Annotated in this window: 92 protein-coding genes, 3 tRNA genes and 12 pseudogenes (2 of these 107 only partly in view); 50 read left to right on the top strand and 57 right to left on the bottom strand. The window is 69.5% G+C overall.

The genetic code is table 11. From position 1 onward, the window contains the following. The 4 genes from ACTWQI_RS02315 to ACTWQI_RS02300 all read right to left on the bottom strand — a co-directional run. Nucleotides 1-247: the 5' portion of a Fur family transcriptional regulator gene (locus ACTWQI_RS02315; RefSeq protein WP_443266861.1), read on the bottom strand. The gene continues 191 nt to the left of window position 1, outside the view; the window shows 247 of its 438 coding nt (coding positions 1-247); it begins with the start codon at nt 245-247; the stop codon falls past the left edge of the window. An 85-nt stretch (nt 248-332) separates the two neighbouring features. Beyond that, nucleotides 333-1,229 (bottom strand): metal ABC transporter permease, encoded by an 897-nt coding sequence (locus ACTWQI_RS02310; RefSeq protein WP_443267168.1) that lies wholly within the window; start codon nt 1,227-1,229, stop codon nt 333-335. After that, nucleotides 1,226-2,014 (bottom strand): metal ABC transporter ATP-binding protein, encoded by a 789-nt coding sequence (locus tag ACTWQI_RS02305; protein WP_443266859.1) that lies wholly within the window; start codon nt 2,012-2,014, stop codon nt 1,226-1,228. Before ACTWQI_RS02305 ends, ACTWQI_RS02310 begins: the two co-directional genes overlap by 4 nt. Before the next feature lie 11 nt (nt 2,015-2,025). After that, on the bottom strand, nt 2,026-3,015 hold the full coding sequence (locus tag ACTWQI_RS02300; RefSeq protein WP_443266858.1) for a metal ABC transporter substrate-binding protein: 990 nt from the start codon (nt 3,013-3,015) through the stop codon (nt 2,026-2,028). A 222-nt stretch (nt 3,016-3,237) separates the two neighbouring features. Between ACTWQI_RS02300 and ACTWQI_RS02295 the strand changes: the two genes are divergently transcribed. Further along, nucleotides 3,238-4,620, top strand: a complete 1,383-nt coding sequence (locus tag ACTWQI_RS02295) for a glycine--tRNA ligase (RefSeq protein ID WP_443266856.1) — start codon at nt 3,238-3,240, stop codon at nt 4,618-4,620. Between the two features lie 333 nt (nt 4,621-4,953). On the opposite strand, the gene ACTWQI_RS02290 is transcribed toward ACTWQI_RS02295, so the two are convergent. Further along, on the bottom strand, nt 4,954-6,408 hold the full coding sequence (locus ACTWQI_RS02290) for an MFS transporter (protein WP_443266854.1): 1,455 nt from the start codon (nt 6,406-6,408) through the stop codon (nt 4,954-4,956). Nucleotides 6,409-6,519: 111 nt separating this feature from the next. Here ACTWQI_RS02290 and dusB point away from each other — a divergent pair, with 111 nt between their 5' ends. Next, on the top strand, nt 6,520-7,677 hold the full coding sequence (gene dusB / locus ACTWQI_RS02285; RefSeq protein WP_443266852.1) for a tRNA dihydrouridine synthase DusB: 1,158 nt from the start codon (nt 6,520-6,522) through the stop codon (nt 7,675-7,677). A 16-nt stretch (nt 7,678-7,693) separates the two neighbouring features. On the opposite strand, the gene ACTWQI_RS02280 is transcribed toward dusB, so the two are convergent. Next, nucleotides 7,694-9,706, bottom strand: a complete 2,013-nt coding sequence (locus tag ACTWQI_RS02280) for an amylo-alpha-1,6-glucosidase (protein WP_443266850.1) — start codon at nt 9,704-9,706, stop codon at nt 7,694-7,696. A gap of 531 nt (nt 9,707-10,237) precedes the next feature. Between ACTWQI_RS02280 and ppdK the strand changes: the two genes are divergently transcribed. Both ppdK and ACTWQI_RS02270 read left to right on the top strand, forming a co-directional pair. Then, nucleotides 10,238-12,970: a pyruvate, phosphate dikinase gene (gene ppdK, locus ACTWQI_RS02275; protein ID WP_443266848.1), complete on the top strand. Its 2,733-nt coding sequence runs from the start codon at nt 10,238-10,240 to the stop codon at nt 12,968-12,970. A 618-nt stretch (nt 12,971-13,588) separates the two neighbouring features. After that, a complete protein-coding gene (locus tag ACTWQI_RS02270) occupies nt 13,589-14,665 on the top strand; it encodes a helix-turn-helix domain-containing protein (protein WP_443266846.1) in 1,077 nt (358 codons plus the stop codon). Here the strand turns inward: ACTWQI_RS02270 and ACTWQI_RS02265 are convergent. From ACTWQI_RS02265 to ACTWQI_RS02245, 5 genes are all read right to left on the bottom strand, one after another. Further along, the gene (locus tag ACTWQI_RS02265; RefSeq protein ID WP_443266844.1) at nt 14,643-15,803 is read right to left on the bottom strand and encodes an alkaline phosphatase PhoX; all 1,161 of its coding nucleotides are present in this window, start codon (nt 15,801-15,803) and stop codon (nt 14,643-14,645) included. The two genes, ACTWQI_RS02270 and ACTWQI_RS02265, sit on opposite strands and share 23 nt — an antisense overlap. A 148-nt stretch (nt 15,804-15,951) precedes the next feature. Then, nucleotides 15,952-16,881 (bottom strand): oxidoreductase, encoded by a 930-nt coding sequence (locus ACTWQI_RS02260; protein WP_443266843.1) that lies wholly within the window; start codon nt 16,879-16,881, stop codon nt 15,952-15,954. 92 nt (nt 16,882-16,973) lie between these two features. After that, the gene (gene nirD / locus ACTWQI_RS02255; RefSeq protein ID WP_443266841.1) at nt 16,974-17,327 is read right to left on the bottom strand and encodes a nitrite reductase small subunit NirD; all 354 of its coding nucleotides are present in this window, start codon (nt 17,325-17,327) and stop codon (nt 16,974-16,976) included. Further along, a complete protein-coding gene (gene nirB, locus ACTWQI_RS02250) occupies nt 17,327-19,948 on the bottom strand; it encodes a nitrite reductase large subunit NirB (protein WP_443266840.1) in 2,622 nt (873 codons plus the stop codon). Before nirB ends, nirD begins: the two co-directional genes overlap by 1 nt. After that, a complete protein-coding gene (locus ACTWQI_RS02245; RefSeq protein WP_443266838.1) occupies nt 19,948-21,363 on the bottom strand; it encodes an NAD(P)/FAD-dependent oxidoreductase in 1,416 nt (471 codons plus the stop codon). The genes nirB and ACTWQI_RS02245 overlap by 1 nt, the downstream gene beginning before the upstream one ends. A 218-nt stretch (nt 21,364-21,581) precedes the next feature. Here ACTWQI_RS02245 and cutA point away from each other — a divergent pair, with 218 nt between their 5' ends. From cutA to ACTWQI_RS02230, 3 genes are all read left to right on the top strand, one after another. Further along, nucleotides 21,582-21,932 carry a divalent-cation tolerance protein CutA gene (cutA, locus tag ACTWQI_RS02240; RefSeq protein WP_443266836.1) on the top strand — a complete coding sequence of 117 codons (351 nt, stop codon included), beginning with the start codon at nt 21,582-21,584 and terminating at the stop codon, nt 21,930-21,932. A 114-nt stretch (nt 21,933-22,046) separates the two neighbouring features. Continuing rightward, nucleotides 22,047-23,333 (top strand): streptophobe family protein, encoded by a 1,287-nt coding sequence (locus ACTWQI_RS02235; RefSeq protein ID WP_443266834.1) that lies wholly within the window; start codon nt 22,047-22,049, stop codon nt 23,331-23,333. A gap of 76 nt (nt 23,334-23,409) precedes the next feature. Next, the gene (locus ACTWQI_RS02230; protein ID WP_443266832.1) at nt 23,410-23,880 is read left to right on the top strand and encodes a gamma-glutamylcyclotransferase family protein; all 471 of its coding nucleotides are present in this window, start codon (nt 23,410-23,412) and stop codon (nt 23,878-23,880) included. Between the two features lie 12 nt (nt 23,881-23,892). On the opposite strand, the gene ACTWQI_RS02225 is transcribed toward ACTWQI_RS02230, so the two are convergent. Together ACTWQI_RS02225 and ACTWQI_RS02220 are read right to left on the bottom strand one after the other, a co-directional pair. Beyond that, nucleotides 23,893-26,361 (bottom strand): molybdopterin oxidoreductase family protein, encoded by a 2,469-nt coding sequence (locus ACTWQI_RS02225; protein WP_443266830.1) that lies wholly within the window; start codon nt 26,359-26,361, stop codon nt 23,893-23,895. A gap of 131 nt (nt 26,362-26,492) precedes the next feature. Then, nucleotides 26,493-27,179 (bottom strand): SanA/YdcF family protein, encoded by a 687-nt coding sequence (locus ACTWQI_RS02220; protein ID WP_443267167.1) that lies wholly within the window; start codon nt 27,177-27,179, stop codon nt 26,493-26,495. Between the two features lie 385 nt (nt 27,180-27,564). Here ACTWQI_RS02220 and ACTWQI_RS02215 point away from each other — a divergent pair, with 385 nt between their 5' ends. The 6 genes from ACTWQI_RS02215 (at nt 27,565) to ACTWQI_RS02190 (ending at nt 36,029) form a co-directional block, all read left to right on the top strand. Then, nucleotides 27,565-28,494 carry a sirohydrochlorin chelatase gene (locus ACTWQI_RS02215; RefSeq protein ID WP_443266829.1) on the top strand — a complete coding sequence of 310 codons (930 nt, stop codon included), beginning with the start codon at nt 27,565-27,567 and terminating at the stop codon, nt 28,492-28,494. 48 nt (nt 28,495-28,542) lie between these two features. Beyond that, nucleotides 28,543-29,883, top strand: a complete 1,341-nt coding sequence (locus ACTWQI_RS02210; protein ID WP_443266827.1) for a deoxyguanosinetriphosphate triphosphohydrolase — start codon at nt 28,543-28,545, stop codon at nt 29,881-29,883. 267 nt (nt 29,884-30,150) lie between these two features. Continuing rightward, on the top strand, nt 30,151-31,413 hold the full coding sequence (locus ACTWQI_RS02205; RefSeq protein WP_443266825.1) for an NAD(P)/FAD-dependent oxidoreductase: 1,263 nt from the start codon (nt 30,151-30,153) through the stop codon (nt 31,411-31,413). 105 nt (nt 31,414-31,518) lie between these two features. Further along, complete coding sequence (locus ACTWQI_RS02200; RefSeq protein WP_443266823.1) at nt 31,519-32,511, top strand: pyridoxal-phosphate dependent enzyme; 993 nt, start codon at nt 31,519-31,521, stop codon at nt 32,509-32,511. Between the two features lie 104 nt (nt 32,512-32,615). Continuing rightward, the gene (gene dnaG / locus ACTWQI_RS02195; protein WP_443266821.1) at nt 32,616-34,568 is read left to right on the top strand and encodes a DNA primase; all 1,953 of its coding nucleotides are present in this window, start codon (nt 32,616-32,618) and stop codon (nt 34,566-34,568) included. Nucleotides 34,569-34,748: 180 nt separating this feature from the next. After that, a complete protein-coding gene (locus tag ACTWQI_RS02190) occupies nt 34,749-36,029 on the top strand; it encodes an RNA polymerase sigma factor (RefSeq protein WP_443266819.1) in 1,281 nt (426 codons plus the stop codon). Nucleotides 36,030-36,047: 18 nt separating this feature from the next. On the opposite strand, the gene ACTWQI_RS02185 is transcribed toward ACTWQI_RS02190, so the two are convergent. The 4 genes from ACTWQI_RS02185 to ACTWQI_RS02170 form a co-directional block, all read right to left on the bottom strand. Beyond that, nucleotides 36,048-37,952: an ABC transporter ATP-binding protein gene (locus ACTWQI_RS02185; protein ID WP_443267165.1), complete on the bottom strand. Its 1,905-nt coding sequence runs from the start codon at nt 37,950-37,952 to the stop codon at nt 36,048-36,050. Between the two features lie 112 nt (nt 37,953-38,064). Further along, a complete protein-coding gene (locus ACTWQI_RS02180; RefSeq protein ID WP_443266816.1) occupies nt 38,065-39,798 on the bottom strand; it encodes an ABC transporter ATP-binding protein in 1,734 nt (577 codons plus the stop codon). 104 nt (nt 39,799-39,902) lie between these two features. Beyond that, on the bottom strand, nt 39,903-41,387 hold the full coding sequence (locus ACTWQI_RS02175; RefSeq protein WP_443266814.1) for an FGGY family carbohydrate kinase: 1,485 nt from the start codon (nt 41,385-41,387) through the stop codon (nt 39,903-39,905). A 112-nt stretch (nt 41,388-41,499) separates the two neighbouring features. Continuing rightward, nucleotides 41,500-41,799, bottom strand: coding sequence for a YtxH domain-containing protein (locus ACTWQI_RS02170; protein WP_443266811.1), 300 nt, complete (start codon nt 41,797-41,799; stop codon nt 41,500-41,502). A gap of 158 nt (nt 41,800-41,957) precedes the next feature. On the opposite strand from ACTWQI_RS02170, the gene ACTWQI_RS02165 reads away from it, so the two are divergent. The 3 genes and pseudogenes from ACTWQI_RS02165 to ACTWQI_RS02155 all read left to right on the top strand — a co-directional run. Next, nucleotides 41,958-42,030: transfer RNA gene (locus ACTWQI_RS02165), tRNA-Asn, on the top strand. 187 nt (nt 42,031-42,217) lie between these two features. After that, a tRNA-Ile gene (locus ACTWQI_RS02160) sits at nt 42,218-42,294 on the top strand. 615 nt (nt 42,295-42,909) lie between these two features. After that, nucleotides 42,910-43,534 (top strand): annotated as a pseudogene (locus ACTWQI_RS02155) (IS5 family transposase); the annotation flags it as partial. A 43-nt stretch (nt 43,535-43,577) separates the two neighbouring features. Here ACTWQI_RS02155 and ACTWQI_RS02150 read toward each other — a convergent pair. Next, nucleotides 43,578-44,866 (bottom strand): annotated as a pseudogene (locus ACTWQI_RS02150) (IS110 family transposase). A 288-nt stretch (nt 44,867-45,154) separates the two neighbouring features. Between ACTWQI_RS02150 and ACTWQI_RS02145 the strand changes: the two are divergent. Next, nucleotides 45,155-45,436: pseudogene (locus ACTWQI_RS02145) on the top strand (IS5/IS1182 family transposase); the annotation flags it as partial. 27 nt (nt 45,437-45,463) lie between these two features. Here ACTWQI_RS02145 and ACTWQI_RS02140 read toward each other — a convergent pair. Then, complete coding sequence (locus ACTWQI_RS02140) at nt 45,464-46,192, bottom strand: maleylpyruvate isomerase family mycothiol-dependent enzyme (protein WP_443266810.1); 729 nt, start codon at nt 46,190-46,192, stop codon at nt 45,464-45,466. A gap of 69 nt (nt 46,193-46,261) precedes the next feature. Between ACTWQI_RS02140 and ACTWQI_RS02135 the strand changes: the two genes are divergently transcribed. Next, entirely contained in the window at nt 46,262-46,735 is a 474-nt protein-coding gene (locus ACTWQI_RS02135; RefSeq protein WP_443266808.1) for a YxiG-like protein, read from the top strand. Between the two features lie 11 nt (nt 46,736-46,746). After that, nucleotides 46,747-46,913 (top strand): annotated as a pseudogene (locus ACTWQI_RS02130) (transposase); the annotation flags it as partial. Nucleotides 46,914-46,998: 85 nt separating this feature from the next. Here ACTWQI_RS02130 and ACTWQI_RS02125 read toward each other — a convergent pair. The 4 genes and pseudogenes from ACTWQI_RS02125 to ACTWQI_RS02110 form a co-directional block, all read right to left on the bottom strand. Beyond that, nucleotides 46,999-47,659: pseudogene (locus ACTWQI_RS02125) on the bottom strand (HAD family hydrolase). 256 nt (nt 47,660-47,915) lie between these two features. Next, entirely contained in the window at nt 47,916-49,364 is a 1,449-nt protein-coding gene (locus ACTWQI_RS02120; protein WP_443266807.1) for an FG-GAP-like repeat-containing protein, read from the bottom strand. A gap of 71 nt (nt 49,365-49,435) precedes the next feature. Further along, nucleotides 49,436-50,815, bottom strand: a complete 1,380-nt coding sequence (locus ACTWQI_RS02115; RefSeq protein ID WP_443266805.1) for an FG-GAP and VCBS repeat-containing protein — start codon at nt 50,813-50,815, stop codon at nt 49,436-49,438. Between the two features lie 197 nt (nt 50,816-51,012). Beyond that, the gene (locus ACTWQI_RS02110) at nt 51,013-51,198 is read right to left on the bottom strand and encodes a hypothetical protein (RefSeq protein ID WP_443266803.1); all 186 of its coding nucleotides are present in this window, start codon (nt 51,196-51,198) and stop codon (nt 51,013-51,015) included. A 68-nt stretch (nt 51,199-51,266) separates the two neighbouring features. Between ACTWQI_RS02110 and ACTWQI_RS02105 the strand changes: the two genes are divergently transcribed. The 3 genes from ACTWQI_RS02105 (at nt 51,267) to ACTWQI_RS02095 (ending at nt 53,985) form a co-directional block, all read left to right on the top strand. Continuing rightward, nucleotides 51,267-51,509 (top strand): hypothetical protein, encoded by a 243-nt coding sequence (locus tag ACTWQI_RS02105; protein ID WP_443266802.1) that lies wholly within the window; start codon nt 51,267-51,269, stop codon nt 51,507-51,509. 262 nt (nt 51,510-51,771) lie between these two features. Beyond that, complete coding sequence (locus ACTWQI_RS02100; RefSeq protein ID WP_443266800.1) at nt 51,772-53,595, top strand: AMP-dependent synthetase/ligase; 1,824 nt, start codon at nt 51,772-51,774, stop codon at nt 53,593-53,595. Nucleotides 53,596-53,646: 51 nt separating this feature from the next. After that, a complete protein-coding gene (locus tag ACTWQI_RS02095) occupies nt 53,647-53,985 on the top strand; it encodes a hypothetical protein (protein ID WP_443266798.1) in 339 nt (112 codons plus the stop codon). A 1,406-nt stretch (nt 53,986-55,391) separates the two neighbouring features. Here ACTWQI_RS02095 and ACTWQI_RS02090 read toward each other — a convergent pair. From ACTWQI_RS02090 to ACTWQI_RS02065, 6 genes are all read right to left on the bottom strand, one after another. Continuing rightward, nucleotides 55,392-55,658 carry a peptidoglycan-binding domain-containing protein gene (locus ACTWQI_RS02090; RefSeq protein WP_443266797.1) on the bottom strand — a complete coding sequence of 89 codons (267 nt, stop codon included), beginning with the start codon at nt 55,656-55,658 and terminating at the stop codon, nt 55,392-55,394. Between the two features lie 654 nt (nt 55,659-56,312). Further along, nucleotides 56,313-57,341: a hypothetical protein gene (locus ACTWQI_RS02085; RefSeq protein WP_443266795.1), complete on the bottom strand. Its 1,029-nt coding sequence runs from the start codon at nt 57,339-57,341 to the stop codon at nt 56,313-56,315. A gap of 172 nt (nt 57,342-57,513) precedes the next feature. Then, nucleotides 57,514-57,648, bottom strand: a complete 135-nt coding sequence (locus tag ACTWQI_RS02080) for a hypothetical protein (protein ID WP_443266793.1) — start codon at nt 57,646-57,648, stop codon at nt 57,514-57,516. A gap of 48 nt (nt 57,649-57,696) precedes the next feature. Continuing rightward, nucleotides 57,697-57,942, bottom strand: a complete 246-nt coding sequence (locus ACTWQI_RS02075; RefSeq protein ID WP_443266792.1) for a hypothetical protein — start codon at nt 57,940-57,942, stop codon at nt 57,697-57,699. Between the two features lie 164 nt (nt 57,943-58,106). After that, nucleotides 58,107-58,367, bottom strand: coding sequence for a hypothetical protein (locus tag ACTWQI_RS02070; RefSeq protein WP_443266791.1), 261 nt, complete (start codon nt 58,365-58,367; stop codon nt 58,107-58,109). Continuing rightward, a complete protein-coding gene (locus ACTWQI_RS02065; protein ID WP_443266789.1) occupies nt 58,367-58,693 on the bottom strand; it encodes a transposase in 327 nt (108 codons plus the stop codon). Before ACTWQI_RS02065 ends, ACTWQI_RS02070 begins: the two co-directional genes overlap by 1 nt. On the opposite strand from ACTWQI_RS02065, the gene ACTWQI_RS02060 reads away from it, so the two are divergent. Next, entirely contained in the window at nt 58,683-59,186 is a 504-nt protein-coding gene (locus tag ACTWQI_RS02060; protein ID WP_443266787.1) for an LGFP repeat-containing protein, read from the top strand. The two genes, ACTWQI_RS02065 and ACTWQI_RS02060, sit on opposite strands and share 11 nt — an antisense overlap. Nucleotides 59,187-59,370: 184 nt before the next feature. On the opposite strand, the gene ACTWQI_RS02055 is transcribed toward ACTWQI_RS02060, so the two are convergent. Together ACTWQI_RS02055 and ACTWQI_RS02050 are read right to left on the bottom strand one after the other, a co-directional pair. Then, a complete protein-coding gene (locus ACTWQI_RS02055) occupies nt 59,371-59,760 on the bottom strand; it encodes a VOC family protein (protein WP_443266786.1) in 390 nt (129 codons plus the stop codon). Nucleotides 59,761-60,277: 517 nt separating this feature from the next. Beyond that, nucleotides 60,278-61,252, bottom strand: a complete 975-nt coding sequence (locus ACTWQI_RS02050; protein ID WP_443266783.1) for an MBL fold metallo-hydrolase — start codon at nt 61,250-61,252, stop codon at nt 60,278-60,280. Between the two features lie 118 nt (nt 61,253-61,370). On the opposite strand from ACTWQI_RS02050, the gene ACTWQI_RS02045 reads away from it, so the two are divergent. From ACTWQI_RS02045 to ACTWQI_RS02035, 3 genes and pseudogenes are all read left to right on the top strand, one after another. Then, on the top strand, nt 61,371-62,360 hold the full coding sequence (locus tag ACTWQI_RS02045; RefSeq protein ID WP_443266782.1) for a LysR family transcriptional regulator: 990 nt from the start codon (nt 61,371-61,373) through the stop codon (nt 62,358-62,360). After that, entirely contained in the window at nt 62,333-63,289 is a 957-nt protein-coding gene (locus tag ACTWQI_RS02040; RefSeq protein ID WP_443266780.1) for a serine hydrolase, read from the top strand. Before ACTWQI_RS02045 ends, ACTWQI_RS02040 begins: the two co-directional genes overlap by 28 nt. A 62-nt stretch (nt 63,290-63,351) precedes the next feature. Continuing rightward, nucleotides 63,352-63,895 (top strand): annotated as a pseudogene (locus ACTWQI_RS02035) (IS5 family transposase); the annotation flags it as partial. Between the two features lie 226 nt (nt 63,896-64,121). On the opposite strand, the gene ACTWQI_RS02030 reads toward ACTWQI_RS02035, so the two are convergent. Together ACTWQI_RS02030 and ACTWQI_RS02025 are read right to left on the bottom strand one after the other, a co-directional pair. Next, entirely contained in the window at nt 64,122-65,048 is a 927-nt protein-coding gene (locus ACTWQI_RS02030; RefSeq protein WP_443266778.1) for an SDR family oxidoreductase, read from the bottom strand. 83 nt (nt 65,049-65,131) lie between these two features. Next, nucleotides 65,132-65,764: a hypothetical protein gene (locus tag ACTWQI_RS02025; protein ID WP_443266777.1), complete on the bottom strand. Its 633-nt coding sequence runs from the start codon at nt 65,762-65,764 to the stop codon at nt 65,132-65,134. Between the two features lie 183 nt (nt 65,765-65,947). Here ACTWQI_RS02025 and ACTWQI_RS02020 point away from each other — a divergent pair, with 183 nt between their 5' ends. Both ACTWQI_RS02020 and ACTWQI_RS02015 read left to right on the top strand, forming a co-directional pair. Next, nucleotides 65,948-67,090, top strand: a complete 1,143-nt coding sequence (locus tag ACTWQI_RS02020) for a sensor histidine kinase (RefSeq protein WP_443266775.1) — start codon at nt 65,948-65,950, stop codon at nt 67,088-67,090. Then, the gene (locus ACTWQI_RS02015; RefSeq protein ID WP_443266773.1) at nt 67,087-67,752 is read left to right on the top strand and encodes a response regulator; all 666 of its coding nucleotides are present in this window, start codon (nt 67,087-67,089) and stop codon (nt 67,750-67,752) included. Before ACTWQI_RS02020 ends, ACTWQI_RS02015 begins: the two co-directional genes overlap by 4 nt. A 51-nt stretch (nt 67,753-67,803) precedes the next feature. Here the strand turns inward: ACTWQI_RS02015 and ACTWQI_RS02010 are convergent, their stop codons facing one another. Both ACTWQI_RS02010 and ACTWQI_RS02005 read right to left on the bottom strand, forming a co-directional pair. After that, complete coding sequence (locus ACTWQI_RS02010) at nt 67,804-68,529, bottom strand: hypothetical protein (RefSeq protein WP_443266771.1); 726 nt, start codon at nt 68,527-68,529, stop codon at nt 67,804-67,806. 71 nt (nt 68,530-68,600) lie between these two features. Further along, on the bottom strand, nt 68,601-69,017 hold the full coding sequence (locus tag ACTWQI_RS02005; protein ID WP_443266770.1) for a hypothetical protein: 417 nt from the start codon (nt 69,015-69,017) through the stop codon (nt 68,601-68,603). A 638-nt stretch (nt 69,018-69,655) separates the two neighbouring features. Between ACTWQI_RS02005 and ACTWQI_RS02000 the strand changes: the two genes are divergently transcribed. Continuing rightward, nucleotides 69,656-71,824, top strand: coding sequence for a SpoIIE family protein phosphatase (locus tag ACTWQI_RS02000; protein ID WP_443266768.1), 2,169 nt, complete (start codon nt 69,656-69,658; stop codon nt 71,822-71,824). Beyond that, nucleotides 71,797-72,012, top strand: a pseudogene (locus tag ACTWQI_RS01995) (hypothetical protein); the annotation flags it as partial. The gene ACTWQI_RS02000 and the pseudogene ACTWQI_RS01995, both read left to right, overlap by 28 nt. 49 nt (nt 72,013-72,061) lie before the next feature. On the opposite strand, the gene ACTWQI_RS01990 reads toward ACTWQI_RS01995, so the two are convergent. Continuing rightward, entirely contained in the window at nt 72,062-72,319 is a 258-nt protein-coding gene (locus ACTWQI_RS01990; RefSeq protein WP_443266766.1) for a WhiB family transcriptional regulator, read from the bottom strand. Between the two features lie 586 nt (nt 72,320-72,905). Here ACTWQI_RS01990 and ACTWQI_RS01985 point away from each other — a divergent pair. Beyond that, complete coding sequence (locus ACTWQI_RS01985) at nt 72,906-74,249, top strand: hypothetical protein (protein WP_443266764.1); 1,344 nt, start codon at nt 72,906-72,908, stop codon at nt 74,247-74,249. Nucleotides 74,250-74,275: 26 nt separating this feature from the next. Here the strand turns inward: ACTWQI_RS01985 and ACTWQI_RS01980 are convergent, their stop codons facing one another. From ACTWQI_RS01980 to ACTWQI_RS01965, 4 genes are all read right to left on the bottom strand, one after another. After that, the gene (locus ACTWQI_RS01980) at nt 74,276-74,410 is read right to left on the bottom strand and encodes a hypothetical protein (protein ID WP_443266762.1); all 135 of its coding nucleotides are present in this window, start codon (nt 74,408-74,410) and stop codon (nt 74,276-74,278) included. A 420-nt stretch (nt 74,411-74,830) separates the two neighbouring features. Further along, complete coding sequence (locus tag ACTWQI_RS01975) at nt 74,831-75,919, bottom strand: outer membrane protein assembly factor BamB family protein (RefSeq protein WP_443266760.1); 1,089 nt, start codon at nt 75,917-75,919, stop codon at nt 74,831-74,833. 128 nt (nt 75,920-76,047) lie between these two features. Continuing rightward, the gene (locus tag ACTWQI_RS01970) at nt 76,048-76,986 is read right to left on the bottom strand and encodes a serine/threonine-protein kinase (RefSeq protein WP_443266758.1); all 939 of its coding nucleotides are present in this window, start codon (nt 76,984-76,986) and stop codon (nt 76,048-76,050) included. A gap of 615 nt (nt 76,987-77,601) precedes the next feature. Further along, nucleotides 77,602-78,372, bottom strand: a complete 771-nt coding sequence (locus tag ACTWQI_RS01965; RefSeq protein ID WP_443266756.1) for a hypothetical protein — start codon at nt 78,370-78,372, stop codon at nt 77,602-77,604. A gap of 591 nt (nt 78,373-78,963) precedes the next feature. Here ACTWQI_RS01965 and ACTWQI_RS01960 point away from each other — a divergent pair. After that, a pseudogene (locus ACTWQI_RS01960) lies at nt 78,964-79,404 on the top strand (helix-turn-helix domain-containing protein); the annotation flags it as partial. Between the two features lie 273 nt (nt 79,405-79,677). On the opposite strand, the pseudogene ACTWQI_RS01955 reads toward ACTWQI_RS01960, so the two are convergent. The 4 genes and pseudogenes from ACTWQI_RS01955 to ACTWQI_RS01940 all read right to left on the bottom strand — a co-directional run bounded on the left by ACTWQI_RS01955 (nt 79,678) and on the right by ACTWQI_RS01940 (nt 82,547). Continuing rightward, nucleotides 79,678-80,605: pseudogene (locus ACTWQI_RS01955) on the bottom strand (GNAT family N-acetyltransferase). A gap of 334 nt (nt 80,606-80,939) precedes the next feature. Continuing rightward, nucleotides 80,940-81,824, bottom strand: coding sequence for a F510_1955 family glycosylhydrolase (locus ACTWQI_RS01950; protein WP_443266753.1), 885 nt, complete (start codon nt 81,822-81,824; stop codon nt 80,940-80,942). Between the two features lie 316 nt (nt 81,825-82,140). After that, nucleotides 82,141-82,371 (bottom strand): hypothetical protein, encoded by a 231-nt coding sequence (locus ACTWQI_RS01945; RefSeq protein ID WP_443266752.1) that lies wholly within the window; start codon nt 82,369-82,371, stop codon nt 82,141-82,143. 29 nt (nt 82,372-82,400) lie between these two features. Next, nucleotides 82,401-82,547, bottom strand: a complete 147-nt coding sequence (locus ACTWQI_RS01940) for a hypothetical protein (RefSeq protein ID WP_443266750.1) — start codon at nt 82,545-82,547, stop codon at nt 82,401-82,403. A 743-nt stretch (nt 82,548-83,290) separates the two neighbouring features. Here ACTWQI_RS01940 and ACTWQI_RS01935 point away from each other — a divergent pair. From ACTWQI_RS01935 to ACTWQI_RS01925, 3 genes are all read left to right on the top strand, one after another. Further along, entirely contained in the window at nt 83,291-84,487 is a 1,197-nt protein-coding gene (locus ACTWQI_RS01935) for an urease accessory protein UreH domain-containing protein (RefSeq protein WP_443266749.1), read from the top strand. Next, nucleotides 84,484-84,747: a cation transporter gene (locus ACTWQI_RS01930; protein ID WP_443266747.1), complete on the top strand. Its 264-nt coding sequence runs from the start codon at nt 84,484-84,486 to the stop codon at nt 84,745-84,747. Before ACTWQI_RS01935 ends, ACTWQI_RS01930 begins: the two co-directional genes overlap by 4 nt. Nucleotides 84,748-84,852: 105 nt before the next feature. Further along, a complete protein-coding gene (locus ACTWQI_RS01925; RefSeq protein WP_443266745.1) occupies nt 84,853-85,497 on the top strand; it encodes a class I SAM-dependent methyltransferase in 645 nt (214 codons plus the stop codon). 92 nt (nt 85,498-85,589) lie between these two features. Here the strand turns inward: ACTWQI_RS01925 and ACTWQI_RS01920 are convergent, their stop codons facing one another. Then, the gene (locus ACTWQI_RS01920) at nt 85,590-87,806 is read right to left on the bottom strand and encodes a heavy metal translocating P-type ATPase (RefSeq protein ID WP_443266743.1); all 2,217 of its coding nucleotides are present in this window, start codon (nt 87,804-87,806) and stop codon (nt 85,590-85,592) included. 19 nt (nt 87,807-87,825) lie between these two features. Then, entirely contained in the window at nt 87,826-88,533 is a 708-nt protein-coding gene (locus ACTWQI_RS01915) for a tRNA-dependent cyclodipeptide synthase (protein ID WP_443266741.1), read from the bottom strand. A 79-nt stretch (nt 88,534-88,612) separates the two neighbouring features. On the opposite strand from ACTWQI_RS01915, the gene ACTWQI_RS01910 reads away from it, so the two are divergent. From ACTWQI_RS01910 to ACTWQI_RS01900, 3 genes are all read left to right on the top strand, one after another. Continuing rightward, nucleotides 88,613-89,029 carry a heavy metal-responsive transcriptional regulator gene (locus ACTWQI_RS01910; RefSeq protein WP_443266739.1) on the top strand — a complete coding sequence of 139 codons (417 nt, stop codon included), beginning with the start codon at nt 88,613-88,615 and terminating at the stop codon, nt 89,027-89,029. Between the two features lie 72 nt (nt 89,030-89,101). Next, complete coding sequence (locus ACTWQI_RS01905) at nt 89,102-89,437, top strand: ArsR/SmtB family transcription factor (protein ID WP_443266737.1); 336 nt, start codon at nt 89,102-89,104, stop codon at nt 89,435-89,437. 1 nt (nt 89,438) lies between these two features. Further along, nucleotides 89,439-90,155 (top strand): cation transporter, encoded by a 717-nt coding sequence (locus ACTWQI_RS01900; protein WP_443266735.1) that lies wholly within the window; start codon nt 89,439-89,441, stop codon nt 90,153-90,155. A 921-nt stretch (nt 90,156-91,076) separates the two neighbouring features. Here the strand turns inward: ACTWQI_RS01900 and ACTWQI_RS01895 are convergent. Continuing rightward, on the bottom strand, nt 91,077-91,535 hold the full coding sequence (locus ACTWQI_RS01895) for a MarR family winged helix-turn-helix transcriptional regulator (protein ID WP_443266733.1): 459 nt from the start codon (nt 91,533-91,535) through the stop codon (nt 91,077-91,079). 343 nt (nt 91,536-91,878) lie between these two features. Between ACTWQI_RS01895 and ACTWQI_RS01890 the strand changes: the two genes are divergently transcribed. The 3 genes from ACTWQI_RS01890 to ACTWQI_RS01880 all read left to right on the top strand — a co-directional run bounded on the left by ACTWQI_RS01890 (nt 91,879) and on the right by ACTWQI_RS01880 (nt 94,499). Next, nucleotides 91,879-92,085 (top strand): cold-shock protein, encoded by a 207-nt coding sequence (locus tag ACTWQI_RS01890; RefSeq protein ID WP_443266731.1) that lies wholly within the window; start codon nt 91,879-91,881, stop codon nt 92,083-92,085. 445 nt (nt 92,086-92,530) lie between these two features. Further along, a complete protein-coding gene (locus ACTWQI_RS01885; protein WP_443266729.1) occupies nt 92,531-92,773 on the top strand; it encodes a hypothetical protein in 243 nt (80 codons plus the stop codon). Between the two features lie 661 nt (nt 92,774-93,434). Then, nucleotides 93,435-94,499 carry a S1 family peptidase gene (locus ACTWQI_RS01880; protein WP_443266727.1) on the top strand — a complete coding sequence of 355 codons (1,065 nt, stop codon included), beginning with the start codon at nt 93,435-93,437 and terminating at the stop codon, nt 94,497-94,499. An 886-nt stretch (nt 94,500-95,385) separates the two neighbouring features. Here the strand turns inward: ACTWQI_RS01880 and ACTWQI_RS01875 are convergent. Further along, entirely contained in the window at nt 95,386-96,312 is a 927-nt protein-coding gene (locus ACTWQI_RS01875) for a hypothetical protein (protein ID WP_443266725.1), read from the bottom strand. A gap of 905 nt (nt 96,313-97,217) precedes the next feature. Between ACTWQI_RS01875 and ACTWQI_RS01870 the strand changes: the two are divergent. Further along, nucleotides 97,218-97,349 (top strand): annotated as a pseudogene (locus ACTWQI_RS01870) (aldo/keto reductase); the annotation flags it as partial. A gap of 368 nt (nt 97,350-97,717) precedes the next feature. Further along, nucleotides 97,718-98,296 carry an RNA polymerase sigma factor gene (locus ACTWQI_RS01865; RefSeq protein WP_443266723.1) on the top strand — a complete coding sequence of 193 codons (579 nt, stop codon included), beginning with the start codon at nt 97,718-97,720 and terminating at the stop codon, nt 98,294-98,296. A gap of 253 nt (nt 98,297-98,549) precedes the next feature. Here ACTWQI_RS01865 and ACTWQI_RS01860 read toward each other — a convergent pair whose 3' ends face one another. After that, nucleotides 98,550-99,266 (bottom strand): LPXTG cell wall anchor domain-containing protein, encoded by a 717-nt coding sequence (locus ACTWQI_RS01860; RefSeq protein ID WP_443266721.1) that lies wholly within the window; start codon nt 99,264-99,266, stop codon nt 98,550-98,552. A 263-nt stretch (nt 99,267-99,529) separates the two neighbouring features. Continuing rightward, nucleotides 99,530-100,192, bottom strand: a complete 663-nt coding sequence (locus ACTWQI_RS01855; RefSeq protein WP_443266719.1) for a winged helix-turn-helix transcriptional regulator — start codon at nt 100,190-100,192, stop codon at nt 99,530-99,532. Between the two features lie 81 nt (nt 100,193-100,273). Between ACTWQI_RS01855 and ACTWQI_RS01850 the strand changes: the two genes are divergently transcribed. Together ACTWQI_RS01850 and ACTWQI_RS01845 are read left to right on the top strand one after the other, a co-directional pair. Further along, nucleotides 100,274-101,122 (top strand): alpha/beta fold hydrolase, encoded by an 849-nt coding sequence (locus ACTWQI_RS01850; RefSeq protein ID WP_443266717.1) that lies wholly within the window; start codon nt 100,274-100,276, stop codon nt 101,120-101,122. Then, nucleotides 101,115-101,840 carry a hypothetical protein gene (locus ACTWQI_RS01845; protein ID WP_443266715.1) on the top strand — a complete coding sequence of 242 codons (726 nt, stop codon included), beginning with the start codon at nt 101,115-101,117 and terminating at the stop codon, nt 101,838-101,840. The genes ACTWQI_RS01850 and ACTWQI_RS01845 overlap by 8 nt, the downstream gene beginning before the upstream one ends. A 237-nt stretch (nt 101,841-102,077) precedes the next feature. Here ACTWQI_RS01845 and ACTWQI_RS01840 read toward each other — a convergent pair. Then, nucleotides 102,078-102,580 (bottom strand): annotated as a pseudogene (locus tag ACTWQI_RS01840) (cytochrome P450); the annotation flags it as partial. 471 nt (nt 102,581-103,051) lie between these two features. On the opposite strand from ACTWQI_RS01840, the gene ACTWQI_RS01835 reads away from it, so the two are divergent. Beyond that, nucleotides 103,052-103,252 (top strand): hypothetical protein, encoded by a 201-nt coding sequence (locus ACTWQI_RS01835; protein WP_443266713.1) that lies wholly within the window; start codon nt 103,052-103,054, stop codon nt 103,250-103,252. A 420-nt stretch (nt 103,253-103,672) separates the two neighbouring features. Here ACTWQI_RS01835 and ACTWQI_RS01830 read toward each other — a convergent pair whose 3' ends face one another. The 6 genes and pseudogenes from ACTWQI_RS01830 to ACTWQI_RS01805 all read right to left on the bottom strand — a co-directional run. Beyond that, a complete protein-coding gene (locus tag ACTWQI_RS01830; RefSeq protein WP_443266711.1) occupies nt 103,673-104,317 on the bottom strand; it encodes a CBS domain-containing protein in 645 nt (214 codons plus the stop codon). Between the two features lie 682 nt (nt 104,318-104,999). After that, nucleotides 105,000-105,545 (bottom strand): hypothetical protein, encoded by a 546-nt coding sequence (locus ACTWQI_RS01825; RefSeq protein WP_443266709.1) that lies wholly within the window; start codon nt 105,543-105,545, stop codon nt 105,000-105,002. A gap of 387 nt (nt 105,546-105,932) precedes the next feature. Next, nucleotides 105,933-106,115 carry a hypothetical protein gene (locus tag ACTWQI_RS01820; protein WP_443266707.1) on the bottom strand — a complete coding sequence of 61 codons (183 nt, stop codon included), beginning with the start codon at nt 106,113-106,115 and terminating at the stop codon, nt 105,933-105,935. A gap of 536 nt (nt 106,116-106,651) precedes the next feature. Further along, a complete protein-coding gene (locus ACTWQI_RS01815) occupies nt 106,652-107,977 on the bottom strand; it encodes a hypothetical protein (protein WP_443266705.1) in 1,326 nt (441 codons plus the stop codon). Between the two features lie 418 nt (nt 107,978-108,395). Continuing rightward, nucleotides 108,396-108,977 carry a hypothetical protein gene (locus ACTWQI_RS01810; RefSeq protein ID WP_443266703.1) on the bottom strand — a complete coding sequence of 194 codons (582 nt, stop codon included), beginning with the start codon at nt 108,975-108,977 and terminating at the stop codon, nt 108,396-108,398. A 564-nt stretch (nt 108,978-109,541) separates the two neighbouring features. Further along, a pseudogene (locus ACTWQI_RS01805) lies at nt 109,542-109,868 on the bottom strand (IS5/IS1182 family transposase); the annotation flags it as partial. A gap of 749 nt (nt 109,869-110,617) precedes the next feature. Between ACTWQI_RS01805 and ACTWQI_RS01800 the strand changes: the two are divergent. The 4 genes from ACTWQI_RS01800 to ACTWQI_RS01785 all read left to right on the top strand — a co-directional run. Further along, nucleotides 110,618-110,746 (top strand) — tRNA-Ser (locus ACTWQI_RS01800). Nucleotides 110,747-111,065: 319 nt separating this feature from the next. Further along, complete coding sequence (locus ACTWQI_RS01795) at nt 111,066-112,190, top strand: site-2 protease family protein (protein ID WP_443266701.1); 1,125 nt, start codon at nt 111,066-111,068, stop codon at nt 112,188-112,190. Nucleotides 112,191-112,288: 98 nt separating this feature from the next. Beyond that, the gene (locus ACTWQI_RS01790) at nt 112,289-112,768 is read left to right on the top strand and encodes a VOC family protein (protein WP_443266699.1); all 480 of its coding nucleotides are present in this window, start codon (nt 112,289-112,291) and stop codon (nt 112,766-112,768) included. Nucleotides 112,769-113,248: 480 nt separating this feature from the next. Further along, nucleotides 113,249-115,343 carry the 5' portion of a SpoIIE family protein phosphatase gene (locus ACTWQI_RS01785; RefSeq protein ID WP_443266697.1) on the top strand. Its footprint extends 413 nt past the window's final position, so 2,095 of the gene's 2,508 nt are visible here — the first part of the coding sequence; the start codon lies at nt 113,249-113,251; its stop codon lies off the right edge, out of view.

The raw sequence follows: 115,343 nt of genomic DNA, 5'->3' as shown, positions 1-115,343 counted from the left end.
GGCGGTAGACGGCTTCGCCCTCGCTGGTGCGCAGGACGTCGACCTCGCCTGCGTCGGCAAGCGACTGGAGCGTGCGGTAGACGGTCGTCAGGCCGACCGAATCACCGCGGTGCTTGAGCATGTCGTGCAGCTCCTGGGCACTGCGGAACTCGGTCACCTCGTCCAGGGCCGCCGCCACCGCGGCGCGTTGCCGCGTCGACCGGCCGCGCACTGGTGCTGGATTCATTTCCCTGGGCGCGGTAGCCACGTTGCCTCCTTAAGCTCGCCGTCCGCCCCTACGGCTGGTCATTGTGCCAGTCCGACGGTCCGGGTCCGGCGGCACCTCGGCACCGTCACACCCTGACGTCGTCCCCGGCACTTCTACTGTCTGGTAGCTCAAGGGTGCACTGTTCCTCGGCCCAGGCGGTTCTGCGGGCGCGTTTTTTCGCCAACGGGGCCGCCAGCGCGGTGATCACACCGAAGACGGCGATGGCGAGGACGACGATGCTCGCACCCGGCGGCACGTCAACGTAGAACGAGTAGGCCGTGCCCGAGAGGGCGACGGTGACGCCGATGCCGATCGCCGCCGCGAGGGTCATCGCGAAGCCGCGGGTGGCCTGCTGGGCCGCTGCGACCGGCACCACCATCAGCGCGCTCACCAGCAGCAGGCCGACGACCCGCATGGCCACGGTCACCGTGACGGCGGCGGTGACGGCCAGCAGGAGGTTCAGCAGGCGTACGGGCAGGCCGGTGACCCGCGCGAACTCCTCGTCCTGGCAGACCGCGAACAACTGCCGCCGCAGCCCCAGCGTGATCGCCATGACGAGACCGGCCAGAACGCAGATCGCCGTCAGGTCGCCCGAGGAGACCGTGGTGATCGAGCCGAAGAGATACGAGGTGAGGTTGGCGTTGGAGCCGTTCGGCGCGAGATTGATCAGCAGGACGCCGCCCGCCATGCCGCCGTAGAAGAGCATCGCGAGGGCGAGATCGCCGCGCGCCTTGCCGTACCAGCGGATCAGCTCCATCAGCACCGCACCGAGCACGGTGACCGCGATGGCCGCCCAGATCGGGTTGGTGCCGGTGAGGAAGCCGAGCGCGACACCGGTCAGGGCGACGTGCCCGATGCCGTCTCCCATGATCGCCTGGCGGCGCTGAACCAGGTAGATGCCCACGGCGGGCGCGGTGATGCCCACCAGGGCGGCGGCCAGCAGCGCCCGCTGCATGAAGTCGTACGTCAGGATGTCCATCAGGTCAGCAACCCCGTCCGGATCGGTTCGGCAGTCGACCCCTCGTGCGGGTGTACATGGTCGTGGCCGGGCAGCGCGTGCTGGCCGACGGCCTTGGGTGGCAGACCGTCGTGGACCACGCATCCGTCGCGCAGCACCACCGCACGGTCGATCAGCGGCTCCAGCGGGCCGAGTTCATGGAGGACGAGCAGCACGGTGGCGCCCGTGGCGACCTGATCGCGCAGGGTGTCCGCGAGCACCTGCTGGCTGCCGTGGTCCACGCCCGCCATCGGCTCGTCCATGATCAGCAGATCGGGCTCGGTGGCCAGCGCGCGGGCGATGAGCACCCGCTGGTGCTGGCCGCCGGACAGCGCATTGACCGAATCACCGGCCCGGCCCGCCATGCCCACCAGCTCCAGCGCCCGCGCCACCGCCTCCCGGTCGGCCCTCCGGGGCAGACCGAGCCGGGTACGGGCCAGCCGCCCGGCGGACACGACCTCGCGGACGGTCGCCGGCACCCCGCTGGCGGCGGTGGTGCGCTGCGGTACGTATCCGATCCGGGCCCAGTCGCGGAAGCGGCGCAGCGAGGTGCCGAACAGCCGCAGCTCGCCGCCGGTGAGGGGCACCTGGCCGACCATGGCCCGTACGGCCGTGGACTTGCCGGAGCCGTTGGCGCCGAGCAGCGCGACGACCTCGCCGCGCCGCACGGTCAGATCGACCCCGCGCAGCACGGGCCGCGAGCCGAGTGAGGCGGTGGCGCTGCTCAGGGATATGACCGGTTCCGCATCGTCGCGTGCTCGGCTTGCCATGGCTTCCTCCGTCACTTGGCCCCGAGGGCCTTCTGTAGATTCTTCAGGTTCGCCCGCATGACCTCGATGTAGTCGTCGCCCTGGGACTTGTCGTTGATGCCCTCGACCGGGTCGAGCACATCCGTCGTGAGGCCGGTGTCGTCGGCCAGGGTTCTGGCGGTCTTGTCGCTGGCGATCGTCTCGAAGAAGACGGTGCTGACCTTCTCCCGTTTCGCGACCTCGTGCAGCGCTTTCAGGCGGGCCGGGCTGGGTTCGGACTCCGGGTCGAGTCCGGAGATGGGCTCCTGGTCCAGGCCGTAGCGCTCGGCTAGGTAGCCGAAGGCGGAGTGGGCGGTGATGAAGGTGTCGGTGGCCCGGTCCTTGAGACCGGCCTCGAAGTCCTTGTTGAGCTTGTCGAGTTCGCCGACCAGCGCCTTGGTGTTCTTCCGGTAGTCGTCGGCGTGGTTGGGGTCCGCCTTCTCCAGAGCCTGTCCGACGCCCTTGGCGACCTCGGCGTACTTCACCGGGTCGAGCCAGATGTGCGGATCGGCGCCCGCCTCCCCCTCGTCCGCGTGCCCCTCCTCCGCGTGCTTCTCCTCGTGGCCGGGCTCTTCGCCGTGGTCGTGGCCGGTCTCGGTCCCGTGGTCCTCGAGCTTCGTGAGGCCGACGGCGTCGACGGTGTTCTTCACCCCGGCCTGGGCGACGGCCTCGTCCACCGCCGGCTGCAGGCCCTTGAGGTAGAGGATCATCTCGGCTTCGCCGAGCTGAGCGGTCTGCTGCGGGCTGATCTCGAGGTCGTGCGGCTCGACGCCCGGCTTGGTCAGACTGGAGACGGAGACGTGATCACCGCCGATCTTCTCGGCGAGGTACTCCATCGGGTAGAACGACGTCACGAGCGTGAAGTCGCCGCCGTTCCCACCACCCTCGGAGCCGGAGGCGGAGCAGGCGGACAGAGAGGTGAGACCGAGCCCGGCGGCTCCGGCGACAGCTGCGGTGCGTATGAGGCCACGACGTACGTTCATGACTCTCATTTTCAACAATGTTGGAAACGATTGTCAAAAACCCCTGTTGGGTGCCCTCGGGCACCCTCAATCGCCAACCGATTCACTGCAGACATCGGGGGGACGACCCCCCGCACCCCCCGATTTGCTGTGCGGGGTGCAGCCGCCGGTAATCTGAGGTATTCGCTGGGCCGGGCCCCGGCGGATCCCACTTCCCGCCTCCGTCGTCATGAAGAGAGCACCGTGGCCGCCGACAAGATCGACACCATCGTCAGCCTGAGCAAGCGCCGTGGCTTCGTCTACCCGTGCAGCGAGATCTACGGCGGCCAGCGCGCCGCCTGGGACTACGGGCCACTCGGCGTGGAGCTCAAGGAGAACATCAAGCGCCAGTGGTGGCGCTCCATGGTCACCTCGCGCGACGACGTGGTCGGCATCGACTCGTCCGTGATCCTCGCCCGCGAGGTCTGGGAGGCCTCCGGTCACGTGGCGACCTTCACCGACCCGCTCACCGAGTGCACCTCCTGCCACAAGCGGTTCCGCGCGGACCACCTGGAGGAGGCGTACGAGGCCAAGCACGGCCACCTCCCGGCGGGCGGCCTCAACGACGTCAACTGCCCGCACTGCGGGAACAAGGGCGCCTTCACCGAGCCCAAGCAGTTCTCCGGCCTGCTCGCCACCCACCTCGGCCCCACCCAGGACAGCGGCTCGATCGCCTACCTGCGGCCCGAGACCGCGCAGGGCATCTTCACCAACTTCGCGGCCGTGCAGCAGACCTCGCGCAAGAAGCCGCCGTTCGGTATCGCGCAGGTGGGCAAGTCGTTCCGCAACGAGATCACCCCGGGCAACTTCATCTTCCGCACCCGTGAGTTCGAGCAGATGGAGATGGAGTTCTTCGTCAAGCCGGGCGAGGACGAGAAGTGGCACGAGTACTGGATGGAGCAGCGCTGGAACTGGTACCGGGACCTCGGGATCCAGGACGCCAACATGCGCTGGTACGAGCACCCGCAGGAGAAGCTCTCCCACTACTCCAAGCGCACCGCTGACATCGAGTACCGCTTCAACTTCGGCGGCACCGAGTTCTCCGAGCTCGAGGGCGTCGCGAACCGCACCGACTTCGACCTCAACGCCCACTCCAAGGCCTCGGGCCAGGACCTCTCGTACTTCGACCAGGAGGCCGGCGAGCGCTGGACGCCGTACGTCATCGAGCCGGCGGCCGGTGTCAACCGCGCGATGCTCGCCTTCATGCTCGACGCCTACAACGAGGACGAGGCGCCGAACGCCAAGGGCGTGATGGAGAAGCGCACCGTGATGCGGCTCGACGCGCGCCTGGCGCCGGTGAAGGTCGCCGTGCTGCCGCTGTCCCGCAACCCGCAGCTCTCACCGAAGGCCAAGGGCCTGGCGGCGGAGCTGCGGAAGTACTGGAACATCGAATTCGACGACGCCGGCGCCATCGGCCGCCGTTACCGCCGCCAGGACGAGATCGGTACGCCGTTCTGCGTCACCGTCGACTTCGACACGCTCGATGACAACGCCGTCACGGTGCGCGAGCGTGACTCGATGAAGCAGGAGCGGGTGGCGCTGGACCAGATCCAGTCCTACCTGGCCGGCCGCCTGCTGGGCTGCTAGGTCGGCCTCCGGCGCGGGCTGAACGACGCGGTGCCGGGTCCCTGATCACAGAGGGACCCGGCACCTCCGGCACCGGGGCTTCGGTTGGTTCGGCACCGCCGGTCAGCAGCGCGGGTGCTCCTCGCCGTCGCGGCGGCGAATGATGTCCCGCCCGCAGGCGGCTTGGCAGCCACTACGGCGGGCGCCGGCGGTGCCGAAGTGGCCTTAGCCCCTAGGACGGGCTGCCGTCCCCCAGCGGGAGCGACCTCGTGGCGCCGGGCTCGCGGCAAGCGGGGGCGGGTGAAGGCCTTCAGGCTGCGCAGGATCATGTCGCGATGCCTGGAAGGGAGAGCGTCAAGCGCTGGTGCTCGACGGCGGATGGTCCGCCCGGCTCGGGTCAAGCCGGGCCGCCGTGCGGCGGGCGGTCTCCCGTGCCCAGCCGCTCGTGGTCACCGCTCCGACCAGGAGGACCGCCGCGCCGCAGCCGGTGATGATCCACCACGCCGGCCGGCTCGCGTCGACGAACGCCCCGGCGTCGTCGGCGCCCCGCACTCCGGTCGCCAGCACCGCCCCGATCACCGCGACGCCGAGCGAGGTCCCCACCTGTCGGCTGGTGGATGCCACGGCGGCGGCGACACCGGCCTGGGAGCGGGGCATTCCGGAGACGGCCGTGTTGGTGATCGGCGCGTTCACCAGACCGAATCCGATGCCGAACAGGACGTAGCCGATCAGCATCGCCCCGTCCGAGCTCGCCACGTCGAACGCGGCGAACAGCACCCCGCTGGTTGTCATCGAGACTCCGGCGAGCAGCAGGGACAGCCGTGGCCCCCGGCTGCCGACGAGCCTGCCGGACAGCGGCGCGCAGACACCGGTCATCGCGGCCATCGGCAGCATCCACAGCCCGGCGCCCAGTGCGGCCAATCCCCGGATGTCCTGCAGATACAGGGTGTTGAGGAAGAGGAACCCACCGAGCGCCGCGAAGGCGCACACCGCCGTCAGCGTGGCCCCGCTGAACGGCGCGCTGCGGAAGAAGCGGGGATCCACCAGCGGTTCGGGGTGCCGCCGCTCGTAGTGCACGAGCGCCACCAGGGCCAGGATGGCGGCCGCGGTGCAGGACAGGATCAGGGGCGAGGACCAGCCCGCCGCCGGTGCCTCGATGATCGCGTACGTCAGCGAGCCGAGTACCACGATGACGAGCAGCTGTCCGACGAGGTCGGCCCGGCGCGCCTCGGGGGCCCGGGACTCGGGGACGTACCTCGCCGTCAGCGCCAGGGCCGCCAGCCCGACCGGCAGGTTGATCCAGAAGATCGAGCGCCAGCCGACGTTCTCCACCAGCACCCCGCCGATCAGCGGCCCTGCCGCCATGCTGATCCCGACGACCCCGCCCCACACACCGATCGCGCGGGCCCGCTCCTTCGGATCGGTGAAGACGTTCGTAATGATCGACATGGCCACCGGGTTGAGCATCGAGCCGCCGACAGCCTGGATCATCCGGAAGGCGACGAGCCACCCCAGGCTCGGTGCGAGGCTGCACAACAGCGAGCCGAGGCTGAACAGCACGAGGCCCGCCTGGAAGACCCGCTTGCGCCCCACCCGGTCGCCGGTCGACCCGGCGAGCACCAGCAGCGACGCCAGCACCAGCGTGTAGGCGTCGATCGTCCACTGCATGCCTGAGACCGAGGCCCCAAGGTCCCTGCGCATGGAGGGCAGGGCGACGTTCAGGACGGTGGTGTCCAGGCTGACGATCAGCAGGCTGGTGCAGCAGATTCCCAGCACGAGCAGGCGCCGCCGGTGGCCGAGTTCGGGCATGGCTGAACCGTACAAGTGCCTGAAGGCCGGTCTCCGGCCCGAGCGCCGCCGCACATGCGGGACAATGGGAGGCCGCCCCTCCTCCGTACGCTCCTGAAGGACGCCCTCCCGATGACAGGTGCCCGCCCGGCCGGCCTCGCGCTGCAGATCGGCCCGCACACGGTGCAGCCACCGTTGGTTCTGGCCCCGATGGCCGGAATCACCAACGCGCCGTTCCGGACGCTGTGCCGGGAGTTCTCCGGTGGCAAGGGGCTGTTCGTCAGCGAGATGATCACCACGCGGGCGCTGGTCGAACGGGATGCCAAGACCATGCGCCTCATCCACTTCGACGGCACCGAGAACCCTCGCTCGATCCAGCTGTACGGCGTCGACCCGGTGACCGTGGGCAAGGCGGCCCGCATGATCGTGGACGAGGACCTGGCCGATCACATCGACCTCAACTTCGGCTGCCCGGTGCCCAAGGTGACTCGAAAGGGCGGCGGTTCCGCGCTGCCGTACAAGCGGAACCTGCTCCGCGGGATCCTGCGTGAGGCGGTGGTGGGCGCGGCCGGCCTGCCGGTGACCATGAAGATGCGCAAGGGCATCGACGACGACCACCTCACCTACCTCGACGCCGGACGGATCGCCGTCGAGGAGGGCGTGACGGCGATCGCCCTGCACGGGCGTACGGCGGCGCAGCACTACGGAGGTACGGCCGACTGGGAGGCCATCGCGCGCCTGAAGGAGGCCGTTCCGGAGATTCCGGTGCTGGGCAACGGTGACATCTGGTCCGCCGCCGACGCCGTCCGGATGATGCGGGAGACCGGCTGCGACGGGGTCGTGGTGGGCCGGGGCTGCCTCGGGCGGCCATGGCTCTTCGCTGATCTGGTCACCGCTTTCGAGGGCCCCGGGGTGCTCCCCCCGGCAGCCGCGCCCACCCTCAAGGAGGTCGCTGCCGTCATGCTCCGGCACGCCGAGCTGCTGGGGGAGTGGCTGGCGGACGAGGAGCGCGGTGTCATCGACTTCCGCAAGCACGTCGCCTGGTACACCAAGGGCTTCTCGGTCGGCTCCGAGATGCGCAAGAAGCTGGCGGTCGCCTCGTCCCTCGCCGAGCTGGACGCGCTGCTGGGCGAGCTGGACCTGGACCAGCCCTGGCCGGCCGGCGCCGACGGGCCCCGCGGGCGCACGTCCGGCAGGAACCGGGTCGTCCTGCCGGACGGCTGGCTGGCCGACCCCTACGCGTGCGTCGGCGTCAGCGCGGACGCCGAACTCGACACGTCGGGGGGCTGACCTGCCCCCAACCTCTCTAGGTGTGACCTGGCGTCAGGGCGCTGAGGAGCGCGAGCGGCGTGGCCGCCGCCCAGGCCTGGGGTGAGCAGGAGTGCGGATACGGCACCGGCGTCGGATGCTCGTCGCGGCTGTACCCGGCCATCACCTCCGGCAGCCGCCAGCCGTGCACCGCCGCCGCCTCGACCAGCCCGCGGATGACGGCGAGCGCCTGCTCAGTCAGCCCGTAGCGCGCCAGTCCGAGCACGATGAGTGCGTTGTCGTGCGGCCAGATGGAGCCCTTGTGCCAGGAGAGCGGGTGATACGGCACCTGGCCGGCCGCGAGCGTGCGGATTCCCCAACCGGAGAAGAAGTCCGCCTTCAGCAGCCGACGGCCGACCTCCTCGCCGCGCTCCGGGTCCAGGATCCCGGACCACAGCAGGTGCCCGGCGTCCGAGGCGAGCACGTCGACTTGGCGGCCCATCCCGTCCAGCGCCAGTGCCGGGAAGCCCAGCCCCGGCATCCAGAACCACCGGTGGAAGCGGCGCCTGAGCCCTTCCGCCGCCTGCTCCAGCCGGGCCGCGAACTCCTCGTCGTTCCACGTCTTGCGGGCCAGGAAGGCGGTGCGGACCAGGGCGTCGTACGCGTATCCCTGTGCCTCGGCGACAGCGATCGAGCCCTGTGCCGGGCGCCCGTCGCTGAAGCAGATCGCACCGGGGGAGTCCTTCCAGCTCTGGCCCGCGCCTGCGTCGCCCGGGTCGCCTCCGAGGTCTTCGCCGGGGCCCTCGGCGTTCGCTCCGTAGACGAGCCAGCCCCGCTCGTCGAGGCCGCCGTCGCGAAACATCCACGCGACCGCGGCGCGCGCCTGCGGCTCCAGCCGGCGGGCGAGGACGTCGTCACCGGTCTGCTCGGTGTAGGCGTGGAGCAGGGTCAGGAAGAGCGGGGTGGAGTCGACCGCGCCGTAGTAGCGGGCGTAGGGCACCTGCCGGAAGTGCGGCAGCTCGCCGTGCCGGATCTCGTGCGCGATCCTGCCGGGCTGTTCCTGCCGCGCCGCGTCGTAGGCCGTGCCCTGGGCCGCGGCGAGCGCGGCAAGGGTGGCGGCGGCCAGCTCGGGCCGGTAGGGCAGCGCGAACAGCGAGGTGAGCAGCGAGTCCCGCCCGAAGAGGGCCAGGAACCAGGGGATGCCCGCCGCGGGCACGCGCAGCGCCTCCCCGTCCGGCCCGCTCGCCGGGACGCGGAGCCCCGCCAGGTCCGCCAGGCCCTGCTCGCAGGCCCGGGCCAGTTCGGTCCAGCCGATCAGGTCGCGCGGCCGGGGGGCGGCGCGGGTGAACGCGGCGTTCTCCTGGGCGAGGCCCGCGACCGCCGCGGCCGGGGGCTGGATGCGGGGTGGCTCGGTGTCAGTGCCGGAGGCCAGCGCACACGCCTGGAGGACGATCTCGCCGCTGCCGTGCGGGGGCAGCACGACCCGCCACTCGAGGGTGCGCGCGGTCCCGCCCGTCGACCGGGACACCGCGTCGGGTGCGGGGACCGCGGTGACCACCGTGCGGGAGTGCCAGGTGGGCCGGCCGTCGGGCTCCGCGCGCTCGTAGCCGAAGGCGACGCCGTCGGGCAGTGCTTCCGCGGTCCGCAGGGCGTCCGCCTTGTCGTAGCTGCGGTGGTCGGAGCGCAGCTCGAACTGGTCGGCGAAGTCCGCGTCCACGGTCACGGCGATACGGGCGATCGTCGGCACCGGGCGGTTGCTGGTCAGCCGGATTCGTTCGGCCAGCGACCGGTCGGCGACCGCCTGTTCGCGGAAGATGGTGTACGCGGGAGGCTCGTACCGGCCGGCGGGCGGGGTCAGCACGGCGGCCAGCGGACGGTCGGGCCCGGCCTGGCCCGCGGCCACCAGCAGGTCGGGCTGGGCACCCTCGACGGTCAGCTGCCACCTGCTGAGGTGCCGTGCGTCGCGGGAGAACAGGCCGTCGGGAGAGGCGCCGCGCGCCCCGCTGATGTCGCCGGAGTCGGTCACGACGGCGAAGGTGCCGTCGTGGACCAGGAGATGGTGTCCTGTCATCGGTCAAGCCTGCCCTTCGTCGGGCTCCGTGCGGAGCAGGTCACTCCGTGTGTCGGTATCACAACAACGGGTGGAGGGGCGGCGTGCCACACGGGTTCTTGCTCATCTGAGCGATATTGAACGCGCTTGTGTCCAGCGAGTGAGATCAAGCCCCGGATGGCAGCGTGATTCTCGCCACCCTTGATAGGGGTTATGCTCAGATGAGCGATGCGCGGCAGGGTGCATCTTTCCAACGGGTGGCACTGGGTGCCACTCAATCTGGCTTCGGCCTCTCGTGTCATCTCTCACGCGCTGTGACTGCGTTGGTCGAGTCGGTCGACGCTATGTGGCGATGGGTTCAGGGATTGAAGAGATTGGAATTGATCTTCTAGCCGCTCCAAACCTGCGATCTACTGGCGGACGAGTGGTTACATCCGTATGACGGCCAAGTGGACGTACTCATGTGCCTTCGATCTGGGTACGCTCCCGGCCGTCAGGGCAGCCTCCCCCAGACTCCGTCCGGGGGTACCCCCAGCGAGGTGTCGAGATCCCGTGTCGGAAAACAAAGATCCCCACGTATCCCCTTCGCCCCAGAAGTTCGTTTACGACTTCACGGAGGGCAACAAGGACCTCAAGGACCTGCTCGGCGGGAAGGGGGCCAACCTCGCCGAGATGACCAACCTCGGTCTGCCCGTCCCTCCGGGCTTCACCATCACGACCGAGGCCTGCAAGGTCTACCTCGAGACCGGCAGCGAGCCCTCGGCCCTGCGTGACGAGGTGAGTGCGCACCTCGACGCCCTCGAACAGAAGATGGGCAAGAAGCTCGGCCAGCCGGACAATCCCCTCCTGGTGTCCGTGCGCTCCGGCGCCAAGTTCTCCATGCCCGGCATGATGGACACCGTCCTGAACATCGGCCTCTCCGACGAGTCCGTCGCCGGGCTCGGGGCCCAGGCCGGCGACGAGCGCTTCGCCTGGGACTCGTACCGCCGGCTGATCCAGATGTTCGGCAAGACCGTGCTCGATGTCGACGGCGACCTCTTCGAGGAGGCGCTGGAGGAGGCCAAGCGGGCCAAGGGCGTGACGGTCGACGTCGATCTCGACGCCGCCGACCTCAGGCAGCTCGTCGAGCAGTTCAAGGACATCGTCCTCAAGGAGACCGGCCGGGAGTTCCCGCAGGAGCCGCGCGAGCAGATGGACCTGGCCATCAACGCGGTCTTCGACTCGTGGAACGGCGAGCGCGCCAAGCTCTACCGCCGCCAGGAGCGCATCCCGCACGACCTCGGCACCGCGGTCAACGTCTGCTCGATGGTCTTCGGCAACCTCGGCCCCGACTCCGGCACCGGCGTCGCCTTCACCCGCGACCCCGCCAGCGGCCACCAGGGCGTCTACGGCGACTACCTGCAGAACGCGCAGGGCGAGGACGTCGTCGCCGGCATCCGCAACACCGTGCCGCTCGCCGATCTGGAGCAGATCGACAAGACGTCGTACGACCAGCTGATGCAGATCATGGAAACCCTCGAGACGCACTACAAGGATCTGTGCGACATCGAGTTCACCATCGAGCGCGGCCAGTTGTGGATGCTTCAGACGCGCGTCGGCAAGCGCACCGCGGGCGCCGCCTTCCGGATCGCCACCCAGCTGGTCGACCAGGGTCTGATCGACGAGGCGGAGGCACTTCAGCGGGTCAACGGCGCGCAGCTCGCGCAGCTGATGTTCCCGCGCTTCGACGAGAGCGCGAAGGCGGAGCGGATCGGCCGGGGCATCGCCGCCTCCCCGGGCGCGGCCGTCGGCAAGGCGGTGTTCGACTCGTACACCGCGGTCAAGTGGTCCCGCTCCGGCGAGAAGGTCATCCTCATCCGCCGCGAGACCAACCCCGACGATCTCAACGGCATGATCGCCGCCGAGGGCATCCTCACCTCGCGCGGCGGCAAGACCTCGCACGCCGCCGTCGTCGCCCGCGGCATGGGCAAGACCTGTGTCTGCGGCGCCGAGGAGCTGGAGGTCGACACCAAGCGGCGGCGGCTCACCGCGCCCGGCGGTGTCGTCGTCGAGGAGGGCGACCTGGTCTCCATCGACGGCTCGTCCGGCAAGGTCTACCTCGGCGAGGTGCCGGTGGTCCCGTCCCCGGTCGTCGAGTTCTTCGAGGGCCGGATGCACGCGGGCGCCGACGACGCCGACGAGCTGGTCAAGGCCGTGCACCGGATCATGGCGTACGCGGACCGGGTGCGCAGGCTGCGGGTACGGGCCAACGCCGACAACGCCGAGGACGCCGCTCGCGCCCGCCGCTTCGGCGCACAGGGCATCGGGCTGTGCCGCACCGAGCACATGTTCCTCGGCGCGCGGCGCGAGCTGGTCGAGCGCCTGATCCTGGCCGACACCGAGGACGAGCGGGGCCAGGCCCTCGACGCCCTGCTGCCGCTGCAGAAGGGCGACTTCGTCGAGCTCTTCGAGGCGATGGACGGGCTGCCCGTCACCATCCGGCTCCTCGACCCGCCGCTGCACGAGTTCCTGCCCGACATCACCGAGCTGTCGGTCCGCGTGGCGCTCGCCGAGGCCCGCCGGGACGCCAACGAGAACGACCTCCGGCTGCTCCAGGCCGTGCACCGGCTGCATGAGCAGAACCCGATGCTCGGTCTGCGCGGAGTCCGCCTCGGGCTGGTCATCCCCGGCCTGTTCAGCATGCAGGTCCGGGCGATCGCGGAGGCCGTGGCGCAGCGGCTCGAGGCGAAGGGCGACCCGCGTGCGGAGATCATGATTCCGCTCGTCGGCACCGTCCAGGAGCTGGAAATCGTCCGCGAGGACGCGGAGAAGGTCATCAAGGAGGTCGAGCAGGCCACCGGCGTCGAGCTGAAGCTCGCGCTCGGCACGATGATCGAGCTGCCGCGCGCCGCGCTGACCGCCGGTCAGATCGCCGAGGCTGCGGAGTTCTTCTCCTTCGGGACCAACGACCTCACCCAGACCGTGTGGGGCTTCTCCCGCGACGACGTCGAGGCGAGCTTCTTCACCGCGTACTTGGAGAAGGGCATCTTCGGGATCTCGCCCTTCGAAACGATCGACAAGGACGGCGTCGGCTCGCTGGTACGCAATGCCGTGCACGCTGGCCGGGCCACCCGCCCCGACCTCAAACTCGGTGTCTGCGGCGAGCATGGCGGCGACCCGGAGTCCGTCCACTTCTTCCACGAGGTGGGCCTGGACTACGTCTCCTGTTCGCCGTTCCGGATTCCGGTGGCGCGCCTGGAGGCCGGCCGCGCTGCGGCGCAGAGCAAGGGCAGCGACTCCCGCTGAGTGCGGCAGGCGGCAGACCACCGGAGCAGCCGTGGGGTACCCCGACCCTCAGCCCGGCGGCGGCTCCGGCACCTGAAAAGGGGGCGGCACCTTGTGCGGAGGTGCCGCCCCCGCACCTCTTTTCGTGTGACGTACGACGCACTCGGTGAGTTCGAAGGCGAGGGGCACTTCCCAGCAATCTCTCCCAGCTACCGCTGGGGGAAGTGGCTGGGGGACGTCAAGTTCACTGCAGGACAGTCGAGTTGAGCGGCATACCGCCCGGTTGGAACGTAAAAAAACACAAAAGAATCCGCCCGGGAAATCCCGGGCGGATTTTTCGGTGATGCGGGGAGGTGGGTCGTCGGCCCGCGGTCCGGGCGGGCTCGAGTGCACCGGACCGCAGGCCGTAACCCGTGCCGGACGCGAGGCGGTACCCAAAGCCGCCCGGAAGATCGGCCGCACTGCCCCCACAACAGCCCCATCGGCGTCTTCCGTGTGTCCGACGTCTCCCAGCATTTCGTTTCTGCCCGTATCCCCGCGACCCGTTTCAACTGTGGCTAAAAGGACGTGGTCACCGACAGTGCCGGAGTGCATACTCGATAGCTGGGACAAAGGCGGGGGGCCACTTGTGGGGGTTTGGTGCTACGCATCCATTTCACCGGGCTCGACCTCGCTCGGGTCCGGATAGCCGCTCGTCCGGACGCACTCTGGGAATCCGTCCTCAGCTTTCACCGGTTACGAGACAAACAGGGGGCTGCGGTCTACGGACAATGGCGCGGCGAAACCCGTGCCCGGTTGAATGGTGAAACACGTCTGCTGGCCACGCTGGTTCCCTCGCGCGGCTATTTCCCTGATTTCCTGACTCCGCCGGAAGGCGTTCTCGGCCTGGAGCCGGCGATCGAGGCGCTGCGCGAGACACCGGTACGCCGCCTGCAGCGCGATCTGTCGCTGCTCGGCACCCTGCGCTCCCGGCCGGGCTGGGGGGATTCCCTCGCGGACGGCGACAGCACGGCGCTCGGCAGGCTGATCGGCGCGCTGCGGAGCTATCACCGGGCCGCCGTCGCCCCGTACTGGCCGCATATCCGGGCCAGGATCGAGGCCGACCGGGCGGCGCGTGGCCGCGCCCTGTTGGACGGCGGCGCCGACCAGTTGCTGGCCTCGCTGCCCACGACGATGCGCTGGCGCCCGCCGGTGTTGGAGGCGGACTATCCGGTCGACCGGGATCTGTACCTCGGAGGCCGGGGCCTGCTGCTCCAGCCCTCGTTCTTCTGCCGCCGCACCCCGGTGACGTACCACGACCGGGACCTCACCCCGGTCCTGGTCTACCCGGTGCAGCACACCGCCGAGTTGGGCCCCGCGGTTCCGCTGAACGCCACCGACGCGGACGTCAACTCGCTGGGCAAGCTCGTCGGGCACACCCGCTCCGCGGTGCTGCAGACCATCGGCAACGGCTGCACCACCAGCGAGCTCGCCCGCAGGGTCGGCGTGTCCGCCGCCTCGGCCAGCCAGCACGCGAGCGTGCTGCGGGAGGCCGGTCTGGTGGTGACGTTGCGGCACGGCAACGCCGTGCTGCACACACTGACACCGCTGGGCGCCGCCCTGTTGCGGGGCGGCGCCGCAGCGGTGCCGGATCTGCCCGAGTTATCGAATGCGGCCGCGACCGCGCGGGCCGACGAGGTCCCGGCAGCGCCGGCTACGACCGGAACGGGCCGGTGACCTCATAGGTGATGCCGCCGGAGGAGCTGCCGCTCGAGCCGCGCTGGCTGGAGAAGTACAGCCGCTTGCCGTTGGGGGAGAAGGCCGGTCCGGTGACCTCGGAGCTGGAGTGGCCGTTGATCCGCAGGAAGGGGGCGACGATGTCGTCCGGGGTGATGATGCAGATCTCCATGTTGCCGCCGTCCTCCGCGACGAACAGGTCGCCGGAGGACGAGCCGGTGATGTTGTCCACGCCGGTCAGCGGGGCCGGGCCGGGGTTGACCAGGCTGTCGTCGTAGGCCAGCTCGTAGGTGCTGTTGGAGAGGTTGATCTGCCAGACGCGGTTGTCGCCCTTGGTGGTGAACCAGACGGTGTTGTTGGCGTAGTGGCAGCCCTCGCCGCCGTTGAACCGCTTCGCGCCGGAGACCTGGTTGCGCGTCGCGGTGGGGGAGCCGTCCGGGTCGGGCACCGTGCCCCAGGTGAACGATCCGGAGGTGCCGGTCCCGGCCTTGAGCACCTGCAGGGTGCCGGAGGAGAGGTTGCCCCAGGTCGTGGGGACGAACCGGTAGAAGCAGCCGTCCGACGCGTCCTCGGTCAGGTAGATCACGTTACGCACCGGGTCGGCGGCAGCCGCTTCATGGTTGAACCGGCCCATGGCGTCGCGCCGGGTGGCGGCTTTCACGCCCCACGGGTCGGTCTCGTAGACGTAGCCCAGGCTGACCTCCTCACAGGACAGCCAGGTGTTCCACGGGGTGGCGCCACCCGCACAGTTGCGGTTGGTGTTGGACAGGATCCGGTACGCCCCGGTGATGCTGCCCGAGGAGTTGAACTTGACGGCGCCGGCGCCCCCCGTGGACGAGATCTCGGAGTTGGAGACGTAGATCCAGCCGGTGCCGTCGGCAAAGCAGGCGCCGCCGTCGGGAGCGCTGTGCCAGGTGTACGAGGTTCCGGACACGTTCTGGCCGGAGCGGGCGATCACTCGGCTGGTGAAGCCGCTCGGCAGCTGGATCCCGTTGGCGTCGGCCGAGCCCAGCGGCCCGTACGGGCTTGGGCCGTTCTGGGCGGGGGCCGCGTAGGCGGCGCCGTGCGAAAGGGTTCCGCCGAAGACGGCGGCCGAGGTGCCGATGACTGCTGCGCGCAGGAGGCTGCGGCGTTCCATGGTCACTCCACGGTGTTGTGTCTACTCCGCGGCCGGGCGGCCGCGGAGAAGGGGGCAGCGCGGAGGACCATAGGAGTGCGGAATTGACCAGGCGTCAACGGGTGGTGAACCGTGCCCGTCCGGATGCGCGGCAGTAGGCGCGCCGTGTTCAGCGGGCCTCGAGCGGCTCGTACGTCACGCCCGTCAGACGTTCGGACGCGCCCCATAGCTGCTCAGCGGTCGCGTCGTCCCGGGTCCACGACGCCCGCCAGGAGCGGGTCGGCGCGCCCCGCCAGCCTTGGAGGCGCGGGCCGGTGAAGGAGTCGGGGCGCACACCGGGCGCGGTGGCGGCGTACAACGTCGGCAGCGCGCCCGCCTCCGCCGACTGCGCCAGGAACCGATTGCCGAACTCCATGATGCGCTCCGCCGCCCGCCGGCCCTCCATGCGCACGGCCGCCGTCTGCAGATTCGTGGCCGCGTAACCCGGGTGCGCCGCAGCGGCCACCACATCGGAGCCGATCCGCGCCAGCCGCCGCGCCAGTTCGTGGATGAACAGGAGGTTGGCGCTCTTGGACCGGGCGTACACCGCCCAGCGCCGGTATCCCCGCTCGCTGCCCAGATCGCGCAGATCGATCCGCCCCAGCAGGTGCATCCCGCTGGAGACGCTCACCACGCGCGCGCCCGGGGTGGCGAGCAGCCTCGGCAGGAGCATGCCGGTCAGCGCGAAGTGCCCGAGGTGGTTGACCCCGAACTGCATCTCGAAGCCGTCCACGGTCCGGCGGTGCGGAAGCGCCATGACCCCTGCGTTGTTGATGAGCAGATCGAGCCGCTGGTGCCGGAAACCGTGGACAAAGGCCCGTATGGAGGAGAGGTCCGCCAGATCCAGGGGCGCGAACTCCACGTCCGCCTGCGACACCTCGTCCCTGATCCGGGCCTCCGCCTCCTTGCCGCGCGTCTCGCTCCGGCAGGCGAGCACCACCTGGGCGCCACGTCGCGCGAGTTCACGCGCGGTGACGTAGCCGATGCCGCTGTTCGATCCCGTCACGAGGGCCGTGCGCCCGCTCTGATCGGGAATGTCGCTCGCGGTCCAGCCGCTCATGGCCTTGCCCTCCTCGCGTCGGCGTGGGACGTTCCGCCCCGTGTTACCCGCGAGTCAGCTTAGGGCGGTGGCAACCCGGGCGCGAGCTGTGGCTACTGCGTACGCACCGCGTAGGCCTGCACGGATACCGACTCGTCGTCCAGGCACTGACCCGTCTCGAGATCGAAGCGCTGCTTCAGCAGCGGCGAGGCCACGAAGGTCCGTCCGGTCGCCGAGCGCCCGATCAGCCCGCGGGAGAGCACGTATGCCCCGGTGAACGGGTCCTGGTTTCCGATGGCGTACACGGTGCCGGCGCGGTCGAGGAACACCGCGACCTGCCGGCCGTCCGGCAGCAGGGCGGCCACCCCACGTCCGGGGGTGATCGCCGCGAGATCGCAGACCGCGAACCACTTCTGGTCCAGCAGCACTTCCACCTTGACCGTGGTCTTGTCGGGCGCGAGGGTCATCAGACGGAGGTCCCTTCAAGGGTGCGGACGGGAAGGACGGGGCCGGCCAGCACGGTCAGATCCGGCTTGACCTGGTCGCGCTCGGGCACGAACTGCACCGACGGGTCCGGGGTGCCCGGCGCGTTGACGAAGGAGACGAAGCGCTGCAGCCGGTCGGGGTCGTCGAGGGTCGCCGCCCACTCGTCGCGGTAGTTCGCCACATGGTCGGCCATGAGCCGCTCCAGCTCGTCGCAGAGGCCGAGCGAGTCGTGCACCACCACGTCCCGTACGTGGTCCAGGCCGCCCTCGATCCGCTCCAGCCAGGCCGAGGTGCGCTCCAGCCGGTCGGCGGTGCGGATGTAGAACATCAGGAACCGGTCGATGAGCCGGACCAGTTCCTCGTCCGACAGATCCTGGGCCAGCAGGTCGGCGTGGCGCGGATCCGCCCCGCCGTTGCCCCCGACGTACAGATTCCAGCCGTTCGACGTGGCGATGACACCGAAGTCCTTGCCCCGGGCCTCGGCGCACTCGCGGGCGCAGCCGGAGACCGCCGACTTGAGCTTGTGCGGACTGCGCAGGCCGCGGTACCGCAGCTCCAGGTCGATCGCCATCCGCACCGAGTCCTGTACGCCGTAACGGCACCAGGTCTGCCCGACGCAGGACTTCACCGTGCGCAGCGCCTTGCCGTAGGCATGCCCGGACTCGAATCCGGCGTCCACCAGCCGCGCCCAGATGGCCGGCAGCTGGTCGACGCGGGCGCCGAACAGGTCGATCCGCTGGCCGCCGGTGATCTTCGTGTAGAGCCCGAAGTCCCGCGCGACCTCACCGATCACGATCAGCTTCTCCGGTGTGATCTCGCCACCGGGGACGCGCGGCACGACGGAGTACGAGCCGTTGCGCTGCATGTTGGCGAGGAAGTGGTCGTTGGTGTCCTGCAGGGCGGCCTGTTCGCCGTCCAGGACGTATCCGCTCGCCCCCAGCGTCGGCGCGAGCGAGGCGATGATCGAGGCGACGGCCGGCTTGCAGATCTCGCAGCCCTCGCCGCCGCGGGCGCTCTCCCGCCCGTGCTCGTCCAGCACGCGCGCGTAGCTGGTGAGGCGGCGCACCCGCACGATCTCGTAGAGCTCTGCGCGGGTGTGCGCGAAGCAGCCGCACAGCCCCTTGTCCACGGTCACGCCGCTCGCCTCCAGCTCGTCGTTGACGAGCGTGGTGAGGACCTTGACGCAACTGCCGCAGCCCGTACCGGCCTTGGTGCACTTCTTCACGGCCGGGACATCGGTGCAGCTGTGCTCGGTGACGGCGCCGCGGATGGCGCCCTTGGTGACGTTGTGGCAGTTGCAGATGACCGCCTCGTCGGGCAGCGCGGACGGGCCGAGTGCGGCGGGTGCGCCGACTCCGGCGGGCAGCACGAGCTGCTCGGGGGAGAGCGGCGGCACGGAACCGGTGAGCGGGCGCAGCATGCCGTACGCGTCGGCGTCCCCGACCAGCACTCCGCCGAGCAGGGTGCCGTCGGCGCCGACCACCAGCTTCTTGTAGATGCCGGAGCGGGAGTCGGCGTAGACGACGTCGAGGCAGCCGTCAGCCGTGCCGTGCGCGTCGCCGAAGGAGGCGACGTCGACGCCGAGCAGCTTCAGCTTGGTGGAGGTGTCGGCGCCGGTGAATGCAGACGACGACGAGTCTGCCGCCCCGGCGATCGCGTCGGCGGCCGTCTCCGCCATCTCGTATCCGGGGGCCACCAGGCCGTACACCCGCCCGTCGGCGGCGAGCGCGCACTCGCCGACGGCGTAGACGGCCGGGTCGGACGTGAGACACCGCTCGTCGACGGTGATGCCGCCGCGCTCGCCCACCTCCAGGCCGCAGTCGCGGGCGAGTTGGTCCCGGGGCCGGACACCGGCCGAGAAGACGACGAGGTCGGTGGCGAGCGTCGAGCCGTCGGACAGGGCCATGCCCGCGACCGACCCGTCGTCGCCCGTGGTGATCTCCTTCGAGCCCACGCCCGTATGCACGGTCAGGCCCATGTCCTCAATGGTGCGGCGCAGCGCGGCGCCGCCGCCCTCGTCGACCTGGACCGGCATCAGGCGCGGAGCGAACTCCACGATGTGGGTCTCCAGGCCGAGTCCCTTGAGGGCTCCCGCGGCCTCCAGGCCGAGCAGCCCGCCGCCGACGACCGCACCGGTCGTGGCGTTCTTCGCGTACTCCTCGATGGCCAGCAGGTCCTCGATGGTCCGGTAGACGAAGCAGCCGGTCGCGTCCTTGCCCGGGACGGGCGGCACGAACGGGTAGGAGCCGGTGGCCAGGACCAGCGTGTCGTACTCGATGACCAATCCGGCGCGCGAGGTGACCGTGCGCGCCTCGCGGTCGATGGACTCCGCGGGGTCGTCGAGGTGCAGCTCGATGCCGTGCCGGGCCATGAAGTCCGGCTCTACGAGCGAGAGTTCATCGGGCGTCTTTCCGGAGAAGTACGAGGTCAGCTGCACGCGGTCGTACGCCGCGCGCGGCTCCTCGCAGAGCACGACCACCCGCGCCCGCTCCGTCACACCCCGGTCCGCCAGTGCTTCGAGGAACCGCTGGCCGACCATCCCGTGGCCGATCAGCACGATCGTCGACGTCCGAGTCTGGGCATCCGCCGTACCGGTGGGCATCAGGAGCCTCCATCATTGGTGAGCAGGTGGAGCAGTGGAGCGGAGGGCAGCGGCTCGTCGCCCTCCCAGGTACGGGCGAGCGCGCCGACGGTGCCGAGATCGCCGAGAAGAATTCCCCCGACGAGCCGGTCCCCACGGACGACGACCTTGCGGTACGCGCCCCGGGTGGCGTCGGAGAGGTGGACCACGTCGTCGCCGGGAGCGGGGTGGATCTCCCCGAACGCGGCGAGGTCGAAAGGAGCGAGGTGGGCGGCTGCCGGGCTGCCGCCCGACGCCGCGGTGGCGCCCGGCTGCGCCGCAGCGGCGGCAGGGGCGGGGGCGCTGGGCGAGGAGGCGTGCGCCGGTGCCTCGCTGCGCGCGCCGTTCGTGGCGGCCGCGCTGCGCCAGGTGGCCAGCGTCAGCCGGGTGAGCGCGCGCGTTCCGCCGTAGCGCGGAGCCGCGGCGGCGGTTGCTCGTGCGAGAACCCGGGCGAGCACGTCGGCCTGCTCCTGTGCGGGACCCGCCAGGCCGTACACGACCCCGTCGTGCTCCGCACAGTCACCGATCGCGTGAATGCGCGGGTCCGAGGTCCGCAGCTCGTCGTCGACGACGATGCCCCGCGCGACCTCCAGCCCCGCGGCCTTGGCCAGCCCCACCCTCGGGCGTACGCCGCAGGCGATGACGACCAGGTCGGCGTCCAGCCGGTAGCCGTCCGCCAGTTCGACGCCGGAGACCGCCCGGTCCGGCCCGGTGCTCACCCCTCGTACGCGGCACTCCGTGTGGACCTCCACCTCCAGGGCGTCCATGTGCCGGCGCAGCAGCCGGGAGGCGCCCGCGTCGAGCTGACGCTCCATGAGGTGCTCGCCCTGATGCGCGAGAACGACCTGTGCGCCGCGGCTCGCCAGCGCCCGGGCCGCCGAGACGCCCAGCAGGCCGCCGCCGATCACCACGGCCCGTACCCCCGGACGTACGGTCTTCTCCAGCTCCAGGCAGTCGCCCATGGTGCGGAAGGCGTGCACGCCCTGCGGGAGATCGTGGCCCTCCGGTTCGAAGAGGCCGCGCAGCGGCGGAAGCACCGGGTTCGACCCGGTGGCCAGCACGAGTGAGTCGTACGGCACTCGCTGACCGTCGTCGCACAGCACCTCGCCCGCGGCGCGGTCGACGCGCACGGCCCGTACGCCACGCAGCCAGCGGGCCGCGGACTGCGGGGCAGGGAGCTCGATCACCTCGGGTCCGTACCGACCTGCGAGGACGTCTGCGAGCAGGACGCGGTTGTAGGGCGCGTGTGATTCCTCGCCGATGACGGTGACGTCCAGACGATCGCCGCCCGGCACGGCTGCCAGCTGCTGCACCAGCCGGGCAGCGGCCATGCCGCCGCCGACCACCGTCACACGGTGGCCGCTGCGATGAGTGCGGGCGTTCTTCGCGGGGGGCATGCCTTGAAGCGTGCGCGGCGCACATTTCCCGCCCGCATCGTCATTGTTTCCCCCACGCAACGCTGCCCTCAGCAGAGGGGCCCTGGACGTGTGAGCCGCCGGAGGGGGCGTCGCGACGAAAGCAGTCGGGGAAACGCGGGGAACTGGGGGAACTGGGGGAACTCGGGACCGGGGAGTCGAGGAACCCGGGGAAGCTCGAGGAAGGAGGAGCGAGCGCCGTGGCCGACCATCTGACCGTACTGACCACCACCGACAGTGCCGAGGAGGCCAACGCGCTGGCCCGCGGGGCTGTGGAAAGTCGTTTGGCGGCCTGCGCACAGATCACAGCGCCCATCACCTCCGTCTACCGCTGGGAGGGCGTGATGCGCACCGCGCAGGAGTGGCAGGTGATCTTCACCACGAGCGCGGCCCGGTACCGGGAACTGGAGGCGCACATCGAGGGCACCCATGCGTACGAGGTTCCGGAGATCATCGCGACGCCGATCGTTCAGGGCAGTGCCGACTATCTCGCCTGGGTCGATGTGGAGACGGCGGTGGGCCATGACGAGGGGCCGGTCGCGATGGCGTGACCGATGTATGACCGGAGAGCGCCGTCAGGGGGCGGTTGCGGGCGGCGCGGGGGTGCCCGCGCCGCCCGCAAGCGGACCCGGGCACCTATGCCTACCGTGGAATGAATGGGTCGGATGAGCACGCAGGACACCGGTGCCGCTCGTGCCGCTCGGCGATCCGTCCACGCCTGGCAGGACGCCGTCCTCGCGGTGGCGGCGGGGCTGGTCGCCATGTGGGTCGTCGCCACGCTGGGCCTCTGGGCGGCAGGAGCAGGGGACCTGCCCGGCGGGGCGTTCCCCCGGGTGGTCGCGGCCACCGTGATCATGGCGGTGGGTGGCTCGATCGACGTGCACGGCGACGCCGGTTTCCTCGCGGAGACGGACGCCGCGATCGACGCCGTACCTCTCTCCGTAACACTCGTCGGAGTCCTGGTGACGGCGTACGCCTTTCTGCGGCCCCTGCGTCACCGCGCCGTTGTCGACGACCGCGAGCTGCTCGGCAGGGTCGCCCGTACGGCGGCGGTGTGGCTCGTGGCCCTCCTCGCCCTGACCGTCGTCGCGCGGCACACCTTCCGCATCACGGTCGGGGACGGCATCGTCGAGGACATCGGCGAGGCGCTCGGCTCGATCCCGACCGTCGGGTTCCGCGCCGAAGTCGTTCCCACGCTCGGCTTCGGACTCCTCTGGCTGCTCGGCGTACTCGCGCTCGGCGTCATCGTCTCGAGCCGGGCGCCGCTGCCGTCGCGGCTGCTGCACCTCCGGGAGGCGGCACGCCCGGCCGCGTACGCCATGCTGTCGGTGCTGCTCTGCTGTGTCGCGATCGGGCTGGTCATCGCGGTCGTCGAGGCCATCACCGGGGATCATCCGGCCGACACCGTCGCCGTCGCGCTGCTCGCTCTGCCGAATCTGGTCTGGATGGCCTTCGGTGCCGGGATCGGCGGCTCGTGGCACGGCCATGTCGTGGAGGGCATCGGGCTGCCCATGCCGCAGGTGCTCGGCGAGGTGCTCCGTACCCGCGGCGGCGACGCCACCCTCGACCTGGGCTCGATCGCGGAACACGACGACCGGGCCTGGTTGCTCGTCGTGGTGTCCGCCGTGCTGCTGCTCGCGGCCGGAGTCGTCGCAGCGGTCCGCACGCCGCCCCATCGGACGGCTCATATCCCGCCGTGGCGGCACGCCGTGCACATGGCGCTGGCCCTGGGGATCACCCTGCTCGTCATCGGGCTGCTCACCCGCGTCTCGGCACAGTACGGCCTGTCGCTGATCGGCGTCGGGGACCTCGGCGGTGGCCTGGGAGGGGAGGTCTCGCTGCAGCCGAATCTTCTGCCGCTCGTGGGGTTTGGGCTCCTGTGGGGGCTGGTCGCGGGCTTCCTAGGCAGCCTGCTCGCATCGCGCGTACGGCACCCGGGAAAGGTGGAGTGAGCTGGGGGCACTCGCCCAGCTGCCTCCCGGCAGGCGGCGCAGCGCTCGGGGGCCCGGATGCGGTGGGATGGGTGCGATGAGACCGGATGAACCGGCTGAACCGGATGAGAGGAGCCGCGTGCCGGTGGAGCGCCTTCCTTTCTTCGTCTACGGGACGCTGCGGCCGGGGCAGGTGAATCACGACCGGTTTGTGCAGGGCCGGACCGCTGCCGAGGAGCCGGGGCGGATGCGCGGCGTGGTGCTCTACGAGGGGCCGGGCTATCCGTACGGCGTGGCGGCGGCTGCGGACGACGGGGGAGCCGAGGTCCGCGGAGAGCTCATCACGCCCATCGCAGACCACTACGACGCGCTGCTCGCCGCCCTGGACGAGCTGGAGGACTATGCCCCCGGTGACCCCGGCAACCTCTACGAGCGCGTCGCTCGCGAGGTGCGGCTCGCCGACGGCCGGACGGTCCGCTCCTGGGTCTATCTGGCCTCGGACGAGGTGGCGAAGCGGCTGCGGGCGTCCGGCACGCGCGTCCAGGGCGGAGACTGGAGGGCCCACTGAGGCGTCGGGTTCTCAGAGCCGGGCGGGCGGGTCCATTTCGGCCCTCCGGCCAGGGCCTTCCGGGGCGGCCGGCTCCAGGCGGACCGCGCAGACCTTGAACTCGGGCATCCGGGAGATCGGGTCGAGCGCGGGATTGGTGAGCGAGTTGGCGCGCCCCTCGCCCGGCCAGTGGAAGGGCATGAAGACGGTGTCCGGGCGGATGTCCCGGGTGATCTGTGCGGGCGCGACGGCCGTGCCGCGGCGGGAGACGACTGCGACGGGCTCGCCTTCGGCCACGCCGACGCGGTCGGCGAGCTGTGGATGCAGCTGCACGAACGGCCCGGGGGCGGCGGCGTTCAGCTCGTCCACGCGCCGGGTCTGCGCACCTGACTGGTACTGGGAGACGACCCGGCCCGTCGTCAGCAGCACTGGATAGTCGGCGTCCGGCTCCTCGGCTGCGGGGCGGTGCGAGACCGGTACGAAGCGGGCCCGGCCGTCGTCGGTCGCGAACCGGTCGAGGAACAGCCGGGGCGTGCCGGGGTGAGCTCCGGCACGGTCACTCCTTGGCCCTGTGCTCTCGGGAACGACGCCGTCGTTCCCGAAGCCTCGGGCGGAGGTGGTCGCCGGTTCAGCGGCGTAGTCGTTCGCCGGATCGTCCGGGAGCGGCCCGAGGGGTGTTTCATCGGCCGCGGGGACCGCGGTTGGCGCGCCCCCCGCACCGAGCGCCGCTTCGGCCCGGTGCTCGTTCGCCGCGTCGTCCCGCGGCGGGGCGAGCGGGGACACGTCCGAGGAGGCGCCGGGGGCGTCGGCAGCGGCGCGCGTGTCGGCCGTCGCCGAGGGTGCCCCGGACGTTGTAGACCCCACAGCGGGAGCGTCCGGGCATGGCCAGAACACGCCGTCCTCCTCGACGATCCGGCGGTAGGTGATGCCGGAGTAGTCGGCCGGGCCGCCGGCGGACGCGCGGCGCAGCTCGTCGAAGACCTCCTCGGGATCGGTCGGGAAGCCCTTCTCCCAGCCGAGGCGGGTGGCGAGGCCGTGGAGCACCTCCAGGTCCGTGTGCACCCCGGGGGGAGCGGAGAGGGCCTTGCGGCGCAGGATGACCCTGCCCTCGAGGTTGGTCGTGGTGCCGGTCTCCTCCGCCCACTGGGTGACGGGCAGCACCACATCGGCGAGCTGTGCGGTCTCCGAGAGGACGACGTCGGCGACGGCGAGAAAGTCCAGCGAGCGCAGTCGCTCCTCGATGTGGGCCGCGCGTGGCGCGGACACCACGGGGTTGGAGCCCATCAGCAGTAGCGACTTCACGTCCGTGCCGAGCGCGTCCAGAAGCTCGTACGCGCTGCGGCCGGGTCCCGGCAGGTCGTCGGGGTCGACGCCCCACACCCCGGCCACGTGGGCGCGGGCCGCCGGGTCCACGAGCTTGCGGTAACCGGGCAACTGGTCGGCCTTCTGGCCGTGTTCGCGGCCGCCCTGGCCGTTGCCCTGGCCGGTGAGGCAGCCGTAGCCGGATAGCGGACGCCCGGCCCGGCCGGTCGCCAGGCACAGGTTGATCCAGGCACCGACGGTATCCGTGCCCTTCGACTGCTGTTCCGGGCCGCGCGCGGTGAGCACCATCGACGACGGGGCGCCGCAGAAGAGGGCGACCGTCTCACGGAGGTGGGGGAGCGGCACGCCGGTGATCCGCTCGACCAGTTCGGGCCAGTGCGCCATCGCGGCGGCCCGGGCCTCGGGCCAGCCGGTCGTACGGGCGGCGACGAACTCCTCGTCCACCCTCCCCTCGGCGACGACCAGATGCAGCAGACCGAGCGCGAGTGCGAGGTCCGTGCCGGGCCGGGGCGCGAGGTGGAGGTCGGCCTGTTCGGCGGTGCGGGTGCGGCGCGGATCGACGACGATCAGCTTGCCGCCGTTCTCTTTCAGCTCGGTGAGAAAGCGCAGGGCGGGCGGCATGGTCTCGGCGAGGTTGGAGCCGACGAGGATGACGCACCCGGTGCGCGGGATGTCGGCCAGGGGGAACGGCAGCCCCCGGTCCAGGCCGAATGCCCGCTGGTGGGCGGCGGCGGCCGAGGACATGCAGAACCGGCCGTTGTAGTCGATCTGCGAGGTGCCGAGCACGACCCGGGCGAACTTGCCCAGCGCGTAGGCCTTCTCGTTGGTCAGGCCTCCGCCGCCGAAGACTCCGACCGCGTCCGCGCCGTGCTGCGCGCGCGTCCGCGTCAGACCTTCGGCGATCCGGTCGAGGGCCTCCTCCCAGGAAGCCGGTTCGAGCGTGCCTGTGGCGTGGCGACGGATCAGGGGCTCGGTCAGGCGCACCCGGGAGGAGAGGACGGCGGGGGCGGTACGCCCCTTTCCGCACAGGGCTCCCTGATTGACCGGGAATGCGGTGCGCTCCACCACCTCGACCTCGCCGCTGTCCGCTCCCGGCCGCAGGCCCATCCCGCATTGCAGCGCGCAGTAGGGACAGTGGGTCTCGACGGGCGGGGCGGGTGCGGCGGTGTCGCTGTGCATGCCGTCCAGCATGCGTCGTGCGTGTTACACGTCGAGCCCTGCCCGGTTACACCTGCCGCACGGGCACCTCAGCGGACGGCGATCCGCCAGGTGAGGCGTGACTCACCCTCCGGGCCAGGGCTGCGCCCGCCTCAGTCCGCGAGGGCCAGGTCGACATCGGGCTCGCGCGGCCCGAGGAAGCGGGGAGTGGGCCGGAGGGCCACGTCCAGTGCGGCCTTGCCCGCCGCTCCCAGCTCCCGAAGCCCGCCGTACCACCACGTGGCATCCCGCGGTTCCGCCACGCCCACGCCGTAGGCGTCGATCCCCGCCGCGTCGCACAGCGCCAGCGCACGCCGTATGTGGAAGCCCTGGCTGATCAGCAAGGCCCGGTCGACTCCGAAGATCTGCTTCGCCCGCACACAGGAGTCCCAGGTGTCGAACCCGGCGTAATCGCTGACGATCCGGGCGTCCGGCACGCCGCGCGCGCTGAGGTACGCACGCATCGCCCCCGGCTCGTCGTAGTCGGTGCGGCTGTTGTCGCCGCTGACCAGCACGACCTGGATCCGCCCCGCGCGGTACAGCTCGGCCGCCGCATCCAGTCGGTGCGCAAGATACGGCGTCGGGCCGCCCTGCCACAGGCCCGCCCCGAAGACGACGGCCACCGGCGCCGACGGCGCATCGAACGCCTCCCGCACCCGCGGCGACGCCGTCGCGTGCATCCAGGTGGCAGGCATCAGTGCCAGCACGCATCCCAGCACCGCGGCCCGCACCGCCCGTCGTTTCCCCCGACGACCGTCGCGCGGGCGCCCCTGCCTCAGCCATCGCGCAGCCCGTTCCAGGCGCCCTCGCCTCCGGACTCGCCCAGTCGGGCCGTCCCGCCCGGGGGGACTACCGCCGTGAGGCACCTCCCACCCATTCGCCGTGTCGATCAGCTTCGCTGTGTCGATCAGCGCCTCCGGCGCCGCCGGCGCGCCCTCCGACCCGCGCGCAGTCCGTCGAATGTGCGACAGCAGCCGTTTCCACATGGCCCCTCCCCTGATCGGCTCCGATCCCCACCCTCAACGACGATCGGAAGCGTGCAAGAGTTCGCCGGAGACACGTCCGACGGCCACCTTCACCGGTGCGTGTGACATCCCCGCTGTCTCCCCGGTCCGGTGAGGGCCCGGAAATCAGCTGTCACCCCGCCGCAACGGCGCGGCAACGCCCGCTCGCCAGAATCTCTGCATGACGGCGTCGACACCTCATCCAGGAACCACCGTCCACCTCGACAGCACGGCGCAGCTCATGACACAGATCACCGCACAGCTCAGCACCCAGCTCCCGCGGGCCGGAGCCCGGAGCCTGCGGCGCCCGCAGACCTCGATGCGGTCCCGGCGCGCCGCGGGCCCCCCGACGCTCGTCGCCGTCGCCCACGGCAGCCGCGACCCCGAGGCGCTGCGCACCGTCACCGCCCTGCTGGACCTCGTCCGCGCCATGCGCCCCGGCCTGCCGGTGCGGCTCGGGCACATCGAGCTCAACGCCCCACTGCTGCCCGACACGCTCGACGAGCTGCGCGGGGACGCCGTGCTGGTGCCTCTGCTCCTCGGCCGCGGCTACCACGTCAAGCAGGACATCCCGCAGACCCTCGCCGCCGCGCCCCACCTGCGGGGCGGCATCGCCGCTCCGCTCGGCCCGCATCCGCTGCTCGTCGAGGCCCTCTACGCCCGGCTCACCGAGGCCGGATGGCGGCTGCCCTCCCGCGCCGCCCAGGCCGCCCGGTGCGGCATCGTGCTGGCGGCATCCGGCTCGCGCGACCCGGACTCGGCCGCCGACACCACACGTACGGCCGAACTGCTCAGCGCCCGGCTCGGCGGTGTGCCGGTGCTCCCCGCCTACGCCTCCGCCGCCCCCAGCGTGTCCCAGGCGGTCGCCGCGCTCCGGGCCCGCGGCCGGCACCGGATCGCCCTCGCCTCGTACTTCACCGCCCCTGGTCGCTTCGCGACCCAGAGCGCGGCGGACGCCCCCGGCATCGCCGCCGCTCCGCTCGGTGCGCACCCGGCGCTCGCCCGGCTGGTGCTGCACCGCTACGACGAGGCCCCCGCCTCCGGGGCCGCCGCCCGCTCGGCCATGACCTCCGCCGCCCACACCGGAGAGGCCCATCTCGCGACGGCGTGACGCGCGGGCATACCTCCGCCGTCCGGCTGCGCCCGTTACCGTCCAGGTATGGCAGGCAATGACCGGACGGACCTTTTCCCCGCTAGCGGCGCGCTGCAGACGAGCAGTGCACCGCCGCCGCAGCCGTACAGCGAGGCCGATACCGAGCGCTGGGCGGCCGAGCCCGACAAGCGCCCCGGCCGCACCGCGTTCCAGCGCGACCGGGCCCGTGTCCTGCACTCCGCCGCGCTCCGCCGCCTCGCCGGGAAGACCCAGGTCGTCACCCCGGGGGAGCAGTCCCTCGCGTGGGACGCCAGCCCGCGTACCCGGCTGACTCACTCACTCGAATGCGCGCAGGTCGGCCGGGAACTCGGCGCCGCCCTCGGCTGCGACCCGGACCTCGTCGAGGTCGCCTGCCTCGCCCACGACCTCGGCCACCCGCCGTTCGGACACAACGGCGAGCAGGTTCTCGACGAGTTCGCCAAGGACTGCGGGGGGTTCGAGGGCAACGCGCAGTCGCTGCGGCTGCTCGCCCGCCTCGAACCCAAGCGGTTTGTGCACGACGACGCGGGCGAGCTCGTCAGCGTCGGGCTGAACCTCACCCGTGCGGCCCTGGACGCGGCGACCAAATATCCCTGGCCGCGCGGTGACCACCCGACCGATCCCGGCTCCCGGAAGTTCGGGGTCTACGAGGACGACCTCCCCCTGTTCGTCTGGATAAGGGAGGGAGCGCCGCCGCACCGGCAGTGCTTCGAGGCACAGGTGATGGACTGGTCGGACGACGTGGCGTACTCCGTCCACGACGTCGAGGACGGCCTCCACGCCGGCCATCTCGACCCCAACATGCTGCTGGCCGAGCCCGAGCGCCAGGAGATCTTCGGCTGCGCCGTCGGCCGCTATGCCCCGCCCGGGACCGACCCCGCCGAACTCGCCGAGGCCCTGGACCGGCTCCTCGACCAGGAGTGGTGGCCGCACGGCTACGACGGTTCCGCGGTCGCCCAGGCCCGGCTGAAGGACGCCACCAGCCAGCTCATCGGGCGTTTCTGCCTCGCCGCGGAAGGCGCCACCCGGGAGGCGTACGGCAGTTGGCGGCTCACCCGGTACGGCGCGGAGCTGGTCGTGCCGCGCGCCATCCGTCTGGAGTGCGCGGTCCTCAAGGCCGTCGCCGATCTCTACGTCATGCAGCGTGCGGAGCAGGAGCGGGTCCGTGCCGAGCAGCGGATCGTCCTCACCGAACTGGCCGAGGCGCTCGATGCCCGTGCGCCCGACGGCCTCGATCCGCAGTTCCGCGCACTGCACGCGGCCGCCGAGGACGACAGGGAGCGGCAGCGGGTCGTCGTCGACCAGATCGCCGCGCTGACCGACGCCGCGGCCCGCACCTTGCATGCCCGGCTCACCCATGGCCGGTGAGCGGTGAAGGTGGCGCGATGCGAGTGCGGCGGCGTGCGCGGTGGCAGGTGCGGGCAGGTGTGCCGTGGGGGCAGGTGTGCGGGTCGCAGGAGCGGCGGCGGGTGCGGTGGCGGCGCGCCCCAGCGGTCCCGCACAGCCGTGCCCCTTCCGTAAGGCCCCTCTTTCGGCCTCACGCTCCGTGCGGGAGGCTCGCTTGAGGTGAGCAGAGCGGGGGGACCATGGAATTCAGGCTTTCAGGCGTGACGCCCGGCAGCGAGGAGGCACCAAGTGGTCGACGCACACCAGACGTTCGTCATCGTCGGAGGAGGGCTGGCAGGAGCGAAGGCCGCGGAGGCCCTCCGCTCGGAGAACTTCACCGGGCGGGTGATCCTCGTCTGCGACGAGCGCGACCACCCTTATGAGCGCCCGCCGCTGTCCAAGAGCTATCTGACCGGTGCCGAGGAGCGCGACAGCGTGTTCGTCCACGAGCCGGCCTGGTACGCGCAGGCCGAGATCGAGCTGCACCTCGGCCAGCCCGCCGTCCAGCTCGACCGTACCGCCAAGGCGATCACGCTCGGAGACGGCACTCGCATCCACTACGACAAACTGCTGCTCGCCACCGGGGCCGAGCCCCGCCGCCTCGACATCCCCGGTACCGACCTCGCCGGCGTCCACCACCTGCGCCGCCTCGCCCACGCCGAGCGGCTGCGCGGGGTCCTGGCGACCCTCGGCCGGGACAACGGGCACCTGGTCATCGCGGGCGCGGGCTGGATCGGCCTCGAAGTCGCCGCGGCGGCCCGCGGATACGGCGCCGAGGTCACGGTGGTCGAACCCCAGCCGACGCCGCTGCACACCGTCGTCGGACCCGAACTCGGCTCGCTCTTCACCGATCTGCACCGTGAGCACGGGGTCCGCTTCCAGTTCGGCACCCGGCTCACCGAGATCGTCGGCCAGGACGGCATGGTGCTGGCCGCTCGTACGGACGACGGCGAGGAGCACCCGGCCCACAGCGTCCTGGCCGCGATCGGTGCGGCACCCCGAACCGGGCTCGCCGAGTCCGCCGGGCTGGCCATGGTCGACCGGGCGGACGGCGGCGGCATCGCCGTCGACGCCTCGCTCCGCACCTCCGACCCGGACATCTACGCCGCGGGGGACGTCGCCGCCGCCGAGCACCCGCTGTTCGGCACCCGGCTGCGCGTGGAGCACTGGGCCAATGCCCTGAACGGCGGCCCTGCCGCGGCGCGTGCCATGCTCGGCCGGCAGGTCAGCTACGACCGGGTGCCGTACTTCTTCTCCGACCAGTACGACGTCGGGCTCGAGTACTCCGGATTCGCGCCGCCCGGCAGCTACGACCGGGTGCTGCTGCGGGGCGATGTCGCCAAGCGCGAATTCATCGCTTTCTGGCTCGGCGAGGGGCGGGTCCTCGCGGGCATGAACGTAGGGGTCTGGGACGTCACCGATCCGATCCAGCGGCTGATCCACTCCCGTCACATCGTGGACCAGGACGCCCTCGCGGATCCGGGCGTCTCCCTGGTGTCGCTGCTCCCGTAGCAGCTCCGGGTGCGGAAAACGGTTTCCGGCTGCCTCCCCCGCCTGGGTAGCCTCCGCCGGGGGCGCCCCTCCGCGCACGTCGGCCTGCAAAGGAGGAACACCGAGATGAGCAGCACCGGTCCGGTCACCCTGGACGACATCCGGGATGCGGCCGCCCGCCTCAAGGGCGTGGCGCACCGCACTCCGGTGCTGCGGTCCCGGACGGTCGACGGGCTCGTGGGCGCGGAGGTCTTCCTCAAGTGCGAGAACTTCCAGCGCATCGGCGCCTTCAAGTTCCGCGGTGCCTACAACGCGGTCTCGCGGCTGTCGCCCGAACAGCTGAGCCGCGGCGTGGTGGCGTACTCGTCCGGGAACCACGCCCAGGCGGTCGCGCTCGCCGCACGGGAGCTCGGCAGCAGCGCGGTCATCCTCATGCCCGAGGACGCCCCCGAGTCGAAGCTGAGGGCCACGGCCGGGTACGGCGCGGAGATCGTCACGTACGACCGCTACACCGAAGACCGCACCGCCATCGGCGACCGGCTGGCCGCCGAGCGGGGCCTCGCGCTCATCCCGCCGTACGAACACCCGCACATCATCGCCGGGCAGGGAACGGCCGCGCTGGAGCTGATCGAGGAGGTCGGTCACCTCGACGCGCTGCTCGTCCCCGTCGGCGGCGGCGGGCTGATCGCCGGCTCCGGCACGGCCGCGACCGCGCTGAACCCCGGCATCCGCATGATCGGGGTCGAGCCGGAGGCGAGCGACGACACCAAGCGATCGCTGGAGGCCGGACACCGGGTGTCGATTCCGGTGCCGCGGACCATCGCCGACGGGCAGGCGCTGGACACACCGGGGGAGCTGACCTTCTCGATCAACCAGAGGTTGCTCGACGACGTGCTGCTCGTCAGTGACGACGAGATCCGGGCCGCGATGAAGCTGGCCTTCGAGCGGCTGAAGATCGTGACCGAGCCCAGCGGCGCGACGGGTCTCGCGGCGCTTCTGGCCGGCGGGCTCCCCGCCGGAGTCACAGGCAGGAGCGAGGTGCTCCCGGCCCGCATCGGCGTGGTGATCTCCGGGGGCAACATCGCTGTTCCACGGTTCCTGGAGGTGATGGCGGGCTGAGCCCCGGCGGTCGCCTGTCGCTCGCCGCTCCCCGCCGGCCGCCCGTCGGTGACGCGTGCCGCGCGGCCGACCGGGCTGTCCGACCTGCACCGTAGAATTCACGCGTGGCTGGCAGGATCAACGATGACGATGTGAAGGCGGTCCGGGACGCGATCCCGATCGACGCCGTCGTATCCGAGTACCTCCAGTTGCGCAACGCCGGAGGTGGCAACCTCAAGGGCCTTTGCCCCTTTCATGATGAAAAGTCGCCTTCCTTCCAGGTGAGTCCCAGTAAGGGACTCTTCTACTGCTTCGGTTGCCAACAGGGCGGCGACACCCTCGACTTCGTGATGAAGGTCGACCACCTCTCCTTCTCCGAGGCCGTCGAGCGCCTCGCCGCTCAGGCGGGCATCACCCTCCGCTACGAGGAGGGCGGCTACACCCCGGGCCGTCAGCAGGGTGAGCGGATCCGGCTGGTCGAGGCCCACAAGATTGCCGCGCAGTTCTATAGCGAGCAGCTGGACGGCGCCGAGGCGGAGATCGGCCGGACATTCCTCGACGACCGCGGCTTCGACCAGTCTGCCGCCCAGCACTTCGGCGTCGGCTACTCCCCGGCCGGCTGGGACCACCTCGTTCGGTTCCTGCGCGGCCGTGGCTTCAGCGACAAGGAAATGATCCTCTCCGGGCTCGCCCAGGACGGCCGCCGCGGCCCCATCGACCGCTTCCGGGGCCGCCTGATGTGGCCCATCCGGGACATCACCGGCGAGATCGTCGGCTTCGGCGCCCGCAAACTCCGGGACGACGACAACGGCCCCAAGTACCTCAACACGCCCGAGACCCCGCTCTACAAGAAGTCGCACGTCCTCTACGGCATCGACCTCGCCAAGAAGGACATCGCCAAGACCAGCCGGGCCGTCGTCGTCGAGGGATACACCGATGTGATGGCGTGTCACCTCGCAGGGGTCACCACCGCCATCGCCACCTGCGGGACCGCCTTCGGCGGCGACCACGTCAAGATCCTGCGGCGGCTGCTCATGGACAACTCCCGCGCGAAGGTGATTTTCACCTTCGACGGTGATGCCGCCGGGCAGCGAGCCGCCCTGCGGGCCTTTGAGGACGATCAGAAGTTCGCGGCACACACCGCCATCGCTGTCAGTCCCGGCGGAATGGACCCTTGTGAGCTCCGTCTGGCGCAGGGCGACGAGGCGATGGAACAGCTCGTCGAGAGCAGTACGCCGCTCTTCGAATTCGCCATCCGCTCCGTTGTCGACCGACACGACAGCGACTCGCCCGAGGGACAGGCAGCGGCCTTGGAGGAGGCCGCTCCGATCGTTGCGCGTATCAAGGATGAGTCCATCCGGCACAAGTACGCCATCATGCTTTCCGGGCTGCTCGGCTATGTGACCGACAATCAGTTCGTGGTCCAGCGAATCAGTCGGCTGGCCCGCTGGGAGCGGGAGCGGCGCCAGCGGGGTGCGTCCGCTGGGACGGGCAGCGGAGTCACGAGAGTCGGACCGGGGCCGGGGGGCGAGCCGCCCGCGAGCCCTGCGCGGGGCGGGGGCTTGTCTGCTGGCGCGCCGCCGGCGCGCCGCGGTCCCGCCCTCAATCTCCGCAGCCCCGCCCACCGCGTCGAGCGCGAACTGCTCAAACTCGCGCTCCAGCGGCCGGAGTTGGTGTCCCCGGCCTTCGACGCCTTCGGCGTGGACGAGTTCACCGCCCCGCCGTATGCCCTGGTGCGACAAGCCGTCGAGGAGGCCGGGGGAACGGCCGCCGCGGACGGCGACTTCCTGACGCGCGTGCGCGAGGCGGCGCCCGACGACTCGGCGCGTGCCCTCGTCACCGAGCTCGCCGTCGAGCCGCTGCACACCCGCAGAGAGGCCGACGAGCTGTACGCGGGCACGCAGCTGGTGGCCGTACGCCTCGCCGCCGTCAATCAGCGCATCACCGACATCCGGGGCACGCTGCAGCGCCTCGGCCCGAACGCGGACGCCGAACACCTGGCAGCCGTGCAGAACGAACTCTGGGTCCTCCAGCAGTACGGCCAGTCCCTCCGCGACCGCGGCGCCGAGGCCCTCTGACCGCAGCCACCGCGGCCACCGCGGCGCCCTGGTCCGGCTCTTCGTCGCGTTTCGTCGGACGTTCGCCGTCGGCCGCCCCCGCGCCGCGTAGTCGCCCGGACGCGTGCGGTCACGCTCTTCTCAGAAAGTGGACGCAGACCTCTCGTGGCGGGCATGTGTCGTACCCCACACTGTTGAGCGGTGCCTGAGTCCTCGGAGCGCCGTGGATCCGGTCGATGGGAGCCGGAGTCCGCAGCGGATCCGTATGCGATGTACGGGACGGACCGCGGCGCGGCCGCAGCCGTTCCGCTGCCGCACGCCCTCGATCCGGCAGCGATGATTCTGGAGGTCGCCCCCGTGCAGACCCAGACCCTCACCGGCGCGGTCACCAAGGTGCCGCCCCAGACCTTCGCCCCGCACCATCCCGAGAGCGTCGATCCACCGCTGCCCGATCCACCCCTGCTGGATCCGCCGCTGCCGGACGCGGCCCGGCCCGAGGCCGTGCGGCCCGAGCGGCCCGAACCGGAGATCGAGGCGGATGTGCGGCGGCTTCCGCAGCCCGAGTCCGGTGGCCCCTCCTCCGACCTCTTCCGCCAGTACCTGCGCGAGATCGGCCGGATCCCCCTGCTCTCCGCAGCCGAGGAGGTCGAGCTCGCCCGTCGCGTCGAGGCCGGACTCTTCGCCGAGGAGAAGCTGAGCAGCACCCCCGACCTCGACTCCCAACTCGCCGTCGACCTCGACAAGCTGGTGGTTCTCGGCCGGATGGCCAAGCGCCGCCTCATAGAGGCCAATCTCCGGCTGGTCGTGTCCGTCGCCAAGCGCTACATCGGCCGCGGGCTGACCATGCTCGACCTCGTCCAGGAGGGCAACCTCGGCCTGATCCGGGCCGTGGAGAAGTTCGACTACGCGCGGGGCTACAAGTTCTCCACGTACGCGACCTGGTGGATCCGGCAGGCCATGTCCCGGGCGCTCGCCGACCAGGCCCGTACGATCCGCGTCCCCGTCCACGTCGTCGAGCTGATCAACCGGGTCGTCCGCGTCCAGCGCCGAATGCTCCAGGAGCGCGGCTACGAACCGACCCCCGACGAGGTCGCCGCCCACCTCGAACTCACCCAGGAGCGCGTCAGTGAAGTGCTGCGCCTCGCCCAGGAGCCGGTGTCGCTGCACGCGCCGGTCGGCGAGGAGGAGGACGTGGCCCTCGGCGACCTGATCGAGGACGGCGACGCCGCGTCCCCCGTCGAATCGGCCGCGTTCCTGCTGCTGCGCGAGCACTTGGAGGCGGTGCTGTCCACGCTCGGCGAGCGCGAGCGCAAGGTCGTGCAGCTGCGCTACGGGCTGGTCGACGGCCGTCCTCGCACCCTCGAGGAGATCGGCCGGATCTTCGGCGTGACCCGCGAGCGGATACGGCAGATCGAGTCCAAGACGCTCAACAAGCTGCGCGACCACGCCTTCGCAGACCAGCTGCGCGGCTACCTCGACTGAGCCGACTCCCCGTCAGAACTAGTCCACCTGCGCCACGGCCTGCGCGAACTGGGCCGCGTACAGCCGCGCGTACGCACCCCCGGACGCGAGCAGCTCCTCGTGCGTGCCCTGCTCCACGATGGACCCGTGCTCCATCACCAGAATCACGTCCGCGTCGCGGATCGTGGACAGCCGGTGGGCGATGACGAAGCTCGTACGGCCGTGGGCCAGCCGCAGCATCGCCTTCTGGATCAGCACTTCGGTGCGGGTGTCCACCGAGCTGGTCGCCTCGTCCAGCACCAGGATCACCGGATCCGCCAGGAACGCCCGCGCAATGGTGATCAGCTGTTTCTCGCCCGCGCTCACCCCCGTGCCCTCGTCGTCGATCACCGTGTCGTAGCCGTCCGGCAGGGTGCGGATGAAGCGGTCCGCGTGCGCGGCGCGGGCCGCCTCCTCGACCTCCTCGCGGCTCATCTCGCGTGCTGCGCCGTACGCGATGTTCTCCGCGATCGTGCCACCGAACAGCCAGGTGTCCTGCAGCACCATGCCGATTCCGGAGCGCAGCTCCTCCCGCGACATCGCCGCCGCGTCCACGCCGTCGAGAGTGATCCGGCCACCCCCGACTTCGTAGAACCGCATCAGCAGATTGACCAGCGTCGTCTTGCCGGCGCCGGTGGGTCCGACGATGGCGACTGTCTGGCCCGGCTCCACCGAGAGCGACAGATCCTCGATCAGCGGCTTGTCAGGGTCGTAGCGGAAGGACACCTTCTCGAACGCCACATGGCCGTGCCGCGCCGTCGGCCGCTGCGGAGCGGACGGCTCGGGAGACTGCTCCTCGGCGTCCAGCAGTTCGAAGACGCGCTCGGCGGACGCGACGCCCGACTGCACGAGGTTCGCCATCGACGCGACCTGCGTGAGCGGCATGGAGAACTGCCGCGAGTACTGGATGAAGGCCTGCACATCGCCGATCGACAGGGCGCCTGAGGCCACCCGGAGCCCGCCGACGACCGCCACCAGGATGTAGTTGAGATTGCTGATGAACATCAGCAGCGGCTGCATGATCCCGCTGATGAACTGGGCTCTGAAGCCCGCCCGGTAGAGCGCTTCGTTCTGCTCCCGGAAGACGGCAGCCGACTCCCCCTGCCGCCCGAAGACCTTCACCAGCGTATGGCCGGTGTACATCTCCTCGACGTGTGCGTTCAGCTTGCCGGTGGTCCCCCACTGCTGCACGAAGTGGGGCTGCGCCCGCTTGCCGACCCGGGTCGCCACCACCGCCGACAGCGGCACGGTCGTCAGGGCGACCAGTGCCAGCAGGGGCGAGATCCAGAACATCATCACCAGGACACCCACGATGGTCAGCACCGAGTTGGTGAGCTGTCCCATCGTCTGCTGCAGGGTCTGCCCGATGTTGTCGATGTCGTTCGTGGCCCGGCTGAGCACCTCGCCGCGCTTCTGGCGGTCGAAGTACGACAGCGGCAGCCGCGACAGCTTCGCCTGTATCTGCTCGCGCATCCGGAACACGGTGCGGTTGATGGCCCGGTTGGCGAGCTGGGTCGCCACCAGCATCAGCAGCCCGGCGATCACGAAGGTGGCGAGCGCGGCCAGCAGTACGGCGCCCACCGCGCCGAAGTCGATGCCGTGGCCGGGGGTGAAGTCGGTGCCCGAGAGCATGTCGGCGACACCGTGGTCGCCCTTGTCCCGCAGGCCCTGGATGGCCTGCTCCTTGGTGAGACCTTCGGGCAGCTGTCGGCCGACGATCCCCGCGAACACCAGGTCGGTGGCCTCGCCCAGGATCTTCGGCCCGGCCACGGAGAGCGCGACGCTGCACACCCCGCCGGCCAGCATCGCGTACAACGTCCGCCGCTCCGGTGCGAACTGCGCCAGCAGCCGCCTGCCGGAGCCCTTGAAGTCCATCGAGCGCTGAACGGGCCCTCCGCCCACCATGCGCGCCAGGGGTCCCCCGCTCACAGTGCCTCCTTGCTCGCTTCTCCGCCCGCTCGGCGCAGAGGCGCGGGCATCGTGTTCGTCTGCAGCCCGGCGACCTCGCGCGCGTCGCTCACGCGGCCTCCGCCTCGGTCAGCTGGGAGAGCACGATCTCCCGGTAGGTCTCGTTGCCCGTCATGAGCTCGTGGTGGCTGCCCGTCCCGACGCCCCGGCCCTCGTCGAGGACCAGGATCCGGTCGGCATCGCGGATGGTGGACACCCGCTGGGCGACGATCACCACGGTCGCCTCCGCCGTCTCGCGCGCCAGCGCGGTCCGCAGCGCCGCGTCCGTCGCGTAGTCCAGCGCGGAGAAGGAGTCGTCGAAGAGATAAATCTCCGGGCGCTGGACCAACGTGCGGGCGATGGCGAGCCGTTGCCGCTGCCCGCCCGAGACGTTGGTGCCGCCCTGAGCGATCGGCGCGTTCAGTCCGCCCTCCAGCTGCGAGACGAAGTCGTCGGCCTGCGCCACCTCGAGGGCGTGCCACAGTTCCTCGTCCGTCGCATCGGGCCGCCCGTACCGCAGATTCGTCGCGACCGTGCCGGAGAAGAGATACGGCTTCTGCGGCACCAGCCCCACCGTTCTCGCCAGCAGGACGGGATCCAGGTCACGGACGTCCTCCCCGTCGACCAGCACCTCGCCGCCCGTCACGTCGAACAGCCGCGGGACGAGCCCCAGCAGCGTGGACTTCCCGCTGCCCGTGGACCCGATGACGGCCGTCGTCTCGCCCGGCCGGGCGACCAGGTCGACGCCGTGCAGTACCGGCACCTCCGCGCCCGGATAGCGGAAGTCGGCGCCGCGGATCTCCAGATGTCCGTGCCGGGCGAGCCGGGTCGTCGGCCGGGCCGGCGGCACGACGCTCGACTCGGTGTCCAGCACCTCCTGGATGCGCTCGGCGCACACCTCGGCGCGCGGCACCATCATGAACATGAAGGTGGCCATCATCACGGCCATCACGATCTGCATCAGATACGCGAGGAACGCGGTCAGGGCACCGATCTCCATGCCCCCGCTGTCGATTCGGAGTCCGCCGAACCAGACCACGGCGATGCTGGAAAGATTCACCACCGTCATCACGGTCGGGAACATCAGCGCCATCAGCCGCCCGGTGGCCAGCGACACATCCGTGAGCTCGGTGTTGGCCTTCCCGAAGCGCTCCTGCTCGTAACCGTCCCTGACGAAGGCACGGATGACGCGATTGCCGGTGATCTGCTCCCGCAGCACCCGGTTCACCGTGTCCAGCCGTTCCTGCATGGAGCGGAACAGCGGGCGCATCCGCCGTACGATCAGCGAGACCGCGACGCCGAGCACCGGAACCACCGCGAGCAGCACCGCCGACAGCGGAACATCCAGTCCCAGCGCCATGACGATCCCGCCCACGCACATGATCGGCGCCGAGGCCAGCAGCGTGAACGCCATCAAGGCCAGCATCTGCACCTGCTGGACGTCATTGGTGGTACGGGTGATCAGCGACGGCGCCCCGAACGTCCCCACCTCGCGCGCCGAGAAGCTCTGCACCCGCTCGAAGACGGCCGCCCGCACATCCCGGCCGAGCGCAGCGGCTGTCCGCGCCCCGAAGTACACGGCCCCGACGTTGCCGGCCACTTGGAGCACGCTGATGGCGATCATGACGCCGCCGAACCGCAGGATGTAGCCGGCGTCCCCCTGCACCACACCGTTGTCGATGATGTCGGCGTTGAGCGTGGGCAGGTAGAGCGTGGCGGCCGTCTGCAGGAACTGGAGGAGCAGGAGCCAGGCTATGGATCGTCTGTAGGGGCCCAGACGGGAGCGCAGGAGCCGGATGAGCACAGGGAGTCTCGCTTCGATCGTGACGTTCGTCGGGCACGCGGTCAGGGGACCACCCTGCTGCCTCAACTCCGGTTGAGGTCAAACCATTTCCCCACCCCTCCGAGCTATCCGCCCGGGTTGAACGCGCCCGGATGCGTCTGCTCGCGGACCGCCGTGTACTGCTGCCGTACGGCCTGACCCACCGCCAGGTCCTCGCCGGGGTCGAGCACTTGGGCCGCCGGCCCCTGCCACAGTGGGGGCTGCTGCGGCGACAGCGCGCCCTGGGCGACGCCGAGGGCCCACGCCGCCTGCCGCGCCGCACCCAGCGCCGCGTAGTCCGCCGCCTGCGGGACGATCACCTGAGCCCCGAAGAGAGCCGGGGCCATGGCCTGTATGGCGGGCAGCTCGGCGGCCGCGCCCAGCAGGAACACCCTCCCCCTGGCTGCGCCGGGGGGACCCCCAACGGAGACCCCGCGCCCACGCAGTACGTCGAGGGCGTCCGCCAGCCCGCACAGCATGCCCTCGAACGCCGCACGCGCCAGATGCTCCGGCTTCATGCTCTCGCGCCGCAGGCCGGCGAGGGTGCCTGCGGTGTGCGGCAGGCGCGGGGTCCGCTCGCCCTCCAGGTACGGCAGCATGACCAGCCCGTACGAGCCGGGGGTCGACTTGAGTGCGAGGGCCGACAGCCCCTCGAGGTCGGTGCTCAGCAGCTCGGCGGCCCCGCGCAGCGGGCGTACCGCGTTGAGCACCTGCACCACGGGCAGGTGCATGCCGGTCGCGTCGGCGAAGCAGGTGATGGTGCCGGTGGAGTCGGCCAGGGCCTCGTGGTGCACGGCGAAGATCGACCCGGACGCGCCGAGCGACACCACCGCGTCGCCCAGCCCGACCCCGAGCCCGAAGGACGCGGCCATCGTCTCTCCGGTCCCGGCGGAGATCAGCAGGCCCTCGGGGGTGGTCCCCGCGGGCTCGGCCGGTCCGAGCACGTCGGGCAGTCCGACCTGGCGGCCCAGCGCCAGCTCGACGAGATCCGGGCGGTACGCGCCGGTGGCCGCCGACCAGTAGCCGGTGGACGAGGCGCCGCCCCGGTCGGTGGTCCGCCGGGCGGGCCGCCCGAGCAGCTGCCAGACCAGCCAGTCGTGGGGCTGGAGCACGGCCGCGGTGCGCTGGGCCGACTCGGGTTCGTTCCGGGCCAGCCAGCGCAGTTTGGCCACGGGGTGCGCGGCGGAGGGCACGGTCCCGACGGCCTCGGCCCAGGCCGTACGTCCGCCGAGCGCGTCGATGAGGTCGGCGGCCGAGGACTGGGCGCGCTTGTCGTTGCCGAGCAGGGCGGGCCGTACGAGTGCACCCTCGGCGTCGAGCGCGAGCAGCCCCTGCTCCTGAGCGGAGACGCCGATGGCCTGCACACCCTCGAGCAACCCACCGGTAGCGGCGTCGCCGAGGGACATGAGCCAGGCCTGCGGATCGATCTCGGTGCGCTTGCCGGCGGGGGCTTCACCGCTCTCGACGGGATGCGGGGCGTACCCCTGCCTGAGCACGGCACCGGTGTCGGTGTCGCAGACGACGATGCGTGTGTACTCGGACGAGCTGTCCAGCCCGGCGACTATCCCCATGGCGACAGATGATGCCGTACCGCTCGGTCGCGGCGGTCATCCGGTCGGGCAGTGCGGGGGCGGCCGCGCCGCAGGCAGTGGCGGTGCCGGCGAGACGTCACGGTGGTGCTGATCATGTGTTGCTCGTGCCCCAGTCGTCCTCGGCCGGCGGGTAGTGATCACGGAACGACCGGACGCGGGCCGAGACCGACTCCGGCAGGCGGTGGCCCACGGTCGCGGTGACCTTGTCGGCCGCCTTGGCGGCGACCGAGCGGCTGTTCGTCGCCGCGGCTTCGGCGGCGTTGCGCACCGCCGGGTTCTCGGATAGCTGCCGCGCACTCTTGACGAGCTGCTCGTACCGCTCCCGCCCGGCCCGCGCTCCCAGCACGTAACCGACGGCCAGACCGAAGATGAACGTGAACCGGTACCGCATGGCTTCCACCCTTCACTCAATGCGTCGTGGGCGCATGTCCTGCCCGGTGGTGCTGCGGCGAATACCGATTTCGGAGCACCCCCTGGCATGCGCTAATGTATTGCTCGCAGCGAGGGGCCGCCCCCGGAGAACGGGCCGGGCGGGTCCGAGCGGAGCAGTCCCCTGTAGCTCAATTGGCAGAGCAGCCGGCTGTTAACCGGCAGGTTACTGGTTCGAGTCCAGTCGGGGGAGCTCATGAGAGGCCCCGGCTGCGGGGCCTTTTTTCATGGCAGGCAATGATCGTCACGAACCCGGGAACCGCGGGTCGCGTGATCGATGTCCTCCAGGTGAGGACGCTGCAGCCCACCCGGGCGGCAGATCCTATGAGCAGCTATGCTGCGGCAGACGGCGCGCACAGATGTGCGCGGCGCGCCGAAACGGGGCGGTAGCTCAGCCGGTTAGAGCAGCGGACTCATAATCCGTCGGCCGTGGGTTCGAGTCCCACCCGCCCCACCACTGCTCACCCGGCAAAAACGTTCTGAACTGCGGAAAGCGCAATGGAAAGGGCCGCCACGGACACCGTGGCGGCCCTTCTGTCAATCGAAATCAAGATCAAAGAGCCGTCCGGGGGACGAGCGGGGGACGGGCTGTCATGCGGCCCTGGGATGGGCCTCGCCGGGGGACGAGCCATCGTCCCGGTCGGCCACATCTCCGCCCTCCGTGAGGGCGCCCCCGGCGTCTCGCGGCTGTGCCGCCTCCCGGCCCTCTTCGGGCTCGCGTCGGGGTGCGCGGGGCACTACTGACAGTGTCGACTCCGCCTCGCTGCGCATCAGCTCCGGGAGCACGCTCGTGCAGGTGTCGGAGGTGATCTGGCGCGACGAGTGTCCAAGCCGTTCCTCGACCACCTTGATGTCGTTGTCCGCTAGCAGCGAAAGTGGCTGAGCCCCATGAACCCGCCAGCCAGTACTCGGCTCCGGCGGTAGGTGAGAGATCGCCGCCGCCCGACCCGGATGTGAACCAGGCCGGTCACTTCTCCTCGTTGTCCGGTACCAAGCCTGACCTCGAGTACAGCGACTGGGACCTGTCCGGTCGATCATGTGACTGCTTCCTACCTGGATCGTTGATGCGGGTATAGGGCGGGGTGATCTGACGGATGCCGAGTGGGAGCGACTGCGGCCGTTCCTGCCGGTCAGTAATGGGCGTTGTGGCCGGTGGCGGGATCACCGGCAGGTGATCGACGGGATCTTGCACCGTGTGCGGACCGGGGTGCAGTGGCGGGACTTGCCCGAGCGGTTCGGGTCGTGGAAGACGGTCTACGAACGCCACCGATTGTGGTCCGCTGACGGCACCTGGGAACGTCTGCTGCAGCAGGTCCAAGCGGCGGCCGACGCAGCGGGCGAGATCGACTGGGACATCGCGGTGGACTCCACCATCGTGCGCGCGCACCAGCACGCCGTCGGCGCCCGCACCGCTCCGCCGCCGACTCCGGCAAGGGGGCCGAAGCGGCAGAACATCAGGCCGAAACGCCGTGGCAGAGTCTGCACGCCCGCCTGGTGGAAGTGGTGCGGGAGGTGAGGGCCTGGGCCGCTCGCGCGGCGGGTTGACCAGCAAGCTCCACCTGAGCGCCGACGGCCGCTGCCGCCCGCTGTCCCTGGTCGTCACCGGCGGGCAGCGGGCGGACTGCACCCAGTTCGAGGCGGTATTGGAGAAGATCCGGGTCCCGCGCATGGGTCTGGGCAGGCCGCGCAGGAAGCCCGGACAGCCTCGCCGCAGACAAGACATCCCATGCAGCTATTTAGTCAAGCAGCTGCCGCAAGTGGCGGTTGACCGAAGGCGATCGCTTCATCAAATTTCTGGCGGCTGATCAGGCAGTGATGGACTGGCCGAGCATGCGGTTGAACAGGTGGCGGAGGGCTGCGTGGTAACGGTCGCCGACGTCCCGCCGGCGGTTGTAGTGGGCATGGGCTCCTGGTGAGGCAGTCAGCGCAGAGAACGCCCAGTGCCGACCGGTCGCGGCCAGGCGGCTGTTCTTGATCCGGCGGTGGGCCACGCGGCGGCTCTTGCCGGACTCCCGCGTCACCGGGGCACTTCCGGCGTAGGCCTTCAGGTCCCGGGCCTGGCCGAAGCGGGTGCGGTCATCCCCGATCTCCGCCAGTACCCGCGCACCGGTGAGCGCGGCCAGACCGGGCAAGCTCGTGATGATCTCTGCGTCGGGATGCTGGAGGAACAAGTGCTCGGTCTCGCGCGCGAGATCGTCGCAGGCGCGGCAGGACACGTCGAGCTGGGCGAGAAGGGCAAGCGTCTGGTGTCCCATGGCAGTCTCGACCAGGTCAGGCTGACGAAGCCAGTTTCGGCGGAATACCTCAAGCAGCCTGTCGGTCTCGGCGTCGACGCGGCGCTGGCGTCAGGCTCGCAAGACGGCGGTCTTGAGCCGGCTGCGGGTGAGCCGGGTGGCGGCGGACGGCGTGGGAGCGATCGCCAGGATCGCGCGGGCCTCCCGGGACAGCAGCCGCTCGCGCTTGCCGACGAACGCCTCGAGGATCGCCGGGTCGTACTCGCGCAGGTGCGATCGGAGCCGGTTGTGGGCGCGGGTGCGGTCCCAGACCGCGTCCTGCTGGGCCCGCGCGAGCACGGCGATCGCCTTGACCAGGTCGGAGTCACCGGGCAGCGGCCGGTGCAGCTCGGCGTCGGTCCGCAGGATGTTCGCCAGGACGACCGCCTCCTGGTGGTCGGACTTCTTGCGCGAGACGACGTGCCGGTCGCGGTACCGGGCGACGGCCATCGGGTTGATCGCGTAGACCCGGCGTCCGCAGGCCCGCAGGCAGGACACCAGGAGTCCACGGGAGGTCTCGATGGCGATCGGGATCGGATCGTCCGGGCTGTCACCGTGCTCTGCAAGCAGCCGCAACAGGTCCTGGAAGCCCGCCGCGTCGTCGCTGATTCTCAGCTTGCCGAGCAGCCCGGCGTCGGAGTCGACCACCGCAACGTCGTGGTGATCCTCGGCCCAGTCGATTCCGCAGGTCACGTGCAAAGTGCGATCCCCCTCGAGGCTTCGCTGTCCGTGGGCGTGGAGCCGGGGAGGGACCATGCGGCGACCTAATAGAAGCGCTCGTGGGCGCACCACCCCATCAGCCATCCATGGCCCCAGCTATGCCCAGGGGCCTCGCTCTTGTGAAGAACTCGATGGCTCCGGCTAACCGAGAGGTGTCCCTGGGAATGGCTCGAACCACGGCACGGTACGGCGACCGAGCACCAAGCGGCAGGGGCCGCAGCCGCGTCCCTCTTGTCGAAGCACTCCAGGCGCTGCATACAGACCAGACGTCCCGTCCGGCCCCTGCCAGAGGCGGCCCAACGACCAACCCTCGATGCCTATTAGGCCTACAGCAACGGCCCATGCCGCGAGTACCTGCGCCGCCGGGGCATCCGGCACACCATCCTGGAGAAGACCGACAGCCAAGCCGCCCGCCTGCGCAAGGGCTCACGGGGCGGACGGCCACCCGGCTTCGATGCGGAGCGGTACAAGAAGCGCAACACCGTCGAACGAGCGATCAACAAGCTCAAGCAGGCCCGGGCTGTGGCCACTCGCTACGACAAACGCGGCTACGTCTTCCTCGGCAGCGCCACCGCTGCGGCCTTGGTCATCTGGCTTCGCACATGATCGCCCGGGCAAGCAGCCTCCATCGGCTCAGTCCAGCGGCGGCCAGTCGAGGAACCGCTGCAGCACGGTGCGGACGCCCTCGGTAGCCAGGTGGTCCAGCGGGAGGCGGCCGTAGAGGGTGAGGAGCAGGTCGCTCGCCGGGCCGTGCAGGCGTTCGCTGGCTGTTGACGAGCCGCCATCAAGCAGACGGACGCCGGTGGGAGTGAGGTCGAGCAGCCAGGACGGTCCCTCGGTGGTGTGCAGGCTGATCCGGGCGGGATCGTGGGGCCAGGCGCCGCTGGAGCCATGGACCACGCTGATGAACTCGGCGATGCCGTCCAGTGCGATTGCGGTGGGGACCGGCTGCGTGCTGCCAACGGCCAGCTGGGCGTCGACGGCGTGGACAGCGGCCTCCTGAACCTGATGGCGGGCCACCGCGCCGGCCGTCATGGGCGCCTCGGAGGCGCCCCACCAGGTCCAGCACCGCGACTCGGGACCGGACTTGCGCAGCGCGGCGACCAGTGCCTCGGTCGCCGCGAGGAGGTCTGTCGGGGGCTCGGCCACCGTGGGCGGCTGCTCGCTTGACCCGGCCGCCACAGCAGCGGCCCAGAAGTGCTGCACCTCGGTGAGGTGCACAATCAGGTCCTGCAACGACCAGTCCGGGCAGCTGGGAACACGTATATCGAGTTCGGGCGCCACGGCGCTGGCCTTGCGCAGCGCGGCGGAGCGGTCCTCGATCAGGGACAGGAGTCTCTCGAAGGAAGGGGTCTGAGTCACCATCACGTTCTAGCAGTCAGCTCTGACAAGATCGGCCGGAGGGTCTGGCGCGTGAGGTAGAACGGCGACATGGATGTCGCAGTACTTGAACAGATGCTGGACGAGACTCTCGATCAAGCCATTGTGCACCACGGATACGCCAGCTACATGCGCGACTACGAGGTCATCGTCTATGCAACCGCCGACCCGCACACCGGCGTCGAGCCGGCCTACCTGCGACATCTCTTCCGGTACTGCGTCGAGGCCCGCTGCGAGACATCGGTGTCGGCCGAGACCTGGCGGGTCTCCTTGGATGACCGTCTCATCGACCACGAGACCGGTGTCGACCTCGACGGATACGTCTGGGGAGTTAAATGGCACTGCCTGTACCCAGGCGCGAAGCTTCTCCCCGAGTCGGATGCGACCCGCAGCTGGTCGCACGAAGTCGGGATCGACTTCCACGAAGTGCTCATCGAAACCAACGCGCACCGGCTCACCCTGATCTTCTCCGACCTTCAGGTGAGCGAGGTTCCGATCGGATACGCCCCGTTCGTCACGGACTGAGCGATCATGGCGGCACGGGCTTGGGCACCTACCGGTGGGTGATCGAGCGGACCTTCGCCTGGCTCCACGGATTCAAACGCTCCGTATCCGCTGGGAGAGACGAGCCGACATCCGCGAAGCCTTCCTACGCCTCGACTGCTGCCTAATCACCCTCCGACAGATCAACTCATCGTGTTAGGCGTTGTAAGGCCTGCTCTGACCTGCACCTTTTATGCGAGATGGACATGTTCTCTCGGTGGTCCCGGACGAGGCGCTGTGCAGGCTCAGTGGGGAGCGGTCGCCAGCAGGTCAGGCAGATCGCGCATGTCGTCGAACACGACGGTGCATGGTCCCTCCAGCCGCGGGGCTGGTGTGAGACCGCCGCAGTAGCCGAAGGCCCGCATGCCGGCGGCGCGAGCTGCCTGAACTCCGTATGCGCTGTCCTCGATCACCGCGCACCGCCCGGGCTCCACGCCCATTGAGCGGGCAGCGTGCAGGAAGAGGTCGGGTGCAGGCTTGCCTCGAGGAACGTCGGCTGCGCTGAAGATGCGCCCCTCGAAAGGGTCGGTCAACGCAACGATCTCCAGGCTTTCGTCTGATGCCGACGTGATCACCGTTCGATGCGACACAGACGGCTGTGGTGAGGCTATTCAGAGCCTCTGTGATGCCGTCGACAGCAGTCAGTTCGGCCTCGAAGGCCGCCTGATACAGATGCTCGTATTGCTGCTGCCAGTCCTTCTCCAGGCGCCGCCCGAGCCGTTCCTCCACGGCAGTGGTGTAGACCTCGGTGGACGAGCCCACGAACCGCTCGATGATCTCGTCCTCGGTGAATGTGCACCCGAGGTCAGCCGTGATCACCGCGTCTACTTTGACGCATATCCTCTCGCTGTCCACCAGCACGCCGTCACAGTCGAAGATCACCAGTTGAACAGGGCTCTGTGTCATGATCAGCAGCGTAGAGGCGTGGCAGAGCAGGCTCCGAACTGCCCATGGCTGACGTCGATTTTGCCGGGTTTGCATCGTGAGCTGTTCGCACCGCTCCGTGGACGGCTCGACCTGCTCCCATAGCTCATCCGACACGATCCATGGCGATGCCCCCACGGGCCGGACAACGCACAACTTGCCGAGTGGACACGGCCACCAGCACCAACCGATCTCATTCTGTTAGCCGTTGTAAGAGATCCCGGAGCGCAAGAAGAGCTCAGGAGGACTGGGTCGACGACCAGTTGACGTATCGGCCGGACAGGCCCACCTCCGGTGCCATCACGTTGTACGAACCTGTCGTGGTCGGGCCCGTGGTGGTGCCCTTGAGGACCCAGATGCCGCCCGAGTCGTCGCTGTCCCCTGGCGCGTTCTCCCCGGGCGCGCCGACGACGAGTTCGGGCCTGCCGTTCTTGGTGAGGTCGGTGAGCCGCACGGTGGCTCCGAAGTGGTCCTCCCTTTCCGCCGTGCCAGGTACGCCCGTCGTGTTCTGCGTGACAGCACGGGAGCCCGCGCCGGTGGGGCCGCTCGCGCCGCCGGGAATCAGGATGACGCTGCCCGCGTGGCGCGCGGAGCCGAGCGTCTCGCCGGGGACGCCGACCGCGATGTCCCCGTAGCCGTCGCCGTTGACGTCCGCCACGCTCACGTCGCTGCCGAATGAGTCGTAGGCCTCGGCCGCGCCCGGGACCCCGGGGGTGTCCTGGTGGATGAGGATTGGGGTGCCGGTCCGGTCGATGCCGCTCGGGTTGCCGAGCCAGACCGCGATCTGCCCGCCTTTGTGACCGGTGCCGGGGCGCGGTGTTCCGTCGATCTCTGTGTCGGAGGGGTCGCCGATGACCAGGTCTCCGTAGCCGTCGCCGTTGAGGTCTCCGACGGTGGCGTTGTCGCCGTCAGTCGGGAGGCTCTCGTGGGAAGAGCTGTTGGGGTTGATGTAGACAGCTCCGTCGGGGTGGTCGGAGAGCCCCACGGTGATGTCGACGTCGTCGGCCCAGCCGTCGCCGTTCAGGTCGCCCAGCACGGTGTCGTCGGCGGAGGGGGTGTTCATCTCCAGGACGTTGTCGGCGGGCTTGCCGGTGCGGGTGAAAGGTCCGGTGAGCCGCCGCGTCGCGCACCAGCCCGCCACGGACACCCGGGCGGCGGAGGGTGAGGCCTTGGGGTTTATCGCGGCCAGGCCGACACCGAAAATGCAGCCCCCGCTGCCGTAGGAGGGGCCCGGGGTGGGCAGGATCGCGCTGCTCCTCAGGCCCTGGGCGCTGCCCCACAGCACGGTGACGCTGCCGCGGTTCTTCGCGTCGGTGACGTCCTCGTAGGGGGCGGCGATGAGCAGGTCGGCGTAGCCGTCCGCGTCGAGGTCGGCGGATGCCACGGACTGGCCGAACCGGTCGTACGACTCCGCCGCGCCCTCGACTCCCGAGGTGGCCTGGGAAATCAGCTGCTTCTTGGAGGTGCCGGGGCCGGACGCGGTGCCGTAGAGGACTACGACGGCGCCCGCTTCCGCCCTGCCGGAGATGGTGGCGTCGGGGGCACCGACTACCAGGTCCCGGTAGCCGTCGCCGTTGAAGTCGTCGTAGTGCTTGGCGGGCGCCGCCGAGGCGGGGGTGGTCAGGGGGAGCGGGGTCAGGCCCGCCATCAGGAGTGCAGCCAGGGTGGCCGTGGTGCCGATGCGCATGGGGTGTGCTCCTTGAGGCCCCGGCCACGGGCATCGTGCCAGTGGCCGGGAGCAGGGGTAGGGGGCCGCGGTCAGTCGAGGAAAGTGCCGCCCAGCTCGGGCAGTTCGTAGGAGCCGGTGGCCGTCGGACCGGTGGACGAGCCGGGCAGGACGCGCCCGCCGGAGGACGCGGCGACGGCGAGGTCCGCCCTGCCGTCGGCGTTGGTGTCGCGCAAGCGGAGGCTGTAGCCGAAGGACTCGTACTCCTCGGAGCTGCCGGTGACGGACTGCGGGATCCAGGAGGAGCGGGAGCCGGAGAGACCCCCGGAGCTGCCGCGGAAGACGTGAATGCCGCCCTGGTCCTCCAGGCCGTTCACGTCCTCCTGTGGGACGCCGACCACGAGGTCCGCATAGCCGTCGCCGCCTGAGTCAGCGGCCGACACGTCGTAGGCGAAGTTGTCGTCGGCCTCGGGCGTACCTGAGACACCGGTGCTGGCCTGGGTGAACTTCGCCGAGCGGGTGCTGCTGGGGCCGGTGGAGGTGCCGTACCAGATGTTCACCGCGCCCTTGCCGCTGCTCTCGTCGGGCTCGCCGATGGCGATGTCGCCGTAGCCGTCCTTGTCGAAGTCGCCGATGGTGGCGTTCGGGCCGAGGCCGCCCTGCCCGGCGCCGAGGGTCTTGGAGGCGCCCGAGGAAAGGCCGGTGGAGGTGCCCTTGAGGAACCAGGCGCGGACGTTCCAGTCGGTGCCGGATGCCTGTGTGCCGAGGACCACCAGGTCCGTCTTGCCGTCGCCGTTGACCTTGCCTGCGGCCAGGCCGGACGAGTACCAGCCGGCGTCCGTCTTGTCGATCTTGCTGATGCTCCCCGTGGTGCCGGACTTGGTGAACCCGCCCCGGTACAGCCAGGCCTCGCTGCCGCCGATGACCGCCACGTCGGGAGAACCGTCGCCGGTAAAGTCGCCGGTCGCCACGTCGCTGCCGAAGTGGCCGTACGCGCCGCTCTTCGGCGTGAGGTTGGTGCCCCCGGAGAGCCCGGACGCCGAGCCCCAGACAACAGTCACCGAGCCGCGGTACTCGTCATCGCCCACGTGCTCCATGGGGTTGCCGACGACGAGGTCCGCGTAGCCGTCCTTGTTCAGGTCGGCGCCGGCCAGGCTCTCGCCGAACATGTCGTCCTCCTCCCCCGCGCCGGGGACACCAGGGCTGTCCTGGTGGATCACCTGGGTGTGTGAGGCGTCGAGGCCGCGGGCACTGCCGTAGGTGATCGTGACGGCGCCGCCGGACCAGCCGTCCGCGCCCGAGATGCCGCTGAGGGCGTTGCCGTACGCGATGTCCCGGTACCCGTCGCCGTTGAAGTCGTCGTAGTGCTTGGCCACCGCGGCGGAGGCCGGGGCCGGGGTGAGGGCGAGCAGACCGGTCGTCAGCGTGGCCGCGGAGGCTGTCGCCAGGGCGAGACGGACGTGCTGGTGCATGCGGGAGACTCCTGCTGCCTGTGCGGGCGCGCCGGGGCGCCCCTGACCGATGAGGGTTCCGCCCGCGTTCGCCCCGATCAGCCGGGACTTGGCCTCGGGGTGGCTGGGCGTGCGGCGTACGGAAGACCGCTGGAGGGGCCTGAGGGTTGTACGGAGCTATTGAGAAACCCCGAGTGAGGGAACCAGCCCGTGATGAGTCACGAGAACGCGGACATCACTGCGAGCAGGGAAGGCACACGCCGACGCAGGCCATGCAGCGCGCCGCGCAGCTGTACCACGAGCACCGACCGGACTGCGTGGTCATCGAGGCGAGCAATGGCGGCGACTACCTGCCGGCGCTGCTGCAGCAGGTGGATCCGACGGTGAACTGGCGGATCGTTCATGCGACACGGGGTAGAGGGCGCGGGCTGCTCCGCCGGCGCAGCTGTACGAGCAGGCCCGAATACACCACATGGGGGCGGCTCGGGTGTTCGCCGAGCTGGAGGAGATGACCACGTTCGTCGGCCAGGGGCAGACGGAGGACTCACCGGACCTGCTCGACTCGATGGTGTGGGCGCTGTGGGATCTGTTCCTCGACCCAACGATGCCCCCGCCGTGCGGCGGTGACGATCAGCGGTTGAGTGGCCGGCGCGAAGGCCCCCCGGCGGCCCCCGTCCGGAACGAGATATCCACATGCTCGACGGCATCCAGGTAGGCGCCAGGGCAGGGCCTGGCAGGTGCCCCGGCCGCTCACCGGACGGCGTGGGCAACGGGGAGGTTTCGTGAAGGTAGTGGCGACGGCAGCAACGCTGTGGCACGGACGATGACGTCCGAGGAGTGTCGCTCCACCAGGTCAGGCCCCTGACCTGAACATTTCTCTGTTTTTCCCGTTTTCTCCGCCGCGGATCGCGCCGTCTCCTGACGCCGGAAGGAATGGGTACCTTACGCCCGCACTCTCCCAGCCCCAAGGATCATGCGTGCGTGAGTTCACTGTGCCGGCCCTGGCAACAGCCCCTCATGTCGGCGGCCTTGCCGACGCCGTCTTCGAGAACGCCATGGAGGCGCCGGACCGGGTGCAGCTCGGGCGCAAGGTGGACGGCGCGTGGCGGGACGTCACCGCTGCCGAGTTCCGCGATCAGGTGATGGCCACGGCCAAGGGGCTGCTTGCGCAGGGCATCCGCTTCGGCGACCGGGTGGCCATCATGTCCCGTACCCGCTACGAGTGGACGCTGTTCGACTTCGCGCTCTGGTCGATCGGTGCCCAGCCGGTCCCGGTCTATCCGACGTCGTCCGCCGAGCAGCTTGGCTGGATCCTGCACGACACCGGCGCTGTGGGGTGCGTGGTGGAGTACGAGGACCATGCGATGACGCTCGGCTCGGTGATCGACCGGCTGCCCGCCCTGACCCGGGTATGGCAGCTGGACTCCGGCGCGGTCGAGAAGCTGGCGGTGGACGGAGAGCAGTTGGATGACGGCGTAGTCCACCGTCACCGGCTCGCGGTCACTCCCGGGGCCGTCGCCACCGTGATCTACACCTCCGGCACCACCGGCCGCCCCAGAGGGTGCGTGCTGACCCATTCCAACTTCATGACGGAGTGCGACAACCTCATCGCCCGCTGGCGCCCGATCTTCGAGCCCTCGAACAGCGAACAGCCGTCAACCCTGCTCTTCCTGCCGCTCGCCCATGTCTTCGGCCGCATGGTCGAGGTCGCGGCGATCCGGGCCCGGGGACGCCTGGGCCATCAGCCCGATCTGTCGGCAGAGGCACTGCTGCCGGACCTCGCCGCCTTCCGCCCGACGTTCGTGCTCGCTGTCCCGTATGTCTTCGAGAAGGTCTTCAACGCCGCCCGCAGAAAGGCCGAAGAGGCGGGAAATGCAGGGGCGTTCGACAAGGCCGTGGACGTCGCCGTGCGGTACGCGGAGGCGCGCGAGCGGCGGTCGTTCGGCACAGGCCCCGGGCCCACGCCCGTGCTGCGCATGCAGCACAAGTTCTTCGACGCGTTCGTCTACGGCAAGGTCCGTGAGGCGATGGGCGGCAAGGTGCAGAACGCGGTGAGCGGTGGCTCGACGATGGGTCGGCGGCTCGGACTGTTCTTCGACGGAGCCGGGGTGACGATCTACGAGGGCTACGGCCTTACGGAGTCCACCGCGGCGGCGACCGCCAACCCCCCGGGGAGGGTCCGCTTCGGCACCGTGGGCCATCCCGTCCCCGGCACCACGGTCCGTATCACCGAAGAGGGCGAGATCATGCTGCGCGGCGGGACGGTCTTCTCGGGCTACCTGGGCGACCCGGACGGCACGGCAGAGGCGCTTCAGGACGGCTGGCTCGCGACAGGCGACCTGGGCTCCCTCGACGAGGACGGCTATCTCACCATCACCGGCCGCAAGAAGGAGATCATCGTCACCAGCAGTGGCAAGAACCTCTCTCCCGCGCTCCTGGAGGAGCGGGTGCGGGATCACCCGCTGGTCGAGCACTGCATCGTCGTCGGGAACGACCGGCCGTATGTGGCCGCCCTAGTGACCTTGGATCTGGAAGCCACGGCACACTGGCTCCGCCTGCGCGGCAAGCGGCCGCTCGATCCGGAGGACCTGGTGCGGGACCCTGATCTGGAAGCCGAGGTCCGCAGGGCGGTGACTGCCGCCAACACCCGGGTATCGAAGGCGGAGTCGATCCGTACCTTCCGCATCCTGCCCACGCCGTTCACCGAGGACGAGGGCCTGATCACCCCCTCGCGCAAGCTCAAGCGCCGGGCGATCGTGGAGGCCTACGCCCAGGAGATCGACGACTTGTACGGCAAGTGACGGAAGACTGCGTACCAACCCCTGGCATTCGGCCTTGGAGGAAGACGACCCATGACCGCACACGACCTTCAGGTCGTCGGCCGGAACCGCGTCCTGCGCAGAGCGGGCCTGACCGGCGCGCTTCTGCTCGCCGCAGTGGCCGCCCTGCTGTGGCTCGGCGCCGATGTCGTCGCGACCAAGGAGTGTTTTGACAGCGGTTACGGGCTGGGCGAAAGCATCAGCATGACTGAGGAGGGGTGCGAAGTCACTGCACGGGGCCCTGATGGTGAGAGGAGTAGCGTGCTGCCCACCCTCAGCGAGCCAATCGGGACGGTGGCACTGATCGCGGGACTGGCCGGTGCCGTGCCGCCCAGCATCTGCCTCTGGCTGGCAACCCGGCAACCGCGCTGACAGACGGCGTTGCCTTCCCGGCTCCGGCCGGGAAGGCAAGATTCCAGGGCCGCCGTCCTGTCGATGCCGGCGAACGTCACAGTGGCGTTCTCCCAGTCCTCTGGATGCTTCTCCGGCATGGCGGATGTCCCGCTTAAAGGACCGGCCCGAGCGACTGCCAGCACCACCGCCCTGTGCGAGCATGAACGGGACATGATCGAGATAGAGACGCGTGCCCCAGGGGCAGATGCGAGATGGGACGCCCGAACAGCGGCGCTCCTGACAGCCCTGGCGCTGCTGACCGCATGCGGGGACTCCAAGGGGGACGGGACCCATCCCTGCACCTTGATCGACTCGCTCAAGGGCATCGGGGTGGGGGGCGCCCCGCAACTGGCGAACAGGGTTGCCGACGCGGCACTCACCGTCTGCTGGACGGCACATGCCGTAAGCGCGCCCTGCGGCTGCGCGAGGCGCCGCCGGAGGCACCCGAGACACCGGGGAACCCCGTCATGAGCACAGGAACCCCTACCGCGCCAGAAACTCCGGCAACGGAGACCCCAAGCCCCCCGGCGGTGTTGATGTAGGCACCGTCGCCGAGCACCGTCGCGCCCTGGCTCTGCTCGGCCAGGCCGGAAGCCCACCAGGCCTGCGCGTTCGCGGTAGTGCCCGGCACCGGGCGGCCCGCAGCCACCACGAGCCTGGTTCCGCATCGATGATGAGCTGCACATTCGCCGAGAACCGGAGCCTCCGGCAGCTGCCCCAACCACGTTCGAGGTCTCGGACGGTCGCCCCCTGTGATGGCTCTGCTATCGACGCCCAATTCCTGGAAGCGGGTCTCATCCACCACCCATCCCCGGGTATTGGCTTCGGAGGGGTCGGCACCGTCCTTGAAACGCCACCGAGCGAAGAGATTCTCGACATTGAAGGTGGCCAGTCGCAGTCTGTGGACATGGAATTCTCCCCGAAGGGGGGACAGGTGCGGGTCCACACGCGCGCGTGCTCTATCACCAGTGTCCGCGCGGCCCGAGCAGGCTGCAAGCCGAGTGTCGAGCGGAGCTACGGGGAAACGTCCACGGCCAGCACGATCCGCCCAACAGGCAAACGCGGCAACGGCAGCGCGGACAGCACCTTCCGCACCCTGGTACGCATCGACACCGCCCCGGTTGAGCCCGCCGTAGAGGGGCCCGTGACCACGGCGATGGTCAGCCAGCAGCGTCGACCGGAGTCCGTACAGACCCGTCTGCACACAGCAACGCGTCGGTGAGCTCGAGTAGTTCGTGCCCGCGTGCGGTCAGGCACGAGTAGCCATTGGAGGAGGCGGACGGCGGTGCTGTTCAGGTGGCCGACTCTGCCGGTCCTTGCCCGTGCCACGCCGTGGGTGACACAGAGACGGCGGTGAGGCCATCCGGCACAGGCGGCGGATACGCTCAGCAGACAAAATCCGAGCTGTTGGCCCAGAAAGTTAGATGTGACCATGTCTGGGCTCCGATGATGCCGTCGACCGTGATATCGGCGCATCCCTGGAATCTCCGTGTCGCAGCCTCGGTGACCGGCCCGAAGTCTCCATCCTCGACGAGGTCTTTGCCCGTTAGCGAATTGTTCAGATAGCACTGTGCCTGTCTTACCGCTACTCCTGACGAGCCACGCTTGACCGATGGACGGGACTTGGTATGGTTGCAGACTTGACTAACCATAGAGAGCCTCCTCTACATACTTTGCTCAAGTGCTCGGTCTAGTGCTTCGAAGCCATTCCGGGAGCTCGTGACGATCAGTCGTTGCCCAACCAAGATCTTGTTCGGGTCGGGATGTTGTTCCACGCCTGAAGCTGTTCGACCGTGGTCCTGTATCTTTGGGCCAGCTTGTAGAGCGTGTCGCCCGTCTTGACAGTGTAATATGCGCCTTCTGTGTTCATGCTTGTATGTTAGGCGTATCCACCATTGCCTGCATGTTCACGACCTTGCGGCTCGGTGAGTTCATGCGATTGGCGGTTGTCTGAGGAAGGTTGTCGCTGCATCCTGCTCGGCCGACAGAGTGGAGGATCGATGGAGAGCCCGGAGGATCCGATGGACAGCGACGTGCAGAAAACCCGGACCCGGCCGGCCTTTTGGTCGTCATCATCGGTGATGCCGGCGGCGGGCGACACGTGCACATGAGTACAACGACGGGGGCGTAAGTGGTGACCGGGCGGCTGCCGCCTCGCCCGACAGGCGGTCCGCGCACACTACGTCGCGGGCGTGACCGGCCTGCTCAGCCAGCCGCCAGCAGTTCTTGCACTCGACGGCGGACAGCAACGAACGCGCGGGCGGTGGCCCGTGGTTCCAACCGTCCCGCGATCCTAGCGTCATGTCCTATTCGCTGGGCTCAGGGCTTCCACCAGGTTTTTCGAATCCACGCTCGGAGCCCCGCACATTACTCAGGACGGCCTTCCCTTGCCGGTCAACCATACGGGTCACCGACTCCTGCAGGATGCCGAAGGCGATCGCCCAAGCGATAATTTGGGGGCCACTGTTCAAGTTTGACAGCCCCGGGATGAATTCACCGTGGATGAGCAGGATGCCCAGGAGTGCTGACAAAGCCCCGACCGGAAGCCTCAGGAGCATCAACATCATGGGCACCGAGTACGGCGTGCTCGTTCCCTGGATGGATCGAATTGACACTGCACCCGCCAAGGCCGCTGCGCCCAGCCCAGCGGCTTCCACAAGCAAAACGTCAGTGCCGCCGGGCCTTGCGCCCACTGGGCAAGCTCCTCCTGCAAAGCATAGATTACGCGGTATCGCTGAAGGGCTGACGTAACCCCACACGACAAACAGCCCAGCAATGATGCCAGTGACGATAACCGAGGCGAGCAGGATATTACGGAAGCTCCGGAGCCTGGCCCTTTCCGTTTCTTCGGCGTCGTGCGCTGCCAGCAACGTGCTGGCCGCCAGATCTCTCAACGATGGCTTAAGCTCGTTCTCGGTACTCTTCAACCGTTCTTCCAGGAGCTGCAGCCGTGGATCTGCACGTCCCAGGTGCTGCCGAGCCTGCGCGAGCACGACGGCTCCGCGCCAAGTCAGATCGTCTTCTCTCGTCAGGTGTAGAAGTTTTACTTCGACCTTATGGATGTTGGAGAACGCTCGGTCAACCGTCGAACCGGTAAGCTTTGACCAGGTACTACTCTTGTCTCCAATCGCGCTTCGCGCAGCACGTAGGTGGGTGGCCGTCTTATTCGCGATCTCCTCATCACGGGAGTCCAAGGGCGGCTCCATTTTTCGAATTCTGTTGAGCTGGGACTGGAGTTCGGCGATATGCGCGGCAGCGCGCTGGCACCAAGGTGATCTCCTCGGCCCGGCTACATCCTGATCATCATCGAACGGGTGCGAGGTGCGAGTCGACATGAGACTTCCTTCGAAACATTCCCCCAACTCCAATTAGGAGCCCAGCATGTGAGAGGTGCAACTTGAGCCCAACCCATGGGTCGTCTCCAACAACTACGGGTTGAAGCGTGAGCACCTGCCGGACTTGCAGCACCTGGTACTGAGGTTGAACTCGCGATAGCGGCTGGCTTGGTCATGGCGCATCGAAGGTCAGGCCGTTCTCGGCGAGGCAGTCGTCGAGCAGGTGCGGGCGGTACTGGATCTTCTTCAGCTTGCGCTTCATGACGCGGGCGAAGTGGTCGAGGTCGGCGGTGGCATCGGCCGTCACGCGGTATCGCAGGTGAGTGACCCCAGCCCCCGGTGGCTCGGCATCCGTTCACGAGCGGGGTCCGCCCCTCTGGCCGCCCTTGTCGGCAGTGCGCGACAGGATCGTTGCGGGTGATCGCAAGTCTGGATGCTCCAGGTAGAGGCGGCGCAGCTCTGCGTGAGGATCTCCGCGGGACTCCGGCTGGGCGATGGTGTCGAGCAGTTCGCGTTCGGCGTCGCCAAGGTCCTCCTCGGCCGTCTCGGCGATGCCCCAGCTGTCCCAAGGCAACGCCTCAACCTTGTTCAGAGCAGCCAAGCCGCGCACCACACTGGCCCGCACCATCCGCAGCCCGGTCGACCCGGCGGAGCCGCTCTGTGCCGGATGACCTGTGGGAGCGGATAGCTCCGTTGCTGCCGTCCCGACGCCCCGCCCTGGCTGCGGAAGCTGCCCGCAGTGCAGGTGTTGCGGCAGGTCTGGTTTCAGCAGTACTGGTCCCCACCCCGCGGCAGCCGGTCATAACGCACTGGCCGGCCATAGCGATCCGCCCAGTCCCGGGTGATGAACAACCGGGCCAACCAGTCCTCGCCATGCGCCGCGAGTTCCTCCAGCGCGACACGCAGAGTCTCGGCGACCAGCTCACCGCGGTTCAGGCGACGGACCGCGGCGAGCACATGCGTGGAGTCCGTCCGGATCCGTCCGCGCCGCTTGATTAGGCCCGTCGCCGCGGGATGGTCGACCATCACCGCCAGCAGGCGTTCTGCCCGATCCCCTCGGCGAATCGGTCGCGGAACTCACTGAGCACCGAGAAGTCGAAGCTCGGATCATCCAGTTCCAGGCCCAGGCAGTACTTCCAGCCCAAGCGACACCGAGCTACCTCGGCAGCCTGCCGGCGGTGAGGTTGTCCACGTACTGCAGCACGGATACCAACGCCAGCCGGGCCAGCGACGCTCCGGCCCGCGCTGTGCGACTGCCAGTCCAGTGATCCAGTTGCCGTGGTCCATGCGCAGAGTGACGATTTACTTGACGTCTGACGATCTTGGATCTTGGAGGTTTCCGTGACAGCCATCGACGAGAAGCGGAGTCAGATTCCTTGGATCGGCGCGCCGGTGGACGCCGGCGCCGGTAGCGAGGAAGGTCCGAACCCCGACGGGCGCGGCCGGTCACGTGACTTCGAACACGGATCGATCTACTGGACGCCGGCTACCGGTGCCCATGAAGTCCACGGTGACATCCGCAACCACTATGCGCGGCTCGGCGGGTCCGGCAGGTTCCTGGGCTACCCGACGACGGACGAGTTGGGCTGCCCAGATGGCCGTGGCCGCTTCAACCACTTCGAGGGCGGTTCGATCTACTGGACGCCGGAGCGCGGTGCCCATGAAGTCCATGGCGCCATCCGCGACCTGTGGTCGAGCATGGGATGGGAACGCTCGTTCCTCCGCTATCCCGTCACGGATGAGATGGGGCCACCGGACAATCGCAACAACAGGTTTGAGGGCGGGCACGTCACCTGGACGCCCGCAGGCGGCCCCGTAGCGCACCACAGCACCCCTATTGACTGAGTCCCAAACAGGGAAAGGAAAGGCGGCGCCAGGCGCGATTGCACTTGCCGGCTAATGATCCGCCTGAGATCGGTCGCCCGGAGTTCGCTGACTTCGCCGCCTGGTCGGCTGGTCGTGATCACGCCGGGCGCAAGCAGCGCCGAGGGCCGCACTCCGCACCGGGTGCGGCCCTCGGCGCATGTGCTTACGACGGCCAGCCGCCGTACGGCACGGTGATGAGCTCAATGGCGTGGCCCACCGGGTCCATGAAGTACACGCCGCGGCCGCCATCGTTGTGGTTGATCGCACCGGGCTGTTGCTGGTGCGGGTCGGCGTAGTGCTCGATGCCGCGCTGCCTGATTTGCGTGTACGCCGCGTCGAACTCCTCCTCGGAGACCAAGAAGGCGTAGTGCTGCGGGGTGATCCTGTCTGGGGGGATCGTGGCGAAGTCCAGCGTGACGCCGTTGCTCAGGTCGACCGCGACGAACGGGCCCCACTCGGCGGTGATCTCAAGGCCAAGCAGGTCCGCGAAGAACTCTGCGGACTCCCGGTTGTCCCGGGCGTGGACGATCGTGTGGTTCAACTCAACTGACAAGGATGCCTCCGAGGGCATCTCCCGACACCTCCATGCCTCACCCACAGCCGTTCTATTACAGTCCCCTCGTCCAGCCGGACCCCCCCATAAGTGCCTGCTCCAGGCACGCCTGGAGGCAGCCGCCACTTGGGCCGAACGCCTGCGAACCCCCAGGGGACAAGGCCGCGTAAACACGCACCCGGTCTCGTGCACCTGGTGAGTCGTCGACGGGCGGAGCCCTCCGAGAGGAGTGCCGCCGCAGCCGGGGACCGGGGGATGCCGGTGGGCAGCGGTGGCGTCCTCGGCGCCATGGTGGTCGTGCCACGAGTGGATCCGCAGATTTGTGGGCGTGGCTTAGGGCGAAGGGTGCTGGGTTGGCGGCTGGTCAAGCGGGGCGACTTCGGTGGGGTTTGGCGCACTGCTTCATGAAGGGTCGGATGAAGTGGCGCCGTCATACCGGGACCGGAGGCCAGCGGCCCACTTGCAGGACCGCGAAGAGCTGAACTGCGAGAGCGCGCTGTCGCCGTGGCGAGGGCCCTCAGGGTGTGAATGTCTCCAGGTGTTCCAGCCGTACGAAGCGGCTCTTTGGGCTCGCCTCGTGCACCGCGCGCTTGAGCGAGGCGAGTCCGCCCCAGTCGCGGGCGGGCTCGCCCAGGGGGTGGTCGAAGTCGTCCCAGTGCGTCGGCAGGACGTAGGCGGGGTGGCCGAGGATCCGCAGCAGGCGCGGCACGTAGGCGTGCACGGAGTTGCCGCCGGGCTGGACCATCACCACGTCGGCATGCCGTCCCGCGAGGTCGGCCTCGCTGTAGTTGGCGCCGCCGAGGTTGACGATGGTGAGGTCCCCGGCGGTGATGCGGTAGGCGAGGCTGCCGCCCTCGACCAAGTCCGCGATGGTGCGCGGCCGTGGCGGCGGCGCGGCTGGGCGGGTGCCGGGGAAGGGGACCTGTGGATGGTTGCCGACCATGGAGTGCACGGACCTGAGCACCTCGATTGTGTAGCCGTCGAACTGCAGATACTCGCCGCCTTGCACCATGGAGAGCTGCTTGGCCGGGGCGTCCATCGCCAGCATCAGGTTCACGTGGCTTTCGGTGCCGAAGACGGTGGCCCCGGTGGTGGCGGCGAGGTGGGGCACGTCGGTGATGTGGTCGTAGTGGCCGTGGGTGACGAGGATCTGGTCGGCCCGCAGCCCGTGCCCGTCTATCAGCTCGCGGTCCACGCGGATCGGGGTCGCGGGATCGGCGCCCTTCGCGGTGTAGGTGCCGGTGCGGAAGCGGGTCAGCCAGGGGTCGATCAGCACCGTGGCCGCCTGGTCGCCCGAACCCACGCGGATCTCCCACCCGTTGTTGCCCAGCCAGCGCAGCCACACCGGCACGGAGGCGCCGCCGCCCGCCCTGCCCGCCGCGGCCGCCCGCGGGCCGGCCGCTCCCGCCGCTGCCCCTCCGGCCGTCGCTGTCAGGCCCGCGCCCAGGGTGGCGCCCACCAAGCCGCGCCGCGAGATGCCGTTGTTCCGCATGTGCCTGCCTTCCGTGAGGTTCCGCGTTCCGGATGAGGAGATCGGAGCACGGCGGCGGGCGTGACGTCCAAGACCGTTCTCCGGCACCAACTCATATCGCAGCCGATATCGTTCCAGCGTGGACCTGTTGAGGCAGCTGCACTACTTCACCGTCGTGGCCGAGGAAATGCACTTCGGACGGGCCGCGGAGCGCCTCGGTATCGCCCAGCCACCGCTGAGCCAGCGGATCCGCGGCCTGGAGAATCACCTAGGGGTACGGCTCTTCGACCGCTCCCGGCGGCAGATCCGGCTGACGGCCGCGGGCGCGGCGCTCATACCCGAGGCCCACCAGATCCTGGCCCGGGTCGCCCGCGCGCGCGAGCTGGTCGTGCGCGCCGACCGCGGCACCCACGGCACGGTCCACCTCGGCGTGGTGCCGGAGCTTCCGGGCCGGCTGCTGGCGGCGCTGCTCACCGAGTTCGCGGCCGTCGCCCCGGGCGTACGGCTGGAGCTGCACGAGCTCACCACCGCCGAGCAGCTGAACGGGCTTGGCGACCGGATGCTCGACGCCGGGGTCCTGGACCACTCGCAGCCCGCGTCGGACGAGCTGCGCTGCGGCCCTCCGATCGAGCTGCCGCTCGGCGTCGTGCTCCCCCGTGCCTCGCCGCTCGCCGGCCGAGCGCGCATCGACGTCGCCGAACTCACCGGGAAGGATCTCGTCCTTGCCCCGCACGCCGCCGCGCCCGCGCTGCACGACGCGGTACTCGCGTACTGCCTCGGCCACGGCGTCCACCCCGGGCAGATCAGCGAGGCTCGCAACCCCGAGGTCATGCTGGGCCTGGTCATCGCCGGCTACGGCATTGCCTTCAGCCACCCCGCGATCGCCCAGAAGGAACCGAGGGTGGTCTGGCGGCAGTTGACCCCCGACGCACCGTGCCAGCGGCTTTGCTGCGCCGCCCCCGCGACCGGCCCGCATCCGGCCGTCGCGTCGCTGCTCGACACGGCGACGGAGGTCTTGCTCCGTGGCGGTGCCGCGGACCCGCCGCCGGCCCTCGGCGCCACGTCCGGGGACACTCCTGGGGAAGGAGGTGAGCCGCGCCCGTGGAACGTCGTTTTCCAAGCCAGGTGACCGGTCTGCGAGATCGGGTGAACGATCTGCAGAACCGGGTGAGCTCCCTCTTCACCGGTCTGGGCGTCGTGCCGCGCCTCCACGTGTGCTGCGTCGACTGTGGCCGGGGGGCCGGTGTCGACGCCGATACCCCGGCGGTGCTGGCCTCCGTGGTCAAGGTGCCGCTCGTCCTGGAGCTCGCCCGGCAGGCCGCGGCAGGCCAGCTCGACCTCGCCGAGCGCGCCGTCGTCGGCGCCGGCGACCGCCTCGGCGGCACCGGCACCTCCGGGTGCAGCGACGACGTCGAGATGAGCCTGCGAGACCTCGCCCGCATGGCCATGACCGTCAGCGACAACGCCGCGGCGGACGTCCTCTTCCGCCGCCTCGGCGCCGACACGGTCCAACTCCTCGTGAAAGAGCTGGACCTGACCGGTACCCGTATCACCGGCGGCCCCGGCCACATCCTGGCAACCGTGGCGAAGGACCTCGGCTCCACCGACCCGCAGGCGTTCGCCCGCACCTTCGCGGCGCTCCCGCCCGACCGGATCCCGGACCTGCGTGCACTCGACCCGGAGCGTACGAACAGCGGCACGGCACGCGACATGACACGGCTGCTGAGCCTGATCTGGACCGATCGCGCAGGCCCGGCGCGAGCCTGCGCCACCGTCCGCGGCTGGATGAGCGAGCAGGTCAGCTGGCACCGCCTGGCGGCGGCCTTCCCCGCCGACGTGGCCGTGGCGGCCAAGAGCGGCACCTTCCCCGGGGTACGCAACGAGATCGGCGTCGTCACCCTGCCCACCGGCCCCCGCTACGCCGCCGCCGTCCTCATCCGGACCGCCACCCCCGACACCCGCCGCCCGGACCTGGACACGGCGATGGGTGGGGCGGTCCGCGAGGCGGTGGCGGCACTAGGAGGCTGCTGCACGGCCACCGCCACGGAACGCCCGTGAACAAGCCGTCCACCGCTGGTCAGTTGAGCGGAAGTGCTGTCCGGTTTGTGATCACTGACGAGATGTGGGACCGGATCGAGCTACTGATGCCGGCGGATCCTGTCGCGGGCGGCGGTGGGCCGACAACGGCAGCACTCTTGAGGCCATTCCGTGGAAGTACCGCACCTGCTCGCCATGGCAGGACCTGCCGGACGGATTCGGCTCGTTCAAGACCGCTCACAACGGCTGATCAGGTGGGCCGTGGACGGCACATGGGAACGGATCCTCGCCGCGGTGCCGGCAGCGGTCGACGCCGGTGACGACTTCGGCTGGACTGTGTCGGTGGACTCCACCGTGTGCCGGGCCCACCAGCATGCCGCCGGGGCCAGGAATAGGGGGTGCCCGGCCGGTCCGAACCCGACAATCATGCGCTCGGACGCAACCGCGGTGGCCTGAGCACGAAGGTCCATCTCGTCAGCGACAGCCATGCGCGGCCCCTGGCCCGCAAGCGCAGCGCGGTCGAAGGATGCATCAACCGGAGTCAAGCAGTGGCGCGGTCTGGCCATGCGAACGGACAAGCTCGCCGTCGCCTCTCAGGCTGCACTCCATCTCGCCGCCGTTCTCATCAGGGCTTGGCGATGGCTCGCCCGCGAGGAATCGGCCACCCAGCGCGCGTTCACGGGCCAGGATCACCCCTCGCTCGATCTGCGGGCTCCTGGGTCCACGGCACGCTCGCCGGCCCGCGCGGACGTACGGCTGCACGCCCGCCGCGATATGCAGCCGCCCGTCGCGCCAGGTCGCGGCGTTGTACGGCGGTCAGCCGTACAACGCCGCGGACCGTGAGCGGTACCTGTCACCGATACCCGGTCGCGTCCGCCGGCTTGCCGGCGTCGTCGACCTCGACCATGTAGCGCCAGCAGTCCGGGCGCGAGCCGTCGAGGTCGGTGAAGCCGTACTCCTGAGCGAGTTGCCCGCTGGACAGCGACTGGCCGTTCCAGCGCGCGACGTCGGCGTCGCCGGCCAGCGCCGCGACCGCGCGTCCGACGTACGACGGGCTTTCCGAGATGCAGAAGTGCGGCACCTTGGCAAGTGCGTCGCGCCAGTTGTCCTCGGTGACGCCGAAGTTGTCGAGCATCATCTCCGAGCGCAGCCAGCCGGGGGTGAGCGCCACCGCCGTCCCGCCATGTGGCTTCAGCTCGTGTGCGAGCACGAACGCCATGCGCAGCACGCTGTTCTTGGCCAGGTCGTAGAAGTACGAGTTGCGGTAATTCGCTCCGTTGTATACGGACGTCCCGTCGGTCATCTCGACCACGAGCCCGCCCGGTCGCCGCACCAGCAGCGGCAACACGAAGTGGCTGGTGATCGCGTGGGTCTCCACGCCCAGTCGGAGCAGCCGCAGTCCGTTGTCGAGGTCGTGCTCCCACACCGGCGTGTCGAACGCGAACAGCCGCTCGCCGCCCCAGAGATCGTTGACCAGCACGTCGAGCCGCCCCTGCTCGGCGTCGATGCGCTCGGTCAGCGCACGGACCTGCTCGGGCACCAGGTGGTCGGTCGGCACCGCGATGCCGGTTCCGCCCGCGGCGGTGACAAGCTCCGCGGTCTCCTCGATCGTCTCGGGCCGGTCGTACTCGGAGCGCCGTTGCCGAGTCGTGCGGCCGGTGACGTAGACGGTCGCACCCGCCGCGCCGAGCTGGACGGCGATGCCGCGCCCGGCGCCCCGCGAGGCCCCTGCAACCAGGGCGATCTTTCCGTGGAGCTCCGGTTTCGCTGTGTCAGGCATGAATCCCCTTGAGTCCCTTGTCTATCCGTACGGCCCCGGTCCACGTCCGTCATCGACGCCGACCGGTGAAGGCAAGTTTCGACCTAAAACCCGACACTATGTGTCGTATTTTTCACCCGTCTCACGGACCGCGCCCACGGCAAGACGAAGCGCGTTCTCCCCCACGGCTTGTGGACGGAGATCGCGGTGGCCGCCGCCAGCAGCGCCAGCCCGGCGCCGGCCCCGGCCGCGAGTTGCACCCCGACGCCCTCGCTCGGCGCCGCGACCTGCTGCTGCAGCCAGTGCCGGAACAGGAAGTGCCCCGCCAGCATCAGCGCCACGTTCACCACGAGTTTCGCCGCGATCCAGTAGTGGCGCAGCAGTCCCCAGGGGGTGGCCAGTGCCAGGACCAGGCCGGTCAGCAGTGAGGTCCAGGCGAGCAGCGCGATCAGCTCGACCCCGAGCAGCTCCATCACCAGCCGGGTCGCTCGCAGCAGCTCGGGGCTCTCGGTGAGGAAGCCGGCGACGGCGAGGATCACCTGGGCGAGCTCCACTCCCAACCAGCCGACCGCGGCGATGACATGGCAGGTGAGCAGGGCCTTGCGCGTTCGCGGGGACAGCCGCGAAAGGCGGGTGGCAGCCGTCCCGCGCCGTCCGGCCGCCCGACGCCCGCTCGCGCCCTGTCCGGCCCTACCGCTGTCAACCGCCTTGCCCGTTCCTGTCGCGGAGCCGCTCATGGCTGCTCCGTCCGTCGCCGTGCGGTGGGTGCGGCCATATTCGGCGACTCGGCTGCTGCCGGTCGTCGTCACCAGCGTTGATCCGCGCGTACGCGAGGCTACGTACGCCGCCGCCCGATGGCCCGCGCGTCCGGCTCCGTATTCGGCTGCGGGGCAAGATCGGGTGCCCTTATGCTGCCGACCATGGTGGGGAGGTGGGCAGCGGGTGGTGGCTTCCCGGCGCTGCCTTTGCCCCGCGACTTCCTGGCCGCGGGCGTTCTGGCCGTCCTCATGGGCGTCGGCTCCCACTTCGCGGCCGCGGCGCAGGACGGGCAGCAGCCGGATGCCTGGGCCTGGTTGTCGGCGGCGGTCGCCGCTGGTGGGCTGGCCTGGTGGCGGGCCGCGCCGATGGTGATGCTGACCGCGGTCGCCGCGGGCACCGGCGTCTACATCCTCGGCGGCAGTGCGCTCGGCCCGGTCCTGCTGTGTCCTGTCGCCGCGACGTTCCAGATCGCCCGGGTCCGACCGATGCGCGTCTCGCTGCCCGCATGCGGGGCCGCGGCCGCGGTCGTCGTCGCGGCGCTGCTGATCCGGGTCGTGGACGAGAGCAGCCTCGCCGTGATCATCGGGATCGCCTCGCTGAACTGGCTGCTGCTGCCGTGGTCGCTGGGCACCCTGGTGCAGGTGCGGACCGTGGCCGCCCGGCGGCTGCGGGCGGAGCTGCTGGAGCGCGGTGCGCTGGAGGAGCGGGCCCGGGTCGCCCGGGAGGTGCACGACGCCGCCGGGCACGGCCTGTCGGTGATCGCCATGCAGGCCGGCGTGGCGCTGCTGGTGCTGGACGACGACCCGGCCCAGGCCCGCGAGTCGCTGCAGGCCATCCGCACCACCAGCACCGAGACGCTGGCCGACCTGCGGTCCGCGCTCAGCATGATGCAGGCGGCCGAGACCCCCGGACTCGACGGCCTGCCCCGGCTGGCCGAACGCGTCCAGGGCGCCGGCCTGCCGGTCGATCTGCGCATGGAGCCGCTGCCGGAGGACCTGCCCGGCGACCTCGACGCCGCCGCCTACCGCGTCGTGCAGGAGTCGCTGACCAACGTGCTCCGGCACGCGGGCCAGGCCCGCGCCCAGGTCAATATCGCCCGCGAGAACGGCGCATTGCTCGTCGAGGTCGCCGACGACGGCACCGGGTCGCCAGCGCATTCCGACGGGCGCGGACTGACCGGGATGCGCTCGCGTATCGAGGCTCTGGGCGGCACCCTCACCGCGGGGCCGGGCGAGGCGGGCGGCTTCCGGGTTCGCGCCCAGATCCCCGTTCCCGTATCCGTACCGGAAGGAGCAGACCGATGATCCGGGTGGCGCTCGCCGATGATCAGGCGCTGATGCGGATGGGCCTGCGCGTGCTCATCGAGCGCGAGGACGACCTCGAGCTCGTCGGCGAGGCCGAGGACGGCGCGGCGGCGATCAAGCTGGTCCAGCAGACCGCCCCCGACGTGCTGCTGATGGACGTCAAGATGCCGGGGATGGACGGGCTGGAGGCGCTGCGCACCATCGCCGCCGACCCCGCGCTCGCGGGAACCCGGGTCGTCATCGTGACGACCTTCGAGATCGAGGAGTACGTCTTCGCCGCCCTGCAGGCGGGCGCCAGCGGCTTCGTCCTGAAGGACACCGACCCGCTGGAGGTCGTGCACGCCATCCGCGTGGCCGCGGCCGGCGATGCCCTGCTGTCCCCGGCCGTCACCCGCCGCGTGGTCTCGCGCTTCGCCCAGCACATCGCGGGCGGCACCACCTCGTCCTCGGCCCTGGACGAACTGACCGAACGGGAAAGGGAGATCGTCGCCTGGGTGGCGACCGGCCGCTCCAACGACGAGATCGCCAAGGAGCTCTACCTCAGCCCCGCCACCGTACGCACCCATGTCGGCCGCGCCACCATGAAGCTCGGCGCCCGCGACCGCGCCCAACTCGTCGTCTTCGCCGTACGCGCCGGCCTGACACTGCCCGGCGACCCCTGAGACGAGGCGCGCTGTCCGAGCCGCCGTTATAGAAGCCGCCGGGCCGGTCGTTCAGGCGCCGGCGGGCTCCCGGCCGCGGCGCCGGGCCAGCAGCATGGCCACGACCGTCAGCCACAGCAGCGACAGGAACCTGCCGAGGGGAACGAGGTAGGTGAGACTGCCGTCCTCGGGCAGCAGCATCACGACCGAGCCGAGGGCGAGCGCCCCCAGGACGACGCCGGTCCACCCCAGCCACGCGGGCAGCAGCTTGGCGCGCATCAGGGCGAGGCCGCCGACCGCGACGATCGGTGCGAGGCTGATGACTACCATCGGCCCGCCGAGTACGAAGGTGATCTGGTGCACCACGAGCAGCACCGGTTCCTCGGCGATGTTCTCCGGCCGCTGCGCGACCCACTGCAGCACCCCGGACAGCAGCAGCCCGAGCGCGGAGGCGAGCCCTCCGGCGAACGTCACCAGCGCCGCCTGGACCCGGCCGGTGCGGTGGACCACCGCGCTGAACCAGGCGCTGAACCAGGCGAAGACCAGGGCGGAGACGCACAGCGCGGCGCCCGAGATCCGGGATACCCCGGGGTCCTCCATCCGCCACAGCACGATCAGCTCGGCGGCATCGTCGGCCGCGGGGTAGGTGCTGGTGGCCAAGGCGCTGTGGAACATCAGGCCGAGTATGAAGGAGCCGAAGAACACCGCGATGGCCACCACGCCGCCATATCCGGCGGCGGCTGCTGACGGGGATCGCTGATCGGCGCGTACGACAGGTGGGGATGACAGGGCGGACATTCTCGGAAACTTCCAGGGACTTGAGCGATTTGCCGGATCGAAGGGCGATGTGGGGCAGGTCCTGCCGAGGCTCAAGCCCGCTGGTGGCCCCCGACCCGGCGGCGGCCGGCGTACGTCGTCCACTCCGCGGCCGCCCCGGCGAGCACGGCCGCCACCATCGAGACCATCTGCAGCGCGCTGCCCGCGAACGGGCCGAACTCACCAGGCGCGGCCAGCCGGTCCCACACCCCCGACGACACCACGAACGCCGCGATCAGCAGATACGCCGGCATCACGAGGCCGATGACGGACGTCCACCGCCAACGGGCACCCAGCGCCACCACAGCTGCCGAGCCGAGCAGCAGCACTGCCCCCGGCGGAATCAGCGGGAACTCCCCGACTCCGGACAGCTTCTGCACGGCGATCCCGGCGGCCGCCGCGGCCAGCGCGGCGGCGTTCAGCTTGCCGGCGAACGGAAGGATCCTCTTGGTCTGCAGCTTGCTCTGCATGATCTGCCTCCAGTGCTTCGTGATCCGAATTGACACCGGAGATGGTGCGTCGGGGGCCTTCGTCGCGTCGTCAACGTGAGCGCGACACCTCCCGTACGCAGATCTGCGTACGGGAGGGCACTCCGCTGCTCTCTAGTTCGGTGTGCCCCCACTCAGAGCGGTGACCAGCGTCCTCATGTCCGGGAAAGCCCCACAGCATCTCACTACGACCTCAGGGGCGCGGCTCAGGTCCTCCCAGGGACGCGGAAGGGGCCCAGGGGCCCGCGATGGGCCCAAACGACCGGGAAGGATCGGGGAAAGCCAGGCCCCGCCGGATGGAAGCATGACTTTGACCTGCGGAAACGGGAAGTGCAAGGCAAGGTCCGGGAAGATCACGGACGAGTCGCGGAGGATTCTCGCTCTGCTGAGGACCTGAAGGTCGTGGACCACTGATGGGGCGCTTGCGGAATGTGAACGGGGCTCGACCGTGAGCGCATACCCCAGCCCGGGTCATCGGCGGAACGAGCGTCCACGACAGTGTCCGCTGCGCCTGATGACCGTTTCCCTGAAATGGGCGAAAAGCGCAGACTGAGAGAAGACCGTCCGCCGTTGGGAGGCGGACCATGGCACTGCGTGCCTCGGGTGGAAAGGGTGAGCTTGTGCCGTCAGATCGGCCGGGCGACGAGGCGGGGCGCGGGCCGCTGTGGTCCGAGCCGGGGACGCTGTTGGAACGCGTTGCGGTGGCGGTGTTCGGCGTGGATGAGGGCGGCCGGATCTGCTACTGGGGCCCCGGGGCGCAGAGCCTTTTCGGCTACCGTTCCGACGAGGCGCTGTCGAAGCCTGGTGGCATCCTCTTTCCTCGGCCTTCGGGTGGTGGCCCAGGCCCATGGACTCGCTTGTTCGAGCGGGGCCGGATGGAGGGGTACTGGCGCGGGCGGCTGCATGCGCGGCATCGGGACGGCACGGTCTTCGATGCCGGATTCCGGGTCTTTCCGGTGGCCGGGGTCGGGGGGCGTGGGGTGGTCATGGCCCTGGCGAGCCGGGGTGACGAGCTGGATCGGGTCAAGAACAATCTCGCTTTCCTCGATGTCCTCTTCGAGAGCTGTCCCATCGGCCTGGTCATGTTCGACGAGGATCTGCGCTTCGCCCACGTCAACCAGACGCTTGCCGACATGGACGGGTTGCCCATAGAGGAACACCTCGGTCGGCATGTCAGCGAGGTCGTGATCGCCTCCGACGGCGGTGAATACGAATCCGTGCTGCGTGCCGTCGCCGAGGTGGGCCGGCCGATCGTAGGGATGCTGGTGGGCGTGCGCACGAGAGGGCGCCCGGATCAGGATCAGGTGTGGTCGGTGAGCCTCTTCCCCCTCGAGCGGCCACGGGGGATCCGCTTCTTCGGGGTGGGCGGGGTGATGGTGGACGTGACGGCCCGGGAGCAGGCCATCGTGGAGGCATCAGCCGCCCGTCAGCGATTGGCGCTGCTCGACCGTGCCGCCGCCCGAATCGGCACCACCTTGGACGTGAAGGTCACCGCCCGGGAGGTAGTCGACGCCGCGGTTCCGGACTTCTGCGATGGCGCCGTCGTGGAACTCATGGAGTGGACGGATGAGAAAGAGCCGTTTGACCCGGCTCTGCCCCTGGTCACCCGCCGGATCGCCGCTGGCACCATTCTGCCTCCGCCTGCGACGGAGCTGGTCAGCGGCCTGGAGGTGGTGACGTACCCGCCAGGCTCCACCATCCACCAGGTGCTGCAAGCCGGGCGTCCTACCTCGGCTCTGGTGGACGAGGACTTCGTGACGCGGACCGTCCTGACCGAGGAGCGAGCCCGGCTGCTGATCGACAGCGGCCTGGTCAGCCTCCTTCTCGCACCCCTCATCGCCCGGGGAACCGTCCAGGGAATCGCCATATTCGGGCGGTCCGCAGCTCGGCCGGTGTTCACCGAGCAGGATCTCAGTCTTGCCGGAGAGCTGGCCTCCCGAGCCGCCCTTTGCCTGGACAACGCTCGCTTGTACAGCCGAGAACGGGACATCGCGCTCATGCTCCAACGTGCTCTGCTGCCCAGCTCGCTGGCGAGCAGGCCCTACGTGGGCATCGTTCACCGCTATCTGCCCGGCAGCCGCATCACCGAGGTCGGCGGTGACTGGTATGACGTGATTGACCTGCCCGCCCATCGGGTCGCCCTGGTCGTCGGCGACGTCATGGGGCACGGCGTACCGGCCGCTGCGGCCATGGGACGGCTGCGCATCACCGCCAGCGCACTTGCCCGACTGGACCCGGAACCGGCCGACCTGCTCACTGAACTCGACCAGTTCGCCCGGGAGTCCGGCATCGAGCTGGCGACCTGCCTCTACGTTGTCTACGACCCCACCGCCGGGCGCACCCGCATCGCCAGCGCCGGCCACCCCCCGCCTCTGGTGCTCCACCCCGACGGCCGGGTCGAGACCATCGGCGATGTCCTGGGAGTTCCCCTGGGCATCGGCGGCTGCCGCTTCCGATCGACCGATATCGACCTACCTGAGGACGCCGTCCTGGTCCTGTACACCGACGGTTTGATCGAGGCGCGCACACACGATATCCAGGAGGGACTGGCCGCACTCCGCGCAGAACTGCATGGGTCGCCCGGCCCGTTGGAGGCTACAGCCGACCGCATCATCGCCCGCCTGCTGCCGGGCGAACCCACTGATGACACCGTGCTCGTTCTCGCCCGTGTACGCCGCATGCCCGCCCGCGGAATGGCGGGCCGGATCCTCCACCTGCGACCGCCGGCGAAGCCGTGGCCCATCCGCCGAACCGGCCGGCGATGGAGCCGACCAGCACGTGCCAGCTGAGGAAAGCATGTCCCGCGGCGGTACGTACACCTGTGCCCACTCGCCGACTCGTCACGGACAGCCACCGCGGTCTCCCACGCTACGGGCATTCCTCGCCCGCCGCAGCCCCCCCGCCCCTCACCCTCCTGGCCTGGGTCAGCTGGCGCCAGAACGACGTCATCACCGCCCGCCTCGCGCTCAAGCAGGCATTGACCACCGCCCCCCACTACGAACTCGCCGGCCTGCTCCACTGCGCTATCAACGACGCTGCGCGCGGCTGCGCGCACGCAGCGTACGGTGGCGCAGGGCACGTCGCTCTTCCTCCTCGAGGCCGCCCCAGATGCCGGACTCCTGGTTGTTCTCCAGCGCCCAGTCCAGGCACTGGTCGGTGACCGGACAGCGTCGGCAGAGGGCCTTGGCCTGCTGGACCTGGACGGCGGCGGGGCCCGAGTTGCCGATGGGGAAGAAGAGTTCCGGGTCCGCGTTGCGGCAAGCGGCGTCCTGACGCCAGTTCATGGTGTGCTCTCCGATCCGCGCCCGTCCCGGGCGCATGGCGTGGGGTCCGCCGCCCCGCGTACCCGCGACGACCCGCAAGCACTCTCCTCACCATCGCCCGCGACACCCGAGCCGAACAGCTGGCGCGGTCGGCGCATGGACACCCGCACGAACTGAGCGACCCGGCAGCTCCGGCATCTCACCCGGGGCCGCCCCGATCAGATCGGGGTCTCTTCCTTGCTGGCTGCCGCGGATTCGAGCAGGTCGGCGACGCGCGTACGGCCCGTCGTCCGCGCCGTGTCGACCACGGCCGCGCTCGGCTGCCTGTGCTGGGCCCTGGTCCTGCACGGGCGCTGAGACTGCCGAGCGGCACAGCCACTCGTTGATGGCCGCGACCAGCACGGTCGCTTCATAGCGGACGCGAGTTTGATATCCCTATGGATGTCAACTGGCCGCTGTTACCGGTCGGTTTCCCCGGCTCTTCCCATGCGCCGCCCCGCCGGGAGGACCCGCCCACCGGTCGGTCCGGCTCCTCCCCCCGGGGGGCGATCGATGCACTCTGTCCGGCGAGATGCCCGACGCTTCGCGTGCGTCGTACGGTTGATCTGTGAAGGTCATCGCCCGGCAGGAGCGGCGGCACGATCTTGCGGATGTCGTGTACGTGCCGACGATTCAGGATCCGGAGCGCCTCGAGAGCGCCCTGCGGGCGGAGGCGTCGCTCGTCCGGCAGTCGGTCCGCTACGGCAGATCCGACCCCTCCCGTCCGCCCTGGCTGGTGGCCGCGCAGCCCTTCGAGCTCGGGCCCGGGCTGACGCGGCAGCTGGAGCGGCTGGGCGCTGCGGTCTTCGCGCTCTGCGACGCCGTCCAGGACCTGTACGCCGAAGGCGATCCCCGGCTCCGCGCTGCTCTGGACATCGGCGTGCCCGAGGATCTGCGCGGCCTCGACCTGCGGCGCTACATCGAGCTGTTCCGGCTCGACGTCGTGGTCAGCCGCGGGACACCGAAGGTGACCGAGATGGAGGAGGCATTCGGCAACGTCGGGAAGATGCACGCCCTGGAGGAGGCCTACGGCGTGTCCGCCGCCCCGCTCTTTGAGGCGTTTCACCGACGGGGCATCGAGCGGATCTGGATGGACGACCGGTACCCGACCTACCAATCCGAGAACGAGCTGGTCGCCCGGCGCCTGCTGGAGGACTTCGGGCGCCGCGTGGATGTGGAGTTCTTCTCGGCCTTCCGCGACGACGGACGCACAGGCTGGCGGTTCTGCTACGTCAAGGAGCTACGGCAGTACGACGAGCGGCTCCGCCGGGACATCGTGAGGGCGGCGGAGCGCCTGATCAATCCGCTGTTCCACGGCTACGGCACGAAGGCGCTGCTCTCCCTGCCGTGGGACCGGGCCTTGGAGGAGCGGATCGCCCTGCGGCTCGGTCAGGACACCATGGCCCTCCTCCAGGCCGCCGTGCCTCAGTCGTACGTGATGCCGGAGAGCCCCGATGAGGAGTTCCTGGGCAGGCTCATGGCGGACGGCCGGAACAAGGTGCTCAAGGTGATCGATTCCGAGGTGTCGGAGTTCACCTGGGGCAGCCGCGGCGTCTTCTTCGGCGATCACTCGGCCGCCCGCTGGCACAGGACCGTTCGCGCGGCCGCCGCCGGACACGTTCCCGGCCATCCCGAGGCCGGATCCACCCGATATCTCATCAGTGATCTCGTCGACAGCGACCGGTTCGACGTGGCGTTCCTCCACCCAGAGAGCCGGCAGCTGTGCGTCATGCCCCGGGCACGGCTCCGTCTCACCCCGATCTACGCGCGGCAGCAGCGGCCGGGGACGGACTGCGAACTGCTCGGCGGGCACGCGACGTTCGTCAATACCAGCCGCAAGGTGCACCTGGGCCACCACGCCATCTGCACCCCGTTCGTCATCGAACGGCTCGAGACACCGTCGGCCATATGATGGCCGCTCGCCTGGCGGTGGCCCGGTCATGGCCCCATGCCCCTGCCCGGAGCCAGGCGGGTCACCACCTCGGTGAAGGACGCGCTGAGGCCCTCGAGCCGCCAGCGCGTGTTCTCCCGCTCGGTGACCAGCGCCGACAGGAGCAGGGCGGTCAGCGCCACGGACCGTTGAATGCCCGGAGGGTGACCATCTGCGCGAGCAGGCTGTGGCCCTCGAAGGGGCCTCCGCCCAGCGCCGCCGCGGTGATCGTTAGCAGGGAGATGACCAGCGTGCAGGGCGCGGCACCGGCCGGCCCCGTGGCGGCCCTTGTATCCTCCTCAGACCAAGATCGAGTGGACACACACTCGGTCATCGCGGCGTTCAGCGAGCTTGGACGACCGTGACGCGGTCGTCGGGGCAGGAGGCCATGAGTCGTCGCAGGGTGCCAGCCTCATCCGGGGCCACAGACAAACGTCAGCGGATCTTCACCGCAGTCCACTCGGTGAGCCCGGGAGGCAGATGACATGGTGCTGGCGGCCCCAGTCGGAGCCAGTGATGGAATCGGGCGGATGGTCCCGCCGGCTCAGCGTGACTGGCCGTCATCATGGGACGGCCCTCGTTTCGACCATGTACACACTATTGCGAGTTGAGACGGCGTATAGCCGACCGTTGGCGCCCATAATGGGGCTTAGGGGCTCTCGCTTGAAGCGTTGTGCGGGGTGCTGTGGGAGTATGCCTCGGTCTTGCTTTCCCGTGTGTGAGTCAAGAACGATGGTGCTTCCGTCAGTTGCGGAGTAATAAAGCTTCTGGCCGAAGAGGGTCGGCATGCTGTTCCGCATAGGGGGATTCGCCTTCCACCGTATCCTTCCGCTCTTGATGTCCGCAGCGATGGTCTTACCAGAGTCGTCCTGGAGGTAGAACGTGTCGCCGTCAGCGATCCCGTAAAGCCCGGCGGCCGCCCAGTTAAAGCCTTCCGCTGAGTGGCGTACCCCGAAGCCTCCTGGGATGGGGACACGCACGTCATTGCGGGTGCGGATGTCGAGGTGCACCACTGCGACATTCCTGGAGGTACCGCTGTAGCCTCCGCTAGTCTTGACCACCTTGTCGCCCCGTTCGACCAGGTATAGGGCGCCCGGCACGGATGCCCCGAAGTTCAGCGTCCCTGTCTTGGTGGCGGTCCAAGCCGCGTGCCCGGTCCTGGGTTCCAGGGCGGTGATCACGGTGCGCTGGGGTTGTTCGCTCTCAGGTGGCTGCGTTCGGATCGTGTACGGCCCAATGGGTGTAGCGATAAGCAACTCATGGGGCCGAAGAGTTCGCTTCCAGCGAATGTGCCGGGTGACCACGTCAGTCGCTAGGATCTGAGGTTTGGGCTTCGACAGGTCCGTTATGTAGAGAGTAGATCCCACCAACTGCGCCGCCTGGAATCCTGGCGTGTCGTTGAAGAACTCGTGATCCGGGATCAGTTCAGTCCACAGCGTCCTGCCGGTTTCGGCGTCCAGCGCGGAGACCCTGGAACGTAGGGGCTCCCATGATTTGCCGTCGCGGCGGGCACGCTGTTGGACGGTGAACACCATGCCGTGGGAAACACCGAGCACGACCACGCCGCTGAACGGTGGCTTCGAAACGCCGAATTCCTCATCATGGCGGCCGCCGGCCCACGCCACTTCACCGTCGTCTGTATTGACGCGCACGATCGAGTCATTGCCGGTCGCGCAATAGATGGCACCAAGGAGAGCACATCTGCGAATGCCACCATGCGCAGTGAGCGACGTCTCCCACGTGTTTCGGCCCGTCGTGTCGGCCGGGGGTGACCAGACGGTCACGGCCCGCCCGCGGCTGCCGCAGGCGCCAGGGCCGTGAGGCCAGCCAGCCAGGCGGGTACTCGCCGGGTGAGCCGGCGGGCTGTGACGGCGCGGAGCGTGTGCACCACTCTGAAGTGGGTCTTTTTCTGCTGCTGTTCAGGGGTGGAGAGCTCAGCGAGAACTTCTGCAGGGGTGGGGCGTTCAGTTGGGCGCTTTCTCAGACAGGCAGAGACCAGATTGCGTAAAGGATCGGACAGGGCGCTGAGGTCCGGCTCTTCGTGAATGCTTCGGTAGGCTGCTGCGTAAGGGCTGCCCGCTTCGAAGGGGCTGTGCCCGGTGGCAGCGAAGACTAGCGTGCAGCCCAAGGAGAACACGTCAGCTGCAGGCCCCGCATCCGATGGAGCGGTGAACTGTTCCGGCGCCATGAAGGCGTGCGTACCGACGATCTGTCCCGTGGCCGTCAGCGGGTTGCCGTCCAGGGCTCGGGAGACACCGAAGTCGATGATGAGCGGGCCGCGCTCGCTCAGCAGGACGTTGCCGGGCTTGAGATCGCGATGTACCACCCCAGCCCGGTGGATATCCCGCAGTGCGCCGGCCAGGGCCTTCGCCAACAAGCACAGCTCTTGCCCGTCCAGCGGGCCGCTCTCTCCCACCCGAACGGCGAGCGATTCTCCTGGTATGTACTGGCTGGCCATCCATGGGTTCGGAGCGTAGGGATCAGCGTCGATGATGGGAGCGGTGAACTCGCTGTGGACCATCCGAGCGGCAGCGACTTCCAGCTCGAAGCGTGCCCGGAACTCAGGGTCCTCGGCCCATTGACGCCCTATCACCTTCAGGGCGACCGTACGTCCGGAGTCGGAATGCGCTCTGTACACCACGCCCATGCCGCCCGACCCCAGCCGACTCTCCAGGCGATAGCCGCCCAAATAGGTAGGGTCGCCCTTTCGCAGCGTCACCCAAGCCCCCTCCGCCGTGACACCTGTCCGAAGTCGCGGGCCAGCCTAGGGTCAGCAGGCTCGATGATGTCGCCCTGTCGTGCCGATCCAACCCAGCGAAACGTTACTGCGGGACTGTAAATCGATCGGCTCTGGAGCACTTGCGGTGGTCGCGGCGGGTGACCGAACGGTCGTCGTTGTTGCTGGCGTTGAGCTTCTGGAGATCGTTTCCCTCAGCTTGCCTGGGTGCATGTTCAACGCCTGGGCCTGGAAGACGAGTTGGTCAATAGATCCCTTTCACGGAGGCGGTGTCAGGCCAAGGCTGGCCTGGGGACTTGGCGTACTGGCGCCGTCGGCCGGTGCGGAGCTGGGGACCGCGAACAGCGGCTTGACGTCCTGATAGGACTGTCAGCTGTCCATGACGGCGGCTGCTGTCCGCTGATCTCCGGTGAGCAGGGCACGTTCGACATCACCCAGGATGTAGAAGGGATCTGGCGGACAGCGTTCCCCGTCTCGGGAGGTGTTTGAGGGGGGACAGAGGCTGTTTTTTGAACTCTCGCCCCTGAGGCCCGGCCGACTGACGGCTCACAACCAGGGCAGCAAGTCGGCAGCGGCCTCGCCGACCGGCAGAGAAGTTCACGCGACCTCACCGGTGTCACGGAGGAGGTCGAGATCCGCCTCCGGCGCGCTTAGCGGGCCGGACTTACGCGTGACCGGCACGCATGCCTCTCCTTCGTCCTTCAAGAGCTTCTCCAGGTCCTCGACTCGGAGATAGCAGTCACCGTCGACGCCCCAGTCACGCCCCCACGAGTTACGCAGCCGTACGACGGGCATGGTGCCCCCTTGTCCGTCGAGACGCGCCTTGAGCGAGACGCCGCGAACGAGGATCGCGTGGCCTCCGAACTCGCCCGGAAGGACCTCGAGCAGTCCGTTGGGAGCTGGCTCGAACATCGAGTCGTACCACTTGACGCCGATCACGACGGGTCCGAAGTACCCCAGCGTCCGCAGCACGTCGTCGACACCGAACGCCCAGCGGTACTCCTCCATGTACCCGCGGGCGACGACCGCCTTCGCGCCTGCCAGCACGGACGTACCGCTGTAGTTCTCCCCGGGCCACTCATCGAGCCGCCGTGCATCCTTGTACACCTCGCGGGCGAAGCTGTCGTTCACGCCGGGCACTTGCACCGGAGTGGCGATAAGCTCGTGGGACCAGGCGAAGCCCACGCATGCGCCCTCGTGACCCTGGTTGAGCCAGCTCGGACAGGCCCATCCGGCCGAGCGCAACGGTGCTCGCTCGGTCACCAGCATCCGAATTGGATAGTCCTTGCTGCGCTCGTCAAACTCCGGGATGCGGTCGAGTCGCGGGTCGATGGTCGTGTTGCCGTTCTTCAAACGTAGGGCGCCCATGTCACTCCTCAATTCGATGCGACCGGTCACTAGCTGACATGACGTGGTGCCGCAGCGCATCCGGAGGGTCGGGCCGTTGCGCCATGTGGGGCACGTGCGACTGGCATATGGCAACGTGAGGGGTGTCGGCTGACGACCACCTCCTCTCGGCCAGGCCCGGGACCGAGCGCAGCATGGTCGACTACCGGCTCCACACCACGGTGGATCCGCAGCCCGGCTGGGACGGCCGGCAACCCATGATGATTTCGTCCGCCGTTCGGATGGGCTCCGCTCAGCCCGGACGCTCGCGAGGGGGCGGAAGGACCGGGAGGGATCAGGACAGGACAGGGTCACCCCGTACAGGAAAGCGGCTCTGACCTGCGGAAACGGGAGTATGAGGCAGGATCCGGAAGACCACGGACCGTTTCGGCCCCCAACTCCAACAGGGGAGACCTCCTCAACCTGTCCCGTCAGCACTCCAGGCTCCGCTTCCAGGGAGGCGGAGCCGCAGCGTTCAGCGAGCTAGTGCCGCATCAAGCAACGTTCGCCCTGTTCTGATGTGACGAGCCGTCCGGGTTTTGTCCTGGGCTTTGTGGCCGTCAGGCTGTGCGGGTGGCAGAACGAGTAGCCGTCCGTGAGATCGATGACGACGAGGGCAGGCGGCTGCTGCGGGTCATCCGCCGCGGCACGGGGTCGGTGGTGACCTGGAGACGGGCCCAGATGCTGCTGCTGTCCGCGCAGGGCATGGCCGTGGCGAAGATCGCCGAGGTGACCTTCACCAGCCCGGACCGGGTCCGGGACGTGATCCACAACTTCAACACCGACGGCTTCGATTCCCTCTACCCCAAGTGCAAGGGCGGCCGGCCGAAGACCTTCACACTGCCCAAGCGGCGCGAGATCAAGAAGATCGCCAAGTCCCGGCCCGCCGAACACGGCTTGCCGTTCTCGACCTGGAGCCTGACCAAACTGGCGGACTTCCTGGTCGCCGAGGTGGTGGTCGACGACATCAGCCACGAGGGCCTGCGCATCCTGCTCCGCGTGGAAGGCGTCTCCGCCGGCGACCGCCTTCGAACTGTCCCCGTCTCCGGCCTGCTGCCGGAGAGCTACATCTGGGCACACCACCAACTCGACGATGGGCACCCTGCACCACGCACTACCAGCTGACACGGTCAGACGGTTACAGGGCAAACGTTGCTTGATGCAGCACTAGGTGGCCGGTTGTCGCGGCCGCCGCCCGACCCGGATGTGAACCAGGCCGGTCACTTCTCCTCGTTGTCCGGTACCAAGCCTGACCTCGAGTACAGCGACTAGGTTCTATCCGGTTGATCAAGCAAGCGGCTTGCGGTAGCGGGCGTACTCGTTCTGTCGCTGGGACCGGTGCGGATGCGCCGTGCCCGTGTACAGCCGGGCGGTCACTGCACCCTGCTCGCGCAGGCTGCGCAGTCCGTCCAGCAACAGGGCCCGGCCGATTCCGAGACGTCTCCGATCAGCCCGGACGCTCAGCTCTTCGACTTCGCCCACGGTCGGATCGTGGCGGCGGATGGAACAGAGGGCGACGCCAACCATCTGCTCCCCGTCCCACGCAGCCTTCCAGCATGCCGCGTCGGCGGTGTCAACGAAGTCCTGGAAGGTGCCCTTCTCCGTGAAGGCGGTACCCGCATACGCATCGACAACCGTCTTCCAGGCCGCACGGTAGTGGCTTGTCCGAACTGGCCCCGTTCTTATCCCGACCGGCAGCTCGCTGCCCTGCTCGGGCAGCTGCCGCAGTTGGCCCAGCTCCAGGTCGACCAGGCTGAAGACACGTCGGTAACCGGCTCGGAGCAGGAGCGCCGTGGCCTCCTGCTCGGAGGCCGTGGCGTTCGCGCCGATCACTGCCGTTCGCGCCGTTCCATGCTGGCTGACCAGCTGGCGGATCCGCTGTTCGGCCCAGCTGAGCATGGCTGAGCCGATGCCCTGACCGCGATGCTCGGGCAGGAGGTAGCCACGGTGCAGGTACAGCCACGTACCGTCCCGCTCCTGCCACCACCGGATCGTCGAGTAGCCGACGACGCCCCCGTCGTACACCACCACGATCTGGTTCTCGGACGGCTCATCCAACGTGGCAGAGACTTCGGCGATCTCGGCCGCTGTCGGGAGCCCTTCCACAATTGAGTGGGCATCGACTCGGTCCCGCTCTGCACAACCCAGCCGCACAGCGGCCATGGCGCCATGGTTCGTCGCCGCGATACGGCCGGAAACCGAAGCCGACCGGCAGGCCAAGCGGTGCCCGCCAGCAGTTCGTTCAGGTCCGGGATGTGGTTGTAGAGCGTGCCCGGGGAGACGCCCAGCAGCTTGGCGATCGAGGTGATGGAGCGGCCGAGGTCGGGCAGCAGGTCACGGGCCGCGCGGATGACTTCCTCGGTGGCGACCGTGGGACGGCCGCCGACCCGGCCGCGGGCGCGGGGCGCGTCTTCAGCATGCAGGCACTGTGCCTGCGCGGTAGAGCTTGATGACGTCAGCCTGTGGCGTCCGGGGCTACGGGAGCGGAAGGCTGGGCTTCTGCGGCCAAAGGTGCTGTCCGTACTTGGCAGATCCTCGTCGAGCAGTGGTCAGTCGGCGGTGTGAGTGATCGGCAGGCGTTGGGTGAAGGTCTTGCCGCCATCGCGGGATTCGTAGACGCCGTTCTGGGTGGCGGCGAGGACTCGGTCGGCATCGACGGCGGTCAGGGCCTGGGGCTGACCGCCGGGGACGGTGGCGGTCTTCTTCCAGGTGACGCCGTTGTCGGGGCTGCGGTGCAGCGCGCCGGTGGGGTCGATGCCGTACAGGCCGGCGGGCTTGGTCCAGGAGAGGTAGGCCATCACCGGTTCGGCGCCGGGGGTGAAGTTCTTCCCGCCGTTGGTGCTCTTGGCCACGCCGTCTTCGGTGGTGGCCAGTACCAGGTCGGGGTTGGCGGGGCTGACGGCGATGTCGAGGGCGGCGAGCTCGGCTCGGTTGTCCCACGTCTTGCCGTCGTTGCTGACGCGGAGCATGCCGGCTGTGCTGTCGTAGCCGTAGATGGTGTTGTGGGCGTAGTCCAGGGCGTGGAAGTCGGCTTCGCCTGCCAGGGAGCGGGTCTTCCAGGTCTTGCCGGAGTCGGTGCTTTCGATCAGTCCGCGGTTCGCGTGGTCGGCGCTGCCTTCGGCGGGATGGCCGCTGCCAAGGAAGGTGTTCGCCTTGGCGACGGTGAAGCCCATGTAGTCGGCGGTGTCGCCGACCCGGCGGGGGGAGCCGTCCTTGTCGACGGTGATGATGCCCTCGTGGGTGGCGATGTACAGCCGCCCGTCCGCGGGGTCGACGCCGAGCCCATGGACATGGCTGACAGCCGCCGCCTCGGGACCTGACTCCTCGGAGGGGTCCGCGGTACCGGTGTCACCGGAGCCGCCTGTACAGGCGGTCAGAACAGCCGCAAGCAGAACGGCGGCGGCAGCTGCGGCGGAACGGGGACGGATTGTCATCTGAGTCCTTGGTGACGGATGCTGCTGGTCAGAGCGGCTGAACACGGCCGCCGCATGAGGCCGGGGAGCGGGTCACGGTCTGGTCGTCTCCGGTCGCCGCGCGGGCGGCGCCGTGGGGTCTGCGGGCCGGGTCGGGTCTGCTCGCGTAGCAGGCGCAGTTCCTCGCGGGTGCGGCGAATCTCCTCCTCGACGCTCTGCGCTGTGCGCTGGGGAGACGGTAGGCCACAGCCATCCTCTCTGCGCATCGGGCGGATGCACAGCAGGTAGGTGGCGGCTGCGGCGAGAGCGGTCGCGATCAGGGGAAGCCAGATGCCGGTCATGGCGATGATCGCTTGTGGAGGTCGGCGTTCGCCTCGGGGGTCCGCTCCCCGCGGAGGGCTTCGACCTCTTGGCGCAGGCGGGCGAGCTCCTGCTCCTGCGCGGTCCCCGGGGCCGTGTGCGGCGGCTGGCCGGTAGCGGGCCGCTTGCCCCGCATCATCAGCCACATCATGAGCCCCATGCCGACGGGACAGGCCAGCGCGGGGAGCAGGTAGACCAGGTTGTCCATCACAGATCCTCAGATGTGTCGCAGGCCGGTCAGCGGACCTTCTCCATGGAGAGCCCGCAGCAGCAGGTGGGGTTGCGGTCTCCTCCGTGCCCGGGAGCCGCGCCTTTGGTCACGGTGATCTCGCAGCCACATTCGGGGTCCGGGCAGCGATACACCTCGCCGGTAACGAATGCCATGACTGGCCTCCTCCGCGATACGTTCCTACGTTCGCGAGGCTAGAACCTTGCCCCATGGGCAAGGTCAAGCCTTGGTTGGCGGCCATTGCCGTCGCCTCCGACCCGGCCCTGAGCTGCGGTGTGGCGATGGCCGACCGTGATCGCGGGCATCGGCTGGGACGCGTGCCTTAGCATGGCGCGCATGTCGCGACGCGTGCTGTTGCCGCTCCGGGCGTGGTCCGGGGCGGTTGTCGTATGCGCGCTCGTGTTTTGCCTGGCCGGGCTGGCCTGGCCCGCGATGGCCATGCCCTCCTCGATGGCCCCCATGGGCTCGATGGAGATGGCCGCTCCGTCCGCGGTCAGGGGCCACTCCTCCGGACCGGTGCATGCGGCAGCAGCGGGGCATGCAGCGATGCCGATGGCGACGGAGGGGGTCGAGCACGGGGTCCATTGCCCGTTGGTCGAGAAGCAGTGCGCGGCACCGAAGGCCACCCTCGTTCACGACGCGCAGCCAGGCCCGGCTCTGACCGGTCTACCGGCCGCGATGGCCTGCTCGCCAGCTGCTGTGGTGGCGCAGCCCGATGCGCCGCCTCCGGCGCTGCCGCCTCCTGATCTTCACCGGTTGTGCGTGTCCCGGACGTGATGGTTCGCCGCCCGTGAGGCTCTGCCTCGCGGGAGCCGTAATCCTCAATGTCCACCTCGGCACGCCCGTAACCCGAGCTTCTCCGTGCGCGTGCCGTCGTACCCGAATAGGAGTCGGACGCATGCCGTCGTCCATCACGTTGCTCATCACCGGTGTCAGCACAGGTCTGCTCACCGGTGGCGCCTCGTGCGCCGCTGTTCAAGGGGGCCTGCTGGCCGGCGCGGTCACCCGCCGCGCCCCTTCCCCGGCCCCCGGTCCCGCCGTTGCCAAGTCCTCTAAGTCGTCCAAGTCCTCAGCGAAGGGACCGCCCTCCGCGCACAGTTCGGGCGCGGCTGCCCGGCGCGGCGCTCCCGCGGCGTCCTTGGAACTCACCGCCAAGAACCTGGCCCCGGTTGGCGCGTTCCTTGCCGGCAAGCTGCTCTCCCACACCCTTCTGGGCGCCCTGCTCGGGGTCTTCGGCGATGCCCTGCAGCCCAGCCCTCGTACGCAAGCGGTGTTGCTACTGGCTGCCGGGCTGCTGATGGTGCTGTTCGCGCTCGACCTGTTCGGCGTCAAGGCAGTGGCCCGACTGGTACCCCGGCCGCCGGCCTCGTTCGGCCGACTGCTGCGGCGCAGCGCCAAGACCGACTCGGTCGCCACCCCGGCCCTGATCGGATTCGCCACCGTACTGGTGCCCTGCGGGGTGACCCTCTCCATGGAGCTTGTCGCGATCACCTCCGGATCGGCGGTGGCCGGAGCCGCGGTGATGGCCGGGTTCGTGCTCGGCACTGCGCCGCTGTTCGCCGCGCTCGGCTACCTTTTCCGCCGTACGAGCCGGGCGCTGTCCGGCCGGCTGGCCGCGCTCACCGGTGTGGTGGTGCTGGCCATCGCCGCCTGGACCATGGGCTCCGCGCTGCAAGCCGGAGGGTGGGTCTCCTTCAGCTCTCCGGGCAAGCCGGCCGCGGCGAGTGAACCGTTCACCGTCGAGGGCGGTTCTCACAGCGGGGGTTCGGGGGGCGGAGAGACGTCAGCGCCCGCCGCGCCGGTGCGCATCGATGCCTCCGGCAAGCAGGTCGTCACGCTGACCGTGACGGACTTCTACGTCCCCACCCAGTTCACCGCCAAGGCGGGCGTCCCGACCACGCTGGTGCTGCACGGCCAGGACTCCGGCGGCTGTGCCCGCGCCTTCACCATCCCCGAGCTCGGCGTCTCCGAGATCGTCAAGCGCAACGGCGACACCACGGTCGACCTGGGCACCCGTAAGCCCGGCGCCCTCCGTTTCTCCTGCGCCATGGGCATGCAGACCGGCACCATCACCTTCCAGGGAGACAAGGCATGAAGCTCTTCCACCGCAAGAAGGCGGCCGACTCCGAGGCCGGCGGGCAGGTGGTGCTCCTCGTGGAGGGCATGCATTGCTCCAGCTGCGGCTTGCTCATCGACGACGAGCTGGAGGACATCCCTGGCGTCCGCTCATCCACCACTGACATGAAGACCGGACGCACCACCGTCCGCTTGGAGGAGGGTGCTGACGTCGATGTCTCCGTGCTCGTCGCGGCGGTGGAACAGGTCGGCGAGTACACGGCCCGACCGGCCGACTGAGCTGAGATCGCACAGTTGTCCGGCCGGGCAGCCCCCCCGGCCGGGCCATTCGCCGCGGGCGCGGGCGCGGGTGCGGGAGACGCGGGTAGCCGGGAGCATGAAGCTGTGCCCGAGCCGAAGAACAGCGAGCGGTTGCGCCGCTACTGGGACAAGCACGCCCGCTCCTACGATCGGCAGATGCGGTTCTTCGACCGCACCCTGTTCGGCGAGAGCCGCAGCTGGATCTGCTCCCAGGCGAGCGGCGACGTGCTGGAGGTCGCCATCGGCACCGGACTGAACCTCCCCCTCTACCCTCCTGGCGTCCGACTGACCGGCATCGAGTGGAGCCCGAAGATGCTGGCCATCGCCCGCCGCCGCGCCGAAATGCTCGGCCGTACGGCAGACCTGCGGGAGGCCGATGCCCAAGCCCTGCCGTTCCCGGACGCCTCGTTCGACACCGTGGTGTGCACCCTGTCGCTGTGCGCCATCCCGGACGACCAGCGCGCCCTCGCCGAAATGAACCGCGTACTCAAGCCCGGCGGCCGACTCCTCCTCCTGGACCACATCCCCAGCACCGCCTGGCCCGTCCGCGCGATCCAGCGACTCACCGAACTCGTCACCGTTCCCCTCGGTGGCGAGCACCTCCTGCGCCGACCGCTTCGGCACGTCCAGGCCACCGGCCTGGAGGTTGAGCAGCGGGACCGGTTGAAGCTCGGCATCGTCGAGCGCCTCGCCGCCCGCAAACCCGCCCCACGATCCGCCGACAGGTGAAGCGCGCTGCCAGAGACGGGGCTTCCCGTCTGAGTACGCCGAAAGGGGGCACCGAAGCGCCACCCGGCTCCGGCGCTCCCTCGCCGTATGGTTCAGCGGAGGGGCTGGAAGCGGCGCAGCCGGAGGCTGTTGGAGACCACGAAGACCGAGGAGAAGGCCATCGCGCCGCCGGCGATCATCGGGTTGAGCAGGCCGAGCGCGGCCAGGGGCAGCGCGGCGACGTTGTAGGCGAAGGCCCAGAACAGGTTGGCCTTGATCGTACGGAGGGTGCGCCGGGCGAGTCGGATCGCGTCGGCCGCCGCCCGCAAGTCTCCTCGTACCAGGGTCAGATCGGATGCTGCGATCGCCGCATCCGTGCCGGTACCCATGGCCAGGCCCAGGTCGGCCTGGGCGAGGGCGGCCGCGTCGTTGACGCCGTCGCCGACCATGGCCACCACCCGGCGCTGCCGCTGGAGGCGTTCGACCTCGGCGACCTTGTCCTCGGGATGGACCTCTGCGATCACCTGGTCGATGCCGACCTCGGCCGCCACCGCGCGGGCCGCAGCCGTGTTGTCGCCGGTCAGCAACACGGGGGTGAGCCCGAGCCGCTTGAGGTCGGCCACCGCCTCGGCGCTGGTCGCCTTGACGGTGTCGGCGACCACCAGCGCGCCGGACACCTTCCCGTCCCAGGCGGCGAAGACGACCGTACGGCCCTGCGCCTCGGCCTCCTTCTGCGCGCGCCGGAGTTCTTCGGGCAGGGACATATCTTCCTGCTCCGCCAGCCAACGGGCCCGGCCCGCCCGGACGGTGCGGCCCTCGACCTGCCCGGTCACCCCCCGCCCTTGCGTATTGGCAAAGCCGGTCACCGCGGGCAATGCACCCAGCCGCTCTCGCGCGGCGTCCGCGATGGCGGTGGCGATGGGGTGCTCGCTGGCGTCCTCCAGACCGCCGGCCGAACGCAGGACCTCGGCCGCGTCCTGGCCGTCGGCGGGTATGACGTCGACCAGGCGCATCTTGCCCTCGGTGACCGTGCCGGTCTTGTCCAGAACGACGGTGTCGATCCGCCGGGTCGACTCCAGCACCTCCGGTCCGCGGATCAGGAGCCCGAGTTGGGCGCCACGCCCGGTGCCGACCATCAGCGCGGTCGGTGTGGCCAGCCCGAGCGCGCACGGGCAGGCGATGATCACCACGGCGATGGCCGCGGTGAGCGCGGTCGCCGCCGCGGCTCCGGTCAGCATCCACACGCCGAACGTGCCCACGGCGAGGGCGATCACGACCGGGACAAAGACCGCCGAGATCCGGTCCGCCAACCGCTGTACCTCGGCCTTGCCGGTCTGCGCCCGCTCCACCAGTGCGGCGATCTGCGCCAGCTTGGTGTCCGAGCCGATCCGGGTCGCGCGGACGAGGAGCCGTCCGTGGCTGTTGACGGTGGCGCCGGTGACCGGCGAGCCGGGCTCGACCTCCACCGGCACGCTCTCCCCGGTCAGCAGAGACTCATCGACCGCCGAGGCGCCCTCGGCCACCTCCCCGTCGGTGGCGATCTTCTCCCCGGGCCGCACTACGAACAGGTCCCCGACCGCCAACTCCTCAACGGGGATACGCACTTCCGCCCCGTCGCGCAGCACGGCGACGTCCTTGGCCCCGAGGTCCATCAGCGCCCGGATCGCTTCCCCGGCCCGCCGCTTGGCGCGGGCCTCGAAGAACCGGCCGGCCAGCAGGAACGCCGTCAGCACGACGGCGACCTCCAGATACAGGTGCTCCCCGCCGACGGCCAAGGCGCCCGTGCTCCACAGGTACGCGGCCAGTACACCGAGAGAGACCAGGGTGTCCATGGTCGCCGAGCCGTGCCTCAGATTCACCGCTGCCGCTCGGTGGAAAGGCCACGCGCCCCACGCCACCACCGGCGTGGCCAGGGCGAGGGCGACCCACTCCCACCCGGCGAAGTGCAGAGCGGAGATCATCGATATGACCACCACGGGCAGTCCGAGCAGCGCCGAGACGATCAGGCGGCGCCGCAGCCCGGCAACGTGCGCCTGCTCGGCATCGACGGCCTCGCCTTCCTCCACCTCCGGCGGGGCTGCTCCGGCGATCTCGGCGCCGTAGCCGATGGCCTCCACGGCGGCGATCAGCTCCGCCACCTCGACCGCCGGGTCCTCGCGCGTGACGTGCGCGGTCGCGGTCGCCAGGTTCACTGTCGCCCTTACGCCCGGCAGCTTGCCAAGCTTCCGCTCAACCCGCGCCACGCACGAGGCGCAGGTCATCCCGGTGATCGCCAGCTCTATGGGGTGGCCGGTGCCGGCGCCAGTGCCGGTGTCGGTCGTCGTGGACATCGTGGAGGTTCCTTCCGATTCATCTCTGGCTTGCCGGTGTGACCACGGCGAAGCCCTGTCCGGCAGCAGGCCGCCAGCTCAGCTCGCCGGCGTACAGGCGGCGCAGCACGTCGGGCGGCTGGTGGTAGCAGAAGACCGATCTCCTGGCGCCGACGATGGATGGGGTGTCCAGGAACAGCGGCAGCTCGGCCAGGAAGTAGCGCACCGCCCGCTCGATCTGCTCCTGGTCCGGCTGCTGCCCGTGGGGCAGCTTCCCGGCCAGCACCCATCGAGATGCCTCGCGGCAGGCGTCCCGGAAGCCCGGGTCCACGGCGTACCGCTTCAGGCCGTGCTCGTGGAGCCGACCGAAGGCCGCGTTGGTCTCCAGCTCGGCCCAGCCCAGTAATCGCGCCTCGGGATTGGTCAGCCCGAGCGACCTCAGTGCTGAGGAGATCTTGTTACGGGTGTATTGGCCCTGCCTGCGCGCCTTCCACGCGGCTTTCTGTGGCGCGTACCCCAGGGCCTCGAATGTGAAGGCACTCGGCGCGTCCGGCACGAAGAAGTGCACTCGCTGGAAACGCCGCAGCCCCCACGCCGCTAGGTCTCGTATCCGGGTCGTGGAGAAGTAGCTGTTGAACGGGCTGATTCCGAAGCAGGCATGTTCACCCCGCTCCACCACGGCCGCACAGTCGGCGCTTAACGGCTCCACCATCATCGCCGGACAGCCGTCCTCTTCGTCTGTCCTCATGCGCGCACCGTAGAACCTTGCCCTTGGGGCAAGGTCAAGCCGACACTGGAGACGCACCCTGTGGGGAAGGAGATCCGCCATGCTCACCGTCGGCCGTATCGCCGCCCAAGTCGGACTCAGCCCCAAGGCCGTCCGCCTCTACGAGTCCAATGGCCTCATCGACCCGCCAGAGCGCACCGCCGCGGGCTATCGCACTTATGCCGATACGGCACTGCCAGCTCTGCGCTTCATCCGCCAGGCCCAGGCCCTCGGCTTGAGCCTGAAGGAGATCAAGCGCATCCTCGACCTGCAACGTCATGGCCAGCAGCCGTGCGACCTCGTCATCGACCTGCTCGACGAACACCTTGCTCAGGTCGAGCAGCGCATCGCCGACCTCCAGGCTTTGAAGAAGACTCTCCAAGGCGCCCGCGACGTCGCAGATCAGGCCGCCGGGCGCGGCGAGCCAGGCGTGATCTGCCCGATCATCGAATCCGCCATCGCCCCCGGAGACGCATGACGCCCTCCGTGCGCGGCCACGCTCCATTCGACATGATGTCCTGAATTCAGGAATTTCTGTATCGTCAGTGGTGTGCTGACCGTTGCTTCCGAGGTCGAGGTGCTCGCGCGCTTCGGCCGCGCCCTCGCCGACCCGATCCGCTGCCGACTGCTCCTCGCCCTGCGCGAGGCCCCGGCCCATCCGTCCGATCTCGCCGACCGGCTGGACATCTCCCGCACCCGGCTGTCCAACCACCTCGCCTGCCTGCGCGACTGCGGCCTGGTCGTCGCGGTGCCGGTCGGCCGACGCACCCGATACGAGCTCGCCGACGAACGCCTCGGCCACGCGCTGGACGACCTGCGCACCGCCGTCGTGGCGATCGAGGCCGACCGCACGTGCCCGGACGCGGACGAGAACGGCTGCTGCTGAGATGACCGCAATATCCCTCGGGCCGTCCCCGGCCCGCCGCGACGTCCTCGCGCGCCAGATACGGCTGCTGGTCGCCGCCACGATCACCTACAACGTGATCGAGGCGATCGTCGCCATCACCGCCGGGACGCTCGCCTCCTCCACCGCGCTGATCGGCTTCGGCCTCGACTCCGTCATCGAGGTCTCCTCCGCCGCCGCGGTCGCCTGGCAGTTCTCCGCCCCCGACCACGCCGTACGCGAGGCGCGCGAGCAGCGCACCCTGCAGATCATCGCCGTCTCCTTCTTCGCACTCGCCACATACGTCACCGTCGACGCCGTCCGCGCGCTCGTCGGCATCGGCGAGGCCGAGCGGTCGATCCCCGGCATCGTCCTCGCCGCCCTCTCGCTCGCGGTGATGCCATTCCTGTCCGCCGCCCAGCGCCGCGTCGGCCGCGAACTCGGCTCCGCCTCCGCAGTGGCGGACTCCAAGCAGACCCTGCTGTGCACCTACCTATCCGCCGTGCTCCTGGTCGGCCTGGTCCTCAACGCCACCCTCGGCTGGTCCTGGGCCGACCCCATCGCCGCCCTGGTCATCGCCGCCATCGCCGTCAAGGAAGGCCGCGACGCCTGGCAGGCCAAGGGATGCTGCGCCCCCTCCACCTCCGCCGTGGCCATCACGGCCGCCGGAACCGAGACGGACAGGTGCGGCTGCCGCCCCGGATGCGACTGCTGCCACTGACCTCCCAAGCGCGAAGAGGGCCCCGGTGACGACACCGGGGCCCTCTTCCCGTTCAAGATCAATCTCACCGATAACCGCTGTACCGATGTTCCCCAAGGCCGGAGCCGGGGGACACACTGCCACGCTGCCCTCTCATAGGCCTTGCCGGGGGACGAGCCGTCGTCCGGGGTGGCCGCATCTCCGCCCTCCGTGGGGGAGCTCCTGGCGTCTCTCGGCTGGGCCGCCTCCTGTCCTTCTTCGGGCTCGGGTCGGGTTTCGCGGGGCACTACTGACAGTTCCGCCTCGCTGCGCATCAGCTCCGGGAGCACGCTCGTGTAGGTGTCGGAGGTGATCTGGCGCGACGATTGTCCGAGCCGCTCCTGGACGACCTTGATGTCGTTGCCTGCTAGCAGCGACAGAGTGGCTGAGCCGTGCCGGAGGTCGTGGAGGCGGATGGGCGGCATGTCGTAGACCTCGACGAGGCGGCTGAACCAGTCGGCGGGAAGCGTAAGGCGATCCGAGTAAGCGTCACCCGTAAGGGGGTTGCTGTCGTGCTTGCCGGTCTTTGGGTGGGATGGTTGCTGTGCGGTTCCCGGCACGAAGACTCCGGAGAGGCGGCGACTTCCGGGCCTTCGTGCCCAGGAGATGCGGATGCGGCCCTGTCATCGTGACCGAGTTGAGCTGGTGCAACGAGTCGAGCCCATCTTCTGGCTAATCTCAGTAACCGTGAACAGGCGACAGCAGAAGAAACTGTCGAAGCGTCTCGTCGAGGCTGCAGCGTTCGGCGATACTGCCCCGCTCCTGCGGGCTGGAGCCCACGCGGAGACGACCAACGCCGAGGGCACGACGCCTCTGTAGGCAGCATCCGTCCACGGAGCTAACGAAACCGTTCGCGGTCTGGGCAGCCCGGGCCTCGCCCAACACCGAAAGTTGCCAAAGGCCCTAGTGGTGCCAGGCCTGCCCGCCCGTGTTGTGGATGAACCGCTGCAGCACCTTGAGCGTCGTCAGATACTCCTGGTCAGAGACGCCGGCGTGTCGCTCGGACCACAGCTCCTCCTGCAGGCCTGCTGCCTTGTCGAAGTACTCCTTCCCCTCCGCCGTGATCCCAAGTCGCCTCTCGGCACCCTCGGTGATCCAACCCTGGGCGATAGTCGCGTCGATCTCCGCCCCCAGGGCGTCCTCACCCACGTCGAGGTAGTTCCGGAGGATCTCGGACACCTCGTCACGAGTCTTGATGTCCTTGGCCCGTGCGACCTGCGCGAGGACCCACCACTGCGGCTGGGTGATGCCTATCTCGGCGAGTGCGCCCCGGGTGCGGGTGACGACCGCCTTATGCGCAGCCCAGATCCAGTAGCCGATGGGCTGGTGGATCAGTTCGGCGTCGCTGTGCGAGTACTCCACGGTTGGTTCCCTCCGCTTCTCGGGCAAGATCGTTTGACGAAGAAGACCGTAGAAGCTGAACCGAACTTGAGGTCAAGGACTGCTTCCCTCGGCACGTGTCACGGCCGACTGCCACCAGGGCCCCAGACGACATCTGACGTTGATGGCGAGTTGCTGTCGGCTCGTGCGTTTCTGGCTCCAGGGGTCGGACCGGCGGAACGCCGTAACTCCTCCACACAGGTGAAGGGCGGCGATCAGCGATTCGCTATTGCCGGGAGGGAATGCTCAGGTGCCATAGCCTCGCAGTGGGCTGCGGCCGGCGTACCGGGGCAGCGCCGTGGCACCGGATGAAGGAATGCGACTGATGGCGACAGGCAAGGTCAAGTGGTTCAACCCGGAGAAGGGCTTCGGCTTCATCGAACAGGACGACGGCGGCGCGGACGTGTTCGTCCACTTCTCCGCCATCCAGACCAGCGGCTTCAAGGAACTGTACGAGGGGGACAAGGTCCAGTACGACGTCACCCAGGGACCCAAGGGACCCCAGGCGGAGAACGTCATCCCCCTGACTTAGCTGTGATGTCTCACCGCCTGCTCAGCGCGCAATGGCGCCGAACTTGTCTCCGCCCAGACGTGCGACCAGTCCGCAGCGGGCTGTGCACCACTGACGGACGGCCTGGCCGCGACCTGGTCGCCGACGTCGTGGCCACAGTTGTCGTTGATCACCTTGAAGCCGTTTCCCGCACCAAGGCCGCGGCTGTCACAAAGGCTACGGCAGGACACGCTCGAAGTATGGGAGTCTGCGAGCATGACCAACGTGCTTGGGAGCGATGCCGCGTAAGTCGGCGTCGGCGGTGCGTGCCGCCCTCCCGTTTCACCCGCGCAGAATCATGTCCTATTCCGTCATCCATGGCATCTCCGCAGGGACCTTGGGCGAGATTCGACGCTGGGAACGGGCCCGAGGAAGGCCTGGCGAGGTCGCGCGGGACCTTGCCTGGTGGAAACGCCAGGCAGCCGCGATGTGCAGTCGACGCTGGCACGGTCTGACCTCCGGGCCCTACTACTACGGGTACTACGCGTGCGAGTGCTGCGACTACGACCCACCCCGCGGTCGCTGGGGACTCGATGAGGTCCTTCGCTCTCTCTCCCCCCGTGGTCGACGCGAGCTGAGAGCTGTGGTGGAAGCGATCGACTCCCGCGTACTCGCCGCGACCTACGGTGGCGAGCCGGACTCGCCGGGCTGGTGGGAGCAACGCATGTGATTGCGATGCTGCGCAGTTCGACTTGGGCCTGGGCTAGGGGGTCTCGTGCCGACCGTTGGCTGACGGGCATCAGAACGACCGGCTGCTTCAGCCTTCGGCGTCTACTCCGCCCACGGGTAGCGTGTCGATCCCTGGATAGGCGCCGGTCATGAAGGCTCGCCCGGGGACGCTGGCGTGGGGTGAGACGGTGGGAACGGTGTCCGGCAGCTCTGGGAGGTCTCCGAGGGCGCGGAAGGCGATGACCAGGTCGTGTGCTCCGACACGGGCACCGCGGTCAACGTGCCGTAACTGCTGCGCTGCTCGTCGGTCAGGAACGCCACCGCTCCCGCCCCCCTTTTCGCTTCTGCCGGCGATGTGACGGCGCCCACGAAGTCTGATGAGCAGGGAACCTGACACCAGGGGATTACAGGGCCGGTGAGTGGCCATCATGCCGAAGACCAGCCGGACGACAACGAATCCCGCCAACTCCCGCACCGATCTGTGACCGTGACCGATATGGAGACTGGCGAACGGCAACCGCAACCTGGCAGTCGGCATCGGTTCACCCGTCGACAACCGGGTGTCGACACACTCGGACGCAGTTGATCAACGAAGACGTGCTCTTCGTCTGCTGAGGGAGGAACAGATGCGAAGACGTCGAATACACCGCGCGGGATTAGCGGTGGCGCTCGGCGGCCTGCTCGCGGTGCTTGTCGCGCCCGCCCACCAGGCGGGCGCGGCCCCGGCGCCGCTCACCGATCCCGGCCAGGCGGCAGCACTGGCCGCCAAGCTCGGCGACGACCGCACCGGTGGCGTTTACTACGACGACGGGCGCCCCACGATCGCGGTCACCAACCAGGCCGCCGCAGAATCGGTTCGCAACGCGGGCGGCAGGGCGAAGATTGCTCCCCATAGTGCGGCCGAACTCGCCTCCACCCACGCCGAACTGGACCGGCTGGCGGGTATTCCCAACACCGCGTGGGGCGTCGACCCGAGCAGTAACCAGGTGTCCGTCAAGATCTACGACGGGGTGTCCGCCGCCGATCGGGCCCGGATTGACAGGGTCGCTGCGGCCCACCACGACGCGGTGCGCATCGAGAAGCTCTCGGGCAAGCTAGAGAAGTCCGCCTACGAGATGCGCGGCGGCGTCGGCATCGTCTCTCGCACAGCCTCTGGCGGACGGCTTTGCAGTGCCGCGTTCAACGCCACTAACTCCTCCGGGGAAAGGTTCCTGCTCACCGCCGGGCACTGCATGAGAGGTGGCTACTACGACTGGTACCGGCGGAATGGCGACATCTACCTCGGCACGAAGACCACCTTCGACGACGGGGGCAGGGACTACGCCATCATCGACTACCGCAACTCCAACGTCGTCGCGTACGGGATGATCCAGTACAAGGACGGCACAGCGGGGCAGATCGAGGACTCACGCTTCGCTTACGACGGCGAATCCGTGAAGCGCGTGGGAGCCGTAAGCCAGGACCTCGTCGGCATTGTGCTCCAACCCAGCACGACCGTCACCTACGACGACGGAAGCGTCTACTACAACATGATCGAGACTAGCCTCTGCAACATGAGCGGCGACAGCGGAGGACCCCTGTTCACGGGGACGTTTGCCCTGGGCATCACATCCGGCGGCAACTATGTCGAGGAGCCCTGCGGCGATACCGATGGTCAAAAAGACCGTGTTACCTACTATGAGCGCGTGGATCCGGTGCTCAGCGATCACAACCTCAGCGTCTACTGAACCTGGATCCACCGCGCGGTAATCGCTCTGTAGAGGGCCCGATGCGGAGAAGGACGCGGACCTGATGCGGTGAAAGGAGCGGCGCCTTGCGCTTCTGCCGGGCGCAGGACGAAGTCCCAAGCTCGGGGAAGTTGAATTCACCGTATGACGTCCGCACTGGGTGGGAATGGACCTGCACCGAGGCCGCTCGGTGCAGGTCCATATGGCGGGACGGACAGCGTCCGTATCCCGTTCTCGCGGTCGAGGAGGTGATGCCCCGACTGAGGTGGATGCCCTGGCTGTCCATCGACCCGGACTGGGACCCGAAACGGCCCATCGAGTGACAGGGCACTACGCCGCCGTGCGCATGCTGCGCGAAGCAGCCACGCGAGCGGATCGAGCTGCTGCCCGGGATCACCGTGCAGGCATGGATGTCGGAAATGGATCGCCCGGCGGCGAATACACCGTAGGGCAGGGCTGATGCCCGAACAGCGGGAACACCTGGAGCAGCTCGGCATCCAGCCCCTGTCCTCTGTGCCGCCGGCTCCGGCCAAGGCCCGCAGGGCGTCTCTGGCGCTGTCGAAGGCGGCGTGGGGTACTACGTCAGTACAAGGAGGCGGGAGGGCACCCTCAGCAGATTCACCCGTTCCCATGCCGAGACCAGCCGGTACAACGGGCAGGACGTGCAGTTCCGGCTTGGAATCAGCTCGCCCAGGTGACGGAACTCGGGCTGGACTGGGCGGCGTTGTGCCGATGGGTGAGCGCACGGGTGGCGCAGTAGCGCCGCCCGGCCGTCTACCTCCGACCAGCGTCTTTGCGGGTCGCGTTCCAGCATGTGGCTGGGGCGACCCACCGATGCCGTGACCGCCCTTTCCTCTACTCTCAGGAATGCCTCGCTCTGACGATTTCAACTCCAGCTCGGCGAGGGCCCGTTCGGCTCTCCGTACGGGACCGGTCGGCCCGTGAACGCGTCTAGGAGGACACGGTCGCCGACCGGCCGATCCAGCTTTACCGTCACCTTCTCGCCGTTCAGCTCGGCGGTGCAGGGACCGTCCTTTGTCCCGACGACTGATGCGGACAGCACCACGCTGCCGCCCGTCTCCAGCACGTCCACGGCGGGGCCGTCGTCGCAGGATCCGTGGGTGGCCACCACAGTGACGGACCGGCCGTCCCCGGCCACCTCGACCAGCTGTCCGAGCGGTGCCAGCTCGTCGGTGGGCACCTTCCCAGCTGGCTTGATCGGCGGCTCGGGGAGCTTCGACGGGCTGAGGGCGACCCGCTTGAGTGGGGTTTCGTAGCCCTCCAGGGTGAACAGCCAGGCCGGGACGGTCGCCGGGCCACGGCTGGTGGCCAGGGTCATCTCGCCCAACTTCGCTCCGGTCACGGTCAGGTGCGGTCCATCGTTGCTGCCGCGGGCCACGGTCTCGTACGCCTTCCGCGCCCCGATCAGCGGCAGCGTGACCGAGCCGCCCCTCTCCCACTTCACCTGCCCGTCCTTGTGCGGGGTGGCGGGAAGTTCGCCGCGCAGGACGAAGTTCTGGGTTATGTAGGCGCGCTTGTCGGCGTTGTCGCGGAAGGCGTTCTCGGGCAGTTGGACCGCCTCCCCCATCGGGTAGTAGCCCTTGCGCCACACTTCGGCGGCCTTGGAGCCGTCCCAGGCGCTGACGACCTGGCGGGCGCGGGCCTTCGGCTCCGGCGCCCGGTCGGTGTCACGGACCTCCGCACCGCGGCCGCCGGCCTTCTCGCTGCCGCAGCCGGCGACGGCACCGGCTCCGGCGATGGTCAGGGAGAGCGTGACGAGCAGATTGACGGTGCGTGCGATGTTCGTACGCATGGGTCCCCCAGTTACTTACGGTGACGGGTGGAGGCTGTGTGCTGAGGGTGTAGGCCGTACCGCCCCTGTGACGCGTCGACCCCGGGCCGGGTTCCGTCCTGATGGCCAGGGGCTTCGATGCGTAGTTTTTGCAGTCCCGCTTGTTGTTGCATCGTGACTCCTAGCTGCGGGGTGCAGGCGGCACCGTGCAGACCTTGGGCCTCCACCGACGCCGCTCGGTGCAACGAGCACCGCGAGCGGGTTGCCGAGCGCCACCGCAATTCCCCCGTGGCGTATTCGACGTCTTCGCATCTGTTCCCCCAGTAGACGAAGAGCACGTCTTCGTTGATCAACTGTGTCGCGGAGCAGGATGTCGACACATGGTTGCCGACGGGTGAACGGGAACAGCTTGTTGCGGGAACTGGCGAGGATTCGCTGTCACCAGCTGGTCTCCGGCTCCTGAAGATCGTGCCGTGACAGCGGGCCATAGCGTAGCCCCTGCCTGCTGGCGGGCGATGTTGATCAGGCCAACGCCCGGATCGCGGGCCGCCAGGTAGAAGCCGAACCACCGTCCGCGGGTTCGTGCTCGGACTGCCCTCCGGCGTCGCGCGCAAAACGGATGGCTGCCCGACGCGTCCTCACCGTCACTGGAGCCGGCAACGTCACCCCGTCTTGAGGAGCCCATCGGCGCCCAGGCCGTCACTGTCAGGCGGCGCTCCACCGGGCCTGATGGTCATCGAACGGCTCTCGACTGTTCGGATTGCCGGGGCCCGCACTGCGTTACGGGCGCGGCACCGCAGGGGAACGGGAAACGTCGCGCCGCCCTCCAGGGCAGCCTGTGTTAAGGGCTTAAGGCAGGGAGCAGTAAGCATGGGACGCGGAGATATCATCGCGGAGCTCACCGCCGACCACCGCGAGGTGGAGGATCCCTGCTCGACCGCGAGCACGAGCCCGTGCTCGCGGCCTGCGAGGCGGCAGAGGTTGCGTTCCTGCCGTGGCGGCCCGTCGCAGCAGGAGTGTCAGGCGCAAGGGCCGAGATCGCCGCCGTGGCAGCCGAGGCCGTGCCTGTCCGTCACAGGCCAGGTGCACCTTTGTGCTGAGCCCGCCACGAGAACGTCCGAGCGCGTGATCGCCTGATCCGCTCCCTGCGACCATCTGCCCCCAACTTCCCGACTTCCCACGACGGATGAGCGGCTTCCCCGCGTAGAGCAGGTGGAAGGGTGCGATCACCACGCGCCCTCGCATCAAGGGGGGAGGGCACCGGGTGGAACGGACTCGTCTGGCCGCGGGTGCCTCACTCGTGTCGACCGTGGTGCTGGGTAACCGGCTTCTCCGGCCTCGTCCGCCCCGTCTGCCAGTGCCGGTTCCCCGCCGCGACCGGCGGGCCGTACAGCTGAGACTCCCCCTGTCGGAAAGCCGGGGGAGAGTGGGACAAGACGAGGGCGTGCGGGAGGAAGACGCGGAGCTGATCGCTGCTGTGCACGCGGCACAGGAAGGTGACGAGTGCGCCTTCCGGACTGTCTACCGGGCTGTGCAACCACGGCTGCTTTGCTATGTACGAACGCTGGTCGGCGAGCCCGACGCGCAGGACGTGACGTCCGAGGCGTGGCTCCAGATAGCCCGCGACCTGGAGCGTTTTAGTGGGAACGCAATCCGCTTCCGCGGCTGGGCAGCGCGCACAGCCCGTAACCGGGCGCTCGACCACTTACGGATGCGGGATCGCCGCCCCGCCATCGGCGGTGACGAGAGGGAGCTGGCGGACAAGCCAGCCGACATGGACACGGCGCGCGAGGCGCTGGAGGCGCTCGGCACCGGCCGGACATTGCGGCTGATCGCTCAGCTGCCGCAGGACCAGGCCGAGGCTGTGGTGCTGCGCGTGGTCGTGGGGCTGGACGCCAAGAGTGCGGCGGAGGTGCTCGGCAAGCGGCCGGGCGCGGTGCGTACGGCTGCGCACTGGGGGCTGCGCACGCTGGCGGAGCTCCTGAACGTCGAAGGGGCCGGGTAGGCGGCGGCCACAGATGTACTGAACCGGCACGACGTGCACCATCCGGAACACCGCCCAGCGTGACCCAACTCCAGGGCTTGGCGGCATCCTCGGCGACCGGTGGCTGGCAGCCATCGTTCTGCCCGCACCCCGCGATGCACTGTGGATGGCATCGCGGCCACGCGCCGCAACACCGGGCTGACTGGCCTGTATGCAAACGACAGCGGCGCCGGACCCCATGCGTCCGGCGCCGCTGGCCTATGGTGACGTGACGTCAGTCCTGCTCAGCGGCCGCCTTGCGGCGACGCATCACCAGGTAGCCGCCGGCGCCGAGCAGCAGCGCCGCCCCGACGGAGAGGCCGATCGCCGGACCGGCGCCGGTCGCCGCGAGGTCACCGCCGCCACTGCCGTTCGGCGAGGTCGCCGGAGCCGGCTCGGAGGCCGAGGTCTCGGCCGAAGGCTCCTCGGCGGGGTTGCCGGGCTCCTCGGCTGCCGGGCCCTCGCTGGGCTCGTCCGTCGGCTCCTCGGCCGGCGCCCCGGTGGGGGCGGTGACCGACGAGGGGCAGGTGTGCGACAGGTTGAACAGCTCCAGGTCGCCGCCTTCCACCTCGGCGACAGCGGAGGTGAGCTTCGCTCCCGGCAGCGACGCCACATAAGCGTGCTTGTCGGACGGCGGGCCGAAGTCGGTGACTACCTGCTCGCCGCCCGGTTCGAAGGTCACCGTCAGCTTGACGAAGTCCGAGGAGTTGCCGGGCAGTACGAAGTGCCACCCGTCCTGCCCCTCAGGGATTCCAGGGCACTGATTCGCCGCCTTCTGCGGCGCGCCCCCATCGTCAGTGGTGGCGGTGCGCGGAAGCTGCTGGCGCAGTTCCACGGTGTAGGTGTGGTCGTCGGCGAGGGCGGGGGCGGCCCCTGCGAAGAGGAGGAGCGAAGCCGCGGCGGGGAGCACGGCAGCCCCCCAGCGGACTGTGAAGCGTGAGCGGATGGGCATACGGAACACCTCGGGCGCAAGTGCGGGAAGGGTGGCCGTGGGGGGCGGCTCAGCCTCCTGAAGCCCGTAGGGACCGTCAAGCGCCGTTTGTGCTCTATCTCGCGCTTTGTGGCTGCAATACCCCAAAGATCGCGCATAACGATCTGGTGAATCAAACTCGGTACCAAGTAGATCAGCCGCTCGAGCACCGGGTGCGCTATCTGCATCAAGAGAACCTCTGCGCTGTGGTCGATGTCCGGTAGGCCCCCTTCGGGGCACGTCGCTTACGCGACCCCGATCGCGCCCCGGGCGCAGAAGAGTCGGGCGAAGGCGGCAAGAGTCTGCGTATTGCCGGTGGCGGTCACCTGCTGTTCGCGTAGGGCCTGCTCCAACGGGTACCGGCCGGAGGCGACACCGAGAGCGTGTTCGGGGGCGCAGGTGAGTACGGCATCGGGTTCGGCAACCCCACCTGCTGCCACCTCCGTGCGGCCGGACCATACGGTGACGGTCACTGTCATCCCGTCCGTACGGAACTCGCAAGTGCCGGTCATCCCGGTGGGTGCCACGGTCGAGAGAACCGCGCGCAGTGCCAGGACCAGCCACTCGGCGCGGAACGTCTCGCCCGGCTGGGGAGAGCCCATGAACTGCCCGCCCCACCGGATGAGAGCCATGACCGCCTCCTCCAGGCCCTGGCCCTGGTGGCTGAGTTCGTACACGACTGAAGCGGCCGGCGGTGGCAGCTCGCGCCGTCGGACGAGGCCTTTGGCTTCGAGGCCGCGCAGCCGGTCGGCGAGGAGGTTGGTGGCGATGCCGGGCAGGGCCTGCCGTATGTCGGAGTAGCGCCTGGGCCCAAGTAGCAGCTCTCGCACGATGAGGAGCGTCCACCGGTCCCCGACGTGATCGAGTGCCCGGGCCAACGCGCAGTACTGCTGGTATCCACGAGTCACCCCCGCATGGTACTTGAGTTTCTTGTCCCAGTGCTTTATTTTCTAGTCTCACGCTAAGGCGAATCCAAGGAGCGTGGCACTGTGACAGCCATCGCCACGAAGATCTCCGCAGGCCCTGACCTGGAGATGGCCGTCACCATCCGCGGCACTGGGCAGCCGGTCGTCCTGTTGCACGGCATCCCGGGGTCCGGTCGCGTGTGGGACCGGGTTGCCGAACGCCTCGGCCAGCAGTGCCGGGTCGTCGTGCCGGACCTGCTCGGCTTCGGGGCCAGCGCGAAGCCGGTCGATGTGGAGACGCTCTGGGCCACCGGTCAGGCGCGCGCGCTCGCCCAGGTCCTCACCGCCTTGGGTATCGACAGGGCGGCCATTGTGGGCCACGACTTCGGTGGTCCCACCGCGCTCGCTTACGCCACCGAGTTCCCGGACCGGGTCACCCACCTGGTGCTCGCCGCGACTAACGCCTTCCCGGACACGCCGATCCCGTTCCCGCTGTCGGCCGTCACCTGGCCGGCACTCGGCCCGCTGACCGCGCGCGCCCTGTTCTCCCGCCCGGCTCTGAGGCTGATGCTCTGGCAAGGGGCCGGTCGCCCTCGCACCGCGCTCAGCCCTGCCACGTATCTGGGTGACCCCGAGCAGCTGCGGTCGACTCGGTTGATCTTCGCAACCGGACTCCGGGAGCTCGCCGATCGGTACGCACCCTGCGCGAGAGCCCTGAGCAGGATCACGGTGCCCACGCTCGTGATCTGGGGCGACGGCGACCCGTTCTTCCCGGTCGCACAGGGCGAGCGGACTGCCGATGACATCCCGGGTGCCCGCTTCGTCGTGTACGAGGGGGCGGGCCACTTCCTGCCCGAGGAGCGCCCCGCCCAGATGGCCGCAGCCATCGCCGAGCTGATCGGCGCACCCTTGCCGGGGGCCTCGGGTGAGTGAACTCGTCAACCTCGCCGTCGAAGCTCACGGCGGCCTCGAGCGCTGGCAGTCCGCTCGAGAAGTGGCGATCGACGGCTGCGCGGGCGGGCTCGCCTTCGCGTCCAAGTTCCAGTCCCGGCCGCTGCGCAATCTGCGTGCCCGGATCGTGACGAGCAATCAACGAGTCGTGCTCGACCCGTACGCGGAGCCCGGCCATCGCGGCATCTTTCACCGGGGCGACGTCTGGGTCGAGGACGCCCAGGGCACCGTGCTTGCGCGGCGGGCGCATGCCCGGGCGGCCTTCTCCGGTGTCCGGCACCAGCTGTGGTGGGACCGCCTGGACCTGCTGTACTTCGCCGGAAGCGCCCTGTGGACGTACGTGTCGCTGCCCTTCGTCCTGGCCGACGACGCGTACGACGTCGAGGAGCTCGAGCCTTGGAGCGAGCACGGCGAGACGTGGCGCCGGCTCCGCGTGCGCTTCCCGGACGAAATCCACACCCACTGCTGGGAGCAGATCCTGTACCTCGACGAGCGCGGGCTGATCCGCCGCCACGACTACATTGCCGAACTGTTCGGCAACTGGGCCAAGGCGGCCCACTACTGCCACGACCACCGCGACTTTGGCGGCCTGGTCATCCCAACCCGCCGTGTGGTGTTCCCCCGCCGACCGGACAACCGTCCTCGCCGCGGCCCGGTTCTGGTCCACATCGCCTTCGCCGGGGCAAGACTCACCGCCTGATCGGGATCAGTCCTTCGGCGACGAGCGTGGACACCGAAAGCTGGAACGCATGCATTGCCCTGACATGATGAAGCCCGGCGGATCCGCGTTCCCGCGCGGAGAGAACGTGGCCGCTCCAGCCCGTCGGCACCTATCGGTTCCCATCCGTTGACCCGGTCCAGCCGTCGCGCCGGCGAGCACCGCGGCTGTGGGAGGCACCGGACCCTGTTCGCCGACGGTGGACCGTCGCCACGGGCACCAGCACACGGGGAGGGGGCGGACAGAACGGATCAGCATGCCGTGGCGCCATGTGAGGGCCGCTGGGTGGGTGTCGAGGGTCAGTTCTGGGCAGCGTTCCAGGAGCGTACGGATCGCGATAGCGGCCTCCATGCGGGCGAGCGGGGCGCCCAGGCAGTAGTGAATGCCGTGGCCGAAGGCAACATGCCCACGGGGATCCCGGTGGATGTCGAAGCGATTCGGTTCCGGGAAGCGGGCCGGGTCGCGATCGGCGTCGGCCAGAGCGATGAGGACGAGCTCTCCGCCCCCCGGGATGACCGTGCCGCCGATCTCCACCGGCTCTGTGGTGAAGCGATACGTCGAGGTCTCCAGCGGCCGTCGTAGCGCAGCATCTCCTCGATGGCGTTGTCCAGGAGGGAGAAGTCCGCGCGCAGAGCAGCCAGTTGGTCGGGGTGAGTGAGCAGCGCAAGCACGCCGTTGGAGATCAGGCTGACCGTGGTCTCGTGACCGGCGACCAGCAGCAGTTGTGTCGGGCACGCGAGGGGCACGAAATGCCGGGTCCTATCGCCAGTGCATCCGGCGCGCCACACGCGCTTGCCCACGTGCCTCACGAGCAGCGTTGACCGCGGCTGCTTCGATGAGCGATCCCTCCCTGCTCGTTTCCTTCTGGCGACGGTCCCTCCGAATGGCCACGGCTATCGTCCACAGAATGATCAGTGCCAGACCGCTGATGAGCAGCACCAAGGTCGTCATGAGCCCTCCCGTTCCCCAGTCATCCAAGAGATTCCCATCGAGATTTGTCCGCTTCAATGCCGCATTCCGGCAATCTCGCGAGGGCGGCTCTGCGGGTTTGGCCGGTGTCTTGCCTGGTCTGGGGTCGTGCATGATCAGGGGGCTTTGCGCTGGCCCGCGAGATCGGCAGCCATTGGCTTGGCGCGCCGATGTGCCCGATTGGCCCGGATGCGGCATATCCAGCGGCACTGCACGCTGGTCTCATGGCTGGACACCCGCCCGTGGTGGTGTATCCGCCGTTGAGCGGTGGCCGGCGCGTGGAGATCCGTGGCCAGGACGTCGGCCGCGCACGTCGTCTGGCCGATGTGATCGAGTTCTTGCGCCGTGCGGGCCTGGAGGACCCGGACATCGAGGACCCCTCGCTGGTCGAGTGGCGCGGCGGTGGCAGCGAGGTGTGGTCGTGAAGGCCGCCTGGTCCGGCATGATCCAGTTCGCGCTTGTGGCCTTGCCGTCAAGCTGTGCAGAGCCCACGGAGGAGCACCGGAGCCGGCTGTGGCAGATCCACATCGTCGACGGCAGCACGGTGCACACCGTCGCTTCTGCAGGGCAGCGGACTGCGAGGGTGTGTTGACCGAACTAGTTTGAGTGTTTGTGCAGGTCACAGGCTGTTCCTGCGAGCTTCCCGCCCTGCCCGATGAACGACGTCCCGTAAGGGATCTCAAGAGCTTTGCCCTGCCCGAGGTCGGCGAGTTTCGGGAGACAGGGGACCCCTGAGAGCCCTATCAGCTGGTGGACATGAACGGGGTCCGTGTCGAGCCGGTAGCGGAGTTCTTCCAGGACCTGATGGATGCGGACAGATGTTCCCCAAGGCCGGGCCCGTGGGCCTAGCCCGCCCGGGCGGCGGCGAGGTGGGCGTCCACGGCGACGACACCATCAACGCCCTGGCAGAGGCCCACGACCACCGGGACGCGATGCGGTTCCGGGACGTGACCCCGCAGGGTGACGGCCCCGTCCCGGACCTCGACTGCGACGGTGCCCTCCTCCAGGCCGAGGATGCGCCCCAGGACGTCCTGCTCGATCTCGCCGCGGATTTCGACGTCGGAGCGGATGAATGCGTCGAGCAGGTCGCTGCGGCTGACGATGCCGGTGAGGAGCCCGTCGTCGCCGACCACCGGCAGCTGCTTGACGTGCCGCCTGCGGAGTTCCCGCGCGGCCCGGGGGATCGTCCAGTCGGCGCGGGCGGTGAAGACGGGGGTGCTCATGAGCGCGTCCGCGGTCCGGGCCCGGGCCTTGCCCCAGGCGCGCTCGTCGTTCCCGCCCTGCCCCTGCGGATCGGGCATGCCGGTCTCGTGCCGCAGCACGTCGGAGGCGGACACGACGCCGACGGGGGCGCCGTCGTCGTCGACGACCGGGGCCGAGGCGATGTCGTTCGCGTCCAGCAGGGCGGCGACCTCCTGGAACGGTGTGTCGGGACGGAGGGTGACGACCTCCTCGGTCATCACGTCACCGACCGTGCGGCGGTGCAGCATGGCATTCGCCTCCTCCGCTGTGCGACAGGGCGGCCGCGGTCGGACCGCCCGGGCCGACGACGCGCGGCGCGCCGGCCTCCACGGCCCTGCCGGCTCGTCCACACCGTCCCCCACCCATGACAGCACCGCGCCGCTCCGGCGACCAGTGACCTTCGGCCTGGCAGGGAGGGCTGGCGGTCCCACGGCCCGCCTGGTGCGGTCGTGAGCAGCACACACCGGAACGAAGTGAGCCGGGAACAGATACTGGCCTACCGGGTGGCGGCCCACGGATTCGACCGCTCCTCCTCAGCACCGGACATACTCGCCATGGGGGCGCAGGACACGCCGAACGGATCAGCCCGGCAGGCGCTGGCCGCGCGGGGCGCATCCCTTGACAGGCAGCGTCGGGCGGTGCGTGGACGGCCTCGAACAGCTGAGTCCACGCGTGCTGCCAGGTCCATCGCTGGGGCAGGTGCAGCATCAGGCGGCGGGCCGAGCGGGCGACCCGTGCGGGGACGTGGACCAGGTGGGCGAGCAGGGTGGCGGTGGTGGCCTTGGCGTGGAAGACGCCGGAGGGCGCCTGCGGCCCGCAGCAGGTTGTAGGAGATGGCCCACAGGATCAGCCAGCCCGCGTTGGCGTTGAACTTTCCCGAGGGCAGGTGGGCCAGGGGCCCGGCCTTGCCGTCGGCGATGACCTGCTCGATCACGGCGTGGTGGCGGTGCTGGCGCTCGGTCTGGAGCATCTCGAAGGGGCTGTCGGTGAAGAACGGGTGGTACCGCCAGACCGGGAACAGCTCCCCCTGTCGCCGACGGTGGCCGGTTTGGCCAGGTCGCGGACCCGGCGCACGATCAGGCGGGCAGTGACCTGCTGGTCCTTCTTCCGGCCGGTGAAGGCGGTGTAGACCGGGATCTCGGCGACTTCCGCGTCCGAGATCAGCTCTCCGGTGTCGGGATCGACGACCGCCCGGGGATGGCGGATCGGCTTCCAGGCGGTATCAGGGGTGGCGGCGATGGCCCGCTTGATCGTGGGGTTCATCCCCGTACTGATCGAGAAGTGGGCTCTGGCCCGGCGGCAGGCGGCCACCACACCGGCGTTGTAGAACTGCGAGTTCGCACGCAGGACACGCACTCCCGTGCAGCCGGCCTGGATCGCGGTGGCCAGGGCCTCGGTGACGAACCGCTCGGCGCCGCGGGAGTCGGCCGACTTGCCCTGACGCAGCCGCCAGCCGATAGAGCCCTGTTGGGTCACTCTGAGTGGTGAGCTTGGGGTCCGGTCTGGCTTGGAGAGGTAGGTTCACCGTCGGTGCGTTCGATGCACTTCGGAGATGGGAGGCCGCCGGTGGACATCGTGGCGACCATCCAGCACGCGGACCGCGCTGGGTAGGTGGGCGGCCAACGCGGGGCTACCCCGGAACGGGTGCAGCTACGCAGTGCCGATCCAGGCTCGCCAGTCGGGGTCGCGGCCGTTGAGCCACTTGGCGAGCACGGCGCGGCGCGCCCCTGCGCGACGTCCAGCAGCCGCGCCGGGCCAGCCCATGAACAAGAGGGTCCAGGGTCGGTCCCCGACTCTTGGCACCTCGATGCCGATATCGCGAGCTCGATGAGCCACCATGCGCCGTACCGTCCTCAGCGAGGATTACCCAAGCTCATGGTCGAAGGCCCGTGTCGCATCGATGGTGTTGAGCAATTTGAACCGGGTCTCGTTGCTCTCGGACGGGCCGATCAGGGAGGCCCCGACGACACTGAGGAACCTCGGGGGGCTATCGAAGGCCGATAGCTTCTGCCTGATCGTGATCGTGTTCCCGGCGACCGTCGCCATAGCCGTATTGTCGGAGTGGAAACCAATCGCGTTCTTGAATGTGCCGAGCTCGGGAGCATCGTCATCGCCAATCTGCCCCGTATGGGCGCGGACCGCTCCCCCCTCGAGTACTCGTACGCCGCGAAATAGTCATGCTCCGCCGTTTCGAACCGCACGACGAAGAGCAGTCGGTCGGCCGAAGGGACCGCGTTGACCGCCTCCTCGAATCGCTTCGCATCGCCGACCGACAGCTTGAAACGGATGTTCGCACCGGTCCTGTCCAATTCGACGCCAGTGAGGTCAGCCCCGGGCAGGTTGGTGCCGCCGGTGATGCGATTGGGCCACGTGGCGTCGCCGGAGGGATCGGCCATCGGACTCGACGGCACTGGGTCGGTGAACGGGGGTTCCCGGCCATCAGACTCGGACCGGTGAGCTGTTTCGCGAAGCGAATTCCCGTCCGGTTGCCGTCGTTGTTGTCATCGCTCCACGCGGCGTAGAGTCGGCCGTCGGGATCGAAGCCCACGTTCATCCAGTTGCGCAGACCTCGGGTACCGCCCTCAGGACACCCCCCCCGATGGATCGGTGCAGTACCCGCCCTGGTGAACCACACGGTGGCTGATGACCGACTGCGTGAACGCCGGGCTTGAGCTGAGGGCGTCGGCCGTGTGCGCGACGAACGCCCGCCACTCGCCGTTTGTCTGATGGTCGGGGATCCCGGAACCCTCGGAACCCGCGGTCCCGTAATAGACGATGGCGACGTTCCCCGGCGAGCCCGCCGCCACGTTGCCGACGACCGCGGTTTCCGCGGCCCCCGTCGAGATGCGGACTTGTGGGCTCCACTTGCTGCCGGGCTTGCCACCACTCCTTGGATCATTGGCCGGGTCGGAAATGTCCGACGTACTCATGACAACGTCGCCACCGCTGCCCGTCCCCCACACGGCATAGGCGTTTCCGGCCGTGTCGGTGGTCACCCACGGCAGCGAGAATCCACGGTATGTGTCACCCGGGTTGATGACCGCCAGGTCGTCCCCGACCTTGTACGTCTCGAAGGTCGCGGTGTCGTCCCTGGAAACGGCGACGTGGACCTCCGGAACGAAGAGCCCGAGCTTGGTCCCACCGAAGGCCTGGTAGACGGTGCCGCGCGCAGGGCTCTGGGCGGACCGATCCATCACCAATCGTGTCGCAGGGCCCGCGGCGTACTTGGGGATCGGATCGACGTTCCACGAGCCCCCGCCGTCCCGCGTGGTCGCGTACTGCACGTTCGGCTGCCCCCCGGGCTGGGACAGCGCCAGGTTGGCCCACGCGAGGTGCGCCGTCTGGCCGCCCGGGGCGAGCAGCCAGGGCCGATCCGTGCCGCCCGGCAGGGTCACCAGGTTGAACGTCGGCCAGGTGTCGCCGGAATTGGACGACGCGGACGCCGTCAGGGAGCCGAATCCGGGCGCGATGCCGGACAGGTAGACGTTGTCGTTGTCGGGGGAGAGCGCGAGGTCGCTGTTGCCGAAGCCCGGATCGCCACAGTGCGGCTGTGAGTTGCTGGTCGGGCAGCTCTCGTCGAAGAGGGTCCGGAACGTGTCACCGCGATCGAGCGAGCGCGCCACGATGTTGGGGAGCGTGGGCGTGGTGAGCCTTCCCCAGGGGAAATCGACGAAGACGCGGCCATTGCCACGCAAGTCCACGTCGACGAGAGGGTCCGCCCCCGTCACGCGCTGCAGATCCACCCACGTCGCTGCATTGAACGTGACCGCGTCGTTCTCCGTTGTGTTCGGCGCCGCATCGAGGTCGATACGGTGGTCGCCCGCCGGCCCCGCGTGCCCCACGCCGACGGGCGCGAGGACAAGCGACAACGCAACGGCGCAGAGCACGAGGCGAGCTATTCTTGCCATAAGAGGGCCCTCCTTCTGCCTGCCGTCGGCTGCCTGGCATGGCCCGTTCGAGCGAGCCGCCGCCAGCGGCCGCCGCACCCGCGCGGACGCGTGGGCAGCGTCTCGTCGCTCAAGCTCGAAGCCCATCCCCCACACGGGGGGCGCCAGCGCATCGGTGGCCGCGCGAAGGAGCGTGCCGCGGGGGAGACGGCCGTGAGGCCGGCCCCGGAGCCCAGCCGAGCGCAGCGGGTGCCGCCGGTTCCCCGAGTGAACCGCCGCCGCCCAGCCCCACCACGCACAACCACCCACAACCATCAACACATCTAGGGCGTGTCCGGTGGGTCACGGGTGACTCACCGGACACGCCGTGGTGACGTGTATGGGGGACGGAGGAGCAGGCGGCTGCCGATCGTGGACGGTTGCTCCTCTGGCAAGCCGCTCAGTTGAAGACCACCTGCGCGGCTTCGCTGGTGAGGCTGCTCAGCCCGTTGACCGCGCAATCGGGGTTGGGGTGCGCCTCGGCGACAGCGGTGGCGGTGTCTCCCTTCAATGGCCCCGCGGTGACGGTGGCGGTGAACGCGACCGTCCCGTCTACCGGGTTGGTGTCGATCACCACGTCGAGATGGCTCTTCGGGTTACCGGGGGGTGACCACTCGATGGTGCTCTTCAGCTCGATCCTCAACAGCAGACTGCACGGTGAACCACCGAGGGCGGTGGCCGTGCCGGTGCCCGGCGAGAGGCCGGACTTGAGGGTGGGGTAGTTGCCGTTGGGCGAGGTGCAGCCGACCAGCCCGGATGTGGCATCGTCCTTGGCGGTGGTGTTGGTGGCCGTTAGCGGTGGTGTGAAGTTGTGCTGGAAGTTTGCCGTGCAGGTCAGATCACCGGGCGCGGCGGAGGCCGGCGCAGCGGTCAGCCCAGCGGTCAACGTGATGACCGAGACGAGGACGGCGGCGCGCTGCCGCTTACGACCGCGATGCGTGGTCTGGTGGGTGAGGTGGGCGAGTATGGCTGTGGCGCGCATGTCCATCCCTCCTTTCCAGGAGTGACGACGAGGTTCCGTCAGGGATGCTGGCCAACACCTGGACCGCGTCCTGGAACTGGTGGCGGAGCTCGGCAGCCGTAGCGCCGCAGACTGACCTTGCTCGCCTGCTCGCCTGCTCGCCTGCTCGGTGTCGGGCGTCGCACCGCACCCCTACGTCAGGCCGGAGCGCGGTTCCTTGGGCCGTGGGAGAACTCTGACCTGCCCGTCAACCGCAGAATCCGCCCGCCGAATCCCGGCGGAAAGGCGTACGGCCGGGAGGTCTGGAGCGCAAACAAGCTCTCCGTAAAGCTCGTGCCGCACACCAGAGACGGAAGGGACGTGGCAGCTTCAATCTTGTCCTTCGAGCCGGGAGGGACGTCACTCAACCACTGTTGCTGATCTTGAGGTTCAAGGACGGTTTCTGACAGCGGCGCCCCCGGCCCCTGTGGGAGTGAGGCCTGCCGGAGGCGTCATGCTCGAACATCCAGCGAGTCACGGCCGGCGCCCGCCGACGTCCCTTCTGCAGCGGGCCACAGCCCCGTCCGCCAGGCACTGTCCGGCGAATCAGGATCGGAGCCACAGGCGCATGGCAGCAACGGTCACGGTGCCCTGAAAGACATACGCTCGCTTGTCAAAGCGTGCGGCCACGGCCCGGAAACCCCTGAGCGGGTTGATGGTTCGCTCGGCTTCGTTGCGGCGCCTGTACGTCGTGCTGTCGAAACAAGGGGGCCGGCCGCCCGCGCCGCCCCGGCATTGGCGGTTGGCCCGTTGGTCGCGGCGCTCGGGGATCGTGTACCGGATCTGCCGTCGTCGCACGCAGCGGCGGTTTCGGCGTGAGCTATACGCCTTGCCGCCGCATACGTGGTCCGGTCGTGTCCGCGTGCGCGCTCCTCTTGACGTACTCAACGGGGCGCTCCCCTTCCCCCGTGCAGGGAGCGCCCCGTTGGCGATCTCGACAGCGCATAAGCCGGTGCGGACCTCGGCTGGCGCCTGCTCACCGCGCATGGCAGCAGCCCACGAGGGCCGCGCCCGAGCCGTCGCAACGCCTGGCCGAGCTCGCCGACGCTCGGCGACGTGTCGCTTGACCATGCCCCACGCCGCGCCCAGGGCATCCTCGTCGAACTCGCCAGCAGCCAGCCGGAGCCGCTTGGACTGGAATCACATCGTCCGGCCCGTTGGGCGCTGCCGACACAGTGGGGCGAATGCAATTCGGCACCTGGAAGGCCGGGGCGGTCGACGCTCCGCTGTATCGCAGGGCGCTCGTTGACGCGGCCATCCCGAGGTGGACGGGGAGGCGGTACGAGCGACGCCGCCCGGAAGGCCGTCAGCACTGGCCAGGCTGAGCCGACTCCGCGACGACCTTTGTGAGGGAGATTCTCGGGCGTATGCGGTGCGCGATAACCTGAGAGCAGGCGGCTGACCTGGGAAAAGGCCCTGCGGCTCCACACTCGGGCGACGAGGGTCAAGCCCGTTTCGTCGGTAGGGGAATCCGCTGCTCGCCTCTCCTGAGGCGCTCCGCCCACCTGGAGTGGTGGACCCCGACATGCCCCTGGGTGGCGCCTGGGAGAGGGCTCCCGGTGGACTTGCGGGGGGCGCAGGGGGGACGGAAGGACCAGGAAAGGCCCGGTAGGGCGGAGCAAGGGGCGATCGGCAATCGCCCTCTGACCTGCAGGAACGGGCAAGACCGAGCAAGATCGGGAAGTGTGCGGATGATCTTGCGTGGACTCATAATCCGTCGGCCGTGGGTTCGAGTCCCACCCGCCCCACCACTGCTCACCCGTCAAAACGTTCTGAACTGCGGAAAGCGCAATGGAAAGGGCCGCCACGGACACCGTGGCGGCCCTGGTTTCTCCCCAGGCAGGGATCGAGTGGCCCGATCGTGGCACGGCCGTGGTCGCTCGGGGCGTATCGAGGGGTTGCCGAGCGCGGTGGCGCAGACCGTGCCGAGGGCTCCTGTCCGACGGCGACGGGGATTCGGAGGGACACTGTGGACGGGGGTCGCCGCGCTGGTCCGATGCCGGCCCGCTCCCACGATGACGTGTCCGCCGGTGCGGATGATCGCCTGCCCCAACCCCGCAGGAGACGGCGATGAACACCTCGGTGCGGATCGGACGCATACTCGGAGTGCCGCTGCGCATCCACTGGAGCGTGCCACTCCTGGTGATCCTGCTCGGATACGGTCTGGGCCGCGAGACCCTTCCCGCGTGGATTCCGGGACGGTCCACTGCTGTCTATACGGTCGCCAGCCTGGCCGGGGCGCTGCTGCTCCTCGGGAGCCTGCTGGCCCACGAGGCGGCGCACGCCGTCACCGCTGTCAGAAAGGGGATCCCCGTCCGGAACGTGACCCTCTGGGCACTGGGTGGGATGACGGAGATGGGCAGGTCCCCCGCGGCCGGTGCGGCCCTCATGGTGGCCGTCAGCGGTCCGCTCGCCAGCCTCGTCCTGGGAGGGGCCGCGCTCGGAGCGGGGATAGGCCTGGACGAGCTGGTCGGCTGGGAGGTGCCCGCAGCCGTCCTGCTGTGGCTCGGCTGGGCGAACCTCCTGCTCGGTGTGTTCAACCTGTTGCCCGCCGCACCGCTCGACGGAGGACGGGTGGTGCAGGCGGTGCTGTGGTGGCGTACCGGAGACCGGGACCGGGCGGAACGGGCGGCGGCGCGCAGCGGGCAGGTGCTCGGCATCCTGATGATCGCTGTCGGCTGGATCTCGTTCCTGCGCGGTGCGCTGGGCGGTCTGTGGCTGGCCCTCATCGGCATCTTCATCATGATCGTCGCCAACGCGGAGCGGCAGCGTGCCTCACTCGCGCCGGCCCTGCGTGACGTACGGGCGGCCGATGCCATGTCGAGTCCAGTGGACACTGGCCCGGACTGGCTGACGGTGGACCGCTTCATCGCCGAGGTGGCGGCGAACGCCCGGCACTCGGTGCTGCCGCTGCTCGACTTCGAAGGGCGGCCCAGCGGCATGGTGCGGCTGCCGCAGCTCGCGACCGTACCCGCTCAGCGCCGCGAGACGCTGCGCGTGCGCGACGTGGCGACCCCGCTGTCACAGTGCACGGTGTGCGCCCCGGACGATCTTCTGGAGGACGTGCTCGACAAGGTCCGGCCGGGCAGCGGCATGCGGATCCTGGTGGCGGACGGCCGGCACCTGGTGGGGATCATCACCGCCCGGGACATCTCCCGGCTCGCTCAGCGGCACGCGCTGACCGGTGAGGACTGACGGACATAAGTCTCCGCACCAACCGGCCCGAGACCGATGAGTTTGCGGCGCCAGAGCGGTCGGTACGGGTAAACACGCTCACGCGCGAGGAGGTACCCATGACCACCGACGGATTCACCACGTGCCTGTGGTTCGACGAGCAGGCCGAAGAGGCGGCGAACTACTACACCTCGATCTTCAAGAACTCCAAGATCGAGAGGGTCACCCACTACACCGAGGCCGGTCCGCGTCCGGCCGGCTCGGTTCTGACCGTCGAGTTCGAGCTCAACGGCCAGAAGTTCGTCGCCTTGAACGGCGGCCCGGAGTTCACGTTCAACGAGGCCATCTCGTTCCAGATCTTCTGTGACGACCAGGACGAGCTGGACTACTACTGGAGCAAGCTCACCGAGGGCGGCGAGGAAATCGCCTGTGGCTGGCTGAGGGACAAGTACGGCGTGTGCTGGCAGGTCATCCCCGCCGGGCTCACCGACATGATCTGCGACCCGGATCCGGAGAAGGCGAAGCGGGCCACGGAGGCGATGCTCTCGATGACCAAGTTCGACGTCGCCGCGCTCGAGAAGGCCTACGCGGGGTCGTAGCAGCTTCACAGGCGGCCGGACTCGCCCCTTTTCCGGTTGCCGACGCGGGTGGCCGGACCGCCGCCGACTCATGGTCGGATCCGACGTCCGGCCTGCGACACCTCTGTCATGAGGCTCTGCCCCGCTCCGGGCAGAGCCTCATCGGTTGGGCACGCTTCGTGATCGTAAGTGCGCCATCGCTTCCGGCGTCATATGGCTGCGCGGGGGGACCCGCAGGGGCGTGGGTGGGATGTCCGATGAGGGATCAGCTGCGCAGGACCCTCCACCTTGCCGCCTCGATCCTTACGCTGGAGGTGCCCGTTCCCCCGGGCGCGCCGGCGAGGTGGGGTGGCCGCCTCGCGGGGTGGATGCGGCGGGCGAAGACGGGTCGGAGGCGATGGGGATGAGGAAACGTCGAGCGACGGCGGCCCGGCGGCCGCGGACGGACGCGGCGGCCGGGGCTGAAGCCATCGGCTCCCGGATACAGAGGTGCTGCCGGCGGTGAGAGAGCAGGTCGTGGTGTTCGGCGGGGCGGCGCTGGCCGCTGTCTACGTGCTGGGCAAAGAGGCCGACGAGCTGCGACTGGCCGAGACGGCCGGGAACCCCTGCGACCTGTACGGGTTGTCGTCCCGTTACCCCCTGTCCGGCCTTCGCTCCCCGGTCGCCGATGCATTCCGCACCGGCCGGCCCTTGTGGTTGAGCGCCTCGGAGCTCGCCGGCTACCCCGAGAGCGGTCCGGAGGCCCTGTCGGCCCATGTCTCGCTGGGCGCGCTGCCCCTCGGAGTGGATGAACGACCGCTGGGCTGCCTGGTCGTCGTGGACGACATCGGGGCCGGCTTCGACGCCGAGCGGCGAAGCTTCATGGAGCTGTACGCGGACCACATCGCCGCACGGCTCGAAGCGAGCGGCGAAACGAGCGACGGACCGACCGGCGCACTGAGCGGCGCACCGATCGGGAACCTGCGCAGGGATCCGAGCGGCGTGCGAGCGCTCGGCGGGCCCGAGTCACAGCCAGTGGTCGGGCCCGCCCTGAACCGCATCAACGTCGGCTCATTCACCCTCGAATTGAGCACGGGGCGGATCGACGCGGACGCCCAGATGCTCGATCTCGTCGACATCGCCCGGGACGACTTCGACGGACGCGTGGAGTCCCTGCTCGTGCGCACCGTGCCGGACGATGTGCCCGCGCTCATGTCGATCGTCGAGCCCGACCACATGACCGCCAGTGGCCGGGAACTGGAGTTCCGGGTCCGCCGGCCCAGCGGCGAACTGCGCTGGCTGCGGCTGCGCTACCGCGTGCTGGTCGACCCCACCGGCAGGCCGGAGCGGGTGCTGGGCGTGGTCGCCGACGCCTCGCGTATGCGGCCCGGTGCCGACGAGGTCTCCCGGGTACAGCGGCTGTCCGCCGCCCTGGCGGGTGCGATGACCGTCCGGGACGTCAGCCGGGTGGTCGTTGCGGCGCTGCGCGACCAACTGGGACCCGACCGGGTGGCGCTCGCCGAGCTCGAGGGCGACCGGCTGTTGGTCACGCTCCTCGACCCGCCGGAGCACGATGCGTGGCCGGAGGTCTGGCGGTCCGAATGGCGGTCCGAGTGGCCCGATGCACCGGTCCGCGCCCTGCCCACCCTCAAGGCCGCGCTGCGCGAGCGCCAAGTGAGCCTGTGGGCCGCGGGCACCCCCCTCGAACCCGGCCTCGAAGGCATAGGCCCCGGCGGCCTCGCGATCCTTCCGCTCCCGGCCGAAGGCCGGGTGGTCGGCGCGTGTCTGGTCGGCTGGGACGAGCCGCAGGATTTCGGCCCCGAGGAACGGTCCCTGCTGACCGCCACCGCGAGTCTCGTGGGACAGGCCTTCGTACGCGCCCATGCGTTCGACGCCGAGCACGAGCTCGCCACGATGCTCCAGCGCAGCCTGCTGCCCCGCACGCTTCCGCTGCTGCCCGGAGGGGTGGCCGTCGCCCGCTATCTGCCCGCGACGGTGGGGCTCGAGGTGGGGGGCGACTGGTACGACGTGATACCGCTCTCCGACCGCCATGTCGCGCTGGTCATCGGGGACGTGCAGGGGCACAGCGCCGCGGCGGCGACGATCATGGGGCAGATGCGCACGGCGATCAGGGCCTACGCCGTCGAGGGGCATCCGCCCGACGTGGTCGTCTCACACGCCAATCGCCTGCTCGTCGGCATGGAGACCGACCTGTTCGCCACCTGCGCCTACGTCGCGCTGGACATGGAGGAGGGAGAGGCCTTGTTCGTCCGGGCCGGGCACCTCCCGCCGTTGCTGCGCCACCCGGACGGCAGCTCCCACGTGGTGGACGTCGAGGGCGGGCCTCCGCTGGGGGTGCTCGCGGACGCCGAGTTCCCCATCACCTCGGTCGGGCTGGCTCCCGGCACGGTCCTCACGCTGATGACGGACGGCCTGGTCGAGTCGTCGATCCTGCCCCTGGAAGACGGCATGCGCCGGATGCGCGAGGCGCTCTCCGCGGCCGATCCGTCAGACGCGGGGCGGCTGGCCGACGAACTGCTGGGCAGCGCCAACCGACGCGACGACGACGTGGCGCTGCTGCTCCTGCGCTACGACGGGATGAAGGTCCGGCCGCTCC

The organism is Streptomyces sp. KR80 (genome assembly GCF_052245555.1).
Classification (GTDB): Bacteria; Actinomycetota; Actinomycetes; order Streptomycetales; family Streptomycetaceae; genus Streptomyces.
Note: the sequence above shows the minus strand (reverse complement) of the source record. Positions and strands in the feature narration are given on the sequence as shown.

Coding starts and splice junctions, on each gene's coding strand:
- ACTWQI_RS02210 (WP_443266827.1), top strand. CDS start 28,543: ATGGCAGGCAATGACCGGACGGACCTTTTCCCCGCTAGCGGCGCGCTG.
- ACTWQI_RS02120 (WP_443266807.1), bottom strand. CDS start 49,364: ATGCGCATCGGCACCACGGCCACCCTGGCTGCACTCCTGATGGCGGGC.
- ACTWQI_RS01820 (WP_443266707.1), bottom strand. CDS start 106,115: ATGGCGACGGTCGCCGGGAACACGATCACGATCAGGCAGAAGCTATCG.
- ACTWQI_RS01950 (WP_443266753.1), bottom strand. CDS start 81,824: ATGACAATCCGTCCCCGTTCCGCCGCAGCTGCCGCCGCCGTTCTGCTT.
- ACTWQI_RS02175 (WP_443266814.1), bottom strand. CDS start 41,387: ATGGGGATAGTCGCCGGGCTGGACAGCTCGTCCGAGTACACACGCATC.
- ACTWQI_RS02030 (WP_443266778.1), bottom strand. CDS start 65,048: ATGCCTGACACAGCGAAACCGGAGCTCCACGGAAAGATCGCCCTGGTT.
- ACTWQI_RS02170 (WP_443266811.1), bottom strand. CDS start 41,799: ATGCGGTACCGGTTCACGTTCATCTTCGGTCTGGCCGTCGGTTACGTG.
- ACTWQI_RS02015 (WP_443266773.1), top strand. CDS start 67,087: ATGATCCGGGTGGCGCTCGCCGATGATCAGGCGCTGATGCGGATGGGC.
- ACTWQI_RS01875 (WP_443266725.1), bottom strand. CDS start 96,312: ATGCGTACGAACATCGCACGCACCGTCAATCTGCTCGTCACGCTCTCC.
- dusB (WP_443266852.1), top strand. CDS start 6,520: ATGACAGGTGCCCGCCCGGCCGGCCTCGCGCTGCAGATCGGCCCGCAC.
- ACTWQI_RS02260 (WP_443266843.1), bottom strand. CDS start 16,881: ATGAGCGGCTGGACCGCGAGCGACATTCCCGATCAGAGCGGGCGCACG.
- ACTWQI_RS01910 (WP_443266739.1), top strand. CDS start 88,613: ATGCTCACCGTCGGCCGTATCGCCGCCCAAGTCGGACTCAGCCCCAAG.
- ACTWQI_RS02200 (WP_443266823.1), top strand. CDS start 31,519: ATGAGCAGCACCGGTCCGGTCACCCTGGACGACATCCGGGATGCGGCC.
- ACTWQI_RS02245 (WP_443266838.1), bottom strand. CDS start 21,363: ATGCCCCCCGCGAAGAACGCCCGCACTCATCGCAGCGGCCACCGTGTG.
- ACTWQI_RS01810 (WP_443266703.1), bottom strand. CDS start 108,977: ATGCGCGCCACAGCCATACTCGCCCACCTCACCCACCAGACCACGCAT.
- ACTWQI_RS02025 (WP_443266777.1), bottom strand. CDS start 65,764: ATGAGCGGCTCCGCGACAGGAACGGGCAAGGCGGTTGACAGCGGTAGG.
- ACTWQI_RS02095 (WP_443266798.1), top strand. CDS start 53,647: ATGACCGCACACGACCTTCAGGTCGTCGGCCGGAACCGCGTCCTGCGC.
- ACTWQI_RS01790 (WP_443266699.1), top strand. CDS start 112,289: ATGACCACCGACGGATTCACCACGTGCCTGTGGTTCGACGAGCAGGCC.
- ACTWQI_RS02135 (WP_443266808.1), top strand. CDS start 46,262: ATGGATGTCGCAGTACTTGAACAGATGCTGGACGAGACTCTCGATCAA.
- ACTWQI_RS01815 (WP_443266705.1), bottom strand. CDS start 107,977: ATGGCAAGAATAGCTCGCCTCGTGCTCTGCGCCGTTGCGTTGTCGCTT.
- ACTWQI_RS02065 (WP_443266789.1), bottom strand. CDS start 58,693: ATGGCTGTCACGGAAACCTCCAAGATCCAAGATCGTCAGACGTCAAGT.
- ACTWQI_RS01965 (WP_443266756.1), bottom strand. CDS start 78,372: ATGGGCGCCCTACGTTTGAAGAACGGCAACACGACCATCGACCCGCGA.
- ACTWQI_RS02005 (WP_443266770.1), bottom strand. CDS start 69,017: ATGCAGAGCAAGCTGCAGACCAAGAGGATCCTTCCGTTCGCCGGCAAG.
- ACTWQI_RS02105 (WP_443266802.1), top strand. CDS start 51,267: ATGGGGGCGGCTCGGGTGTTCGCCGAGCTGGAGGAGATGACCACGTTC.
- nirB (WP_443266840.1), bottom strand. CDS start 19,948: ATGCCCACCGGTACGGCGGATGCCCAGACTCGGACGTCGACGATCGTG.
- ACTWQI_RS02235 (WP_443266834.1), top strand. CDS start 22,047: ATGAGCACGCAGGACACCGGTGCCGCTCGTGCCGCTCGGCGATCCGTC.
- ACTWQI_RS02090 (WP_443266797.1), bottom strand. CDS start 55,658: ATGGTTAGTCAAGTCTGCAACCATACCAAGTCCCGTCCATCGGTCAAG.
- ACTWQI_RS01990 (WP_443266766.1), bottom strand. CDS start 72,319: ATGAACTGGCGTCAGGACGCCGCTTGCCGCAACGCGGACCCGGAACTC.
- ACTWQI_RS02300 (WP_443266858.1), bottom strand. CDS start 3,015: ATGAACGTACGTCGTGGCCTCATACGCACCGCAGCTGTCGCCGGAGCC.
- ACTWQI_RS01890 (WP_443266731.1), top strand. CDS start 91,879: ATGGCGACAGGCAAGGTCAAGTGGTTCAACCCGGAGAAGGGCTTCGGC.
- ACTWQI_RS02290 (WP_443266854.1), bottom strand. CDS start 6,408: ATGCCCGAACTCGGCCACCGGCGGCGCCTGCTCGTGCTGGGAATCTGC.
- ACTWQI_RS01885 (WP_443266729.1), top strand. CDS start 92,531: ATGTGCAGTCGACGCTGGCACGGTCTGACCTCCGGGCCCTACTACTAC.
- ACTWQI_RS02010 (WP_443266771.1), bottom strand. CDS start 68,529: ATGTCCGCCCTGTCATCCCCACCTGTCGTACGCGCCGATCAGCGATCC.
- ACTWQI_RS02265 (WP_443266844.1), bottom strand. CDS start 15,803: ATGGAACGCCGCAGCCTCCTGCGCGCAGCAGTCATCGGCACCTCGGCC.
- ACTWQI_RS01920 (WP_443266743.1), bottom strand. CDS start 87,806: ATGTCCACGACGACCGACACCGGCACTGGCGCCGGCACCGGCCACCCC.
- ACTWQI_RS01935 (WP_443266749.1), top strand. CDS start 83,291: ATGCCGTCGTCCATCACGTTGCTCATCACCGGTGTCAGCACAGGTCTG.
- ACTWQI_RS01930 (WP_443266747.1), top strand. CDS start 84,484: ATGAAGCTCTTCCACCGCAAGAAGGCGGCCGACTCCGAGGCCGGCGGG.
- ACTWQI_RS01830 (WP_443266711.1), bottom strand. CDS start 104,317: ATGCTGCACCGCCGCACGGTCGGTGACGTGATGACCGAGGAGGTCGTC.
- ACTWQI_RS02110 (WP_443266803.1), bottom strand. CDS start 51,198: ATGAACGATCCGCCAGTTCACCGTCGGATCCACCTGCTGCAGCAGCGC.
- ACTWQI_RS01860 (WP_443266721.1), bottom strand. CDS start 99,266: ATGCCCATCCGCTCACGCTTCACAGTCCGCTGGGGGGCTGCCGTGCTC.
- ACTWQI_RS01915 (WP_443266741.1), bottom strand. CDS start 88,533: ATGAGGACAGACGAAGAGGACGGCTGTCCGGCGATGATGGTGGAGCCG.
- ACTWQI_RS02070 (WP_443266791.1), bottom strand. CDS start 58,367: ATGGTCGACCATCCCGCGGCGACGGGCCTAATCAAGCGGCGCGGACGG.
- ACTWQI_RS02050 (WP_443266783.1), bottom strand. CDS start 61,252: ATGCGGAACAACGGCATCTCGCGGCGCGGCTTGGTGGGCGCCACCCTG.
- ACTWQI_RS01900 (WP_443266735.1), top strand. CDS start 89,439: ATGACCGCAATATCCCTCGGGCCGTCCCCGGCCCGCCGCGACGTCCTC.
- ACTWQI_RS02215 (WP_443266829.1), top strand. CDS start 27,565: ATGACGGCGTCGACACCTCATCCAGGAACCACCGTCCACCTCGACAGC.
- ACTWQI_RS02185 (WP_443267165.1), bottom strand. CDS start 37,952: ATGGTGGGCGGAGGGCCCGTTCAGCGCTCGATGGACTTCAAGGGCTCC.
- ACTWQI_RS02305 (WP_443266859.1), bottom strand. CDS start 2,014: ATGGCAAGCCGAGCACGCGACGATGCGGAACCGGTCATATCCCTGAGC.
- ACTWQI_RS01835 (WP_443266713.1), top strand. CDS start 103,052: ATGGCTGGACACCCGCCCGTGGTGGTGTATCCGCCGTTGAGCGGTGGC.
- ACTWQI_RS01795 (WP_443266701.1), top strand. CDS start 111,066: ATGAACACCTCGGTGCGGATCGGACGCATACTCGGAGTGCCGCTGCGC.
- ACTWQI_RS02225 (WP_443266830.1), bottom strand. CDS start 26,361: ATGCACAGCGACACCGCCGCACCCGCCCCGCCCGTCGAGACCCACTGT.
- ACTWQI_RS02280 (WP_443266850.1), bottom strand. CDS start 9,706: ATGACAGGACACCATCTCCTGGTCCACGACGGCACCTTCGCCGTCGTG.
- ACTWQI_RS02115 (WP_443266805.1), bottom strand. CDS start 50,815: ATGCACCAGCACGTCCGTCTCGCCCTGGCGACAGCCTCCGCGGCCACG.
- ACTWQI_RS02020 (WP_443266775.1), top strand. CDS start 65,948: ATGGTGGGGAGGTGGGCAGCGGGTGGTGGCTTCCCGGCGCTGCCTTTG.
- ACTWQI_RS01945 (WP_443266752.1), bottom strand. CDS start 82,371: ATGGACAACCTGGTCTACCTGCTCCCCGCGCTGGCCTGTCCCGTCGGC.
- ACTWQI_RS01940 (WP_443266750.1), bottom strand. CDS start 82,547: ATGGCATTCGTTACCGGCGAGGTGTATCGCTGCCCGGACCCCGAATGT.
- ACTWQI_RS02230 (WP_443266832.1), top strand. CDS start 23,410: ATGAGACCGGATGAACCGGCTGAACCGGATGAGAGGAGCCGCGTGCCG.
- nirD (WP_443266841.1), bottom strand. CDS start 17,327: ATGACCCTCGCGCCCGACAAGACCACGGTCAAGGTGGAAGTGCTGCTG.
- ACTWQI_RS02085 (WP_443266795.1), bottom strand. CDS start 57,341: ATGTCGACTCGCACCTCGCACCCGTTCGATGATGATCAGGATGTAGCC.